At 70.9% G+C, this 108515-nt stretch carries 87 protein-coding genes, 2 tRNA genes and 2 pseudogenes (1 of these 91 only partly in view); 57 read left to right on the forward strand and 34 right to left on the reverse strand.

The window, feature by feature from the left end; all coding sequences use genetic code 11:
• Positions 1-10, reverse strand: partial view of a hypothetical protein gene (locus ACFWPS_RS13715; protein WP_383704417.1) — the 5' portion only. 290 nt of this gene lie to the left of the window's left edge; the window shows 10 of its 300 coding nt (coding positions 1-10); its start codon is at positions 8-10; the stop codon falls past the left edge of the window.
• Positions 11-143: 133 nt separating this feature from the next.
• A complete protein-coding gene (locus ACFWPS_RS13720; RefSeq protein WP_383704419.1) occupies positions 144-1253 on the reverse strand; it encodes a mechanosensitive ion channel family protein in 1110 nt (369 codons plus the stop codon).
• 352 nt (positions 1254-1605) lie between these two features.
• Here ACFWPS_RS13720 and ACFWPS_RS13725 point away from each other — a divergent pair, with 352 nt between their 5' ends.
• Entirely contained in the window at positions 1606-2142 is a 537-nt protein-coding gene (locus tag ACFWPS_RS13725) for an HNH endonuclease (protein WP_383704421.1), read from the forward strand.
• Positions 2143-2270: 128 nt separating this feature from the next.
• Here the strand turns inward: ACFWPS_RS13725 and ACFWPS_RS13730 are convergent, their stop codons facing one another.
• Genes ACFWPS_RS13730 through ACFWPS_RS13740 form a run of 3 tightly spaced genes read right to left on the reverse strand, consistent with a single transcriptional unit; the run spans position 2271 to position 4866 of the window.
• A complete protein-coding gene (locus ACFWPS_RS13730; RefSeq protein ID WP_383704424.1) occupies positions 2271-3641 on the reverse strand; it encodes an FtsX-like permease family protein in 1371 nt (456 codons plus the stop codon).
• Positions 3638-4336, reverse strand: coding sequence for an ABC transporter ATP-binding protein (locus ACFWPS_RS13735; RefSeq protein WP_383704426.1), 699 nt, complete (start codon positions 4334-4336; stop codon positions 3638-3640). Before ACFWPS_RS13735 ends, ACFWPS_RS13730 begins: the two co-directional genes overlap by 4 nt.
• Positions 4333-4866, reverse strand: a complete 534-nt coding sequence (locus tag ACFWPS_RS13740; protein ID WP_383704428.1) for a PadR family transcriptional regulator — start codon at positions 4864-4866, stop codon at positions 4333-4335. Before ACFWPS_RS13740 ends, ACFWPS_RS13735 begins: the two co-directional genes overlap by 4 nt.
• Positions 4867-5172: 306 nt before the next feature.
• Here ACFWPS_RS13740 and ACFWPS_RS13745 point away from each other — a divergent pair, with 306 nt between their 5' ends.
• The 6 genes from ACFWPS_RS13745 to ACFWPS_RS13770 all read left to right on the forward strand — a co-directional run bounded on the left by ACFWPS_RS13745 (position 5173) and on the right by ACFWPS_RS13770 (position 10463).
• Complete coding sequence (locus ACFWPS_RS13745) at positions 5173-5613, forward strand: DUF5753 domain-containing protein (RefSeq protein ID WP_383704430.1); 441 nt, start codon at positions 5173-5175, stop codon at positions 5611-5613.
• Between the two features lie 4 nt (positions 5614-5617).
• Positions 5618-5791: a DUF397 domain-containing protein gene (locus tag ACFWPS_RS13750; RefSeq protein ID WP_383704432.1), complete on the forward strand. Its 174-nt coding sequence runs from the start codon at positions 5618-5620 to the stop codon at positions 5789-5791.
• Between the two features lie 230 nt (positions 5792-6021).
• Positions 6022-7704, forward strand: coding sequence for an IS200/IS605 family accessory protein TnpB-related protein (locus ACFWPS_RS13755; protein ID WP_383704580.1), 1683 nt, complete (start codon positions 6022-6024; stop codon positions 7702-7704).
• A 20-nt stretch (positions 7705-7724) separates the two neighbouring features.
• Positions 7725-7910: a hypothetical protein gene (locus tag ACFWPS_RS13760; RefSeq protein ID WP_383704581.1), complete on the forward strand. Its 186-nt coding sequence runs from the start codon at positions 7725-7727 to the stop codon at positions 7908-7910.
• Positions 7911-9956 (forward strand): 4-alpha-glucanotransferase, encoded by a 2046-nt coding sequence (gene malQ / locus ACFWPS_RS13765; protein ID WP_383704434.1) that lies wholly within the window; start codon positions 7911-7913, stop codon positions 9954-9956.
• Between the two features lie 243 nt (positions 9957-10199).
• Positions 10200-10463, forward strand: a complete 264-nt coding sequence (locus ACFWPS_RS13770; protein ID WP_383704437.1) for a hypothetical protein — start codon at positions 10200-10202, stop codon at positions 10461-10463.
• 98 nt (positions 10464-10561) lie between these two features.
• Here the strand turns inward: ACFWPS_RS13770 and ACFWPS_RS13775 are convergent, their stop codons facing one another.
• On the reverse strand, positions 10562-11161 hold the full coding sequence (locus ACFWPS_RS13775) for a TetR family transcriptional regulator (RefSeq protein ID WP_383704439.1): 600 nt from the start codon (positions 11159-11161) through the stop codon (positions 10562-10564).
• Between the two features lie 206 nt (positions 11162-11367).
• Between ACFWPS_RS13775 and ACFWPS_RS13780 the strand changes: the two genes are divergently transcribed.
• A complete protein-coding gene (locus tag ACFWPS_RS13780) occupies positions 11368-12921 on the forward strand; it encodes an FAD-dependent monooxygenase (protein ID WP_383704441.1) in 1554 nt (517 codons plus the stop codon).
• A 5-nt stretch (positions 12922-12926) separates the two neighbouring features.
• On the opposite strand, the gene ACFWPS_RS13785 is transcribed toward ACFWPS_RS13780, so the two are convergent.
• The 4 genes from ACFWPS_RS13785 to ACFWPS_RS13800 form a co-directional block, all read right to left on the reverse strand.
• On the reverse strand, positions 12927-13385 hold the full coding sequence (locus ACFWPS_RS13785; protein WP_383704443.1) for a DUF5707 domain-containing protein: 459 nt from the start codon (positions 13383-13385) through the stop codon (positions 12927-12929).
• A gap of 201 nt (positions 13386-13586) precedes the next feature.
• Positions 13587-16160 carry an aminopeptidase N gene (gene pepN, locus ACFWPS_RS13790; protein WP_383704445.1) on the reverse strand — a complete coding sequence of 858 codons (2574 nt, stop codon included), beginning with the start codon at positions 16158-16160 and terminating at the stop codon, positions 13587-13589.
• Positions 16161-16290: 130 nt separating this feature from the next.
• Positions 16291-17079 (reverse strand): SDR family NAD(P)-dependent oxidoreductase, encoded by a 789-nt coding sequence (locus tag ACFWPS_RS13795; RefSeq protein WP_383704447.1) that lies wholly within the window; start codon positions 17077-17079, stop codon positions 16291-16293.
• A 134-nt stretch (positions 17080-17213) separates the two neighbouring features.
• Positions 17214-18230, reverse strand: coding sequence for an aspartate-semialdehyde dehydrogenase (locus tag ACFWPS_RS13800; RefSeq protein WP_383704449.1), 1017 nt, complete (start codon positions 18228-18230; stop codon positions 17214-17216).
• A gap of 330 nt (positions 18231-18560) precedes the next feature.
• Between ACFWPS_RS13800 and ACFWPS_RS13805 the strand changes: the two genes are divergently transcribed.
• The gene (locus ACFWPS_RS13805; protein WP_383704582.1) at positions 18561-19088 is read left to right on the forward strand and encodes an RNA polymerase sigma factor; all 528 of its coding nucleotides are present in this window, start codon (positions 18561-18563) and stop codon (positions 19086-19088) included.
• A gap of 2 nt (positions 19089-19090) precedes the next feature.
• Positions 19091-19939 carry a hypothetical protein gene (locus ACFWPS_RS13810; protein ID WP_383704451.1) on the forward strand — a complete coding sequence of 283 codons (849 nt, stop codon included), beginning with the start codon at positions 19091-19093 and terminating at the stop codon, positions 19937-19939.
• Positions 19940-20000: 61 nt separating this feature from the next.
• Here the strand turns inward: ACFWPS_RS13810 and ACFWPS_RS13815 are convergent, their stop codons facing one another.
• Entirely contained in the window at positions 20001-23330 is a 3330-nt protein-coding gene (locus ACFWPS_RS13815; RefSeq protein WP_383704453.1) for a S8 family serine peptidase, read from the reverse strand.
• Between the two features lie 242 nt (positions 23331-23572).
• On the opposite strand from ACFWPS_RS13815, the gene ACFWPS_RS13820 reads away from it, so the two are divergent.
• From ACFWPS_RS13820 to ACFWPS_RS13845, 6 genes and pseudogenes are all read left to right on the forward strand, one after another.
• Positions 23573-24037 carry an NUDIX hydrolase gene (locus ACFWPS_RS13820; RefSeq protein WP_383704585.1) on the forward strand — a complete coding sequence of 155 codons (465 nt, stop codon included), beginning with the start codon at positions 23573-23575 and terminating at the stop codon, positions 24035-24037.
• Between the two features lie 244 nt (positions 24038-24281).
• Positions 24282-26069 (forward strand): TIGR03767 family metallophosphoesterase, encoded by a 1788-nt coding sequence (locus tag ACFWPS_RS13825; protein ID WP_383704455.1) that lies wholly within the window; start codon positions 24282-24284, stop codon positions 26067-26069.
• Between the two features lie 93 nt (positions 26070-26162).
• Complete coding sequence (locus ACFWPS_RS13830) at positions 26163-27320, forward strand: serine hydrolase domain-containing protein (protein ID WP_383704457.1); 1158 nt, start codon at positions 26163-26165, stop codon at positions 27318-27320.
• A gap of 135 nt (positions 27321-27455) precedes the next feature.
• A complete protein-coding gene (locus ACFWPS_RS13835) occupies positions 27456-27872 on the forward strand; it encodes a YciI family protein (protein ID WP_383704459.1) in 417 nt (138 codons plus the stop codon).
• Positions 27872-29097 (forward strand): annotated as a pseudogene (locus ACFWPS_RS13840) (RNA polymerase sigma factor). The gene ACFWPS_RS13835 and the pseudogene ACFWPS_RS13840 overlap by 1 nt, the downstream one beginning before the upstream one ends.
• Positions 29098-29407: 310 nt before the next feature.
• The gene (locus ACFWPS_RS13845; protein ID WP_383704587.1) at positions 29408-30619 is read left to right on the forward strand and encodes a glycosyltransferase; all 1212 of its coding nucleotides are present in this window, start codon (positions 29408-29410) and stop codon (positions 30617-30619) included.
• A gap of 62 nt (positions 30620-30681) precedes the next feature.
• Here ACFWPS_RS13845 and ACFWPS_RS13850 read toward each other — a convergent pair whose 3' ends face one another.
• From ACFWPS_RS13850 to pepN (ACFWPS_RS13860), 3 genes are all read right to left on the reverse strand, one after another.
• Positions 30682-31224, reverse strand: coding sequence for a GNAT family N-acetyltransferase (locus ACFWPS_RS13850; protein WP_383704461.1), 543 nt, complete (start codon positions 31222-31224; stop codon positions 30682-30684).
• Positions 31225-31307: 83 nt separating this feature from the next.
• Entirely contained in the window at positions 31308-32345 is a 1038-nt protein-coding gene (locus ACFWPS_RS13855; protein ID WP_383704463.1) for a hypothetical protein, read from the reverse strand.
• 207 nt (positions 32346-32552) lie between these two features.
• Positions 32553-35150, reverse strand: coding sequence for an aminopeptidase N (gene pepN / locus ACFWPS_RS13860; RefSeq protein WP_383704465.1), 2598 nt, complete (start codon positions 35148-35150; stop codon positions 32553-32555).
• Positions 35151-35287: 137 nt separating this feature from the next.
• Between pepN (ACFWPS_RS13860) and ACFWPS_RS13865 the strand changes: the two genes are divergently transcribed.
• A complete protein-coding gene (locus tag ACFWPS_RS13865; RefSeq protein WP_383704467.1) occupies positions 35288-35950 on the forward strand; it encodes a DsbA family protein in 663 nt (220 codons plus the stop codon).
• Positions 35951-36041: 91 nt separating this feature from the next.
• A pseudogene (locus tag ACFWPS_RS13870) lies at positions 36042-36819 on the forward strand (SAM-dependent methyltransferase).
• 112 nt (positions 36820-36931) lie between these two features.
• Here ACFWPS_RS13870 and ACFWPS_RS13875 read toward each other — a convergent pair.
• On the reverse strand, positions 36932-37582 hold the full coding sequence (locus ACFWPS_RS13875) for a superoxide dismutase (protein WP_383704469.1): 651 nt from the start codon (positions 37580-37582) through the stop codon (positions 36932-36934).
• Between the two features lie 148 nt (positions 37583-37730).
• Between ACFWPS_RS13875 and ACFWPS_RS13880 the strand changes: the two genes are divergently transcribed.
• Together ACFWPS_RS13880 and ACFWPS_RS13885 are read left to right on the forward strand one after the other, a co-directional pair.
• Positions 37731-38150 carry a hypothetical protein gene (locus ACFWPS_RS13880; RefSeq protein ID WP_383704471.1) on the forward strand — a complete coding sequence of 140 codons (420 nt, stop codon included), beginning with the start codon at positions 37731-37733 and terminating at the stop codon, positions 38148-38150.
• Positions 38147-40324 carry a tetratricopeptide repeat protein gene (locus ACFWPS_RS13885; RefSeq protein WP_383704473.1) on the forward strand — a complete coding sequence of 726 codons (2178 nt, stop codon included), beginning with the start codon at positions 38147-38149 and terminating at the stop codon, positions 40322-40324. Before ACFWPS_RS13880 ends, ACFWPS_RS13885 begins: the two co-directional genes overlap by 4 nt.
• On the opposite strand, the gene ACFWPS_RS13890 is transcribed toward ACFWPS_RS13885, so the two are convergent.
• The 7 genes from ACFWPS_RS13890 to ACFWPS_RS13920 form a co-directional block, all read right to left on the reverse strand.
• Positions 40276-41730, reverse strand: coding sequence for an amino acid permease (locus ACFWPS_RS13890; protein WP_383704475.1), 1455 nt, complete (start codon positions 41728-41730; stop codon positions 40276-40278). The genes ACFWPS_RS13885 and ACFWPS_RS13890 overlap by 49 nt on opposite strands.
• Before the next feature lie 113 nt (positions 41731-41843).
• A complete protein-coding gene (locus ACFWPS_RS13895) occupies positions 41844-42734 on the reverse strand; it encodes a TauD/TfdA dioxygenase family protein (RefSeq protein WP_383704477.1) in 891 nt (296 codons plus the stop codon).
• Positions 42735-42814: 80 nt separating this feature from the next.
• Positions 42815-44155, reverse strand: coding sequence for an LLM class flavin-dependent oxidoreductase (locus tag ACFWPS_RS13900; RefSeq protein WP_383704479.1), 1341 nt, complete (start codon positions 44153-44155; stop codon positions 42815-42817).
• Positions 44152-44865 (reverse strand): ABC transporter ATP-binding protein, encoded by a 714-nt coding sequence (locus tag ACFWPS_RS13905; protein WP_383704481.1) that lies wholly within the window; start codon positions 44863-44865, stop codon positions 44152-44154. The genes ACFWPS_RS13900 and ACFWPS_RS13905 overlap by 4 nt, the downstream gene beginning before the upstream one ends.
• On the reverse strand, positions 44841-45686 hold the full coding sequence (locus tag ACFWPS_RS13910; RefSeq protein WP_383704483.1) for an ABC transporter permease: 846 nt from the start codon (positions 45684-45686) through the stop codon (positions 44841-44843). Before ACFWPS_RS13910 ends, ACFWPS_RS13905 begins: the two co-directional genes overlap by 25 nt.
• Positions 45683-46750: an ABC transporter substrate-binding protein gene (locus ACFWPS_RS13915; RefSeq protein WP_383704485.1), complete on the reverse strand. Its 1068-nt coding sequence runs from the start codon at positions 46748-46750 to the stop codon at positions 45683-45685. Before ACFWPS_RS13915 ends, ACFWPS_RS13910 begins: the two co-directional genes overlap by 4 nt.
• Before the next feature lie 195 nt (positions 46751-46945).
• Positions 46946-48166, reverse strand: coding sequence for an ROK family protein (locus tag ACFWPS_RS13920; protein WP_383704487.1), 1221 nt, complete (start codon positions 48164-48166; stop codon positions 46946-46948).
• Positions 48167-48601: 435 nt separating this feature from the next.
• Here ACFWPS_RS13920 and ACFWPS_RS13925 point away from each other — a divergent pair, with 435 nt between their 5' ends.
• Positions 48602-49186: a biotin transporter BioY gene (locus ACFWPS_RS13925; protein WP_383704489.1), complete on the forward strand. Its 585-nt coding sequence runs from the start codon at positions 48602-48604 to the stop codon at positions 49184-49186.
• 65 nt (positions 49187-49251) lie between these two features.
• Here ACFWPS_RS13925 and ACFWPS_RS13930 read toward each other — a convergent pair whose 3' ends face one another.
• A complete protein-coding gene (locus tag ACFWPS_RS13930) occupies positions 49252-49983 on the reverse strand; it encodes an LPXTG cell wall anchor domain-containing protein (protein WP_383704491.1) in 732 nt (243 codons plus the stop codon).
• 324 nt (positions 49984-50307) lie between these two features.
• Between ACFWPS_RS13930 and ACFWPS_RS13935 the strand changes: the two genes are divergently transcribed.
• Entirely contained in the window at positions 50308-52002 is a 1695-nt protein-coding gene (locus tag ACFWPS_RS13935) for a protein kinase (protein ID WP_383704589.1), read from the forward strand.
• 3 nt (positions 52003-52005) lie between these two features.
• On the opposite strand, the gene ACFWPS_RS13940 is transcribed toward ACFWPS_RS13935, so the two are convergent.
• A complete protein-coding gene (locus ACFWPS_RS13940; protein ID WP_383704493.1) occupies positions 52006-53460 on the reverse strand; it encodes an amino acid permease in 1455 nt (484 codons plus the stop codon).
• A gap of 205 nt (positions 53461-53665) precedes the next feature.
• On the opposite strand from ACFWPS_RS13940, the gene ACFWPS_RS13945 reads away from it, so the two are divergent.
• The gene (locus ACFWPS_RS13945; RefSeq protein WP_383704495.1) at positions 53666-54151 is read left to right on the forward strand and encodes a ribose-5-phosphate isomerase; all 486 of its coding nucleotides are present in this window, start codon (positions 53666-53668) and stop codon (positions 54149-54151) included.
• Positions 54152-54528: 377 nt separating this feature from the next.
• Positions 54529-55332, forward strand: a complete 804-nt coding sequence (locus ACFWPS_RS13950; RefSeq protein ID WP_383704497.1) for an Fpg/Nei family DNA glycosylase — start codon at positions 54529-54531, stop codon at positions 55330-55332.
• 13 nt (positions 55333-55345) lie between these two features.
• On the opposite strand, the gene ACFWPS_RS13955 is transcribed toward ACFWPS_RS13950, so the two are convergent.
• Positions 55346-56587, reverse strand: coding sequence for a GNAT family N-acetyltransferase (locus ACFWPS_RS13955; RefSeq protein WP_383704499.1), 1242 nt, complete (start codon positions 56585-56587; stop codon positions 55346-55348).
• A gap of 174 nt (positions 56588-56761) precedes the next feature.
• On the opposite strand from ACFWPS_RS13955, the gene ACFWPS_RS13960 reads away from it, so the two are divergent.
• Complete coding sequence (locus tag ACFWPS_RS13960) at positions 56762-57925, forward strand: PP2C family protein-serine/threonine phosphatase (RefSeq protein WP_383704501.1); 1164 nt, start codon at positions 56762-56764, stop codon at positions 57923-57925.
• Positions 57926-58098: 173 nt separating this feature from the next.
• Complete coding sequence (locus ACFWPS_RS13965; protein ID WP_383704503.1) at positions 58099-58545, forward strand: HD domain-containing protein; 447 nt, start codon at positions 58099-58101, stop codon at positions 58543-58545.
• A gap of 15 nt (positions 58546-58560) precedes the next feature.
• On the opposite strand, the gene ACFWPS_RS13970 is transcribed toward ACFWPS_RS13965, so the two are convergent.
• Entirely contained in the window at positions 58561-59751 is a 1191-nt protein-coding gene (locus tag ACFWPS_RS13970) for an acyltransferase family protein (protein WP_383704505.1), read from the reverse strand.
• Positions 59752-60211: 460 nt separating this feature from the next.
• Here ACFWPS_RS13970 and ACFWPS_RS13975 point away from each other — a divergent pair, with 460 nt between their 5' ends.
• Positions 60212-60406 carry a hypothetical protein gene (locus ACFWPS_RS13975; RefSeq protein WP_089107496.1) on the forward strand — a complete coding sequence of 65 codons (195 nt, stop codon included), beginning with the start codon at positions 60212-60214 and terminating at the stop codon, positions 60404-60406.
• A gap of 180 nt (positions 60407-60586) precedes the next feature.
• Here ACFWPS_RS13975 and ACFWPS_RS13980 read toward each other — a convergent pair.
• Positions 60587-60657 (reverse strand) — tRNA-Gly (locus ACFWPS_RS13980).
• A gap of 163 nt (positions 60658-60820) precedes the next feature.
• Between ACFWPS_RS13980 and ACFWPS_RS13985 the strand changes: the two genes are divergently transcribed.
• From ACFWPS_RS13985 to clpX, 5 genes are all read left to right on the forward strand, one after another.
• Positions 60821-60897: transfer RNA gene (locus ACFWPS_RS13985), tRNA-Pro, on the forward strand.
• Positions 60898-61085: 188 nt separating this feature from the next.
• Positions 61086-62480 carry a trigger factor gene (tig, locus tag ACFWPS_RS13990; protein ID WP_383704507.1) on the forward strand — a complete coding sequence of 465 codons (1395 nt, stop codon included), beginning with the start codon at positions 61086-61088 and terminating at the stop codon, positions 62478-62480.
• A 372-nt stretch (positions 62481-62852) separates the two neighbouring features.
• A complete protein-coding gene (locus tag ACFWPS_RS13995) occupies positions 62853-63461 on the forward strand; it encodes an ATP-dependent Clp protease proteolytic subunit (protein ID WP_383704590.1) in 609 nt (202 codons plus the stop codon).
• A gap of 67 nt (positions 63462-63528) precedes the next feature.
• Complete coding sequence (locus tag ACFWPS_RS14000) at positions 63529-64194, forward strand: ATP-dependent Clp protease proteolytic subunit (RefSeq protein ID WP_383704509.1); 666 nt, start codon at positions 63529-63531, stop codon at positions 64192-64194.
• Between the two features lie 189 nt (positions 64195-64383).
• Positions 64384-65670: an ATP-dependent Clp protease ATP-binding subunit ClpX gene (gene clpX / locus ACFWPS_RS14005; RefSeq protein ID WP_093503035.1), complete on the forward strand. Its 1287-nt coding sequence runs from the start codon at positions 64384-64386 to the stop codon at positions 65668-65670.
• A gap of 158 nt (positions 65671-65828) precedes the next feature.
• Here clpX and ACFWPS_RS14010 read toward each other — a convergent pair whose 3' ends face one another.
• Positions 65829-66806, reverse strand: coding sequence for a hypothetical protein (locus tag ACFWPS_RS14010; RefSeq protein WP_383704511.1), 978 nt, complete (start codon positions 66804-66806; stop codon positions 65829-65831).
• A gap of 137 nt (positions 66807-66943) precedes the next feature.
• On the opposite strand from ACFWPS_RS14010, the gene ACFWPS_RS14015 reads away from it, so the two are divergent.
• From ACFWPS_RS14015 to ACFWPS_RS14070, 12 genes are all read left to right on the forward strand, one after another.
• Positions 66944-69574, forward strand: a complete 2631-nt coding sequence (locus tag ACFWPS_RS14015) for a valine--tRNA ligase (protein WP_383704513.1) — start codon at positions 66944-66946, stop codon at positions 69572-69574.
• Positions 69575-69715: 141 nt separating this feature from the next.
• Positions 69716-72214: a SpoIIE family protein phosphatase gene (locus ACFWPS_RS14020; protein WP_383704515.1), complete on the forward strand. Its 2499-nt coding sequence runs from the start codon at positions 69716-69718 to the stop codon at positions 72212-72214.
• A 61-nt stretch (positions 72215-72275) separates the two neighbouring features.
• Positions 72276-73757 carry a bifunctional folylpolyglutamate synthase/dihydrofolate synthase gene (locus ACFWPS_RS14025; RefSeq protein WP_383704592.1) on the forward strand — a complete coding sequence of 494 codons (1482 nt, stop codon included), beginning with the start codon at positions 72276-72278 and terminating at the stop codon, positions 73755-73757.
• A 2-nt stretch (positions 73758-73759) separates the two neighbouring features.
• Positions 73760-74116, forward strand: coding sequence for a DUF4233 domain-containing protein (locus ACFWPS_RS14030; protein WP_383704517.1), 357 nt, complete (start codon positions 73760-73762; stop codon positions 74114-74116).
• 338 nt (positions 74117-74454) lie between these two features.
• Positions 74455-74868 (forward strand): nucleoside-diphosphate kinase, encoded by a 414-nt coding sequence (gene ndk / locus ACFWPS_RS14035; protein WP_383704519.1) that lies wholly within the window; start codon positions 74455-74457, stop codon positions 74866-74868.
• A 329-nt stretch (positions 74869-75197) separates the two neighbouring features.
• On the forward strand, positions 75198-76217 hold the full coding sequence (locus ACFWPS_RS14040; protein ID WP_046734341.1) for a rod shape-determining protein: 1020 nt from the start codon (positions 75198-75200) through the stop codon (positions 76215-76217).
• A 201-nt stretch (positions 76218-76418) separates the two neighbouring features.
• Complete coding sequence (mreC, locus tag ACFWPS_RS14045; RefSeq protein ID WP_383704522.1) at positions 76419-77372, forward strand: rod shape-determining protein MreC; 954 nt, start codon at positions 76419-76421, stop codon at positions 77370-77372.
• A 14-nt stretch (positions 77373-77386) separates the two neighbouring features.
• Positions 77387-78064, forward strand: a complete 678-nt coding sequence (gene mreD / locus ACFWPS_RS14050) for a rod shape-determining protein MreD (RefSeq protein WP_383704524.1) — start codon at positions 77387-77389, stop codon at positions 78062-78064.
• A 115-nt stretch (positions 78065-78179) separates the two neighbouring features.
• Complete coding sequence (mrdA, locus tag ACFWPS_RS14055; RefSeq protein WP_383704528.1) at positions 78180-80435, forward strand: penicillin-binding protein 2; 2256 nt, start codon at positions 78180-78182, stop codon at positions 80433-80435.
• On the forward strand, positions 80432-81631 hold the full coding sequence (rodA, locus tag ACFWPS_RS14060; RefSeq protein ID WP_383704530.1) for a rod shape-determining protein RodA: 1200 nt from the start codon (positions 80432-80434) through the stop codon (positions 81629-81631). The genes mrdA and rodA overlap by 4 nt, the downstream gene beginning before the upstream one ends.
• 151 nt (positions 81632-81782) lie before the next feature.
• On the forward strand, positions 81783-83288 hold the full coding sequence (locus ACFWPS_RS14065) for a CHAD domain-containing protein (protein ID WP_383704532.1): 1506 nt from the start codon (positions 81783-81785) through the stop codon (positions 83286-83288).
• A 128-nt stretch (positions 83289-83416) separates the two neighbouring features.
• Positions 83417-85366, forward strand: coding sequence for a TIGR03960 family B12-binding radical SAM protein (locus tag ACFWPS_RS14070; protein ID WP_383704534.1), 1950 nt, complete (start codon positions 83417-83419; stop codon positions 85364-85366).
• A gap of 95 nt (positions 85367-85461) precedes the next feature.
• Here ACFWPS_RS14070 and ACFWPS_RS14075 read toward each other — a convergent pair whose 3' ends face one another.
• On the reverse strand, positions 85462-85635 hold the full coding sequence (locus ACFWPS_RS14075; protein WP_383704536.1) for a hypothetical protein: 174 nt from the start codon (positions 85633-85635) through the stop codon (positions 85462-85464).
• 348 nt (positions 85636-85983) lie between these two features.
• Between ACFWPS_RS14075 and ACFWPS_RS14080 the strand changes: the two genes are divergently transcribed.
• Positions 85984-88512: an ATP-binding protein gene (locus ACFWPS_RS14080; RefSeq protein ID WP_383704538.1), complete on the forward strand. Its 2529-nt coding sequence runs from the start codon at positions 85984-85986 to the stop codon at positions 88510-88512.
• A gap of 342 nt (positions 88513-88854) precedes the next feature.
• Here ACFWPS_RS14080 and ACFWPS_RS14085 read toward each other — a convergent pair whose 3' ends face one another.
• The 4 genes from ACFWPS_RS14085 to ACFWPS_RS14100 form a co-directional block, all read right to left on the reverse strand.
• Positions 88855-89544, reverse strand: a complete 690-nt coding sequence (locus tag ACFWPS_RS14085; RefSeq protein WP_383704540.1) for a DUF899 domain-containing protein — start codon at positions 89542-89544, stop codon at positions 88855-88857.
• 193 nt (positions 89545-89737) lie between these two features.
• Positions 89738-89959 carry a helix-turn-helix domain-containing protein gene (locus ACFWPS_RS14090; RefSeq protein ID WP_383704542.1) on the reverse strand — a complete coding sequence of 74 codons (222 nt, stop codon included), beginning with the start codon at positions 89957-89959 and terminating at the stop codon, positions 89738-89740.
• The gene (locus ACFWPS_RS14095) at positions 89959-90450 is read right to left on the reverse strand and encodes a DUF2975 domain-containing protein (RefSeq protein WP_383704544.1); all 492 of its coding nucleotides are present in this window, start codon (positions 90448-90450) and stop codon (positions 89959-89961) included. The genes ACFWPS_RS14090 and ACFWPS_RS14095 overlap by 1 nt, the downstream gene beginning before the upstream one ends.
• Positions 90451-90638: 188 nt before the next feature.
• A complete protein-coding gene (locus tag ACFWPS_RS14100; RefSeq protein WP_383704547.1) occupies positions 90639-91316 on the reverse strand; it encodes a GAP family protein in 678 nt (225 codons plus the stop codon).
• Between the two features lie 522 nt (positions 91317-91838).
• On the opposite strand from ACFWPS_RS14100, the gene ACFWPS_RS14105 reads away from it, so the two are divergent.
• The 9 genes from ACFWPS_RS14105 to ACFWPS_RS14145 all read left to right on the forward strand — a co-directional run bounded on the left by ACFWPS_RS14105 (position 91839) and on the right by ACFWPS_RS14145 (position 101818).
• On the forward strand, positions 91839-92429 hold the full coding sequence (locus tag ACFWPS_RS14105; RefSeq protein WP_383704549.1) for a hypothetical protein: 591 nt from the start codon (positions 91839-91841) through the stop codon (positions 92427-92429).
• A 160-nt stretch (positions 92430-92589) separates the two neighbouring features.
• Positions 92590-93942 (forward strand): Dyp-type peroxidase, encoded by a 1353-nt coding sequence (locus tag ACFWPS_RS14110; protein WP_383704551.1) that lies wholly within the window; start codon positions 92590-92592, stop codon positions 93940-93942.
• A 127-nt stretch (positions 93943-94069) separates the two neighbouring features.
• A complete protein-coding gene (locus tag ACFWPS_RS14115; protein WP_383704553.1) occupies positions 94070-95221 on the forward strand; it encodes a catalase family protein in 1152 nt (383 codons plus the stop codon).
• A 262-nt stretch (positions 95222-95483) separates the two neighbouring features.
• Positions 95484-96233: an SDR family oxidoreductase gene (locus ACFWPS_RS14120; RefSeq protein WP_383704555.1), complete on the forward strand. Its 750-nt coding sequence runs from the start codon at positions 95484-95486 to the stop codon at positions 96231-96233.
• A gap of 78 nt (positions 96234-96311) precedes the next feature.
• Positions 96312-96920 (forward strand): VOC family protein, encoded by a 609-nt coding sequence (locus ACFWPS_RS14125; RefSeq protein ID WP_383704557.1) that lies wholly within the window; start codon positions 96312-96314, stop codon positions 96918-96920.
• Between the two features lie 86 nt (positions 96921-97006).
• Positions 97007-97282, forward strand: coding sequence for a DUF6400 family protein (locus ACFWPS_RS14130; RefSeq protein WP_383704559.1), 276 nt, complete (start codon positions 97007-97009; stop codon positions 97280-97282).
• Between the two features lie 130 nt (positions 97283-97412).
• The gene (locus ACFWPS_RS14135) at positions 97413-98453 is read left to right on the forward strand and encodes a polyphosphate kinase 2 family protein (RefSeq protein WP_383704561.1); all 1041 of its coding nucleotides are present in this window, start codon (positions 97413-97415) and stop codon (positions 98451-98453) included.
• Positions 98450-101179 (forward strand): cation-translocating P-type ATPase, encoded by a 2730-nt coding sequence (locus ACFWPS_RS14140; RefSeq protein ID WP_383704563.1) that lies wholly within the window; start codon positions 98450-98452, stop codon positions 101177-101179. The genes ACFWPS_RS14135 and ACFWPS_RS14140 overlap by 4 nt, the downstream gene beginning before the upstream one ends.
• A gap of 171 nt (positions 101180-101350) precedes the next feature.
• Entirely contained in the window at positions 101351-101818 is a 468-nt protein-coding gene (locus tag ACFWPS_RS14145; RefSeq protein ID WP_383704565.1) for a hypothetical protein, read from the forward strand.
• Positions 101819-101915: 97 nt separating this feature from the next.
• Here the strand turns inward: ACFWPS_RS14145 and ACFWPS_RS14150 are convergent, their stop codons facing one another.
• Positions 101916-102269 carry a DUF805 domain-containing protein gene (locus ACFWPS_RS14150; protein ID WP_383704567.1) on the reverse strand — a complete coding sequence of 118 codons (354 nt, stop codon included), beginning with the start codon at positions 102267-102269 and terminating at the stop codon, positions 101916-101918.
• A gap of 170 nt (positions 102270-102439) precedes the next feature.
• On the opposite strand from ACFWPS_RS14150, the gene ACFWPS_RS14155 reads away from it, so the two are divergent.
• From ACFWPS_RS14155 to ACFWPS_RS14165, 3 genes are all read left to right on the forward strand, one after another.
• The gene (locus tag ACFWPS_RS14155) at positions 102440-103294 is read left to right on the forward strand and encodes a hypothetical protein (RefSeq protein ID WP_383704569.1); all 855 of its coding nucleotides are present in this window, start codon (positions 102440-102442) and stop codon (positions 103292-103294) included.
• Between the two features lie 108 nt (positions 103295-103402).
• Positions 103403-104167 carry a TIGR03936 family radical SAM-associated protein gene (locus tag ACFWPS_RS14160; protein ID WP_383704570.1) on the forward strand — a complete coding sequence of 255 codons (765 nt, stop codon included), beginning with the start codon at positions 103403-103405 and terminating at the stop codon, positions 104165-104167.
• Positions 104168-104443: 276 nt separating this feature from the next.
• On the forward strand, positions 104444-108385 hold the full coding sequence (locus ACFWPS_RS14165) for a ribonuclease E/G (RefSeq protein ID WP_383704572.1): 3942 nt from the start codon (positions 104444-104446) through the stop codon (positions 108383-108385).
• Positions 108386-108515: the final 130 nt, after the last annotated feature.

A 108515-nucleotide genomic window follows, 5' to 3' on the forward strand; every position in this document is an offset into this window, starting at 1 on the left:
CGGAGCTCATCCCTGGTTCTCCTCACGCTGACGCAAGGCTAAGCCCGCTATGGGCGCCCCGGCAGGACGATGGGGCACCCCGGACGTCGTAGGACGCCGGAATGCCCCGCTGTTCACTCGAACGAGTGTGCTGAACCGTTCCGCTACTTCCCTGCCGCCGACGACCGCTGCGAAGCGATCGGCGTCGTCGCCGCCACCTGCGGCGAGTCCGAGTTGGAGAATGCCGACGGCGCGGCCACGCCGTCCGCCGGGTCCGCGGCCTCGGCCTCGGCCTCCGAGGTCGCGACCGGGCCCCCGCCGACGATCCGGATGTCCGCCGCGTCGAACGCCCGCTTGATCCGCCAGCGCAGCTCGCGCTCCACGGTCAGCGCCTTGCCCGGCATGGTCTTGGCGGAGAGCCGGACGACCATCGAGTCGATGAGGACCGAGTCCAGGCCGAGGATCTGGATCGGACCCCACAGGAGCTCGTTCCAGGGCTCCTCCTTGGACATCTTCTCGGCGACCTCGTCCAGGACGGCCCGCACCCGGTCCAGGTCCTCGCTGGGCCGGAGCGTGACGTCGACGCCGGCCGTGGCCCAGCCCTGCGAGAGGTTGCCGATGCGCTTGATCTCGCCGTTGCGGACGTACCAGATCTCGCCGTCGGCGCCGCGCAGCTTGGTCACCCGCAGGCCCACCTCGACGACCTCGCCGGAGGCGACCCCCGCGTCGATCGAGTCACCGACGCCGTACTGGTCCTCCAGGATCATGAACACGCCGGACAGGAAGTCCGTGACCAGGTTCCGGGCGCCGAAACCGATCGCGACACCGGCGACACCGGCGGAGGCCAGCAACGGGGCCAGGTCGATCTGGAAGCTGCTCAGCACCATCAGGGCGGCCGTGCCGAGGATCAGGAAGCTCGCCACCGACCGCAGCACCGACCCGATCGCCTGCGAGCGCTGCCGCCGCCGCTCGGCGTTGACCAGCAGCCCGCCGAGGGTGGTGCCCTCCGCCGACTCGGCCGTCCGGTTCATCCGGTCGATGAACTTGGTTATCGCCCGCAGCACGACCTTTCTGAGCACCACCGCGATCACCACGACCAGCAGCACCTTCAGCCCGATCGCCAGCCACGTCGACCAGTTCTGCTCGACCCAGCTGGCCGTGTTCGCGGCGCTCTCCTGGGCGTCCTGGAGCGTGGGGACGGTCGTTGACGACGACTCCGAGGGGGTCGGCGACGGCGACGAACCGGCGGCCAGTAGGACGGCGGGCAAGGACACGGCGGGTACCTCCAGGCGGTGCGGTACTGCCCTCCGGCACGGCGTTCAAGGTCACGTACGGCGTTCAAGGTCACGGAAAGGTCACCGGACGGGCAGGAACACCACACTAACGGGGCATTGTGTGTGGGCCCTGCCGATAGGAGAAGGAGAGACCGTCCTCACGCCCGCTCCTTACTCCCGCTTGAACAGGCCCGCTTGAAAAGGGGTGCGACCGGGGGATGAATGCCGTGTGGTCGAAAACACTCCCAGCCCGTTACCGGGAGATGGTGGCGCGTCCACCAGGCAGGAGGGGAGACTGGCCACAGATCGTCCCGGCGCGAGCCACGCGCCGCCGACGCCCAAGGAGGCCCCCGTGCCGCATGTCCTGGTCCTCAACGCGTCGTACGAGCCGCTCGGCGTCGTACCGCTCCGCCGCGCGCTCGTCCTCGTCCTGGAGAACAAGGCAATCGCCTTGGAGGAATCCGGCGCCTATATGCACAGCGCAACCGTCACAGTCTCCGCACCCAGCGTGGTCCGGCTCAAGCGATTCGTACGGGTTCCCTACCGGGGGCCCGTTCCTCTCACCCGCAGGGCGCTCTTCGCGCGCGACGGGGGCCGGTGCATGTACTGCGGTGGCGTCGCAACCAGCGTCGACCACGTCATCCCGCGCAGTCGCGGGGGTCAGCACGTCTGGGACAATGTGGTGGCTTCCTGCCGCCGCTGCAACCACGTCAAGGCCGACCGCCATCTCTTCGAGATCGGCTGGCGGCTGCGGCACAAACCAGCCCCACCCACCGGCCTGGCCTGGCGCATCATCGGGACCGGCCATAGGGACCCGCGCTGGTTGCCGTACTTGCAGCCGTACGGCGCGGACGACGCTCTGGCCCGGATCGACGGCATCTCCGCCTGACGGTCCGGGCCTTCGCATACCCCGTGGCCGCCGGCTCGGCCACGGGGCCCTTCGAGACGCGCACGCTCCGGCCCCGGGGCTCCCCTGCGCCCCCGGGACGGGACACTCGGCCGGCGGTCATGCGGCGGTCACGCGTAGCGCAGCTCCGCCGGGCGCGCCGAGCGGCGCAGCAGGGGCAGCGAGGTGGCCGCGGCGAGCAGACAGCACGCGTACACGCCCACCGGGACCAGCAGCGCCGCGTACGGCACGCCCGCGGCGGTCTGCGACCCGACGAGCGCCGAGTACCAGACTCCGATCCCCATGCCGCCCGCACCCGCCACTGCGACCGCGGGGAGCAGCGGCAGCGCGGTCTCCAGCAGCAGCACCCGGGCCAGCACCCCGTGCGGCACCCCGACGGCGGTCTGGACCGCCAGGCCCCGGCGCCGGGTGGCCAGGGACTCCGCGGTGCCCACGGCGAGGGCGGACAGGACGATCGCCAGGGCGACGAGGATCGCGGCGGCCGTCAGATCGAGCCCGTCGGTGTAGTACGACAGGCCCATCCCGAGGTGGCCCTCGCGCTCGGACGCGCGCAGATCGGCGAGCAGCACCTGCCGCACCCCCACGAAGCCCGTGCCGACGACCGTCACGAGCAGCACGGCCGCGTGGGTCCGGGCCGCCGCCCACGGGTCGTCGCGCAGCCGTTCCGCCGCGATCAGCACCGCGGGGCTGCCGGTGCGGGCGGCGAGCGCCGAGCCCAGCCGCCGGGACGACCAGCCCGCCAGCCACACCGCCGCGGCACCCACCAGCAGGCACAGGGCGAAGACCACGAGCGGGCCGACGGCGAGCCCGAACAGGGGGAGCGAGAAGGGGTCGCGCACGAACACGGCCACCACCAGGAACAGCGCGGACACGCCCAGCAGGACGGTCGCCACCAGGAACAGCCGCCCCGGGCCCGCCGGCCGCACCCGCCGTACGACACCCAGCGGCGACGTCACCACGCGGCGCAGCGACAGCACGTTCACCGCCGCGCCGGCCGTCGGCACCAGCAGCGTCACCGCGGCGATCCCGGCCCAGGCCAGGGGAGCGGGGTGGGACCACAGGCGGAGCAGGACCGGCAGCGAGACCGCCGTGGCCGCGGCGGAGCCGGCCAGGCAGGCGAGCCCCGACTCCAGCGCCGCGATCCGCCGCACCTGCGCGGCCCCGGCCCCCGTCAGCCGCAGCGCGGCCAGCCGCCGGTCGCGGTGCACGGCACCGATCCGCGCGCTCTGCCCGAGGAACCCGTACACCGGAATGAGCAGCATCGTCAGTGCGACGACCACGCCGCCCCGGGTCCCCTCCTCGTCCAGCAGCCCGCCGCCGACCCCGATGTGATGGTGGCCGTCCATCGGCACGAGCACGGCGACCACCGTCCCGAGCCCGGTCGCGAGGGCGGCCCCGGCCGCCGTCAGAACGACCCGCCACCACTCCCGCCGGTCCGACCCCCGGGTCAGCAGCCAGGCGAGCGCCAGATCGGCCCTCACGCGGTCACCTCCGCCGGCAGCACGGCCCCGTCGCTCAGCCGCACCTCGCGGTCCGCGTACGCCGCCACCTGGGCGTCGTGAGTGATCAGCAGCACTGCCGTGCCCGACTCGCGGGCCGTGTGCACCAGTGACGTCATCACCTGCTCGCCCGCCAGCGAGTCCAGCGCCCCCGTCGGCTCGTCCGCGAAGACCACCTTCGGGCCGGTCACCAGCGCCCGTGCCAGGGCGACCCGCTGCGCCTGGCCGCCGCTCATCTCGCCCGGCCGCAACTCCTCCCGCCCCCGTACCCCGAACCGCTCCAGCCACTCGCCGGCCCGCGCCCGGGCCTCGGTGCGGGCCGCTCCGGCCAGCATCAGCGGCAGCGCCACGTTGTCGAGTGCGGTCAGTTCCGGGATCAGCTGCCCGAACTGGAAGACCACGCCGAAGTCGGAGCGCCGCAGCTCGCTCAGCCGCTTCTCCGGCACCTGGTCGAGCCGCAGCCCGTCGTAGGCCACCGAACCGGCGTCCGGTCGCACGATCCCGGCCAGGCAGTGCAGCAGCGTGGACTTGCCACTGCCGCTGGCCCCGGTCACGGCGAGGATCTCGCCGGCGCGCAGCTCGACACAGGCACCGCGCAGTGCCGCTGTCCTGCCGTACGCCTTGACGAGGTCCCGGCCCGCCAGCAGCGGCGCCGAGGAGTCCCCCTTGTTGGTCATGCTGCGTCGACCTCCGCGGTCAGAGTGGTCAGCCGGTCCGCCGTGGTGTTCATCCAGCGGAGGTCGGCATCGAGGTGGTTGAGGGCGTAGTCCGCCGAGAGCACGGTCGCCAGATCGGCGCCCCGGGCCGTCTTCACGGCCGTGAGCTCCCGCATCCGCTCCATGTGCGCGGCACGCTGGGCGCGCAGATAGGCGGCCGGATCCCCACCGGCCAGGATGGAGACGACGACCTTGGCGAAGATCTCGTTCGCCACGAAGGGCGCGGGCGGCGCGATCTCCCCGGCCCAGCGGGCCAGCTCACGTGCCCCGTCGTCCGTCGACCGGTACAGCGTCCGCTCCGGCCCCCCGTCGGCGTCGGTCCCCTCGACCTCGGCGAGGCCGTCCCGGACCAGGCGTTGCAGGGTCGTGTACACCTGCCCGTAGGCCAGCGGACGGGCCTGCGGAAAGCGTTCGTCGTGGCGCCGCTTGAGGTCGTAGCCATGACTCGGCCCTGCCTCCAACAGCCCCAGAAGGATGTGCCGGGTGCTCATGGAGAGCAGTATGCACTGGATACATGTACTGAGTGAATAGTGCGAGTGAAGAGTGTTCCCTGGAAATTCGCCGCCCCGCCAAGACCATGGACTCGCGCACGGCGAGCTCGTCGGTCAGCCGCTCCGTCTCGGCGCGGGCCGCATCCGGAAGTCCGTCCAGCAGGTCGTCCCGGCCCGGCTCCTGGACGTGGCCCGGCTGGACCGCGAACGCCGGAGGCGAAGGGGTGGTGGCAGCGCTCGCCTCAACCGGGCACGCTCTCCGAGTGCATCGCTCTGGAGGCACTGGCTATCAGCGAAGGTGCGGGGGTGTGGGAGGACCCCGACGAGATCGAGCGCCTGGTCGAGATCTGCATGCGCCGCCAGGAACGCCTCGACGGGGAGCGCCCGCTTCAGGTGTGCGCCATCGTCTGGGAGGCCGCGCTACGGCAGTTGGTCGGCGGGCTCGACACGATGCGCGAGCAGTTGGAACGCCCGTTGGAAGCGGCCAAGCTGCCGAACGTACGACTCCAGGTGTTGCCCTTCCATGCGGGCGGACACCCGTGTGTTCCGGGGGCGTTCACGATCAACTCGTTAGCCGAGACCGCTGCTGTGGACGTGGTCCACGCGGACACCGTCGCATCTACTGTGTGGGTGGAGAGCGAGGCCGAAAGTGCCGCGTACAGCGCGTACTTCAAACGTACTGCAAGGTTGAGCCTCGCCCGGCATGACGCGGTTCTGTTGATCGATACCATTCACCAGGATATGTGACCTCATGTACGAGTTCGACTTCGCCAAGTCCAGCTACAGCACCACCGCCGGCGAATGCCTCGAAGTCGCCCGCAACACCCCCCACGCCGTAGCCGTCCGAGACTTCAAAACCCCCGACGGCCCGATACTCCGGCTCCCTCCGAAGACCTGGGCGGAGTTCACCGCGTCGCGACACTGATCGCCGTCCGCGGGGAAGTGCCTCGGTGTCTCGGCGCCGACGGGGGTGGCAGTTGTTGCCGGTTGCCTGTGCATGAGCGTGTTCTGGCGGTGCAAGAGTGAGCGTCCCGGTTGCTGGGTACGCGAAGCCCCGGGAGGAAGAGGCGTTCGTCCGTCGTACGCGTGACCCTTTCCGGTGGCGGTCGTTGGATGTGATGGAAGGATCTTCGGGCTGTGGGTGGGGGTGGCGCGGTGGGCGAGCTGCGGATGATAGCGGCGCCGTTCGTGGTGCCCGGTCCTACGGGGGTTGCGATCCGCGCCCGGCTCAAGGGTCTGACCGGTGAGGACGTGAAGGTGCTGTGCCTGGTCGGTGACCACCTCGCATCGTTGGCGTCCCGTGATCTGAAGGCCAGGTGCGCGGCCGGACTGGACCACGACAGTGAGCAGTGGACGCGGCGCAAACGTGTCCTGACCGATCAGTCCTCCTCCCGCTGGGCCGGGAGCATCACGAAGGCCACCCACGACCAGTGGGCGCTCGCCCGGCGCGATCGGCTCGCACACATCCGCAGCCTTCAGACGGGGATCGCGACGATCTCCCGCCGCCTGTCCCTGCCTCTGGGCGAGAAGGGCGGCAAGCATGCTCCGGGCGGCTACCGCTCGCGCACGGAGTGGCACGCCAAGTCCCGCCGTCTACGCGTCCTCGAAGACCGGCTGGAGGCGGCGCGGGCCGACTGGCAGGCCGGGGTCGTGCACGTGGTACGGGGCGGGAAGCGGCTGCTGACCACCCGGCACCACCTTGACGCGGCCGGGCTTACCGAAGAGGAATGGCGTCGACGGTGGCAGGCCGGGCGCCGCTTTCTCCAGGCGGACGGCGAGTCCGGCAAGCGGTACGGCAACGAGACCCTCCGCGTCACCCCCGGCGGTGAGGTCTCGATCAAGCTTCCCGTGCCGCTGGCGCATTTGGCCAACGCCCCGCACGGCCGGTACGTCCTGGCCGCGACGGCGTCGTTCGCGCACCGGGGTGAGCAGTGGGCCGACCGGATCGCCACTAACCGGGCCGTGGCCTACCGCATCCACGAGGACACAGGCCGGGGCCGTTGGTACCTGACCGCCTCCTGGACCATCCCACCGATCCAGACAGTGCCGCTGGAGGCCGCCCGCGCCAGAGGCCTGGTCGGTGTCGACACCAACGCCGACCACCTGGCCGCCTGGCGGCTGGACCGGCACGGCAACCCCGTCGGCCAGCCGTGCCGGTTCGGCTATGACCTCACCGATACGGCTCAGCACCGCGATGCCCAGGTCCGGCACGCCCTGATCCGACTCCTGCACTGGGCCAGACGCCACGGCCTTGCGGTCGCCGTGGAGGATCTCGACTTCGCGGCGGAGAAGACCCGGGAGAAGCACGGCCGCAAGAAGCGGTTCCGCAAGCTGATCTCCGGCATGCCAGTGGCCAGGCTGCGGGCCCGGCTGGTGTCGATGGCGGCCGAACTCGGCATTCCAGTCATCGCTGTCGACCCCGCCCACACCTCCCGGTGGGGTGCCCAGCACTGGCGGAAACCCCTCACCAGTAAATCTCGTAAGACCACCCGCCACGACGCAGCTGCCGTGGCGATTGGAAGGCGCGCCCTGGGGCACCCGATCCGGCGTCGGACGGCACCGCCCCGCACCCACCAGAGCGATGGGTGCGGGCATCGGACCGTCCAGGCCGGACCAGGCACCCCAGGACGTGAGGGACACCGCCCCCGCATCCCCGGACCACGGACACGATCCGTGCCGCCCAGACGCGGCGCGAACGCGGTCGACCAGAACGCCCAACACCGTCCGGGGCGTTCGGCTGAGCACGAATCCTCAGTCTCCAGGAACGGTAGGCCTGCTCTGACCCGGCAAAACGCCCCACACCCCGACGGCATGACGAGGAGGCCACCGTGGCCGTAACGGTTCATCATCCGAATCCGATCCCGGCCCAGTCCAAACCCCCGGTGGAGACCGCGGAGGAGCCCCACCTGTGCGTGCTGAGCGCCGAGGGAGCCTGCGCGCAGGCCCCGCTGACCAGTGAGCCGCCGCTGCCCGACGCCGAGCCCCTCACCAGCGAACCGCCGCTCGCCGACGCGGCCCCGCTGACCAGCGAGCCGGGGTTGTAGATGAACGAAGCCCTGGACCCGGGGCTGTGCCGGCTCGCGGAGCTGCACGGCGTCGCCACCTCCTACCGCCCCGCCCCGGACCGTACGGTCGCCGCCTCCGCCGGTGCCGTGACCGCCGCGCTGGGCGCCCTGGGCGTCGACGCGAGCGGCCCGGACGCCGTCCGCACCGCCCTCGCCGCCCGGGAGCGGGAGCTCGCCGAACGGCTGCTGCCGCCGACGGTCGTCCACTGGGCGGGCGCCGGCGAGATCGTCCTCGGCCTGCCCGCCGGCACCCGCCTGGAGGTGCGGACGGAGGACGGGGAGACCCGGGACGACGTGGCGGGCCTGCCGCTCGGGGTGCACCTGCTGACCGCCGCCGCCCCCGACGGCCGCACCGCCCGCGCCCACCTGATCGTCGCCCCCGACCGGCTGCCCACCCCCGCCACCCGCTCGTACGGGATCCTCGTCCAGCTCTACTCGCTCCTGTCCCGCCGCTCCTGGGGCATGGGCGACCTCGGGGACCTCGCCGAGCTGGCCGACTGGGCCGGACGCACCGCGGGCGCCGGGTTCGTCCAGGTCAACCCGTTGCACGCGGCCGTACCCGGCGCCCCTACCGACCCGTCCCCCTACCGCCCCTCCTCCCGCCGCTTCCCCGACCCGGTCCACCTGCGCCCGGAGGCCGTCCCCGAGTACACCGCCGCCCCCGCCGTCACGGACCGCGCCGAAGCCCTGCGCTCCGCCGTTCTCGACCACGGCGCCCTCATCGACCGGGACGCGGTGTGGGAGCTGAAGCGGGAGGCGCTGGAGAAGGCGGCCGCCGCACCGCTCACCCCCGTCCGGCAGGCCGCCTACGACGCCTTCCGCGCCGCGGAGGGGCAGGCCCTGGAGGACCACGCCACCTGGTACGCGCTCGCCGAGCGGCACGGCTCCGACTGGCACCGCTGGCCGCAGGACCTGCGCGACCCCCGCTCACCGGAGACCGCCCGCGCCCGCGCCGAGCTGGCCGACCGGGTCGGCTTCCACTCCCGCCTCGCCTGGCTCACCGTCACCCAGCTCACCGCTGCCCAGCGCGCCGCCCGCGAGGCCGGCATGCCGGTCGGGATCGTGCACGACCTCGCCGTCGGCGTGCACCCCGCGGGCGCCGACGCCTGGGCACAGCAGGACTACTTCGCCGCCGGGATGTCCGTCGGCGCCCCGCCCGACGCCTTCAACGCCCGCGGCCAGGACTGGGGCCTGCCGCCCTGGCGCCCCGACCGCCTCGCCGCCGGCGGCCACGCCCCGTTCCGCGAACTCCTGCGCGCCCTCTTCCGGTACGCCGGAGCCCTGCGCATCGACCATGTGATGGGCCTGTTCCGGCTGTGGTGGGTGCCGCAGGGCAGCCCGCCCACCGAGGGCACGTACGTCCGCTACGACGCCGAGGCCATGCTGGCGCTGCTGGCCCTGGAGGCGACCCGGGCCGGAGCGGTGGTGATCGGGGAGGACCTGGGCACCGTGGAGCCCGGAGTGCGCGAGACGCTGGAACGACACGGGGTGCTCGGCACGTCCGTGCTCTGGTTCGAACGGGACTGGGACGGCGACGGCCGCCCACTGCCCCCGGCACGCTGGCGCGCCGACTGCCTCGCCACCGCCACCACCCACGACCTGCCGCCCACCGCGGCCCGCCTCACCGGCGAACACGTCGAACTCCGCGACCGCCTCGGCCTGCTCACCCGCCCGCTGGCGGAGGAACGGGCCGAAGCGGCGGCCGACACCGCGGAGTGGCTGGCCCTGCTGACCCGCCTGGGCCTGCTCGCCGCCGCCGACACCGGCGACGAGGAGGCCGAGATCCGGGCCGTCCACCGCTTCCTGCTCCGCACCCCGGCCCGCATGATCGGCGTCTGGCTCCCGGACACGGTCGGCGACCGCCGCCCCCAGAACCTCCCCGGCACCTGGGACCAGTACCCGAACTGGCGCCTCCCGATCGCCGACGCGAAGGGCCGTCCGGTGACCCTGGAGGAACTGACGGGCTCGGAGCGGGTACGCGCACTGTTCCAGACCCTGCACACCGACCGCCCGTCCACAGCGTGAGGACGACCGCCGGCCCGCACGTCCCTTCCAGGCCGTCCACCCCCCTTCAGCCCGTCCGGCGTTCGAGGACGAGAGCCGGTCCGCACCCCCTTCAGCCCGTCCGGCGTTCGAGGACGAGGCCGTTCAGGCCGAAGCGGGGGTCCGGGGGCGGCAGCCCTCGGGACGGTCACCGCAGCCCGCGGTGCCCCTTACAGGTACCCCCCGGACGCGCGTCCCCCAAGTCGGCCCGCTAACTTTGGGTTCGTGGACAAGAAGAACGCCCTGCGCGCCGGCGCCCTGGCTGCCGGTACGACGCTGATGATGCTGCTCATGTCGTCGCCCGCCCTCGCGCTCACGCGTGACGACGGTGACGACCCCGGCAAGGGCCTGAGCGTCGTCCAGACGCTGGGCCTCTACGTCCTGACCCCGCTCGTGCTGTTCGCGGTCATCGCCGGTCTGGTGATGGTGCTGGACAAGTCCAAGGTCCGGGTCATCAAGCCGGGCGCGAAGGCCAAGGCGAAGGCCTGACACCCGTTTCTCCGCCGAGGGCGCCGGTCGCCTTCCGTACGTACCGCACGTACGGGAGCTGACCGGCGCCCTCGGCGCGTTTCCCAGGGACGTGCGGCTCAGGGGCTCGGCGCGGTCAGATACCGCTGCACGGTCGGCCCGAGCCACGCCTCGATCTCCTCGCGGGCCAACGCCACGACCGGCGGCAGCCGCACCACGTAACGGGTCAGCGCCAGCCCCATCAGCTGCGCGGCGCACAGCCCTGCCCGCGTCGCCACCTGCTCGGGGTCCGGGCACACCCGCTGGGCCACCGGCACCACCTGGTCCCGGAAGATGCCCTGCAGGCGCTCGGCCCCCGCCTTGTTGGTGACGGCGACCCGCAGTACCGCGGTGAGCTCCTCGTTCGCCTCCCAGATGTCCAGGAAGTGGCCCACCAGCGCCCGCCCCACCTCGGTGGGCGGCACCTGGGACACGTCGGCCATCCGCAGGTCGAGCGTGATGGCGGCCGCGAAGAGGCCGTCCTTGCTGCCGAAGTAGCGCATGACCATCGAGGGGTCGATGTGGGCGTCCTTGGCGATGGCGCGGATGGTGGCGCGCTCGTAGCCGTCGGCGGCGAAGCGTTCGCGGGCGGCGGCCAGGATGGCGGAGCGGCTGGCGTCGGAGCGGCGCGCCGCCGGGCCGCTCGCGGAATCCGTGCTTCTACTGGGGGTGCCGGTCATGCCAACGAGCGTAGGCCAACAAGTGTGGGTCAACAAGCGTGGGCCAACAAGTGTTGACTGTGAAGTCGGTCCGCCCTAGGCTTGTCAACAAGCGTTGGCCAACAGGCGTTGGCAAACGATCGTTGGTCAACAAATGTTTGCCAACAAGTGCTTGCCAACAAGTGTTGGCGAGCGGGCGCAGGCATACAGGCATCCAGGAGGTCCCCATGAACGGCACGACCGGCACCCCGGGTCCCACCGGCCCGGCTCCCGCCCCCGCCCTCGGCTCCGCCCCTGCCCTCGGCTCCGAAACCTCCCGGGTGATCGTCGTCGGCTCCGGCCCCACCGGCCTTCTCCTGGCCGGTGACCTCGCCGCCGCAGGCATCCCGGTCACCCTCCTCGAAAAGCGCCCCCACAAGATCAGCAACCTCTCCCGCGCCTTCGCCCTGCACGCCCGCGCCCTGGAGCAGCTCGACGCGCGGGGCCTCGCCGACGAACTCGAAGCCGTCGGCGAGCCCCTGGCCCGGCTCAACCTCTTCGACGGCCTCACCCTCGACCTCGGCACCCTGCCCTCCCGTTTCCGGCATGTCCTCGTCCTCCCGCAGTACGAGATCGAGAAGGTCCTGGAGCGCCGGGCGGCCGAGGCGGGCGTCGACTTCCGCAACGAGTCCGAGGTGACCGGCCTGACCCAGGACGCGGCCGGGGTCACCGTGCACGTCAGGGGCGGCGAGAACCTGCGCGCCGCGTACGTGGTCGGCGCCGACGGGATGCGCAGTGCCGTGCGGGAGGCGGTCGGGCTGCCGTTCCCGGGGAGGTCGGCGATCCGGTCCGTCGTCCTCGCCGACGTGCTGCTTGCCGAGAAGCCCGCGACACTGCTCACGGCCGCCGCGGTCGGCGACGCGTTCGCGTTCCTGGCGCCCTTCGGCGACGGCTACTACCGCGTCATCTGCTGGCACCGCGGCCGCGACGTCCCCGACCACGAGCCGGTCGGCCTCGACGAGGTCAGGGAGATCACCCGGCTGGCCCTCGGCAAGGACTACGGGATGCACGACGCCCGCTGGATGTCCCGCTTCCACAGCGACGAGCGCCAGGTGCCCAGCTACCGGGTCGGCCGGGTCTTCCTGGCCGGCGACGCGGCGCACGTGCACACCCCCGCGGGCGGCCAGGGCATGAACACCGGCCTGCAGGACGCGGCCAACCTGAGCTGGAAGCTCGCCGCCGTGCTGCACGGCCACGCGGACCCCGGTCTGCTCGACACCTACCAGAGCGAACGCCACCCGGTCGGCAGGTCGGTCCTGCGCAGCAGCGGCGCCCTGGTCCGCCTGGCGATGGCCAAGGGCCCCCTGCTGGTGGCGCGGGGCGTACTCATCCGCGCGCTGGGCCATGCCGGCCCGGTCCGCCGCAGGATCATCGGCCAGATCACCGGCATCGGCTACCGCTACCCCGCACCGCGGGGTGCCCACCGTCTCACCGGCACCCGGGTTCCCGACCTCGCCCTGGCCGACGATTCGGTCGGTGAATCGGCCGGTGCTCCGGCCGGCGGCGGCCGCCTGTACGAGGCCCTGCGTGGCGGCCGGTTCGTCCTCGTCACCCCGGGTCCAGGTCCGGGTCCGGGTCCGGACGACACGGGCACGCGGTACGCCGGCCGGCTGGCCGTGGCGCGGTGGCGGAGCGGGCGTCGTACGACTGTTCTGGTGCGCCCGGACGGATACGTGGCCTGGGCGGGCGAGGACGCCCAGGCGCCGGAGATCGAGAAGGCGCTGGCCACCCACGTCGGGTGACCCGGTCAGGCGAGGTCGAAGTCCGCGGCCTTGGTGTCGAGGGTGGTGTGGCCGTCCTTGGCCGTGGCGAGCACGGCGATGTGCCAGGTGCCGTGCGTGGACGACGCGACGTCGGCGGCGGACACCGCGTCCTTGTACACGCACCGGACGGTGTGGCCGCCGGCCGGTGTGCAGGTCGCCGACTCCACCAGGGCCATGTCCTTGGCGGTCAGCGGCTTCTTCGCGAACTCGGACTTCTCCGGCCAGGCCAGCACCTTCAGGCTCTTGACGCCGGAGGGCGCGGTGACCTCGGTGGTGAAGGAGACCGAGCCGTCCCGGGCGCCGTCGGGGGCGGTGTAGCGGGCGGTGCTGTGCGCGAGGGCGGGCGACGGGTCCTGGTCGCCGGCGTAGGCGAGGGCGAAGGCCCCGGCACCTGCGAGCACGACGACACCGGCGACCACGGACAGGGCGATACGACGGGACATGGCGAGTTCTCCGTAACTGGCTCAGGCTGTCTCAGCCGAATGGACCCGGCGCTCGCTGCCGCGCCGTTGCGTCGATACTCGCAACGCGCAGCCGCCCCGGGCGTGAGCACGGATACTCAACTCGTCCTGGGTGATGGGTACTTCGTGAGTGAGGTGGGGCGCCCGGTGCAGATCGGACCGGGCACCCCACCGCCGTACCCCCTACTGGGCGGCCGCGTCCGCCGCCTGGGCCCTCAGGGCGCGCTCGACGCCCGCGCGGGACTCCGAGACGAGACGGGCCAGGGCCGCGTTCGGCCGGGCCGCGGCCAGCCAGGTGTCCGTCCTGGTGAGGGTCTCCTGGGAGACCTGCAGGGACGGGTAGAGGCCGATCGCGATCTGCTGGGCGATCTCGTGCGAGCGGGAGTCCCACACCGACTTCAGGATCTCGAAGTACTTGTCGGTGTACGGCGCCAGCAGCTCACGCTGGTCGGTCTGGACGAAGCCGCCGATCACCGCTTCCTGCACGGCGTTCGGCAGCTTGTCGGAGTCGATGACCGACGCCCACGCCTCCGCCTTCGCCTCCTCGGTCGGGCGGGCGGCGCGGGCGGTGGCCGCGTGCCGCTCACCCGCAGCCGTCCGGTCCCGCTCGTACTCGCCCGCGATCTCCGCCTCGTCGAAGCGGCCGACCGCCGCCAGCCGCTCCACGAACGCCCAGCGCAGTTCGGTGTCGACGGCCAGGCCCTCGATGGTGTGGGTGCCGTCCAGCAGGCTCTCCAGGAGGTCCAGCTGCTCCGGCGTGCGGGCGGTGGCCGCGAAGGCGCGGGCCCAGGCCAGCTGGTGGTCGCTCGCCGGTGCGGCGGACCGCAGGTGGGCCAGCGTCGCGTCGGTCCAGCGGGTGAGCAGGGCCTCACGGGCGGCCGGGTCGGCGTACAGCTCGATGGCCAGCTTCACCTGGCGGTGCAGGGACTGGACGACACCGATGTCCGACTCCTTGCCGATGCCGGACAGCACGAGGGACAGGTACTCGCGGGTGGGGAGTTCGGCGTCGCGGGTCATGTCCCAGGCGGACGCCCAGCACAGGGCGCGGGGGAGGGAGGACTCGAAGTCGCCGAGGTGCTCGGTGACGAAGTGCAGGGACTCCTCGTCGAGGCGGACCTTCGCGTACGACAGGTCGTCGTCGTTGAGCAGGAACACCGCCGGGCGCGGGCGGCCGACCAGCTGCGGTACGGCCGTCAGCTCGCCGTCCACGTCCAGCTCGATCCGGTCCTCGCGGACCAGCTTGCCGGTCGCCTCGTCGAGGTCGTACAGGCCGATCGCGATGCGGTGCGGGCGGAGCGTGGGCTCGCCCTTGGCGCCGGCGGGCAGCGCCGGGGCCTCCTGGCGGATGGCGAAGGAGGTGATGACACCGTCGGTGTCTGTCTCGACCTCCGGGCGCAGGATGTTGATGCCGGCCGTCTGGAGCCACTTCTGCGACCAGGTGCTCAGATCACGGCCGGAGGTCTCCTCCAGGGCGCCCAGCAGGTCGGACAGGCGCGTGTTGCCGTACGCGTGCTGCTTGAAGTACGCCTGCACGCCCTTGAAGAACTCGTCCATGCCGACGTACGCGACGAGCTGCTTGAGAACACTCGCGCCCTTGGCGTACGTGATGCCGTCGAAGTTGACGAGCACGTCGTCCAGGTCGCGGATCTCGGCCATGATCGGGTGCGTGGAGGGCAGCTGGTCCTGCCGGTACGCCCAGGTCTTCATGGAGTTGGCGAACGTTGTCCACGAGTGCGGCCAGCGCGACCCGGGGGCGTACGCCTGGCAGGCGATGGAGGTGTAGGTGGCGAACGACTCGTTCAGCCACAGGTCGTTCCACCACTCCATGGTGACCAGGTCGCCGAACCACATGTGGGCCAGCTCGTGCAGGATGGTCTCGCTGCGCGTCTCGTACGCCGCGTCGGTCACCTTGGACCGGAAGACGTACTGGTCGCGGATGGTCACCGCGCCCGCGTTCTCCATCGCGCCCGCGTTGAACTCCGGCACGAACAGCTGGTCGTACTTGGTGAACGGGTAGGCGTAGTCGAACTTCTCCTGGAACCAGTCGAAGCCCTGCCGGGTCACCTCGAAGATCGCGTCCGAGTCGAGGAACTCGGCGAGGGAGGGACGGCAGTAGATGCCCAGCGGCACCGACTGGCCGCCCTTCTCGTACACGCTGTGCACCGAGTGGTACGGACCCACGATCAGGGCGGTGATGTACGACGAGATGCGGGGCGTCGGCTCGAAGACCCAGGTGTCGTCCTTGGGCTCGGGCGTCGGCGAGTTCGAGACGACCGTCCAGCCGGTCGGCGCCTTCACGGTGAACTGGAAGGTCGCCTTCAGGTCGGGCTGCTCGAAGGAGGCGAAGACCCGGCGGGCGTCCGGCACCTCGAACTGGGTGTAGAGGTACGCCTGCTCGTCGACGGGGTCGACAAACCGGTGCAGACCCTCACCCGTGTTGGTGTACGCGCAGTCGGCGGCGACACGGAGGACGTTACGGCCCGCCAGCAGGCCGGGCAGCGCGATCCGGGAGTCGGCGAAGACCTCGGCGGGGTCCAGCGGATCACCGTTCAGGGTGACCTCGTGGACCGCCGGGGCCACCAGGTCGATGAAGGATTCGGCGCCGGTTTCGGCGACGTCGAAGCGCACCGTGGTCACGGACCGGTAGGTACCGCCCTCCTGCGCGCCGGAGAGGTCGAGATCGATCTCGTACGAGTCAACGGTGAGCAGCTTCGCCCGCTGCTGTGCCTCTTCGCGAGTCAGGTTTGTGCCAGGCACGCGGTCATCTCCTCGTTATGTGTGGGTTGCGCCATCCTTCCACGGGAGCGTGGACGAGGGCGACGAGGGAAAACCCCAGAGATCGCACGGTCGGGGGGCCTCGGACCGCCTCCCCGGGTCGTGCGGTGCCTCAGACGGCCGTGGTGCCTCCGTCGACCGGGACGGCCGCACCGGTGACGAAGGAGGACCGGTCGCTGCACAGCCAGAGCGCGGCCTGGGCCACCTCGACGGGGTCGGCCATCCGCTTCTGCAGCGTCTCCTCCTCGAACTGCTTGCCCAGCTCGGGCAGTTCACGGACGACCCGGTCCATCATCTCGGTGCGCGTGCTGCCCACCACCAGCGCGTTGACGCGGATGCCGCGCTTGCCGTACTCGGCTGCGGCGGCCCGGGTGAGCCCGAGGACGGCGTGCTTGGCGGCCACGTACGCGGCCGAGGCCCCGGTGGCCCGCTGCCCCGCGACACTGGAGGTGTTGACGATGGTGCCGCCGCCGTCGCGGAGCATCACGGGGACCTGGGAGCGCAGACAGTTCCAGACACCCCGCACGTTGACGTCCATGGTCTGCTCGTAGACGTCCTGGCCGGTCTCGTGCAGGTCGGTGCCGGCGGTGCCGAACCCGGCGTTGTTGAAGGCGCAGTCGAGCCGTCCGAAGGCGTCGACGGCCGTACGCACGACCCGCTCCACCTCCTCGGCCGAGGCCACGTCCGCCGGCACGGCGAGGGCCCGCCCGCCGTCCGCGGAGATCTCCTCGGCCAGCGCCCGCAGCCGCTCCGCGCGCCGCGCCGTCAGCACGACTGCAGCCCCCTCCCGCGCGAACAGCCGCGCCGCGGCCGCCCCGATCCCGCTGGACGCCCCCGTGATCATGGCGACCTTGCCGTCGAGGACAAGCGACCTGTCACACGACGGCCGACTGTTGCTCATATGTGGTGGCTCCCCTGGATGACGAACGTGAGCATCATCGCCCCTTCAGGGGCGCGGGGAACTGCGCGACCAGCCCCCACGCGCCCGCACCCGCGCGACGGCCGATCCCCGCACCCCCCCGAGGCGCCCGGCGCCTACGAAGACAGCTCCGCCGCCACCAGCTCAGCGATCTGCACGGCGTTCAGCGCAGCCCCCTTGCGGAGGTTGTCGTTGGAGATGAAGAGCGCGAGGCCGTTCTCCACCGTCTCGTCGCGGCGGATCCGGCCGACGTACGACGGGTCCCGGCCGGCCGCCTGCAGCGGGGTGGGGATGTCGGACAGCTCGACGCCGGGCGCGTCGGCGAGCAGCTCGGTCGCCCGCTCCGGGGAGATCGGGCGGGCGAACCGGGCGTTGACCTGGAGGGAGTGCCCGGAGAACACCGGGACGCGGACACAGGTGCCGGAGACCTTGAGGCCGGGAAGCTCCAGGATCTTGCGGGACTCGTTGCGCAGCTTCTGCTCCTCGTCGGTCTCGTTCAGACCGTCCTCGACGAGGTTGCCGGCGAAGGGCAGGACGTTGAAGGCGATGGGCCGCTTGTAGACCTGCGGCTCGGGGAAGTCGACCGCCCCGCCGTCGTGGGTGAGCTTGTCCGCGTCGGCGGCGACCTTCTGCACCTGCCCGTGCAGCTCCGCGACGCCCGCGACACCGGAGCCGGACACCGCCTGGTAGGTGGTGGCGACCAGCGCCTGCAGGCCCGCCTCGGCGTCCAGCACCTTCAGGACCGGCATCGCGGCCATCGTGGTGCAGTTCGGGTTGGCGATGATGCCCTTGGGGCGGTCGGCGATCGCGTGCGGGTTCACCTCGGAGACGACCAGCGGGACCTCGGGGTCCTTGCGCCAGGCGGAGGAGTTGTCGATGACGACGGCCCCCTGGGCGGCGACCTTCTCCGCGAGCGCCTTGGAGGTGGCCCCGCCCGCCGAGAACAGCACGATGTCCAGGCCGGTGTAGTCGGCGGTCGCCGCGTCCTCCACAGTCACACCGTCGAGCACGGTCCCGGCCGAGCGGGCCGAGGCGAACAGGCGCAGCTCCGTGGTCGGGAAGTTGCGCTCCGCGAGGATCCTGCGCATGACCGTGCCGACCTGACCGGTGGCTCCGACGATTCCGACCCTCACGGCGACTCCCTCTGCATACGTTGACCTGTGTCTGCGGCCTTTCCATCATGCGGCCGACCGGGGTCCACCTGTCCAATTCTTTGCCCGGCATGCCCACCGACTGGACCAGCCGGCCCGTGGAACTCCCGCTCACACCCCTGCTGAGCTGCAGAAATTACCTCCACCTGGCCGTCGTGCCGCAAGCTGTGCTGCCCCGCGCGCCGGTGTGACGTACGCCTCGGAAGGCGCCTCGGCCGCCCCTCGGATGCCGCGGAGAATATTTCCGGGAATCCGGCCGAACGTTTCCGGGTGCCGCGGCGTCGTAGGAGAAACGCGGTGAGGGGGTGGGTTGTGCTGCGCAGAAAGGCCCGTCGCGCCCAGGGGGACCAGCACGGTGATCCTCTGGACGCGGACCAGGAGCGCCGGGTGCGCGCGGTGCTCGCGCTGGGCGGCGTACCGCAGGCGGACCTGCTGGACGGGGTACAGCAGGTCCGCCTGCGGCTGCTGGAGCGGGCCGCCGGCGGCCAGGAGGCGCCGCGGGACGTGTCGGCGTGGGCGGCGGTCGTCGCCTCGCACCTCGCCATGGACTGGCACCGCGCCAAGCGCCGCCAGGAACGGCTCGGCGAACGGCTCGCCTCCCTCCGCCAGCCCGACCACGCCTCCGGAGAGGACAGCAGGCTGCTCTCCGTCGCCGTCGCCCGCGGCCTGGACGAACTGCCGGACGCCCAGCGCCAGATCCTCGTCCTGCGTTTCTACGCCGACCTGCCGGTCCGCGGGATAGCCGAGGAACTGGGCATCCCCGAGGGCACGGTCAAGAGCCGGCTGCACACGGCGGTACGGGCCCTGCGCGCCCGCCTGCACGAGGACGAGGTGGTGTGAGCATGACCGCCGAACACGACGACCGCGAGCGACACGACGACCGCGAGCGATACGACGACCGCGAGCGACACGACGGCCATGAGCGATACGACGGTCGCGAGCGATACGACGGCCGGGGCGAGGAGGAGACAGACGCCCTGTTCGCCGTCCTCATGGACGAGCCGCTCTCCGCCGAGCGGCGCGCCGACCCCGCCTTCATGGCCGAGCACCGCGCCGCCACCGCCGACCTCGCGCTCCTGCGCGAACAGCTCGGGATCATCGGCGACACCCTGGCCGAGCCGCCGCCCGCGGCACCCCGGCCGCGCCCCCGTCCGGCCGGGCGCCGCCGCCCCTGGCAGCACCCCGGCGTCCGTGCCCTCGGCTTCGCCGGTGCCCTCGCGGCCGCGTTCGCCGGGGCCGTGTTCGGCATCGGCTGGCTCGCGGCGAACGGCGGTTCGAGCGCCATGTCGAACGGTGCCGGCGCCGACAAGGCCGACAGCAGCAGCGCGTCGGGCACGGCCGGCCAGGGCGGCAAGGAGAGTACCGGCGGCCCCGGCTACCTCGCCTGCGCCCGGCTGGTCGTCGAGGGCACGGTCACGGGGGTGCAGCAGCTCGCGGGCTCCGGCGAGGAACGCGTCACCCTGCGCGTGACCCGCGCCTACAAACCGGCGAAGACCACCGAGGAGGTGGAGTTCCTCTTCGAGGACGGCACCGACGCCCGGGTCCGCACGGGTGCCCGCCTCCTGGTCGGCATCACGGCCGGGCAGCAGGTGCCCGACCGGTACGCGGTCGGGGAGCCGGCGATCGCCCGGGAGCGGTCCTGGATCGTCCGGGACCTGCCCGAGTCGCGGACCCTGACCTGCCGGAAGTGAAAACGGAGGGGCGGGCGCCCCGCAGGACGCCCGCCCCTCGTACCGCTGTGCCCCGCGCGTCCTACTGCGTGACCTTCTCGATCTTCACGCTGCCGGTGCCCGCGGCCGTGCCGCGCGCGTTGACCAGCTGGACCCGGCCGAAGAACTCGCGTCCCTCGGGGGCCGCCGCGGCCGCCGTGACCTGGCCGGTCACCGTGGCCGAGGCACCCGTGCCGAGCTTCACCGGCGTGGACCCGTCGACCGTGACGGAACCGAGCGCGGCGGAGAAGAACACGTCCCGGTAGTCGTAGTCGGTGGAGCCGGACGGGACCGAGTAGCCCGCGACCTCGATCGTGTAGGTCCCGGCGGCCGGCGAGGCGACGGAGACCGCCTCCTCCGAGTCGCCGTCGGCGGACTGCGCGACCTGGGTGCCGGACGCGTCGTACACGGTCAGGTCCAGGTCGGCCGAGGCGTCCGACACGTTGCCGATCGCCACGTCCAGCGAGGTCGCGCCCTCCGGCACGGTCACCGTCGTGGTCTGGGTCTCGCCCTCCTTGATGGCCGGGCGGGTGGTCTTCGAGGAGCCGAGCGGGCCGCCGACCAGCTTGCCGTCGAGGGCGGCGAACTCGTTGGTCACCTTCCAGGACGCGGTGACCGGGGTGCCCACCTTGGCCTCGGGCACGGTCACGGTCTCCGGGTCGAAGGCCGCGCCGAGCACGGTGACGCCCAGCTTGTACGGGTTGTCGAGCAGCGGCGAGGTGCGGCGCGCCTCGACCTCGATCTCCCAGACCCCGGCCTGCGGGTCGGCGTACGAACGGACGTCGGGCGTGCAGCCGTTGCCGTTCAGGTAGTTGTTGTAGCAGTACGGGGTACCGGTGTTGTCGACCGGGACGCCGTACGGGTGGATGGCGATGAACCGCGTCTGGCTCTTGTCGGCGAGCCCGCTCATCGCGACCTCAAGGGTCTTGGCGCCCTCGGGGACGGTCACGAAGTACGAGGTGGAGCTGTTGCGCTGCACCGAACTCGACGCCGAGTAGGTGTAGTCGACGGGGGTCGACACCACGACGGTCGTCAGGATCTGCTTGTCGACGCCCTCGGTACGCGGGTCGTCGACCTCCAGGATCGCGGACTTGATGCCCGAACTCTTCGGCTTGGCCTGCACCTTGACCGTCACCGGCTGGTTCAGCGGCAGCGTCACCTCGTCCGGGCCGAGGATCTTGAAGGTGTGCCCGGCGTTGTTCTCGAAGTGCAGTTCGTGCCGGATCGCCTTGTCCGCGCCGGAGGTGCGGGTGATGGTGACGTCGTACGTCTTCTTCTGCCGGACCTTGAGGCCGCCCTCGCGGTCGTAGAGCCCGGTGCCGTAGCCCGGGGTCTTCAGCGCGGAGTCGATCGCGGTGTCGACGGGCGCCTTCACGGTGTACTCGTGCGCGGTGGCGTGGTCGCGGATGGACTCCCAGGCGTCGACGATGTCGATCAGGCCCGCACCCTCCTCGTACGCCTGGACACCCTTGATGTGACGGGCCGTCGAGGTCAGTGCGGTGCGCAGGTCGGCGGGGGAGAGGGCGATGCCCTTCTCCTTGGCCGCGCTCAGCAGCAGCGCGCTCGCGCCCGCCGCCTGCGGGGAGGCCATCGAGGTGCCCTGGAGCATCGAGTAGCCGGCCGGCAGCGAGTAGCCCGCCTCGGCGACCGGGGAGCCCGGCAGCCAGGTCTGGGTGCTGTTGATCGCGGCGCCCGGCGCGACCAGGGTCGGCGTGAAGCCGCCGTCCTCACGCGGGCCGCGCGAGGAGAAGGGGAGCAGCTGGTACTTGGTGGTCACCTGGGAGCCGTAGTTGGCGGCCCAGGTCTCCTTGGAGATCGCCGCGCCGACCGAGATCACCTTGTCGGCGAGACCGGGGTCGCCGATGGTGTTCGCACCCGGGCCGGAGTTGCCCGCCGAGATCACGAGCTGCACGCCGTAGGTGTCGATGAGCCGCGTGTACAGCTCGGCGCGGGCGTTGTTGCCGTCGTTCAGCGCCGGGAGGCCGCCGATCGACATGTTCACGATGTCGACGCCCCGGTTCGTGACCAGGTCGATCATGCCCTCGGTGAGGGCGACGTTGGTGCAGCCGCCGGTCCAGGTGCAGGCCCGGGACGAGACGATCTTCGCGCCCGGGGCCGCGCCGTTCATCTTGCCGCCGAACAGGCCGTTGGCGGCGGTGATGCCGGCGACGTGGGTGCCGTGCTCGGACTCGATGACGCCGATGTTGACGTAGTCGGCCTTCGCGCCGGACGCGTTGTAGACGACGTCCTTGCGGATCTCGACCACGAACGGGATGCGCTCGACGACGTCCGTGGACGGGTCGTCCGTGCCGAAGTAGCCGATCTGGTAGCCGTCCTTGTACGGCTTCATCGGTACGTCGTCGGTGAAGTCCAGGTTGTCGTTGCTGTCGACGCGCACGGTGCCGGAGGCCGGGTCGTACAGGACACCCCAGGCGTCGGTCGTGTCGCCGTCGCGGTTCAGGTCGCCCTTCATGTCGCCACCGGTGGTGGCGGACTCGTACATGTAGTTGAACTTGTACGAACCCGCGGGCGCCTTGAACGTCTCGGTGCCCTGGCTGGCCGTGGTGATGGAGAACGCCGGGCCGGAGGCCGGGGCGGTCATCCGCCGCCAGGTGCCGTCGCCGTCGTTGACCGGGTCGGTCGAGGTCACCCAGTCGACGATCTTCCGCTCGCCGGTGGTGGTCTTCTGCAGCGCCGGGTGGCCGAGGTCCACGCCGGAGTCCAGGATGCCGATGGTGATGCCCCGGCCGTCCGCCTTCGGGTGCTCCTTGACGAAGTCGACGGCGCCCGTCTCGAAGGAGGGGTTGTAGGGGTTCTCGGCGGGGGTGTTCTTGTTCGGCCCCGAGTAAGTGGCCTTGGCGGCCGTGGTCTTCGCGGCCGTGGTCTTGGCGGACTTGGCGTTGCCGTCCGTCGCCGTCGGGTCGTCGAGCTGGATCTCCTGGCGCAGGTCGATCGCGTGCACCGAGGACAGCTTCGCGGCGGCGGCGATCGCCGCGTCCGCCCGCCCGGTGGGGACGGTGGCCCGGACGTAACCGAGTTTGTCGTACGTACGGCCCACCAGGCCGCCCTTGACCGCGTCCAGCTCGTCGGCGACCTGCTCGGTCTGGCCCGGCGCGGTCGCGATCATCATCGTGACGTTCTTGGTGCCGTCGGACTTGGCCTCGGCGAGCAGTTCCGCGTCGTCCGAACCGAGCTTGTCGTGGGCCGACTTGACGCCGGGGTCGGCGGTGGCGGCGGCGCGGGCCGGGGCCGCGGCGGCGGCCAGGGGTACCGGCCCGGCGGCGGAGAGCGCGGCCACGACACCGACGGCGACGGCTATCCGGCCCAGGCGTCTGTGGCCCGGTATCGGCTCGTGCTGGGGGGTGAGGGTCATCTGCATCCCTTGTAGGTAAAGGAACGAGCGTGGAGGCGGCCGGACATGGTCATGTCCGGCGCGTAGTCGCATAGCTTTTCCCAAGGGAACGGACTTTTGGGAACGTTGACCGAATTGATATGAACGTATGGGGAAAACCCCCGGTCGGCCCCCGGTCACCCCCCGGTCGTCCCGCGGCCGTTTCCCGGTCCCGTCGCGGAAACCCGGTGGCCACCGCGCGTCCGACGACCTACCGTGCCGACGTGCGCGAGAAGCTCAGGGTGGCGGCCTACGCCGTGTGTGTCCGTGACGGTCAGATCCTGCTCGCCCGGTCACCGGCCGACGACGGCACACCCGAGTGGGTCCTGCCCGGCGGCGGCATGGAGCACGGCGAGGACCCCTACGACACGGTCCGCCGCGAACTCATGGAGGAGACCGGCTACCGCATCGAGGTGACCGGCCTGCTGGGCATCGACTCGAACCGTCTCCGCTTCCCCCGCGCGGGCCTGCGGCGCCCCGCCACCGACCACCACGGCGTGCGGATCATCTACACCGGCGAGATCGTCGGCGGCGAACTGCGCAACGAGGTCGACGGCTCCACCGACATGGCCGCCTGGCAGGACCTGGACGCCGTTGCGTCCCTCAGGCACATCCGGCTGGTCGACGTCGCCCTGCGGCTGTGGCGGGAGCGGCCGGCGGCGGGGCGGTTTGCGGAAGAGCAGGCGTAAGGGCCGGAGACCCTCCCCTACCCCGGCAGATGAACGCGGAGTAGCCGGGCCCCGGACGCCCGTGATCCGCTCCATGACCGGTCCCCACCTCGCCTGATCCACGTACGGTGATCGGCGCTGCGCGTTGCCGCCGTGTTCACGCGCAGGTCACCCCCGGTGCCAACGATCCAAAGTGAGCGGGAAGTTCGCGGAAGCGATCGCCCGTGACCACTGCCGACGCGTTCGTACTCGGGGAGATCGCGCCATGTCGCGCATACGCTCTGTCGCCACCTCCGCGGCCCACAAGGGCCGCGAGGCACTGGAGATCAACCGCCGTACCGTGCTCGCCGCCGCCGGAGCCGTCTCGCTCTCCGCAGGCGTCGGATTCGCCCTGCGCCCCACCGACAGCGAGGCCACCCCCGCCGTCCCCGCCGCGGCCGAGGAGCAGCAGCCGGTCGCCGAGGGCCGCCAGGCCGCCGCGGCCCCCCTCGCCCCCTACACCAAGGGCACCACCCTCGCCTCCGTCGCCGCACCCCGCACCAGCTCCGGCTACCGGCGGCTCGGCGACGGCGCCGGCTGGTCGCGCGTCGTGCGCTCCGACCTGGCCGCCGCCAAGTCCGGCCGGGCGAGCCGCCGTACCGCCCTCGCCGCGTTCGTGCAGTTCACCGACCTGCACCTGATGGACGTCCAGCACCCGCTGCGTCTTGAGTTCCTGCGCGCCCACGACCCGCACGCCTGGCGCCCGCACGAGGCGCTCACCGTGCCCGGCGCCATCTCGCTCGTCGAGCGGGTCAACGCACTGCGCGGCGCCCCGGTCACCGGCTCGCCGCTGCACTTCGTGATGACGACCGGCGACAACACCGACAACAACGCCCACTCCGAACTGGAGTGGTTCATGAAGGTGATGAGCGGCGGCCGGATCACCCCCAACACCGGTGACCCCAAGCACTACGAGGGCGTCCAGAACAGCGGCCTCAAGCTGTACTGGCAGGCCTCCGCCACCGTCCGCGACGGCGACAAGGCGCTCGGCTTCCCGCACCTCGCCGGCTACCTGGCCGCCGCGATCCGCGAGGTGAGGAGCCCCGGCCTCAACCTGCCCTGGTACTCCACGGTCGGCAACCACGACGCCCTGCCGCTCGGCTGCTTCGGCTCGCACGCCGACCCCTGGCTCGCCGCGGCCGCGATCGGCGGCAAGAAGCTGATGACGGTGACCGACGCCGAGGCCAAGAAGCTCCAGGACTCCATCCGCACCGCCAAGGACCCCAAGGGCAGCGGCTACCGCGACTTCCTGAAGGCCCACGCCCGGTCGATGCGCTCGGTCACCGCGGACGAGAAGCGGGCCCCGTACACCTCCGCGGACTACCTGAAGGCCCACCTGGACCCGGCCTACCAGGGACTCGGCCCGGTCGGCCACGGCTACTCCAGCGCCAACGTGGCCGCGGGCACCCAGTACTACGCCTTCCGTATCTCCGACGACGTCATCGGCATCAGCCTCGACACGACGGATGCGGGCGGCCACTACGACGGATCGATCGGAACGGCCCAACTGACCTGGCTGGAGCAGACCCTGAAGGAGAACAAGGACTCCTACGCGGTCGTCTTCAGCCACCACACCAGCCAGACGATGACCAACACCCGTCCCGACCCGGCCCACCCGAGCGACGGCCGCCACACGGGCGCCGAGCTGGTCACCCTGCTCAACCGCCACGCCAACGTGCTGGCCTGGGTGAACGGTCACATCCACCGCAACCTCATCACCCCGCACAAGGCCTCGAACGGCAACTCCTTCTGGGAGATCACCACCGCCTCGCACGTCGACTACCCCCAGCTCGCCCGGGTCGTCGAGCTCGCGGACAACAAGGACGGCACGATCTCCCTCTTCACCACCCTGATCGAGTCGGCCGCCCCGCACCGCACCGACTTCTCCGACCTCTCCCAGACCGGCCTCGCCGCCCTTTACCGCGAACTGGCCTTCAACGCACCCGGTTCCAGCAAGGTCCTGGGCGGCAGCACGACGGACCGGAACACGGAGCTGGTGCTGAAGAAGGGCTGAGAACAGGTCAACCAGTCCAAGCCGGGCAACCTCGCCGATCAGGACGGTGTCCCTCCCCCCGACCGAGTACGACGACTCCACTGGGGGAGAGACATGTCCGTACGTACGACGCTGGTGACGGCCACCGCACTGGCCCTGTCTGCAGCGCTCGCGGGACCGGCGCTGGCGGCCCCGGCCGGGCCGGCGCCGACGGCAGCCGCGGCCGGCCACCAGGCCACCCGCAAGGCGGTCGAGGCCGCGGTCGAGGGCGGCGTCCCCGGGGCGACGGCCACCGCCCGGGACGCCCGCTCCACCTGGTCGGCGACGGCCGGGGTGGGCGACGCCCGCACCGGCGCCCCGCGGTCCGCGGCCGACCGCTACCGGGTCGGAAGCATCACGAAGACCTTCGTGGCCACGGTGCTGCTCCAGCTGGAGGCGGAGGGCCGGCTGTCGCTCGACGACACGGTGGACAAGTGGCTGCCGGGCGTGGTCGCCGGCCACGGCAACGACGGCCGCCGCATCACCGTCCGCCAGCTCCTCAACCACACCAGCGGCATCTTCAACTACACCGCGGACGACGACTTCGGCCGCACGTACTTCCTCAAGGACGGCTTCTTCCGGCACCGCTACGACACGCTGACGCCCGCCGGTCTTGTGGCGATCGCGATGAAGCACGAGCCCGGCTTCGCCCCGGGCACCAGCTGGGCCTACTCGAACACCAACTACGTGCTCGCCGGCATGGTCATCAAGGCGGTGACCGGCCACTCGTACGCCCGGGAGATCACCGACCGGGTGATCAGGCCCCTCCACCTGACCGGCACCTCCCTCCCCGGCACCCGCACCACCCTGCCGCGCCCGAGCAGCCGCGCCTACTCGAAACTCGCCGAGACGACGACGGGCCCCACCTACGACGTCACCACCCTCAACCCCTCCATGGCCTCCTCCGCCGGCGAGATGATCTCCACCTCCGCCGACCTGACCCGCTTCTACGAGGCCCTCCTGCGCGGCAGGCTGCTCCCCCCTCGCCAGCTGAAGGAGATGAAGACCACCACCCCGATCCCCGGCGACCCCAACATCGCGTACGGCCTCGGCCTGATGGACGCCACCCTCCCCTGCGGCGTCCACGTCTGGGGCCACGACGGCGGCATCCACGGCTCCTCCTCCGTCGCGGCCACCACCCCCGACGGCCGCCACGCCCTGGCCCTCAACTTCAACGCCGACTGGACCGGCGACAAGGACGCGGTGGTCGCGGCGGAGTTCTGCGGGGGCTGAGCCACGGGGGCCGGGCACCGCGGTCGCCGGGCCCGGAAAAAAACTTCGGCCGGCGATGTCGAGAACCCGTGGCCGGCTCCGTCCCCGGGGTGAAGGCGGCCACAATGGGCCGTACCGGCACCGAGGAGAACCACGATGGCCAAGTACCTGCTGCTGAAGCACTACCGCGGCGCCCCGGCCCCGGCCGACGACGTGCCCATGGACCGGTGGACGCCGGAGGAGATCTCGGCCCACGTGCGGTACATGCAGGACTTCGCCGCCCGGCTGGAGAAGTCCGGCGAGTTCGTCGACGGCCAGGCCCTCGCCCCCGAGGGGATGTGGGTCCGGTACGACGGCGAGGGGCGCCCGCCGGTCACCGACGGCCCGTTCGCCGAGACCAAGGACCTCATCGCCGGCTGGATGGTGATCGACGTCGACAGCCACGAGCGCGCCGTGGAGCTGGCCGGTGAACTGTCGGCCGCTCCCGGGGCAGGCGGGAAGCCGATCCACGAGTGGCTGGAGGTGCGCCCCTTCCTGGCCGCGCCGCCCACCATCACGGAGTCATGCCACTGATGGACGAGGTCTCGCTCAGGAGCCTCACCCCGAGCGTGCTCACCGTCCTCGTCCGCCGCGGAGCCGACTTCGCGGCGGCCGAGGACGCCGTGCAGGAGGCGCTGGTCGAGGCGGTCCGTGTCTGGCCCGCCGACCCGCCGCGGGACCCGAAGGGCTGGCTGGTCACCGTGGCCTGGCGGCGGTTCCTCGACGCGACCCGCGCCGACACCGCCCGCCGCCGGCGCGAGGACCGCGTGGACGAGGAGCCGCCGCCCGGTCCCGTCCCCGCGGCGGACGACACCCTCCGGCTCTACTTCCTCTGCGCCCACCCCTCCCTCACCCCCTCCGCCGCGGTCGCGCTCACCCTGCGTGCCGTCGGCGGCCTCACCACCCGACAGATCGCCCGGGCCTACCTGGTGCCCGAGGCGACCATGGCCTGGGGGCACCTCCCACGCCCTTAAGGCAGTGGGGGAGGATCAGCCGCGCCAAGCGCACGGTCTCCGGCGTCCGCCTCGACCGGCCCGGTGACGTCGCGACCGTGCTGCGCGTCCTCTACCTGGTCTTCAACGAGGGCTACTCCGGTGACGTCGACCTCGCCGCCGAGGCCGTCCGGCTCACCCGACAGCTCGCGGCCGCGATCGACCACCCCGAGGCGGCCGGGCTGCTCGCCCTCATGCTGCTCCACCACGCCCGGCGGGCCGCCAGGACCGCACCCGACGGCAGCCTGGTCCCCCTTGCCGAACAGGACCGGAGCCGATGGGACACCCGCCTGATCGCCGAGGGCATCGGGATCCTCCAGGCGGCCCTCGCCCGCGACCGCCTCGGCGAGTTCCAGGCCCAGGCCGCCATCGCCGCCCTGCACGCGGACGCGCCCACCGCCGGCGAGACCGACTGGGTGCAGATCGTCGAGTGGTACGACGAACTCGCGGGCCTGACCGACAACCCGGTCGTCCGGCTCAACCGCGCGGTCGCCGTCGGCGAGGCGGACGGCCCCCGGGCCGGCCTGGCCGCGCTCGCCGAGCTGGACCCCGCCCTGCCCCGGCACACCGCGGTCGCCGCCTACCTGCACGAACGCGACGGCGACCTGACGACCGCGGCACGCCTGTACGCCGAGGCGGCCCGCAAGGCCCCCAACCTCGCCGAACGCGACCACCTGACCCGCCGGGCCGCACGCCTCAACGCACATCCCGGCGCACACCTCGACGCACATCCCGGCGCGCGCCTCGACGCCGACCGCGGCAGGTGACATCGTCGTGCGTCCGGGTGCCTCGCTTGCCGTTTTTTTGCCGTCGGCCGCCCTCGTCCGGAGGGTGCGGGGGATGCGGATGCCCTTGTAAAAGCGCAGGTCAGAAGGGTGACCGCGAGGGAAGTGGAATGAAGTTGCCGACCGGGGGCCCGGCGCTCGTCCTGTAAACGCAGCCGACTCCGACACGAGACACTCCGTTCATCCGAATGAAACGTCCGTACCGCCTCATATCGGCTAACCCGCGGTTCCCGGGGATGGCTCGATCTGGTGCAAGGCAGGTGTTCGTGTGGGCGCTCGGCTCGGACTTCGTGTGCTCTCGGTCTACGAGGGTTTTTTCTCCGGGGGAGCCCGGATCGTGCACAGTGATGTGCTGCTCGGCCTGGTAGAGGGCGGACAGCAGTGGCATCGCGTGCTGAGTCTGCACGGTGAGGTCCACCGAGAAGCCACCACGCAGCGCATGGAGGACGACGCCTGTTACCGCGCGCTTACGGCCGGTGGCGTCGAGGTGACGTCGCTGGGCCGCACCGCCGGCCTCGTCGACGGCACCGTCGCGGCGTCGGTTTTCAGCGGGCCCGAGCTGGCCGACACGGCGCGGGCCATGGCCGGTGCGGACGTCATCCTGTCGCTGAAGGAGCAGCCGCTCGCGCTGCTCAACCAGGCCGGGCTGCCCCGCCGCCCCGTCGTCGTCTGCCTGCACCGGTCCGACCCGGAGAACCAGGGCCAGGCGCTGGACGAACTCAAGGCCGCCATCGCGGACGGCACCGTGGTCGCCTGTGTGTGCTGCGCCGAGTCCACCCGGGACGCGTACGAGGCCGCCGGGATCCCCGGCGAACTGCTGCACGTGATCCCGAACGGCGTCGACCTGCTCCGCTTCCGGCCGGACGCGGCGCTGCGGCTCGCCTTCCGCGAGTCCCTCGGCATCTCCGCCACCGCTCCCGACGCCCCCGTCGTCGTGTTCGCCGCCCGGTACGCCGGCATGAAGAACGTGCCGCTCTTCCTGCGGGCGGCCAGGGCGTGGCTGGCCCGCGAGGGCGGTGGGCACGTCGTCATGTGCGGGGCCGGGATGACCGAGGACAACCCCGCCCTCTGGGCCGACATCGAGGTCGCCTTCGGTGCCGACCGGGCCGCCCTCGGCGACCGCGTGCACCTGCTCGGCGTACGGCACGACATGGAGACCGTCTACGCCGGGTCCGACGTCGTCGCCCTCACCTCCGCCTCCGGCGAGGCGGCGCCGCTCTGCCTGATCGAGGGCATGATGTGCGGCGCCGTCCCGGTCACGACGGACGTCGGCGACAGTGCGTCGATCGTCGAGGGGCACGGGTTCGTGACGCCCTTCGACCCCGACGCGATCGCCTTCGCCTGGTCGGCGGCGGTGGCCGACAGGGAGCTCTTCGCTCCGGCGCTGGCGGCGAGCCGCGAGCGGTTCAGCCGTACCCGGATGATCGCCGCCTACGCCGACCTGCTCGACCACGTCGTCGGCGACGTGCGCGACGAACTGCGCCCCGGCGTCACCGGGCAGTAGCACCCCGCCGGTCCGCCTCGCCCGCCGCGACCACCGCGCGGGCGGGGCGGGACGCGGGCCGGCTACCCGGGCAGCGGGTCGTCGCGCAGGACGCCGTAGAGGACGCAGTCCCGCCAGCGGCCGTCCCGGAAGACGGCGGAGCGCATCACACCCTCGCGGGTGAAACCGGCCTTCTCCAGGGCGCGTTGCTCGGCGATGTTCTCCGAATCGGTTTCGGCCTGGATCCGTTGCACCGGGGTGTGGGCGAACAGGTAGCGGACGAGCAGGAGCTGGGCGCGGGTTCCGATGCCCCGGCCACGGGCTTCCGGCGCCAGGGCGATGCCGGCGCTCCAGCAGTGGGACGTGGGGCCGGTCGTCAGCCTGTGCCAGGACACGAAGCCGAACGGGCCGCCGGACGTGGCGCCGTCGGAGGCGTCGACGATCAACTGGCCGCCGTCAGGACCGAGCAGAGCGTTCTCCGCGAAGCGGCGCCGGAAGCGGTCGGGGTCCCGCCAGCCGAACCACTGGAAGTGGCTCGCCGCCTCGGGGTCGAAGAGAAACCGCTCCAGCAGGGGGAGGTCGTCCTCGCGGGCGGGGCGCAGTATCACGGAGGCGTCATCGCTCATCGCGGTCACTTTAGTGTCCGGGCGCGAGAAGAGGCCGTCGGTCCCCCTCCGAACCGGCGGCCCCTGCGCTGCGCGTTCCCTGCCTACCGGGGCAGCACCACGACGTAGGCGGCGGGGTCGCGGTCGCCGGCCGCCATCAGGGCGGTACGGACCACCGCCGCCTGCTGCTCCATCGAATTGCGGAGCTTCTTCGGGGTGACGTACACGACCGTGATGCCGAGCCGCTCCAGGTGCTCCCGCTTGCGGGCGTATTCGGACCACAGGGCGTCCTCGTCCTGACGGGGTGCGCGGGTGTCGAGCTCGACGGCGACCGCCTGCTCCGGCCAGTAGGCGTCGAGGCCGCCCAGGTGGGGGCCGCCGGGCAGCCTCAGGTCCACGTTCCAGACCGGGTCGGGCAGGCCGTACTCGTGGACCATCCGGTAGAGGCGGTCCTCCGCGATGGCCCGGCCCTCGGCGACGAGGGAGTCGACGGCGTCCACCACATGGGGGCGGGCGAGCAGCTTCGCCTGGTTCAGCTCCCTTACCACCGCCGCCGGTTCGCAGTGGCCGCCGCGCACCGCCTCGGTCAGCAGCCGCCGTACCGCGTCCGCGTCGGTGAGGTCCGCCACCGCGTCCGCGAGGGCGCGGGGGACCGGGGCGACCGGGAGGCCCGTCACCGTCTCGGGGGCCGGCAGGGCAGGGGTGCGGAGCACCCGGACGTAGGAGGTGGAGCGCAGCCGGCGCATCCGCGGGACCAGGACGTCCACGTGGTCCAGGGAGAGCAGCGGCGGGGTGGCGGAGAAACCGTGCAGGGTCAGCGCCGCCAGGCCCGTGATCATCGCGTCCGCGTAGACCGGGCGGTGCGGGGAGTCCGGGGTCGGCTGCGCCGGGACGCCCGGGGCGGATTCGCGGGCCGTGAAGAGGAGGGCCCCGTGCAGGCGTTCCTCGCTGGTCGGCGGCCCGGGGTGGAGCAGTACCACGCCTGGCAGCAGTTGCTGCCAGGGGCCGCCCGGCCGGCACTGCTCGGCGATCTCGGTGGCCGCGACGCCGTGCGAGCGGAGCTGGGCCGTCGTCAGCACCCGGCGGTGGACGTCGGAGAGGTGGCGGAGGGGGCGGGGGGAGAGCGGGGTGTTGTGGGTCATGGCCTCGGGATTCCCTGGGCCGGCCGGGTCCTTAACCGGTGTTACGCGTTCGTCGATGAATACGGACAAGGCGGTACTAAAGGACGGGTGTTCGGGTGCCGAGTAGGGACCGGAAACCCCTGGTCCGGATGGGTGGGGACCAGGGGTTACGGCCATGATTGACTGAATTGCGTAACGGTCACCTGGAGGGCGACCTGTGGCCAAAGGTCAGCTCGCGGGGGCCCCTACGGCCTGCGCGTCGCACTCCTGTCCGCGCAGCGTCCGTGCCAGGTCGTCCCGGGCCTCCAGGACCAGGCGGCGCAGCGCCGGGGGCGCGTCGGCGTGGGCCGTCAGCCACGCGTCCGTCGCCTCCAGCGTCTGAGGACGGTCCTGGAGCGAGGGATACAGGCCCCGGACCACGTCCATGCCGATCTGGATCGAGCGGTCCTCCCAGATCCGGGCGATGACCTCGAAGTACTTCTCCGCGTACGGCGCCAGCAGCTCCCGCTGCGACGGCTGGGCGAAGCCCGCGATCGTCGCCTCCACCAGCGCGTTGGACAGCGTCTGCGACTCCACGACCTGCGCCCATGCCTGCGCCTTCACGGCCGCCGACGGGCGGGCGGCCAGGCAGCGCACCTGGTGGCGCTTGCCGGACGCCGTGTCGTCCCGGGCCAGCTCGGCCGCCAGCACGGACTCGTCGGCGAAGCCGTGTGCGGCGAGGGGTTCGAGGAACGCCCAGCGCAGCTCCTGGTCGACGTCCAGACCGTCGATCTTCGCCGTGCCCGCCAGCAGCTCCTGGAGCAGCCGGAAGCCGGATCCGTCCGCCGCCGTCGACGCGAAGAACCGCGCCCAGGCCAGCTGGTGCTCGCCGCCCGGCGCCGCCTGCCGCAGCTCCCGCAGGGCGCCCTCGGCGAGCAGCCGCCCGGCCGTCTCCCGCCCCTGCGGCGCCACATAGTGCACCAGCGCCGACTCCGCCCACGCCTGGAGCATCTGCAGCACGCCGATGTCCGACTCGCGGCTCGCGAACCGCAGCACCAGGTCGACGAAGTCCCGGGCGGGCAGCAGTGCGTCCCGGGTCAGGTTCCACAGCGCCGACCAGCACAGCGCCCGGGCCAGCGGGTCGGTGAGCGAGCCGAGGTGGCCGCGCAGGGTCGCCAGCGACGTCTCGTCGAAACGGATCTTGCAGTAGGTGAGGTCGTCGTCGTTGACCAGGACCAGTTCCGGGGCGTCGGCGCCGGCCAGCTCCGCGACCACCGTGCGCGGGCCGTCGACGTCGGCCTCGGCACGCGCGTACCGGACCAGATCGCCGCCCTCCAGCCGGTACAGACCGATCGCGACCCGGTGCGGACGCAGCTCGGGGTGGTCCGCCGGGGCGATCACAGCGGCCTCCTGCAGCACGGCCAGCTCGGCCACCCTGCCGTCCCCGTCAAGGAGCACCTGTGGGGTCAGCGAGTTCACCCCCGCCGTCTGCAGCCACTTCGCGGCCCAGGCGCTCATGTCCCGGCCGCTGGTCTCCTCGAGGACCGACAGCAGGTCGCCGAGGCGGGTGTTGCCGTACGCGTTGCGCTTGAAGTAGCGGCGGGCACCCTCCAGGAACGCGTCCTGGCCGACGTACGCCACCAGCTGCTTGAGGACCGAGGCGCCCTTGGCGTAGGTGATGCCGTCGAAGTTGAGCTTGGCGTCCTGGAGGTCGCGGATGTCGGCCGTGATCGGGTGCGTGGAGGGCAGCTGGTCGGCACGGTACGCCCAGGCCTTGCGGCGGTTGGCGAAGGTGGTCCAGGCGTTCTCGAAACGGGTCGCGCCGACGTTCGCGAAGGTGCCCATGAAGTCCGCGAAGGACTCCTTCAGCCACAGGTCGTCCCACCACACCATGGTGACCAGGTCGCCGAACCACATGTGCGCCATCTCGTGCAGGATCACGTTGGCGCGCGCCTCGTACGACGCCTGGGTCACCTTGCCCCGGAAGATGTACTCCTCCCGGAAGGTCACCAGGCCCGGGTTCTCCATCGCGCCCAGGTTGTACTCGGGCACGAACGCCTGGTCGTACTTCCCGAACGGGTACGGGTAGTCGAAGCGGTCGTGGAAGAAGTCCAGGCCCTGCTTGGTGATCAGGAAGACGTCGTCCGCGTCGAAGTAGGGGGCGAGGCCCTTGCGGCACAGGGCGCCGAGGGGGATGTCGAGCGTCGTGCCGTCGGGGAACGTCCGGGAGTACGAGTCCGTGACGTAGTGGTACGGCCCCGCCACCACACACGTGATGTACGTCGAGATCGGCTTCGTCTCCGCGAACCGCCACACACCGTCGGCGAGTTCACCCGCCCCGTTGCTCCACACCCGCCACTCCTCGGGCGCCCGCACCTCGAAGCGGAACGGCGCCTTGAGGTCCGGCTGCTCGAAGCCCGCGAAGACCCGGCGGGAGTCGGCCGGCTCGTACTGCGTGTAGAGGTAGACCTCGCCGTCCTCGGGGTCGACGAATCGGTGCAGGCCCTCGCCGGTGCGGGAGTAGGCGCACCGGGCGTCCACCACCAGCTCGTTCTCCGCGGCCAGGTCCTCCAGGGTGATCCGGGTGCCGTCGAAGACCTCGCCGGGGTCGAGGTCCTTGCCGTTCAGGGTCACGGCGGTCACGCTCGGTGCGATCAGGTCCGCGAAGCTCGCGGCCCCCGGCTCGTTGCAGCGGAAGCGGATCGTGGTCACCGAGCGGAAGGTGCGCGGCTCGTCCTGGCCCTCCCCGACGGCGGACCGTACGTCCAGCGACACGTCGTATCCGTCGACCGACAGCAGGGCGGCCCGCTCCCGGGCCTCGTCGCGGGACAGATTCTCACCGGGCACGGGCGGGACTCCCTCATCGTTGTCGGTACGCCGGAACAGCACCGATCCTCCCACGTGCCCCTGACGACGGGCACCCGGGAATGGGGTGGCCGGTGGCGGTGTTGCCGCTGGAAAACGACCGTATTCCGAGGAGAACCATGTCCGAGACCGCGACCGGCTCCGGCAAGACCCCCGTCGACTTCTGGTTCGACCCGCTGTGCCCCTGGGCCTGGATGACCTCCCGGTGGGTCCTGGAGGTGGAGAAGGTCCGCGACATCGAGGTCCGCTGGCACATCATGAGCCTCGCGGTCCTCAACGAGCCCAAGCTCGACGAGCTGCCCGAGGAGTACCGCGAGCTGCTGGAGACCAAGGCGTGGAAGCCGATCCGCGTGGTCACCGCGGCCTGGCAGAAGCACGGCGCCGACATCCTCGGCCCGCTTTACACCGCGCTCGGCACCCGGATCCACAACAACGGCGAGGGCCCGACCCCGGAGGCCATCGCGGGCGCGCTCGCGGACGTCGGCCTGCCGGCCGAGCTGATCGACTACGCCGACCAGGAGGACTTCGAGTTCGACGCCGAGCTGCGCGCCTCCCACAAGGAGGGCATCGACAAGGTCGGCCAGGACGTCGGCACCCCGGTCATCGCGGTCCCCGGCTCCGACGGCGAGCAGATCGCCTTCTTCGGCCCGGTCGTCACCCCCGCCCCCAAGGGCGAGGAGGCGGCCCGCCTGTGGGACGGCACCCTCGCGGTCGCCTCCGTCCCCGGCTTCTACGAGATCAAGCGGACCCGCACCAAGGGCCCCGACTTCAGCAACCTGTAGGTCACCCCGCCGCGCCCGGCGGTCCCGCCGGGCGCGCACCTCTCTTTCCCGACAGCCCCGCGAGCCCCATCCGCCGTTGCGCCATGGGTACATGACGGAGATCGACGCCTCGGTACCGCATTCGGCGCGCATCTGGAACTACTGGCTCGGCGGCAAGGACAACTACGTCGTGGACCAGGAGGCCGGCGACGCCTACACCGCCGTCTTCCCCGGGATCGTGACCGTCGCCCGCAGCAGCCGGCCCTTCCTCGGCCGCAGCATCGGGCATCTCGTCCGCGAGGCCGGCATCCGCCAGTTCCTCGACGGTCGGCACCGGGCTGCCGACCGTCGACAACACCCACGAGGTCGCCCGGGGCATCGCCCCCGAGTCGAGGATCGTGTACGTCGACAACGACCCGTTGGTCCTCGCGCACGCCCGCGCCCTGCTCACCTCCACCGAGGAGGGCGTCACCGCGTACGAGGACCTCAGCCTCTACGAGCCGGAGCGCATCCTGGAGGCCGCGGCCCGCACCCTGGACCTCACGCGCCCCACCGCCCTGATCCTCAGCGGCATCCTCGGCCACGTCGACGGCTACGACCGCGCCCATGACCTGGTCCGCGCCCTGCTGTCCGGCCTGCCCGCCGGCAGCCACCTCTCCGTCAACGACGGCTCCCGCGGCACCGACCCCGCCTACGAGCAGGCGCAGGACGCCTACAACGAGACCGGGGCGGTCCCCTACTACCTGCGTCCCGTCGACCAGATCGAGGGCTACTTCGAGGGCCTGGACCTGGTCGGGCCCGGAGTCGTGTCGGTACCGCTGTGGCGCCCCGAGGCGGACCCGGCCCCCCGGCCGATCGGGCAGCACGGCGGCCTCGGCCGCAAGCCCTGAGGCCCCGCACCGGAAAGCCCCCGCGAGTCTCGTCCTCACGGGGGCTTCCCTCTTTCCGCCTGCCCCCTGTGAGCGGTGAGAAGACGATCACGAGGCAGGGCGTCCCAACGGCTCATGGAGCCAGCAGCAGCACATCCGCCCGGGACCGCGCGGCCGCGTGACGCCTGGCCACGTCCTGCCAGTTGACGACCGCCCACATGGCGTCGATGAAGTCGACCTTCTGGTTGCGGTACTGGAGGTAGAAGGCGTGCTCCCACGCGTCGAAGACCAGGACCGGCACGGAGCCCTGGCCGACGTTGCCCTGGTGGTCGTAGACCTGCTCGACGACCAGCCGCCCGCTCAGCGGCTCGTACGCCAGGACGCCCCAGCCGGAACCCTGGGTGGTGGCCGCCGCCTTGGTGAGCTGGGCCTTGAAGCCCGCGAAGGAACCGAACGACTCGGCGATCGCGTGCGCCAGTTCGCCCACACCGTCCGCCGCGAGCGGCTCGCCGCCACCGCCGTCCTTCGGCCCGGTCATGTTCTGCCAGTAGATGCTGTGCAGGATGTGCCCGGAGAGGTGGAAGGCCAGGTTCTTCTCCAGGCCGTTGACCGACCCCCAGCTCTCCTTGTCCCGCGCCTCCGCCAGCTGCTCCAGCGTGTCGTTGGCACCCTTCACATACGCCGCGTGGTGCTTGTCGTGGTGCAGCTCGATGATCTCGGGACTGATCACGGGCGCGAGCGCGGAGTAGTCGTAGGGCAGTTCAGGAAGCGTGTAGACGGGCATGGGTGTGGGTCCCCTCCGAACCTCTTATTGCAAATAGCTTGCAACTGCAGACTAGCAGCAGGAGGGTCCGGGGTGTTGTCCGGCGCGCACGGGTATGCGCCGGGCCGGGCGCGCGACCTACTATCGAGACTCGTGGAAGGGGGAATCCATGGGGCCGGAGATTGCCGACCTCGCCCAGACGGCGGGCACCACGATGGTGGCTCTGATGGCCACTCAGGCCTGGGAGTCGGCGAGGGATGGAGTGGTCGCCCTCTGGCGGCGCTATCAGCCGGCGAGGGCCGAGGCCGTCGGCGGTGAGCTGGCGGCTGCGCGCGAGGACCTGCTGCTCGCTCGCGCCTCGGGCGACACCGGGACTGAAGCCGAACTGACCGCCGAATGGCAGGCACGGGTCCGTCGGCTGCTGCTCGCACAGCCGGAGGTCGCGGACGAACTGCGCCGCATACTCGGCGAGTTGGAACACCACCTTCCGCAACAGCAGACCACCGTGGAGGTGCGCCTGCGCGCCGAGGTCTCCGGCAGCGGCCGCGTCTACCAGGCCGGCCGCGACCAGCACATCACCGAACGATGAGCGAACTCGGAGCCCGGGCATCGGGGCAGGGCCGGGTCTTCCAGACCTCCGGCGATCAGTACATCGAGGAACATCACCACCACTACGACGCCGGGGCCGCCCCGCTCTTCGGTACCGCACCGCCCCCACCGGCGGTGAGTCCGGCCGGGCCGGACTCCGTACGGGTACCCCTGGTCGGCCGCCCGCCGGGCATCCTGCGCGACCGCGAGGAACTTCTCGGCGTGCTGACGACAGCCTTCGCCGGGGCCGGCAGCGACGTGCACGTCGTGCACGGTATGGGCGGCTGCGGCAAGACAGCTCTGGCGTACCGGCTGTTCACCGAGGCGGTCCGCGCCCACGGCAGGGTGGGCTTCTGGGTGAACGCCTCGGAGCGTATGTCCCTGCGCGCCGGGATGCTGGCGGTCGCGGGCGACCAGGGAGCGACGGCGGGTGAACTCGCCGCAGCCGCGGCGGGACAGCGTGCTGCGTCCGACCTTGTGTGGCACCACTTGGACCAAGCGGTCGAGCCCTGGTTCCTGGTCCTCGACAACGCCGACGACCCGAGTGTGCTGGAGGACGGCGCGTGGCTGCGGACCAGCCCCCGCGGCACGGTCCTGGTCACCACCCGCCATGCCGGATCCCCGCTGTGGCGCGGGCCTGGCGTCTCCCGGCACGCCCTCGGTGTCCTTCCGCTCGATCACGCGGCCCAGGTGCTGTGCGATCTGGCACCGGGCGCGGGCGATCTCGAGTCCGCGCGGAAGGTGGCCGAACGCCTGGGCCGGCTTCCGCTGGCGCTCACCCTGGCGGGATCCCATCTCGCGCACCAGCTGCTGGAGTCGTGGTCCATGGACGAGTACGACCGCAAGCTCGCCGAGGAGTCGACCGGCATCGTGGACCGGGGCGCGGCCGGCCACGGCGGCGGCCAGTCCCGCCACCTGGTCGGCCGTACCTGGCAGTTGTCCCTGAACACCCTGACCCGGCAGGGCCTGCCGGAGGCGACGACGCTGCTGCGGCTGCTGTCCTGCTGGGCGGCGGATTCCGTGCCGCTGGACGTGCTGGCTCCGTTGGCGCGGGGGGTGCAGGCCGTCGAGGGACTCGAACCGGCCCGGGTGGAACCCGCCCTGCGAGCACTGCTCGACCACTCGCTGGCCGAACTGGTCGTCGTGTCCGAGGGGGTGCGCTGTGTCCGCGCGCACGGCGTCCTCCTCGACAGCGTCGCGGCCGGGGTCCCGGACGGACGGCGGCCGGCACTGGTGGAGACGGCGGCCGGGCTGCTGGAGGCGGCGCTGCCGGACCGGGACATCGCCTCACCCGAGGCCCGCGACCGGCTCGGGCTGCTGGCACCCCATGCGGCGGCGCTGCTGAGGGCAGCGCCCGGGGAACGCACCGTCGAACTGGCGGTGCGCGTGGCGCGGCAGGTGTTCGACTCGGGCGACTTCGCCGGCGCTCTCGGGCTCGCTCCGGAGGTCGCCGACCGTGGCGAGGCGCTGCTCGGCGTGCAGCACCCGGTCGCCCTGCAGGCACGCGAAGTGGAGGCCGGAGCCCTGTTCCGGATGGGTCGTTACGCCGAGTCCGAGGAACTGCACCGCCGGGTCCTCGCGCGCCGCGAACTCGTGCTCGGACCCGATCATCCGGACACCCTGCGCAGTTGTGTCGGCCTGCACCAGCCGCTCGACCTCCAGGACCAGGACGAGGAGGCCGAACGCCTGCTCCGCAGGGCACTCGAAGGCCAGCGGCGGGTGCTCGGAGAGCACGCGCCGGAGACCTTGTTCACCTGGGTCTACCTCGCGGAGGTCCTTCCGCAGCTCGGCAAGGAGGCCGAGTTCAGGTCCGAGGTCGGTGCCCTCACCGAGACCTGTGAGCGGGCGCTGCCGCCGGACGACCTCACGACGGTAGGGGCCTACCATTCCTACGGTCTCGGCCTGGTGGCCTTCGGGCGGTACGAGGAGGCGGAGCCCATCGCCCGCCGTGTGCTGGCCGACCGGACGCGGCTCCAGGGGGCCGGTCACCCGGTGGCCGTGTCCGCCCTGTCCCTGAACGCCGTCGTCGCCCACGGTCTGGGCAGACGCCGGGAGGCCCTCACGATACTGAAGAGGGCCGCCGAACTCCGTGCCCAGGCACTCGGCTCCGAGCACCCCTTCGTCGCCTACGACCGTGACCGGCTTGCCGCCTGGGAGGCCGAGGCCGGAACCTGATCAGCTCCGGCCTTCCGCCGCCGCTGCCGCGCGTAGCCCACCGCCGCCAGGACGGCCGTCATCCCGCCCGTGTAGTACAGCTGTACGCGGGTGTCCGCCTCGTGGGCCATCAGGACGAGGATCGCGGCCATGCCCGCCAGCGCCAGCCAGGTCAGGTACGGGAACGCCCACCTGCGCACGACCGGTTTCCCGGGGGTGCGGCGGCGCAGCAGCAGCTGGGAGACGGCGATGAGGACCCAGACGACCAGGATCACCGCGCCGATCATGTTCAGCAGCCAGGGGAAGACGTCGTCCGGGCGCCAGTAGCTGAGCACGACACAGACGAAACCGAAGACGCAGGAGGTCAGGACCGCCAGGCGCGGGACGCCGCCGGAGAGCCTGCCGAGCGTCCGCGGGCCCTGGCCGCGCTCCACCAGGGAGTGGGCGATGCGCGAGGAGCCGTAGATGTTCGCGTTCATCGCGGAGAGCAGGGCGGCCAGCACGACGACGTTCATGAGCTGACCCGCGCCGGGGATGCCCAGCCGGTCCAGGGCGGCCACGTACGGGCCCTTCTCGACGAGCTCCGCCGAGTCCCAGGGGACCAGGGTGACGATGACCGCCATCGAGCCGATGTAGAAGAGCGCGATGCGCCACATCGCGGTGCGGACCGCGCTCGCCACGCCCCGGACCGGGTCCTCGGACTCGGCCGCCGCGATGGTGACCGTCTCCAGGCCGCCGTACGCGAAGATCGAGGCCAGGATGCCGATCATCAGGCCCTCGCTGCCGTGCGGCAGGAAGTCGGTCAGGTTCGAGGTGCCCGGGGAGTCGGTGCCGGGCAGCGCACCGGCGAGCGCCAGGACGCCGAGGACCAGGAAGAGGCTGATCGCGCCGACCTTCAGCGCCGCGAACCAGAACTCGAACTCGCCGAAGTTGCGCACCGCGGCCAGGTTCGTGGCGCAGAAGACGACCATGAAGAGGGCCACCCACGCCCACTCGGGCGTCCCCGGCAGCCAGCCCGTGACGATCTTCGCGGCACCGATGCCCTCCAGGCCCACGGCCGTGCAGAGGAGCACCCAGAACGACCAGCCGGCCGTGAAGCCCGCCCACGGCCCGATCGCCCGCTCCGCGTGCGTCGAGAACGAGCCCGACGACGGATACGCGGCCGACATCTCGCCCAGCATCCGCATCACCAGCATCACGAGGAGCCCGGAGAGGGTGTAGGCGATGACGACGGACGGCCCGGCGGCGGCGATGGCGGCGCCGGAGCCGACGAAGAGACCCGCGCCGATGACCCCGCCCAGGGCGATCATCGACAGGTGGCGCTGCTTGAGGCCGGAAGAGAGGCCGGGGGAGAGGGCGGGGGAAGGGGAGACACCGTCGGCGGGGTGCGTCGGCGGTGTCTCGACCGGGGTGCTGCTGTGCGGCATGGGCGCGGCTCGTCCAATGCGTGAGATGGGCAAAAACGCCCATAGTGTGGGCAGCCTCCCCGCTGTCCCGGGGAGGCTGCCCATTATCCGGACGCGCCGTCAACGCACCGTGTTCACCCGGCTACGGGAGTGTAGTGCGAGGCGTCGCCCTCGATCGAGTAGCTCTCCTTGCCCTCGATGCCGGCCGGGACGTCACCGGCGACGGTGACGCGGTTGAGGCGGCGCGGCCGGCCGTCGTAGTTGTCGATGGCGTAGTGCTGGGTGATGCGGTTGTCGAACAGGACGAGCTGGTTGGGGGACCAGCGGTGGCGCAGGATGTTCTCGGGGCGGGTGACGTACGCCTGCAGCAGGTCGAGGACCTTGCGGGACTCGTCCTTCGACAGGCCGACGATCCGCTGCGCGAACCCCCCGATGAACAGGCCGCGTTCACCGGTCAGCGGGTGCACCCGGACGACCGGGTGGACCGTGCGGAACTTGATCGACGTGAACTGGGCGCGCTGGGCGGCCTGCTCAGCGTCGATCTCCTCGTCCGGTACGGCGTAGTCGTAGTCGTTGGTGTGCTCCGCCCACAGCGTGTCGGCCAGCGCGCGCAGCGGCTCGGGCAGGTCGCGGTAGGCGGCGGCCGAACTGGCGATCAGGGTCTCGCCGCCGTACGGCGGGATCGTGATGGAGCGCAGGGTGCTGGCCTGGGGCGGGTTCAGGACGAACGTCACGTCGGTGTGCCAGTGGTTGGCCCGGCCGCGCTCGCTGTCGACGGGCAGCACGTTCGGGGCGCCGTCGACGGCGGGCACCGTCGGGTGCGCGGTGGTGAGGTCGCCGAAGTGCCGGGCGAAGGCCTCCTGGCCCTCGTCGTCGAGGTTCACGTCGTCGAAGACCAGGGCCTTGTGGACGTTCAGGGCCTCACGGATCGCGGCGACCTGCTCCTCGTCCAGCGGCTTGGAGATGTCCACGCCCAGGACCTGGGCGCCTATGTTCGCGGTGACCTTGCGGATCTCGATGGACATGCGGGGGCGTCCTTTCAGACGTTCGGGGCTTCGGGGCTTCGGGGCTTCGGGGCTTCGGGCCTTCCGGGCTTTCAGGGCTTTCAGGCGGTGGCGAGTGCGGGAGTGACGTACTGGTTGGCGGGGCGGGGCAGGCCGTAGCGCTCCCGCAGGGTCCGGCGCGGGCCGTAGCCGGTGCGCAGCAGGCCGCGGGTGCGCAGGATCGGGACGACGTGGTCGACGAAGGTCTCCAGGCCGGAGGGGAGCACGGGCGGCATGATGTTGAAGCCGTCGGCGGCGCCCTGGGTGAACCAGGTCTCGATCGCGTCGGCGACCTGCTCCGGGGTCCCGGCGAAGGTCAGGTGCCCGCGGCCGCCGCCGAGCCGCCCGATCAGCTGCCGCACGGTGAGCCGCTCACGGCGGGCGAGTGCGACGATCAGCGTGTAGCGGCTCTTGGCGCCCTCGATGGCGTCCTCGGGCGGCAGGTCGGCGGGGAGCTGGGCGTCCAACTCCAGGGCACCGGACGGGAGATGGAGCAGCCGTTCCAGGTTGGCGACCCCGTGCCGGTGCACGATGTGGTCCTCCAGGAGCTGCTCGTGCGCCCGCGCCTCGGCCTCGGTCGAGCCGATGACGGGGACGATGCCCGGCAGCACCTTGATGTGGTCCGGGTCCCGGTCGGCCGCGGCCGTACGTGCCTTGAGGTCGGCGTAGAACGCCCGCGCCTCCTCGATGGTCTGCTGCGCGGTGAACACGGCCTCCGCGTACCGGGCCGCGAACGCCTTGCCGTCCTCGCTGGAGCCCGCCTGCACGAGCAGCGGGTAACCCTGCGGGGAGCGGGGCACGTTGAGGGCGCCCTCGACACTGAAGTACGTGCCCCGGTGCCGGGGCGGGTGGATCTTCGCGTCGTCGCCCCAGACCCCGGAGGCCTTGTCGGCGACGATCGCGTCGTCCTCCCAGCTGTCCCAGAGCTTCAGGGCCACGTCGAGGAACTCGGCGGCCCGCGCGTACCGTTCGGCGTGCGCGGGCTCCTCGTCGATACCGAAGTTGCGGGCCGCCTCCGCCCCCGCCGTGGTGACGATGTTCCAGCCGGCCCGCCCGCCGCTGATGATGTCCAGCGAGGCGAACTTGCGGGCCAGGTTGTAGGGGGAGTTGTAGGAGGTGGAGGCGGTGGCGATCAGGCCGATGTGCTCGGTGGCCGTGGCCAGCGCGGTGAGCAGGGTGAGCGGCTCCAGGGCCCCGGCGGGGCGCTGCGCGACGCTGCCCCACAGGTGCGGCCCGTCGGCGAGGAAGAGCGAGTCGAAGGTGCCGCGCTCGGCGGTCCGGGCCAGCCGCACGTAGTGCGCGAGGTCGACGTGCGCGTAGGGGTCGCTCTCGGGAAGGCGCCAGGAGGCTTCGTGGTGGCCGGTGGTCATGAGGAAGGCGTTGAGGTGGAGCTGGCGGGTCATGCGGGGTCCTCCGTGACGCCGAGGGCGGCGAGCAGTTGTTTCCGGTACGCGTCGCGCGGACGCTCGTGATCGACGGTCAGGTCGAGGCCGATCCGGCCCCGCTCCAGGACGAGCACCCGGTCGGCGAGGACGATCGCCTCGTCGACGTCGTGGGTGACGAGCAGCACGGACGGCCGGTGCCGTTTCCACAGTTCGCGCAGCAGGTGGTGCATCCTGATCCGGGTGAGCGCGTCCAGCGCGCCGAACGGCTCGTCGGCGAGGAGCAGTTCGGGCTCGCGGACCAGGGACCGGGCGAGCGCGGCACGCTGCGCCTCGCCGCCGGACAGCTCGCCCGGCCAGGCCCGTTCGCGGCCCGCGAGCCCGACCTCGGTCAGCGCCGAGCGGCCCTTCTCGTGGGCGTCCCTGCCGTCCAGACCCAGCACCACGTTGTCCAGCACCCGGCGCCAGGGCAGCAGCCGGGAGTCCTGGAAGACCACCGACACCCGTTCCGGGGCGGTGAGCCGCCCGCTGCCGGTGACCCCGTGGTCGAGTCCGGCGACGGCCCGCAGCAGGGTGCTCTTGCCGGAGCCGCTGTGCCCGAGCAGGGCGGTGAACTGCCCGGCCGGCAGGTCGAGGTCGATGCCGTCGAGGACCTTGCGGTCCCCGAACGACCGGGTCAGGCCCCGGATCTGAACGGTGGGGCGGGTCAGCTGCTCAGTGTGCGGCGCCACGACAGCACCCTCCGTTCGATGATCCGGACCACGGTGTCGGAGGCGAGGCCGAAGACGCCGTAGATCAGCAGACCGACGAGGATGATGTCGCTGCGCCCGTAGTTCTGGGCCTGGAACATCATGTAGCCGAGGCCGCTGGTGGCGTTGATCTGCTCCAGGACGACCAGGCCGAGCCAGGAGCCGGTGACGCCGAGCCGGAGCCCCACGAAGAATCCGGGCAGCGCGCCGGGGATCACGATCTGCCGGATGAACCGGAGCCGCGACAGGTCCAGCACCTCGGCGAGTTCGACGTACCGGCTGTCGATGGCGGACAGCGCGGCATGGGTGTTGAGGTAGATCGGTATGTAGACGACGATCGCGATGATGGCGATCTTGAAGGTCTCGCCGATGCCCAGCCAGAGGATGAACAGCGGGATCAGACCGAGGGTGGGGATCGCCCGGTTGATCTGCACGGTCCCGTCGATCAGCGCCTCGCCGGTGCGGCTGAGCCCGGAGGCCAGGGCCAGCAGCACCCCGGCGGTCAGGCCGATCGCGAATCCGTACCCGGCCCGCTCCACGGAGGTCAGGATGTCGGTGCGCAGCGTCCCGGCCGTCCACAGGTGGACGGCGGTGTCCAGGACGGTCCAGGGCGCCGGGATCGCGCCGGGGTCGAGCTGCCCGGCGGCGGAGGCGATCGCCCAGGCGGCGAGGACGACGAGCGGACCGGCGAGCCGGGCGGCGGGCAGCCGGCGGCCGGGGGAGAGCCGGCGGCGCGGCCGGACCCGGTGCGCCTCGTCCTCCGCGACGGGAACCGGCACGGTACCGGTGGTCACGGCGGTCATTTCCGGTACTCCGCCGGTACGGCCTTCGCGGCGATGGACTCGAAGCGGTGGTCGAAGAGCGAGGAGACATCGGTCTTCTTCACGAACCCGCCCTCCGCCAGCAGATCCGCGGTCTCCTGCTCCCACTTGACCGCCTCGTCCCAACTGGGCGGGAACAGAGGCTTGTTGGCGAGCTTGGTGATGCCCTGGGCCTGCGCGAGGGTCAGGTTCTGGGTCTTGACGTAGAACTCCTCGTTCCAGGTGTCCGGGTTCTCCCACTGCCAGACCAGGCCCTTGGCCCACTGCGGGATGTACGCGGCGACCGCCGCCGCCTTGGCCTTGTCGTTCAGCACCGACTGCGGCGCCCACAGCAGGTTGAGCAGGTCGACGACGTCGGTGGCGATGGTGTGGGCGCCCTTCGAGCCGTACTGCTGGAGATAGGCCGGCGCCTGGGTGTTGGCCAGCGGGGCCACGTCCACCTGCCCGGACTGCAGGGCGGTGAGGAACTGGTTGCTGGTCAGCGGGACCAGCTTCACGTCGTCGTAGGCGAGCCCGGCCTCCTTGAGCGCCCGCAGCAGTACGACACCCTGCGCCTGCCCCTGCGAGAAGGCGAGCTTCTTTCCCTTGAATTCGGCGACCGTGCGGATGTCGCTGCCGGGCTTGGTGGCGAACAGGTAGTTCGGCTTACGGGTGATGTTGATCGCCACGATCTTCGTCGCGAACCCCTGGTACTGCGCCTGGATCGGCGGGATACCCGCATTGTTCGCGAGGTCCAGGGACTTCGCGCGGAACGCGTTGATGACGTCGGGACCGGCCCCGATGTTCACCCAGCTGGACACCGTGAACGGCAGCGCCGGCAGTTTCGCCAGCTTGAACTGCAACTGCTGGGTGCTCAGATAGGAGGCGATCTTCAGGCTGGTGCCGGACGGCACCCTGGCGGCCAGCGGAGCGGTCGAGGCGCCCGCGGTGTCGGCGGCGGCACTGCCGCCCGCGCAGCCGCTCAGCCCGGCCACGGCCGCCGAGGCGCCGAGCAGTGAGGTCAGGAAGAGCCGGCGGTCGATGCCGGGAGAGGACGCAGAAGGCATGGGTGTGCTCCGGGGAGAAAAGCAGCAGAAAGGCAGGGCGAATTCCCGGCGACAGAGGGCCGGAAAGAGAGATCTCACGCAGAGGGAAATGCGCGCCCGGGGCGCGTCAAGACGTCAGCAACAGAGGGTGCGACAGGTCATGACCAGGATGTTCCTTGCCGTGCGCGACGGCTGTCAATATTCCGAGTTTCTGAATTAAATAAGCTCTGGTGACAGGGCCGGAACTGCCGTGGGGGCCGTCGGCGACGAGGCGCTCAGCGGGTCCCGGTACAGCACGTCCAGGACCACCGAACCGCCCGCCACCGCCAGCACGGAGGCGCCGAAACTGGTCGGCGCGACCACGGCCGCCCGCTCCGTCCCGACCGCCTCCCGCAGCGCGCGCAGACAGTCCTCGCGGTACAGCACGCCGACCTCGGTGACGACCACGCTCTCCGGGTTGAGGACGTCGAGCAGCAGCGCCGCCGCCCGCCCGGTCAGCCGTGCCCGCTCCACCAGCAGCCCCGCGGCCGCCGGGTCGCCGGCCCCGGCCGCCGCGAGGACGTCCATCGGGTTGCCGCCGTCCGTCACCCCGGCCGCCCGGGCCCGCCGCACCAGCGTGCGTTCGCTGAGCTCCACCTGGAGGCAGCCGGTACGTCCGCAGTCGCAGGGCTCGGTGCCGCCCGGCACCGGGAGATGGGTGATCATGCCGGCCTGGGAGCGCGGGCCGTGGTGCACCTCGTCGCCGGTGGCGAAGGCCGCGTCGACCACGTTCCCGACGAACAGGTGCAGCACGCTCCGGCTGCCCCGGGCCCTCCCGAACAGCCGCTCCCCGTTGACCAGCGCCCGCGCGTGGCCGTCCACATGGACCGGCAGCCCGGTGTGCGCGCCGAGCAGTTCGCGCACCGGCACCTCGCGCCAGCCGAGGAGCGGATGCTCGACGACGGTCCCGGAGTCCCGGTCCACCCAGCCGCCGACGGCGACCCCGACGCCCAGCGGCCGGCTGCCGGGCACCTCGGCGAGCAGCGCGGCGAGCCCCGCGGCGGCGCGCGCCAGCACCCTGCGCGGGTCGGCGGAGCGGTGCTTCAACTCCCGCCGTACGACGACCCGTCCGCGCAGGTCGAGCAGTGCGACCGTGGTGTACGGCACGGCCACGTGCACCCCGCCGACCACGAACCGCGAGTCGTCCAGGTCGACCGGGACGTGCGGCCGGCCCACGCCCTTGGCGCGCTGCGGCGTCTCGGTCTCCCGGATCAGGCCGAGTTCGGTGAACCGGGCGCAGTAGTCGGTGACGGAGGCCGGGGACAGCCCGGTCAGCCGGGCGATGGTGGAGCGGGCGACCGGCCCGTGCTCGAGCACCGAGCGGAGGACCACACTGGCACTGGTCCGCCGCCGGTCACGGGGCGCGGGGGTGAGCGGGGGTGCCGCGGTACGGGGCATGGGAAACCGTCCTCGGGAACGGGGCCGACACGTCTCGGACGTCGAGGCGCGCCGGACCGGTCTCCCGCCGCGCGGCCTCAGGGCGTACGGCGACAGGTGGCAGCCCCCTGGCGTCGCAGGTCGACATAGCGACGCGACGTGAAGTTCCGGGACTGGGCGACCATGTCCGGAAGCGTAGGCCAGAAACCTCGAATCCCACCAGACCGCTGGGATTCGATTGGTGGAACTCCACAGGCCTGTTCAATGCCGTTGACGTGACTGAAACATCCCTGCCTCAGTGATCGGCGTCACCCCGTACCGCATGTAACCCACATCCTTTGTGGGGAGCCCACCAAGTGCCGCTTCCGGCCTTTGTCGATCGCTGACGTGTCCGGCTCAGACGGCCCGGGATAGCGTCACGGTGTCCCTTGCCTGCCCCCACCCCGCGGAGTCCCCATGAGCACCGCCACCGCCGCCGCGTCGACCCGCACCGGCACCGTCCTCGCCGACCTCCTGCCCGCGTCCCGGGTGCGCGACGTGGCCCTCGTGGCCGGCGGCGCCGCGCTCACCGGCCTCGCCGCCCAGATCGCGGTCCCCGTGCCCGGTTCCCCGGTCCCGGTGACCGGCCAGACCTTCGCGGCCCTGCTCGTCGGCACCGCCCTCGGCGCCCGCCGCGGCCTGCTCTCCCTCGCCCTGTACGCGCTGGCCGGCCTCGCGGGCGTGCCCTGGTTCGCGAGCGGTACCTCCGGCGTCTCCGTCTCCTTCGGCTACATCCTCGGCATGATGCTCGCCTCCGCCGTCGTCGGCGCCCTGGCCCGGCGCGGTGCCGACCGCGGTGTGCTGCGGATGGCGGGCACGATGCTGCTCGGCGAGGCGGTCATCTACGCCGTCGGCGTGCCCTACCTGGCCTACGCCGCCGACATGTCCGCGTCCGCGGCGATCGCGGCCGGCCTCACCCCGTTCCTGATCGGCGACGCCGTGAAGGCGGCCCTCGCGATGGGCGCGGTCCCCACGGCGTGGAAGCTCGTCGACAAGCGCTGACCCGGCACGACCGCAGCGGGGCCCCGGTTGCTTCGGCACCCGGGGCCCCACTTCCGTTCGGGGTGTTACGACCGCTGCCGTGGCCGCCGCTGCGACCACCACACCCCCGCCGCCCCGGCCGCGATCAGCGCCGCCCCGGCCGCGCCGAGCGGCAGCACGTCACGTCCCGCACCGGTCTTCGGCAGCTGGTCGCCGCTCGGCCCCACCGGCTTGTTGTCGGTACCGAGGAGCAGCGGGGTGGCCGGGGCGTTCGGCGACGGGTTCGTCGTACCGAACGGCACCGGGCCCTGCTGCCAGAACGTCTTCTTCCCGTCCGCGCTCTGCACGGGCAGACAGATCTTCCCGGTCTTGCCGAGGTCGAACGTGGCGTCCACGGCGTACGACTTCGACCTGCCCGCGCCGAGCGCGCCGACGGGGCAGCTGAACGCACTGTTCGAACCGGCCGGCAGGTCCTTTGCCGCGACGGCGTCGCAGCCTTGCACGCCGGTGACCTTCAGTCCGTCGAAACCGACCACCAAAAGCCTGATGTCGCCGCTGTCCTTGGTCCCTTCGTTCTTGACGGTGGCGGTGATCGCCGTTTTCTGCGAACTGTTGTCGACCGAGATCTTCTCGGGCAGTGTGGTCGTCAGCTTCACGCCGTCCGCTGCCTGGTCAACCGCCTTTCCCCCCTTGCTGCTTCCCGGTCCCTGGTCATCGGCGACGGCGGTGAACGGCAGGATCATCACGGCCGAAAAAGATGCCGTGACCAGCGACCCCGTGACCACGGCCAGCCGCCGGGCCGTACGACGAGAACTCATGTTCGTCCCCCTTGCAACCCCCTGGACCGCGCCTGAATTCGCGGCCACTTGAAGAGGTACCACAAGATTTCTCCGCACTATGCTGGTACGGCCGTAAGTGTGACCATTGTGTGTCAGCAGGGGCGGTCGTTGAGGGGGTGCAGCGAATTGCCGGGTAATTCAGGGAGTTCAGGTAATTCGGGGAACTCGGGGAATTCGGGGAGTCGAGAGAATTCAGGGAATTCAGTTGGTGGGGGGAGTCCGGAGAGCGTGGGGCAGGGTGGTGTTCCCGGGCTCCTGGTGACCGGCCGCTACCGGCTGGCCGAGAGCATCGGGCAGGGCGGGATGGGGCGGGTGTGGCGGGCCGCCGACGAGACGCTCGACCGGCAGGTCGCCGTCAAGGAGATGCGGATCGACGGCCTCGACGCCGAGGACACCCGCACCCGCCGCGAACGCACCCTGCGCGAGGCCAGGGCCACCGCCCGGATCGACCACCCCAACGTCGTACGGGTCTACGACGTCGTCGACGAGGGCGAACGCCTGTGGATCGTCATGGAGCTGGTCAACGGCCGCTCGCTGGAGTGGATCATGGCCGAGGAGGGGGCGCTGAGCCCGCGGGCGACGGCCCGCATCGGCCTCGGCCTGGTGGCGGCGCTGCGCCAGGTGCACGCCGGGGGAGTGCTGCACCGCGACATCAAACCCGGGAACGTCCTGGTCGAGAGCACCGCAGGCCGGGTCGTCCTCACCGACTTCGGCATCGCCGCGATCCAGGACGCCAAGGCGCTCACCATGGTCGGCATGCTCGTCGGCTCCCCCGACTACATGGCGCCCGAACGCATCTCCGGCCGCCCGCAGGGCCCGCCGTCCGACGTCTGGTCGCTCGGCGCGACCCTGTGCGCGGCCCTCGGCGGCCGCTCCCCCTTCTCCCGCGACACCACCCTGGCGACCCTGCACGCGGTCCTCTACGAGGAGCCCGAACTCCCCGCCGAGTCAGGCCCGTTGCACGACCTGCTGGCAGCGCTGCTGGAGAAGGACCCGACGGTGCGGCCCGGGCTGGCGGAGGTGGAACAGGAACTGCGCCCGGTCGCCTACCCGGCCCAGACCCCGACGGAGCGCTACCCGGCCCCACGTCCGGCGGAACGCCCGACACCGGCGTACGTGGTGCACCTCCCGGCACCCGAGGACGAACGCCCGCAGCCGCCGCCGACGGAGATACCGGCATCCCCGCCGGTCAGCGCATCGACAGAGGCCCCCTCCCACCCCCGCGCGGAGGTCCGCTCGGAGACTCCGTCGAGCAATGCGACGGGCCCGACCCTCCCGGCCCGTCCTCAGGTGGGCCCCGCACTGCAACGCCCCGCACCGAAGCGCCCCGATAGGGGCGCGGGGAACGGCGCGACCAGCCACAACGAGCCGGCAGCGACCCACCGGCGCAAGGCCCCCAAACGCACAACTCTCCTCGCCGTACTGGGAACCGCAGCCGTGGCCACCGCCCTCGCCATCCTCCTCACCACCACAACAGGCGGCGGCGGCAGCGACACAGCGACCGGCACCTCCACAACCCCCTCGGCCACAACCGACCCGCCGGCCACCGTGGCGGGCACCGCCCGCCCCCGCTCCCTCCCGCCCGGCACCCACGAGGAGGCCGGCGGCTTCGCCTGGGCGCCGCCCGCCGGCTGGCGCAGGGACGTGAAGACGGGCGCCGAGGTCCACTACACCTCCCCCGACGGCCGCCAGGAACTCGTGGCCAAGTCCTCGCTCGCCCGCGGCGACCTCATGGACACCTGGACCGCCTCCGAACGCAGCGCTCACCAGGGCCAGGACTACACCAAGATCCGGCTGGCCGGGACGACCTTCCGCGGCCACCCGGCGGTGGTCTGGGAGTACACCTTCACCCTCAAGGGCACCCCCTGGCACGCACGGCTGCTGGGCTTCGACGCCGACGGCAAGTCGTACCAGATCAACACCTGGTACCAGCCGGCGGTCGAAGCCCAGGCCGTACGGACCTACGAGCAGGTGAAGGAGGGCTTCACCCTGCTGTGAGAGTCAGCCGACGGACACCTCGTCGGCGGGCTCGGCGGGTTCGGCGACCGCCTGGGCCGTCCGGCCGGCCGTCACCTTCTGCTTCACCACGGCGACCACGACCACCACCGCCGCGACCATCAGCGAGAGCAGCACCGTCGTACGACCGCTGCTCTCGCCCTCCGTGTCGGTCAGCATGTAGCCCAGCACGAACACGATCAGACCGGCCGTCGCCCAGGTCAGGTACGGGTACAGCCACATCTTCACGACGAGCTTCTCCGGCGCCTCGGCCTGGATGATCTTCCGCATGCGCAGCTGCGAGAAGCAGATGACGAGCCAGACGAACAGGGCCACCGCGCCGCTGGAGTTGACGAGGAAGAGGAAGACGGAGTCAGGGAACCGGTAGTTGAAGAACACGGCGACGAACCCGAAGACGACGGACGCGACGATCGCGGCCAGCGGCACACCACGGGCGGTGGTCCGCGCGAACGCCTTCGGGGCGTCGCCCCGCTGCCCGAGCGAGAAGGCCATCCGGGAGGCCGTGTACAGGCCGGAGTTGAGACAGGACAGCACGGACGTCAGCACGATGACGTTCATGATCTGACCGGCGTGCGCGATGCCGAGGGAGTCGAGGGCGGCGACGTACGAGCCCTTCTCCTTGATGGACGGGTCGTTCCACGGCAGCAGCGAGACCACGATGAGGATCGAACCGAGGTAGAAGACGCCGATCCGCCAGATGATGCTGTTGGTGGACTTGGTGACCGCGCGCTGCGGGTCCTCCGACTCGCCGGCGGCCAGGGTGGCGATCTCGCTGCCCATGAAGGAGAAGACGACGAGCAGCACGCCGGTGAGGATGGCGCCGGGGCCGTGCGGCAGGAAACCGCCGTGGCCGGTGAGGTTGGAGAAGCCGGCCTTGTCGGTGTCCGCGCCGGGCAGCACGCCCAGCACCGCCAGCAGGCCGACGACGATGAACGCGCCGATCGCGACGACCTTGATGCCGGCGAACCAGAACTCGAACTCGCCGTAGGAGCCGACGGAGACCAGGTTGGTGGCGGTGAGCACCGCCATCACGATGAGCGCCCAGCCCCACTGCGGTACGGCCGGGATCCATCCTTCCAGGATCGTGGCACCGGCGGTGGCTTCGACCGCCAGCACCACCACCCAGAAGAACCAGTACAGCCAGCCGATGGAGAACCCGGCCCAGCGGCCGAGCGCGCGGTCCGCGTGCGCGGAGAACGATCCGGAGGTCGGGTTCGCGGCGGACATCTCGCCGAGCATCCGCATCACCAGCACCACGAGCGTGCCGACGAGTGCGTAGGAGAGCAGGATGCCGGGGCCTGCGGTGGCGATGCCGGTACTGGAACCGACGAAGAGGCCGGCGCCGATGACACCGCCGATGGCGATCATCGACAGATGCCGGTTCTTGAGTCCTGCGTGGAGACCGTCCCGGGGACCGTCGTGGGGGCCGTTGCCAGTCATGGGGGGAATTCCTTTGTGCCGGGTGAGCGGGCCCTCGTACGAGCGGCGTACGAGTTGGTCCAGTGAAACGGAGGTGGACTGATTCCTGAACCTTTGAATCCAGATCGTTATTTGAGGTTTTCCTGAGGTTCTGTAGTGTTACTCACAATTTCCGGGGCCGGGCCCCGCCCCTGCCGTGCGTTCACGCCCATGTCACACTCATCACATGCGCGTGTATCTCGGCTCCGACCATGCGGGCTTCGAACTCAAGAACCACCTCGTCGAGTGGCTGAAGGCGGCGGGCCACGACCCCGTCGACTGCGGCCCCCACATCTACGACGCCCAGGACGACTACCCGCCCTTCTGCCTCCGCGCGGCGGAGCGGACGGCGGCGGACCCCGAGTCCCTCGGCATCGTGATCGGCGGCTCCGGCAACGGTGAGCAGATCGCCGCGAACAAGGTGAAGGGCGCGCGGGCGGCGCTCGCCTGGAGCGAGGAGACGGCGTCGCTCGGCCGGCAGCACAACAACGCGAACGTCGTGGCGGTGGGCGCGCGCATGCACACGCAGGACGAGGCGACGAAGTTCGTCGAGACCTTCCTGAACACGCCGTTCTCCGAGGGCGAGCGGCACATCCGCCGCATCGAGATGCTCACGGAGTACGAGACGACGGGCGACCTCCCGCCGATCCCGGCGCACCACCCCCAGCCGTAGCGTCGCCCACCCGCCCACCCGCCCACCCGACTCGGTTGCCTGAGAGGCGAGGCAGGGGGGCGACCGCAGGCGTTCGGCCGCAGGCGCGCGGGGGCTGCTCGCGCAGTTCCCCGCGCCCCTTACGGGACGCCGCCGACGGCGAGGACGACACAGTCCCGTGCACCCGCGCCCCTTACGGGGCGCCGCCGGCGGCGAGGGTGACGCAGTCCCGTGCACCTGTGCCCCTTACGGGGCGCTGTCGGCGGCGAGGGTGACGCAGTCTCGTGCACCTGTGCCTCTTGCGGGGCGCTGCCGTACGGGTCGGGATCTTCCGGCTCTTCGACGTTCACCTCTCCACTGACCGAGTCGGGTGGGCGGGTGGGAAAGGAAGCACCTCAGTGCCAGAGGGGCACACGATCCACCGGCTCGCGCTGGACTACCGTCGGCTCACCGGACCCGTGAGGGTGACCAGCCCGCAGGGCAAGTTCTCCGGCGCCGCAGCGTTGATCGACGGCGCCCACCTCACCCGCACCGAGGCCCACGGCAAGCACCTCTTCCTCGGCTTCCGCGACAGCGACTGGGTCCACATCCACCTCGGCCTCTTCGGCAAGGTCGCCTTCGGCGACGCCCCCGCGCCCCCGGCCACCGACACCGTCCGCCTCCGCCTGGCGGACCCCACCGCCTACGTCGACCTGCGCGGCCCCACCACCTGCGCCCTGATCACCGACGACGAGAAGAACGCCGTACACGCCCGCCTCGGCCCGGACCCGCTCCGCGACGACGCCGACCCGGACGCGGCGTACCGCAGGATCTCCCGCAGCCGTACGACGATCGCCGCCCTGCTGATGGACCAGAAGGTCATCGCCGGTGTCGGGAACGTCTACCGCGCCGAGGTCCTCTTCCGGCACGGGATCGATCCGTACCGCGCGGGCCGGGACATCACCCCTGCGGAGTGGGACGGCATCTGGGCCGACCTCGTCGGACTCATGCACGAGGGCGTCCGGAACAACCGCATCGACACCGTCCGGCCCGAACACACCCCCGAGGCGATGGGCCGCCCGCCGCGCGTGGACGACCACGGCGGCGAGGTGTACGTCTACCGCCGGGCCACCCTGCCCTGCCATCTCTGCGGCACCGGGATCCGCACCGCCGACCTCGCCGCCCGCAACCTCTTCTGGTGCCCCGGCTGCCAGCAGCGCTGACCGCGCGGAGAGACTAGAAGCCGTGCGGCAGCCAGGGCAGCACCGGTGAGCCGAACGCCACCGACGCCTCCGCCAGCGCCCCCGGCCGCACCTCCCGCACCCGACCGGCCCGCGCCAGCGACACCAGCGACACGCCACCGAGGTACGCCGCCGCCAACTCCCGTACCGAAAGCGTCAGTTCGGCCGCGTCCGTCGTACGCTCGCAGGACGCCCCCTTGGTGTCCCCGGTCAGCCGCCAACGGCCCGCGTTCCAGGGGCAGAAGGCGTCCGCCACCTCCAGCACCACGTCCACCGGCGTCTGATAGGTGCGCGCCGCGAGCGCCGCACCGACGTCGACGAGACGCACGTACCCCATGTCCCGCACCCGCGTCAGACAGCGCCGGATGTCGGAGACCTGGTACTGCCAGGCGTCGTCGACCGGCCGCCCCCGTACCGTCAGCTTCGACATCAGGTCGATGCCGAACAGGAACCGCCACAGCGCCGCGTCGCTCGCCGGATCGAGCGCGGCGAGGTCCTCAAGCGACACCGTGCCGTCGTGCCCGCTCGGCGACCAGCCCAGCTTCGTACGGAACCGGGCGTACCCCGTGACCTTCCCGTCCCGCTCGGCGACCACACACTGCAGCGCCGACGCCCCGTCCCGCTCGCTCTCCGGGTCCAGCAGCGCCACCCGCTCCCAGCCCGGCTGCCGGGCCAGCATCCCGGGCCGCAGCGGCACCAGCTCCGCGTAGACCGCCTCGCACGCGTCGAGCACATCGGCGGGGGCGGCGTACCGCAGCCGTACGTCACCGGTGCCGGCCGGCACGTCCAGCGCCACCCGGCTCGTGTCGATCTCGGCCCCCAGCTGGAAGGTCGCGGCGCCGTACCCGAAGCGGCCGTAGATCGCCGGCTCGGAGGCGGTGAGCGCGGCCAGCGGCTCGCCCCACTCCCGTATGTCGTCCAGCTGGCGGCGCATCATCGACGTCAGCACCCCGCGCCGCCGGTGCGTCGCGGCCACGCTCACCATGGTGATCCCCGCGGTGGGCAGCACGGCACCGCCGGGCACGGTCATCCGGAACCGGAACGCCCCGGCCGTCCCCACGAGTTCGTCCCCGTCCCAGACGGCCAGCGCACGCTCGGACTCCGTCAGGGACTGGTCCAGCGCCCGCTCCTCGGCCGATGCCGGACCGGCGCCGAAGGCTCGCACCAGGTGGTCCCACCACCTGTCGAACCCCTCGGGACGCAGCACCTTCAACTCGGTCGCACGCTCGCTCGCCATACGCCATGCCTACCAGGGCATTGCGGGACGAGCCAGCGAATTTCTCCCGGACGGCGACGCGAGGGCTTCCGGTGAAGTTCACTGTGAAGTCGCACCCGAAGGTGAGCCTCGGACGGGGGACAAGTGGGACCTCCCGTGCCAAGCAGCTGGTCCGATGGATAGGGTCCCGAACTAATGGCAGTAGACCGAGAACGGCGCGCGAAGGCCGAGACGTTCCCGGCCCGGTGGAAAGTGCAGTGGCACCGGGCCCGCGTCGGCGTGCGCAGAAGCGCCGTGGACTACTTCCGCGGCGACGGATCCGACTGGATCGCGCTGATCGGGCTGCTCCTGACCGTCCCGGTCCTCGCCTCCATGACCCTCGCCAACTCGGTCTGGTTCTCCCCGGCCGCACTGGTCCTGCCGATCATCGCGGGCGGCCTGCTGCTGCGCCCGGCGAGCCTGCTCGGCCTGTACGCGGCGGCGGCCACCGCCCTGATCGTGGAGTCGGTACGGCTCGGCCCCTACACGGAGGGCCCCTCCCGGGTCACCCCGGGCGTGGTCCTGGTCGTGGCGGCCTGCGGTTTCTTCGGTCTGCTCACCGCCCAGTTCCGCAGCCGGGTCGGCGTGCCCTGGCGGCGCGGCGGCACCATGCTCTTCGACCTGCGCGAACGCATCCGGGTGCAGAGCAAGCTGCCGAAGCTGCCGCTGGGCTGGCACCGTGAGATGGCCCTGCGGCCGGCCGGCGGCCAGTCCTTCTCCGGCGACTTCGTGGTCGCGGCCCGCACGAACAACGGCCGCACGATGGAGGTCGTCCTCACGGACGTCTCCGGCAAGGGCATGGACGCGGCGTCCCGCGCCCTGCTCCTCTCCGGGGCCTTCGGCGGCCTCCTCGGCTCCCTCCCGCCGCACGCCTTCCTCCCCGCAGCCAACGGCTACCTGCTCCGCCAGGACTGGGACGAGGGCTTCGCGACCTCCATACACCTGGTCCTGGACCTCGACTCCGGCGACTACGAGCTGTACTCCGCGGGCCACCCGCCCGGTCTCCAGCTCAGCGCCGGCAGCGGCCGCTGGGAGGAGAAGGCCGCCGAAGGCCCCCTCCTCGGTGTGTACGACGGCGCCCAGTTCGACCCGGTGAAGGGCTCCCTGCGTCCGGGCGACGTCCTGATGATCTTCACGGACGGTCTGGTGGAGACGTCCGACCGCGACATCATGGAAGGCATGGACCGCCTCACGGGGGAAGCGGACCGCTATGTGGCCGGCGGCTTCCACGGCGCGGCCTGGCACCTGATCGAGGCGGTGGCGAAGGACGTCAACGACGACCGGGCCCTGCTGCTGATCTGCCGGGAAGCGGCGAGGTGAGCGCGGGCCGGTCGCGAAGCTCCCGCGCCCCAGTAAAAAACCCAGCTGCGGGCAGGCGTGCCGCAGGGCGGCACGGGTGGGCGCTGGGGGTCCCCCCGGCCGAAGGCTGGGGGAGGCACCCTGCAAACGCCGGTAAGTGACACCCCCCGCCCCGGCCACGACATACTCGCACTGTGAACCTCCTCGCCCTCCCCGAAGTCGAGAAGCTCGCCCGAGCCGCCCACGCGGCGCAGACCGACAAGGCCGGCCGCCCCTACGCCGAGCACCTCGCCGCCGTGGCCCACGGCGTCCGTGCCCGCGGCGGTGACCCGGACCAGATCGCCGCCGCCTGGCTGCACGACTCCGTCGAGGACCACGCCCTCACCGAGCAGTGGCTGGAGACCGCCGCGGTGAGCCCCCGCACGAGGGCCATCGTGCTCGCCCTCACCAAGCACCCCGGCGAGCCCCCGGAGTCGTACGCCCACCGCATCCTCGCCACCCCCGGCGCCCTGCTCGTCAAGGAAGCCGACCTCGCGCACAACGCCGACCCCGGCCGTCTCGCCGTACTGGACGAGGGCACCCGGAAACGGCTGACCGAGAAGTACGCCCGGATGCGCGCCCTCCTCGGCCTCTCCGCGTAGGCGGAACCCGCGGCGTCACACGTTGGCCATCTCCCGGCTCCGCGGCCCCCGCTCCCGCTGCCGTTCCCGTTCCCGTTCCCGTTCCCGTTCCCGTTCCCGTTCCCGTTCCCGTTCCCGTTCCCGTTCCCGGGCCAGTTCCGCCGCGTCCCGTCGGAACGCCCACTCCATCCTCGGCTCCATGGCGAACCGGAACACCCGCTGCACGGGCCGGGTGCAGAGCAGTGTCACGCAGGCGCCCGCGAGCGTGGTGACGAGGATCTCGCCGAGCGGCCGGTGCAGCCACTCCGGGTCGAACCAGCCCGCGTGGACGCCGTACTTCACGACGAAGCCGTGCAGGAGGTAGCCGTACAGCGTGCCCGCGCCCAGCGCCGTGAACCACGTCCGCCGCCCCGGTACCCAGGAGAAGAACCCGGCCGTCAGCAGCATCGAGCAGCCGAACATGGCGAGCACCATCACCGGCCCGCACCACCACGGCGCACCCAGCTCCTGCGCGGAGTCCCGGTGGTAGAACCACGCGGTGTTCATCCGCGGCACCGACCACCAGGAGAACGCCAGCGCGACCGCGAACACCGGCACCGCGGCGATCCGTACCGGCCACCGGCGCACCAGCCGGAAGTGCTCGGGCCGCAGGCACAGGCCGAGCACGAAGTACGGCAGGAACTGCAGGACCCGCTGGAGGTCGAGGTCGTCGCCGATGGACGGGGACACGGACGCCAGCATCGCGATGCCGAAGGCGACCGGAAGGGGACGGCGGACCGCCCTCCACAGGGGCGTGGTCAGGCGCCAGACGAACAGCGCGCACAGGAACCAGGTCAGGTACCAGGGGTCGAGCAGGCTGATGTCCTGGCCGGAGGAGCCGACCACGAAGCGCTCGAAGAACGAGTAGGCCGTCTCGAACAGGACATAGGGCACGACGACCCCGGTGACCAGCCGCTTCAGCCGGTCCGGGCGCATGTCGAAGTTCCGGGAGAAGTAGCCGGAGACGATGATGAACGCCGGCATGTGGAAGGCGTACACGACGCAGTACACCGCCTCCAGGACGCGGCTGTCGCCCTTCAACGGCTCCCATGAGTGACCCATCGCGACGAGCGCGACGGCCAGGTACTTGGCGTTGTCGAAGAACGCGTCGCGCTCTCCGCCCGCCGGCGGCCGGGCCGGGGGACGTGGTGTTCGGTTCTGGCCGGGGGACGTGGCGGCGTCAAACATCTGAGGCACCCTAGCGTCGCCTGTGGGATTTCGTAAAACCACCGATGTGAATCCTGGTAATCACCGAAGACGGCCTGTGGACGGATGGCCAATTTACCGAAGTCGATGCCTGTCCCTATGCAGTTCCATGCGGCACTTACACCCGTGATGTCCGCATTAATCCCTGCTAATTAGTGCATAACGTCCGCAGGTGGCCTTGCCTTGCCGTGTCTGTGTCAATAATTCGAATTGGCTGCGCGCATGTTGTGTGGACATCGAAACCATGTCCGTCAATTGCCTTGGGCCCAGGGGCGGGTGGGCCCTCGAAATGCGATGCGGGCGGTTGTCGGTGCGCGGTGCATTGTCGACGTTGTGTCACGAACCGCATAGTGCGGCCGGGTTGGTGGCACGATGGATCTGGCGGGGGTGCGGGGCCGTACCCCAGGGCCGGAGAGCGGACCGACCGAGGGTGTGATCAGTTGTGGCCATTTCACTGTCTGTGGTTTTGCTGTTGGCGATCATCCTTGTGGTGATGATGAGAGGGGGGAACATCAAGGCGGGACCCGCCATCGTCGCCGTCCTCTTCGGCTTCTTCCTCGCGTCGACCGGGATGGCCCCCTCCATCCAGCGCTTCCTCGACTCGCTGGCCCAGACCATAAATTCGATCAACTTCTGAGTACGGCCGCCCATGCCGCACCCTGCCCGGTGACACCCAGCACCGCGCCCCGGCGCCACGGCCCGTGACGTCACCGGATCGGGTGGTCTCACGGGTGGCGGCTCGGGCACCACGCGCCCCGCGAAAACGAACAGGGCCAGGTCGGAGGAGACATCCTCCGACCTGGCCCTGACCGTCAAGAGCGGGCGACGGGAATCGAACCCGCGTAGCTAGTTTGGAAGACTAGGGCTCTACCATTGAGCTACGCCCGCACAACGCGCGCCGCAGGTCGGTGACCGCGGCACTGAAGGCATCGTAGCGGGTCGTCCCGCGCGTAGGCCAACGTGTTGGTCTGCGCGGATGTCGTGCCGATGCGGGTGAACAAAGCGGCCGACGCAGGCGGCCCGGGCATGTACCCTACGTGTCGCACCGAAACGGGGTGTGGCGCAGCTTGGTAGCGCGTCCGCTTTGGGAGCGGAAGGCCGTGGGTTCAAATCCCGCCACCCCGACCACCACCTGACGGCGTCCGTCTTGATCGCCTTTTGGGGCCCTGAGCCGCTGCGGTTACTATGCAAGCTGCGCGCCCGTGTGTCCCGGCTCCCTAGTACGGCGGCCTACGAACTCCTCCGGGCGGCGAAACTCCGCCGGGCCCCTCTGGCGCCGGCAGAACCCAAGAAGTCAGCCACAAGGAGACCGAACCGTGAAGAGCGCCGTGGAGACCCTGAACCCGACTCGGGTTCGGCTCACTGTCGAGGTGCCCTTCGAGGAGCTCAAGGACAGCCTCGACGCGGCGTACAAGAAGATCAACCAGCAGGTCACGGTGAAGGGCTTCCGCAAGGGCAAGATCCCGGCCCGCGTCATCGACCAGCGGTTCGGCCGCGGTGCGGTCCTGGAGGAGGCGGTCAACGACGCGCTTCCGAAGTTCTACACCGAAGCGGTCAACGAGGCCGAGCTGAACCCGTTGGGCCAGCCCGACGTCGACATCACCGAGCTGAAGGACGGCGAGACGCTGAACTTCACCGCCGAGGTCGACGTCCGCCCGGCCCTCGAGATCCCCGACTACTCGGGCATCGAGGTCGAGGTAGACGCCGTCGAGGTCAGCGACGAGGACGTCGAGAAGTCGGTCGAACAGCTCCGCGAGCGCTTCGCCTCCACCTCCCCGGTGGAGCGTGCGGCCGAGGACGGCGACGTCGTCACCATCGACCTGGAGGCCAAGGTCGACGGCGAGGTCCTGGAGGACGGCATCGCGAGCGGTGTCTCGTACACCATCGGCTCCGGCGAGCTCCTCGACGGCATCGACGACGCCGTGAAGGGCCTGGAGGCCGGTGGCGAGGCCACCTTCACCTCCGAGCTCAAGGGCGGCTCCGCGGCCGGCCGTGAGGCCGAGGTCACCGTCAAGGTCTCCCAGGTCGCCGCCCGCGAACTCCCCGAGCTGGACGACGAGTTCGCGCAGCTCGCCTCGGAGTTCGACACCCTGGACGAGCTGAAGGCCGACAGCCGCAAGCGCCTCGCCAACATGAAGACGTACGACCAGGCCACGCAGGCCCAGGAGCGCGTCCTGGAGAAGCTCCTGGAGCTCGTCGAGGTGCCGGTCCCCGAGAAGCTGCTCGAGGACGAGATCAACACCCGCAAGCACAACCTGGAGCACCACCAGCTCGGCCAGATGGGCCTCGACCTGGAGAAGTACCTCGAGATCCAGGGCAAGACCGCCGAGGAGTTCGAGGCCGAGACCAAGGAAGCCGCGGTCAAGGGCATCAAGACCCAGTTCGTCCTCGACGAGCTGGTCAAGGTCGAGAAGCTGAACGTCAACCAGGAGGAGCTCACCGAGCACCTCATGCGGCGCGCGGCCTCCTCCGGCATGTCCCCCGACCAGTTCGCCCAGGCCGTCGTCGAGGGCGGTCAGGTCCCGCTCCTGGTCGGCGAGGTCGCCCGCGGCAAGGCCCTGGCCGTCGTGGTCGAGGCCGCCACGGTGAAGGACACCAACGGCGAGATCGTCGACCTGGACGACGAGGACGAGGACGAGACCGGGACGGAGGCCCCTGAGGCCGCCGCCGAGGCCACGGACGAGCCCGCCGAGGAGAAGACCGAGGGCTGAGCCCTAGGCCGCCCGTAACGGCGTACAGGGGCTCCTGGGACCATCCCGGGGGCCCCTTTGTCGTACGCCCGGGGGGTAGCGCCCCCGAAGGCGGCGCAGCCGCCGCCTGGGGGCGCGGGGAACTGCGCGACAAGCCACGACGGCGCCGCACGCGCCCACCCCCCCCCGGCGCGGTCACGGCGGGTTGACAGCGGCCCTTCCGCCGGAGGCAACCGCGCTACGCCCCCGGCGAACAGCCCTGTTACCGGGATTCCCCGAAGGGACCATCGCGTTAGGGTCCATGAGTACGAGGGCAGCCAAGCCCCCGGCTACGGAAACGTGAGACGGCCCGGCGCCGTCGTAAGACGAGCAGGTGGATACGTGACGAATCTGATGCCCTCCGCCGCCGGCGAGCCTTCTATCGGTGGCGGCCTCGGCGACCAGGTCTACAACCGGCTGCTCGGCGAGCGGATCATCTTCCTGGGCCAGCAGGTGGACGACGACATCGCCAACAAGATCACCGCGCAGCTGCTGCTGCTCGCGGCCGAGCCCAACAAGGACATCTTCCTCTACATCAACAGTCCCGGCGGCTCGGTGACGGCCGGTATGGCGATCTACGACACCATGCAGTTCATCCCGAACGACGTGGTCACCATCGCCATGGGCATGGCGGCCTCGATGGGGCAGTTCCTGCTCACCGGCGGCACCGCGGGCAAGCGCTTCGCCCTGCCGCACACGGACATCATGATGCACCAGGGCTCCGCGGGCCTGGGCGGTACGGTCTCGGACATCAAGATCCAGGCCCAGTACCTGCTGCGTACCAAGAAGACCATGTCCGAGCTGACCGCCCTGCACTCCGGCCAGACCGTCGAGACGATCGTCCGCGACGGCGACCGCGACCGCTGGTTCACCCCGGAGGAGGCCAAGGAGTACGGTCTCATTGACGGGATCATCACGCATGCCTCCGGTGTTCCGGGAGGCGGCGGCACCGGCGCCTCCTGAGCCCGGCCACGCCACGCTCCGCCGAGACTCCAGCCCCCCGAACGCCACCAGGACGGTGAACACCCTCATGAGCAACATCCCCGGCGCCGCTGACGCCCGCTACGACGGGCCCCGGCCCGACGCCCGCTACGTCATCCCGCGCTTCGTCGAGCGCACCTCCCAGGGCATCCGCGAGTACGACCCGTACGCGAAGCTCTTCGAGGAGCGCGTGATCTTCCTCGGCGTCCAGATCGACGACGCCTCCGCCAACGACGTCATGGCGCAGCTGCTGTGCCTGGAGTCGATGGACCCCGACCGGGACATCTCGATCTACATCAACAGCCCGGGCGGCGACATGACCGCCCTCACGGCGATCTACGACACGATGCAGTTCGTGAAGCCCGACATCCAGACGGTCTGCATGGGCCAGGCGGCCTCCGCCGCTGCGATCCTGCTGGCCGCCGGCACGCCCGGCAAGCGCATGGCGCTGCCGAACTCCCGTGTGCTGATCCACCAGCCGGCCGGTTCCACCGGCCGCGGCCAGCTCTCCGACCTGGAGATCATCGCCAACGAGTTCACGCGGATGCGTGAGCAGCTGGAGGACATGCTGGCCAAGCACTCCAAGCGGCCGATCGAGAAGGTCCGCGAGGACATCGAGCGCGACAAGATCCTCACGGCCGAGGAAGCGCTCGAGTACGGCATCGTGGACCAGATCATCTCCACCCGGAAGATGAACAACGCTGACGTCCGCTGACAGAGGATGTAGTCTCTGCCGCCCTTGGCCCGGTTTGACCGTGCGCACGGCAAGGTGCACGTCAAAGTGAACCGTGCCAAGGGGGGCCCGTACGGGGGGCCCGGCAAGGTACCGTCGACATAAGGCAGCACCAGGAGCCGCTGGATTCGAAAGAGTCCAGGCGTCTCCCAGGCGAAGGGGAAGCACACCGTGGCACGCATCGGTGACGGCGGCGATCTGCTCAAGTGCTCGTTCTGCGGCAAGAGCCAGAAGCAGGTCAAGAAGCTCATCGCAGGGCCCGGTGTGTACATCTGCGACGAGTGCATCGATCTCTGCAACGAGATCATCGAGGAGGAGCTCGCCGAGACGAGCGAGGTGCGCTGGGAGGAACTCCCCAAGCCCCGCGAGATCTACGAGTTCCTGGAGGGCTACGTGGTGGGCCAGGAGCCCGCCAAGAAGGCCCTCTCGGTCGCGGTGTACAACCACTACAAGCGGGTCCAGGCCGGCGAGAACGGCGGCGCCCAGGGCCGCGACGACGCCATCGAGTTGGCGAAGTCCAACATCCTGCTGCTGGGCCCCACGGGCTCCGGCAAGACGCTCCTCGCGCAGACCCTGGCCCGCATGCTCAACGTCCCGTTCGCGATCGCCGACGCCACCGCGCTGACGGAGGCCGGCTACGTGGGCGAGGACGTGGAGAACATCCTCCTCAAGCTGATCCAGGCCGCGGACTACGACGTCAAGAAGGCCGAGACCGGGATCATCTACATCGACGAGATCGACAAGGTAGCCCGTAAGAGCGAAAATCCTTCGATCACGCGAGACGTCTCCGGCGAGGGTGTGCAGCAGGCCCTTCTCAAGATCCTCGAAGGCACCACGGCCTCCGTCCCGCCGCAGGGCGGCCGCAAGCACCCGCACCAGGAGTTCATCCAGATCGACACGACGAACGTGCTGTTCATCGTGGGCGGTGCGTTCGCAGGCCTGGAGAAGATCATCGAGTCCCGGGCGGGCGCCAAGGGCATCGGCTTCGGCGCGACGATCCGCTCCAAGCGGGAGCTGCAGTCCAAGGACCAGTTCGAGGACGTCATGCCCGAGGACCTGGTCAAGTTCGGCATGATCCCGGAGTTCATCGGCCGCCTCCCGGTCATCACCTCGGTCCACAACCTGGACCGCGAGGCCCTGCTCCAGATCCTCATCGAGCCGCGCAACGCGCTCGTCAAGCAGTACCAGCGCCTCTTCGAACTCGACGGCGTGGAGCTGGACTTCGAGCGCGAGGCCCTGGAGGCCATCGCCGACCAGGCCATCCTCCGCCAGACCGGTGCGCGAGGCCTGCGCGCCATCATGGAAGAGGTCCTCATGTCGGTGATGTACGAGGTCCCGTCCCGCAAGGACGTGGCCCGTGTCGTCATCACGGCCGACGTCGTCCACTCCAACGTCAACCCGACCCTGATCCCGCGCGACGCGCGCGGCCGGGGCGCGGGGGAGCAGAAGTCGGCGTAACCCCCTCAACACCGAAGCGCCGGGCCCTCCTCGGAGGAGCCCGGCGCTTTCGCGTGTGCCGCTTTCGCGTGTGCCGCTTTCGCGTGTGCCGCTTTCGCGTGTGCCGCTTTCGCGTGTGCCGCTTTCGCGTGTGCCGCTGTCACGTGTGCCGGCGGTGGCTACTTGGCGACGCGCACCGCACCCCGCACATCGGCCGCGATCTTCGCCGACTCGTCCAGGGTGTACGTCTTCACACCCGCCGTGGGCTCCACGATGCCGATGGTGCTGTAGTCCGCCCAGATGCACATGTACGCCGTCTGGTCCTTGCCGGTGAGCTGGCTCTTGCCCGTAGCCTGCTGGCACTTCATCACCGCGCCGTCCAGACCGGCGGGCGAGACGGACTGCGCGTCGCCGACCAGCTTCACGTCGCCGTCGGAGCCGCTGTTCGCCTTCATCTGGGCGAAGGTGGTGTCCAGCGCCGCCTGCGGGTCCTTCACCGAGCCGTAGACGCCGAAGAAGGTGAAGTTCTCGGCGGTCTGCGCCTTGGCCACGCTCGTCGGGTCGGTGGTGTCGAGCGAGCTCAGGTCGATGGTCGAGTAGAACGCGCCGACCGAGGTGGCGTCGGTGACACCGGCCTTGGCGAGGTCCTTCGCGTCGCTCGAACTCGCCTTCTCCTCCGAGGAGTCGCCGTACCGCTTGTACTTGCCGGACAGCAGCGAGGCCGGCGCGGTGAGCTTGTGCGGTCCGTCGTCCTTCAGCGCGCCGGATCCGCTCCCGCCGAGCACGAAGTACGCCCCGACGCCTATCGCCGCCACCACCGCCACCGCCCCGATGACCAGCCCGGTCTTCTTCTTCCCGCCGCCCGGAGCCGGCGGCTGCGGAACGCCGTAGGGGGGCTGGCCGTAGGGCGGCTGCTGCTGGCCGTACGGGTTCGGCTGCGGGGGAACGCCCTGCTGCGGGTAGCCGTAGCCCGGCTGCGGCGGCTGCTGCCCGTAGGGCCCCGGCTGCGGCGGGGCCGCCGGCGGAGCCTGCTGCGGGTAGCCGTAGCCGGGCTGGGGCGCCTGCGGCGGCTGGCCGTACGGACCCGGCTGCTGCCCGTACGGTCCCGGCTGCTGCGGCGGCGGCCCGCCGTACGGGCCCGGCTGGTTGTAGCTCATCTCTGGGTTCCCCTCCAGATGCTTATGTGTTCCTGACATCCTGGCTCAGCCACAGGGAACTCATGGCACAGGGGTGCCCACCGTTACAGAACAAACGCGTTTCGGGACAGCGCCGGGACACCTCTAAACTGAGCCCCGTGACCGAGAATGCTCAGCAGCAGCCCACAGCGCCCAGCACCGAACTGCCGACCCAGTACGCGCCGGCCGACGTAGAGGGGCCGCTGTACGAGCGCTGGGTAGAGCGCGGTTACTTCGCGGCCGACGCCAAGAGCGACAAGCCCGCGTACACCATCGTCATCCCCCCGCCCAACGTCACCGGCTCCCTGCACCTGGGCCACGCCTTCCAGCACACGCTGATGGACGCGCTGACCCGTCGTAAGCGCATGCAGGGCTTCGAGTCGCTGTGGCTGCCCGGCATGGACCACGCCGGCATCGCCACCCAGAACAAGGTCGAGCAGCAGCTCGCCGAGGAGGGCAAGTCCCGTCACGACCTCGGCCGCGAGGAGTTCGTCGAGCGCGTCTGGCAGTGGAAGGAGGAGTACGGCGGCAAGATCCTCGGCCAGATGCGCCGGCTCGGCGACGGCGTCGACTGGGACCGCGAGCGCTTCACCATGGACGAGGGCCTGTCCAAGGCCGTCCAGACCATCTTCAAGAAGCTCTTCGACGACGAGCTGATCTACCGCGCCGAGCGCATCATCAACTGGTGCCCGCGCTGTCTGACGGCCATCTCGGACATCGAGGTGGAGTACCAGGAGGACGACGGCGAGCTGGTCTCCATCAAGTACGGCGAGGGGGACGAGACGCTCGTCGTCGCGACGACCCGCGCGGAGACGATGCTCGGTGACACGGCGGTCGCCGTCCACCCGGACGACGAGCGGTACCGGCACCTGATCGGCAAGCGCATCAAGCTGCCGCTGACCGACCGCACCATCCCCGTCGTCGCGGACACGCACGTCGACCCCGAGTTCGGCACGGGTGCCGTCAAGGTCACCCCGGCCCACGACCCGAACGACTTCGCGATCGGCCAGCGCCACGGCCTGGAGTCCATCACGGTGATGGACGAGCGCGCGATCATCACGGTCCACGGTCCCTTCGAGGGCCTCGACCGCTTCGAGGCGCGCTCCGCGATCGTCGCGGCGCTGCGTTCGCAGGGCCGGATCGTCGCCGAGAAGCGGCCGTACGTCCACAGCGTCGGCCACTGCTCGCGCTGCCAGACCACCATCGAGCCGCGCCTGTCCATGCAGTGGTGGGTCAAGGTCGGCCCGCTGGCCCAGGCGGCGGGCGACGCGGTCCGCGACGGCCGGGTCACCATCCACCCCGCCGACATGTCGAAGCGCTACTTCGACTGGGTCGACAACATGCACGACTGGTGCATCTCGCGCCAGCTGTGGTGGGGCCACCGGATCCCGGTCTGGTACGGCCCCGACGGCGAGGTCGTCTGCGTCGGCCCCGACGAGGAGCCGCCCGGCACCGAGGCGGAGGGCTGGACCCAGGACCCCGACGTCCTGGACACCTGGTTCTCCTCCGGCCTGTGGCCCTTCTCGACCCTCGGCTGGCCCGAACAGACCCCGGATCTCGAGAAGTTCTACCCGACCGACGTCCTGCTCACGGGCCACGACATCATCTTCTTCTGGGTCGCCCGGATGATGATGTTCGGCCTCTATGCGATGGACGGCGAGGTCCCCTTCAGGACCATCGCCCTGACCGGTCTGGTCCGCGACCAGTTCGGCAAGAAGATGTCGAAGTCCTCGGGCACGGCCGTCGACCCGCTCGACTGGATGAACCAGTACGGCTCCGACGCCGTCCGCTTCACCCTGGCCCGCGGCGCCAACCCCGGCACCGACGTCCCGATCGGCGAGGACTGGGTCCAGGCGTCCCGGAACTTCGCCAACAAGATCTGGAACGCGACCCGCTTCGCCCTGATGAACGGTGCGACCGTCGAGGGCCCGCTCCCGGCCCCGGCCGAGATGTCGGCGACGGACCGCTGGATCCTCTCCCGCCTCAACAAGACGGTCGCCGAAGTCGACGCGTTCTACGACGACTTCCAGTTCGCGAAGCTCTCCGACTCCCTCTACCACTTCGCGTGGGACGAGGTCTTCGACTGGTACGTCGAGCTGTCGAAGACCACGTTCCAGGCGGGCGGCCGCGGCGCCGAGGTCTCCCAGCGCGTCCTGGGCGAGGTCCTCGACGTCACCCTGAAGCTGCTCCACCCGGTCGTCCCGTTCGTCACGGACACCCTGTGGACGACGCTGACCGGCGGCGAGTCGGTCGTGATCGCCGACTGGCCGTCCGACAGCGGCTTCCGGGACCGGGCGGCGGAGAAGGAGATCGAGACCCTCCAGTCCGTCATCACCGAGGTCCGCCGCTTCCGCGCCGACCAGGGCCTGCAGCCCGGCCAGCGGGTCCCGGCCCGCCTCACCCTGGACGGCACGGCCCTCGCCCCGCACGAGGCGGCCATCCGCCAGCTGCTGCGCCTCCAGCCGGAGGGCGACGCCTTCGCGGCGACGGCCACCCTCCCGGTGGGCGGCGCCACGGTCGCCCTGGACCTCTCCGGCACCATCGACGTGGCGGCGGAGCGCAAGCGCCTCGCCAAGGACCTCGCGGCCGCCGAGAAGGAGAAGGCCCAGGCGACGGGCAAGCTGGGCAACGAGGCGTTCCTGGCGAAGGCCCCGGACAACGTGGTGGAGAAGATCCGCACGCGGCTCGCCAAGGCCGACGAGGACATCGCGCGCATCCAGGCCCAGCTGGACCGCCTTCCGCAGGCGTAGCCGAAGCGTCCCCGCAGGCGTCCGGCAGTCCCTTCCCGCGGGGCTGCCGGACGCCTGCGTTCAGGGTCCCGCCCTACAATCCAAAAGTAGGAACATGACCTTAATGTTCCGTTTTGGCTTTGTGGCGGAGGGAACGCCCACATGCAGCGCAGGGGCCGAACGAGGACACCTCCGCACCGGGGGCTGGTCCCCCTGACGGCGGTCGCGGGCGGCCTGCTCGCCGTGCTGATGGGCCTCGTCTTCCTGATGCTGGTGCTGGCGATCCAGGACGCGCGGCACTCCCTGCTCTCCGCCCGCAGCGGCCGGCCGGCCCTGACGCAGGTCGGGGTGGTCCAGGGGACCGTCTTCGACATGGAGGGCGGTCAGCGCAGCTACGTCATCACCCGGCAGGACGAGTTCCTCAAGCCCTGGCAGGCGGCCCGGACCGCGTTCCCCGCGCAGGCACAGCGGCTCGTGGACCTCAGCACGTCCCCTGCGCAGCGGCAGCTCGCCCGGCAGATACAGCGGGCCGGCCAGTCCTTCGTCGACGACTACTCGGTCCCGCTCGTGGCCGAGGCCCGGCGCGGCGACCCCGACGCGAGCAGCACGGCGCGGACGCTGGAGGGCAAACAGCGGCTCGACGGGCTCCGGGACCAGTTCTCCCGCTACCTCAAGGCCGAGCGCGCCTCGATCGACCAGCGCGAGAACGCGCTGGAGGGCCGGATGCGCACGCTGACGATCGCCGCGTCCGCCGGCGTCGGCGTGGCCGTCCTCCTGATCGTCGCCTACGGCGCCTACGTGACCCGGGTGATCGTCTGGCCGGTGCGCAGGATGGCCCGCTTCGCGACCCGGCTCGCCGCCGGCGACCTGGGCGCACGGGTGCCGCGCTCCGGGCGCCGCGAGATCGGCCAGCTGGAGACGGCGTTCAACACCATGGCCGGCTCGCTGGAGAAGAGCCACCGGCGGCTGAGGCTGCTCTACGACGCCGGTACCGCCGTCGGCAACACCCTCGACGTGGAACGGACCGCCGACGAGCTGGTGCGGGTGGCCGTCCCCCGGTTCGCCGACTTCGTCACCGTCGACCTGGAGGAGGCCGTGCTGCTGGGCGGGGAGCCGACGGCCGCCGAGACCGTCCTGCGGCGGGTGGCCCGGGGCGGCGTCCGCGACGACTCGCCGCTGGATCCGGTCGGTGCCCTGATCGCCGTGGACCCGCCGCCGGCAGCCACCTGGCACACCGGCACCGGGGCGGCCCTCGTAGTCGATCTGCAGGTCACCCGGAGGGCGAGGTTTCCCGACGCGCCGCGCACGGACCTGCTCCTCGACTACGGCCTGAGCTCGCTGATCACCGCGCCGCTGTCGGCACAGGGCGTCCTGATGGGGGTGATCGTCTTCTGGCGCACCCGGGACTCCCCGCCGTTCGAGAAGGACGACCTGTCCGACGCTGAGGAACTCGCCGCGAAGGCCGCGACCGCCATCGACAACGCACGGCGCTACACCCGGGAGCGCGAGACCGCGCTGGCGCTCCAGCGCAGCCTGCTGCCGCACGTGCTGCCCGACTGCCCGAGCGTCGACTTCGCCTACCGCTACCTCCCCACCGGCACCCGGGCCGGAGTCGGCGGCGACTGGTTCGACGTGATCCCGCTGTCGGGCACCCGGGTGGCCCTGGTCGTCGGGGACGTCGTCGGCCACGGCATCCAGGCCTCCGCCACCATGGGCCGGCTGCGCACGGCGGTCCGCACCCTCGCCGACGTCGACCTGCCCCCCGACGAACTCCTCACCCACCTGGACGACCTGGTCGTGCACCTCGACGACGGCGCCGGGGAACAGGCCGGTGAGGTGGGTTCGACCTGCCTGTACGCCGTCTACGACCCGATCTCGCGGCGCTGCTCCCTCGCCAGCGCGGGCCATCCGCTGCCCTTCGTGATCACTCCCCAGGGGCTGGTGGAGCCGGCCCCCGGCCAGGCCGGCCCGCCGCTCGGGCTCGGCGGGCTGCCGTTCGAGACCACCGACCTGGACCTCACCGCGGGCACCACCCTCGCGCTGTTCAGCAACGGCCTGGTGCACTCCCGCAGCCTCGACCTGAGCCACGGCCTCGAACGGCTCCGCGGCGCGCTGGCTGCGCCCGGCGACGGGGAGTCGCTGGAGGAGGCCTGCGACCGGGTGGTGACCGCGCTGCGCACCTGCGAACCCGCCGACGACGTCACCCTGCTGCTCGCCCGCACCCGCGCCCTGCCCTGCGACCAGGTGGCCTCCTGGGAGGTTCCCGCGGACCCCGAGCACGTCGCCATGGCCCGGACCCTGAGCACCGGGCAGCTCGGCGCCTGGAAGCTGGACGAACTGTCGTTCACCACCGAACTGGTGGTCAGCGAACTCGTCACGAACGCCATCCGCTACGGCGGCTCCCCGATCCAGCTGCGGCTCATCCGCGACACCAGCAGGCTGATCTGCGAGGTCTCCGACGGCAGCAGCACCGCCCCGCACCTGCGGCGGGCCCGGGTCTTCGACGAGGGCGGCCGGGGCCTGCTGCTGGTGGCCCAGCTCACCCAGCGGTGGGGGACCCGGCAGACCTCCGTCGGCAAGACGATCTGGTGCGAGCAGGCGCTCCCGGCGGCCGGCGCGACCACGCGTCCGCCGGGCTCCGTAGACTGGTGCCGTGAGTGATCTGCCACCGCACGACCCCCATGAGCGCTTCGACGAGAACTTCGAAGACGACTTCGACGACATCGTCGCGGCCACCGAGACATCAGCCGCTGACGCGGCGGGGTCCCGCGACCCCGATCTCGCGGTGATCGAGGCCGGCAGCCGGACCCTCCGTACCCGGGGCGGCCCGCAGCAGGGCGACGTCCCGGGCCGTCCCGAGGACCCCGAGGTCGACCGGGCCCTGCGCGAGGTGGAGGTGGAGCTCGCCACCCGCTGGGGCGAGACCAAGCTGGAGCCGTCGGTCACCAGGATCGCCGCCCTCATGGACGTGCTGGGCGAGCCCCAGCGGTCGTACCCCTCGATCCACATCACCGGCACCAACGGCAAGACCTCCACCGCCCGCATGATCGAGGCCCTGCTCGGCGCCTTCGACCTCCGTACCGGCCGCTACACCAGCCCGCACGTGCAGTCGATCACCGAGCGCATCAGCCTGGACGGCGCCCCGATCTCCGCCGAGCGGTTCATCGAGACGTACAACGACATCAAGCCCTACGTCGAGATGGTCGACTCCCGGCAGGAGTACCGGCTCTCCTTCTTCGAGGTGCTCACCGGCATGGCGTACGCGGCCTTCGCGGACGCCCCGGTCGACGTCGCCGTCGTCGAGGTCGGCATGGGCGGCAGCTGGGACGCCACCAACGTCATCGACGGTGACGTCGCCGTCGTCACCCCCATCGACCTCGACCACACCGACCGGCTCGGCGGGACCACCGCGGAGATCGCAGGCGAGAAGTCCGGGATCATCAAGCAGGACGCCACCGTGATCCTGGCCCAGCAGCCGGTCGACGCGGCGCAGGTACTCCTCAAGAAGGCCGTCGAGGTCGACGCCACCGTCGCCCGCGAGGGCCTCGAGTTCGGCGTCGTCGCCCGCCAGGTCGCCGTCGGCGGCCAGCTGCTCACCCTGCGCGGCCTCGGCGGCGAGTACGAGGAGGTCTACCTCCCCCTGCACGGCCCCTACCAGGCCCACAACGCGGCCGTCGCGCTCGCCGCGGTGGAGGCGTTCTTCGGGGTCGGCTCGCAGCGCCCCGAGTCCCTCGCCATCGACACGGTCCGCAAGGCCTTCGCGGCGGTCTCGTCCCCCGGCCGCCTCGAAGTCGTACGGCGCTCTCCCACCGTCGTCCTCGACGCCGCCCACAACCCCGCCGGGGCCCGCGCCACCGCCGAGGCCGTCGGCGAGGCCTTCGACTTCAGCAGGCTGATCGGCGTGGTCGGGGCCAGCGGCGACAAGAACGTCCGGGGCCTCCTGGAGGCCTTCGAGCCGATCTTCGCCGAGGTCGTGGTCACCCAGAACTCCAGCCACCGCGCGATGGACGCCGACGAGCTGGCCGCGATCGCCGTCGAGGTGTTCGGCGAGGACCGTGTCCAGGTCGAGCCGCGGCTGCCCGACGCCCTGGAGGCCGCGATCACCCTGGCCGAGGAGGAGGGCGAGTTCGCCGGCGGCGGGGTGCTGATCACCGGCTCCGTCATCACCGTGGGCGAGGCCCGACTGCTCCTAGGGAGGGGCTGACCATGCGCACGCTCTGCTCCTCCACCCTCATCGGAGAGTTCTTCGTCATCGGCTTCGCCGCCCTGGTCGCCATGAAGGACGCCGACCTGTCCACCTCCACGGTGTGGCTGGTCAGCGGCATCGCGATGTTCCTCTGCGTGGCCCTGTGCGGGGTGATCACCCGCCCCGGCGGCGTGACCCTCGGCTGGGCCCTGCAGATCGCCCTGATCGCGTCCGGGATCTTCGTCCCGACGATGTACTTCCTGGGCGCGGTCTTCGCGGGCCTGTGGTGGGCGTCGGTGCACTACGGAAAGAAGATCGACGAGGCGAAAGCCCGCTTCGCGGCACAGAGCACCCAGGACAGCCCGACCGGCGCTTGACGACGAAGGCCGGTCCGCGCCCCTACCAGCCCGTCCGGCGTCCGAGGACGGGGCCGGGTCCGCACTCCCTCCAGCCCGTCCAGGGTGTGCGGACGAGGAGCCGGTCTGTACCCCCCTCCAGCCTGTCCGGTGTGTGCGGACGAGCGGCGGCCTGTACCCCCACTCTCCAGCCCGTCCGGCGTTTGAGGACGAGGCCGTTCAGGCCGAAGCGGGGGGTCGGGGGCGGCAGCCCGCCGAAGGCGGCCGCACCAGCTGACCCGCACACTGCGTAACGCACGCTCAGACCAGCCCTGTAGCCTCTCCCCACCGCACCTGCCAGTACCCGAAGGAGTCCTCCAGTGACCCAGCGCACCCTCGTCCTGCTCAAGCCCGACGCCGTCCGTCGGGGCCTGACCGGCGAGATCATCAGCCGTGTCGAGCGCAAGGCCGGCTGGCAGATCACCGCGCTGGAGCTGCGCACCCTGGAGCGTGCCACGCTGGAGCAGCACTACGCCGAGCACGTCGGCAAGCCGTTCTACGAGCCGCTGGTCGAGTTCATGGCCTCCGGTCCGGTCGTCGCCCTGATCGTGGAGGGCGAGCGCGTCATCGAGGGCATCCGCGCGTTGGCCGGCCCCACCGACCCGATCGCCGCCGCGCCCGGCTCCATCCGCGGCGACTTCGGCGTGATCGTCCGCGAGAACCTGATCCACGCGTCCGACTCGGAGGAGTCCGCCGAGCGCGAGGTCAAGATCTTCTTCCCGGGCCGCGCCTAGGCCTTCCGGGTCCCGCGACGGGCCTGTACGGAGTTTCCGTGGAAGTTTTTGACGAGGCGTCAGCCCATTGAGCTGCATGACCTGGGACGGCCGAACGATTTCGGCCGTCCCTCGGCATATGCGTGCCGATCGGGGGAACGAGTGCCCCCGTCGGCCCGTCTCCACAAGCGAGGCGGCGACGCACGTGATGACAATGGCGAAGACCCTCGCGCAGTGTTCGTGCAGGCGCGTCTACGATGGAAGCCTTCACGTCACAGCACCTACTTCGCCGACCTGAAATGCCCTCAAAAGCTCCCGGGAAGGCCAGACGAATCCTGATGGGGAACTCAATGTCGTTCATTGGCCGTGACATGGCTGTCGACCTCGGGACCGCCAACACGCTGGTGTACGTCAGGGGTCGCGGGATCGTACTCAACGAGCCGTCCGTTGTCGCGATCAATACGAACACCGGTGGAATTCTGGCGGTCGGCGCGGAGGCGAAGAAGATGATCGGGCGCACGCCCGGCAACATCGTCGCCGTACGCCCGCTGAAGGACGGCGTGATCGCCGACTTCGAGATCACCGAGCGGATGCTCCGCTACTTCATCCTGAAGATCCACAAGCGGCGGTATCTGGCCCGTCCGCGTGTCGTCGTGTGTGTGCCCTCCGGTATCACGGGTGTCGAGCGCCGTGCCGTCATCGAGGCGTCGTCGCAGGCCGGTGCCCGCCAGGTGCACATCATCGAGGAGCCCATGGCCGCCGCCATCGGCTCCGGCCTGCCGGTCCACGAGGCCACGGGCAACATGGTGGTGGACATCGGCGGCGGCACCACGGAGGTCGCGGTCATCTCGCTCGGCGGCATCGTCACCGCCCAGTCGATCCGCGTCGCGGGCGACGAACTGGACAACGCGATCATCCAGCACATCAAGAAGGAGTACAGCCTCCTCCTCGGTGAGCGGACGGCCGAGCAGATCAAGATCACGATCGGTTCGGCGTACGAACTCGACTCCGACGAGCACACCGAGATCCGCGGCCGGGACCTGGTGTCCGGCCTGCCCAAGACCGTGGTCATCTCGGCCGCCGAGGTCCGCAAGGCGATCGAGGAGCCCGTCAACGCCATCGTCGACGCCGTCAAGACGACGCTCGACAAGTGCCCGCCGGAGCTGTCCGGCGACATCATGGACAGGGGAATCGTTCTGACCGGCGGCGGAGCCCTGCTGCGCGGTCTGGACGAGCGGCTGCGCCGGGAGACCGGCATGCCGATCCACATCGCCGAGGACCCGCTGGACAGCGTGGCGCTCGGCTCCGGCAAGTGCGTCGAGGAGTTCGAGGCGCTCCAGCAGGTCCTGGACGCCCAGCCGCGCAGATGACGTAACTCTTCGATTCCGCCGTACGAGATGATCCCCTCTCGTGCGGCGGATCGTTGATATGGAGGCATAAGCTCACACAAAGCGAGCTCCGCCCCACACCCCCACCCCCCCCACGCTCCACGACAAGTCCCCCCCCACGCTCCACAAGCTTTCAGAACAAGCTCCCGCAAGTTCCTATTGAGGAAGGCACGGCCGCCGCACGTGAGGGACACGAAAGAGAGCCGGCTGCTCCTGGTGCTGCTGATCGCCATCGCGTTCGCGCTGATCACGGTGGACATCCGAGGTGGCAGGAACTCCCCGGTGGACGGCGCCCGGCAGGCCGCGGCCGCGGTCTTCGGCCCGATCGAGAACGGCATGTCGACGGTGGTGGACCCGGTCGGAAACGCCGTCTCCGCCGTCCGGGACTCCGGCGAACGGCACGACCGGCTGGCCCGGCTGGAGAAGCAGAACGCGACCCTCAAGGCGAAGCTCGGCAGCGACGACCGCAACCGCAGCCGCCTGGGCCAGCTCGAGAAGATGCTCAACGTCGCCGCCGAAGGCCAGTACGGCATCAAGGGCGCCCAGGTCATCGCCATAGGGTCGGCGCAGGGCTTCTCCTGGACCGTCACCATCGACGTCGGCTACAACGACGGCATCAAACGGGACATGACCGTCCTCAACGGCAACGGCCTGGTCGGCCGCGTGACCACGGTCGGCCCGGACGCCTCCACCGTGCTGCTCGCCAACGACCCCGACTTCACCGTCGGCACCCGCATGGAGGGCAGCGACGAACTCGGCTTCGCCTCCGGCCAGGGCGACCGCCCGCTGCGCGTCGAACTCCTCGACAGCAAGGCCGAGGTGAAGAAGGGCGACCGGCTCGTCACCTTCGGCTCCCAGGGCGACAAGCCGTTCGTGCCCGGTGTCCCGGTCGGCACGGTCTCCAGTGTCGACCCGTCCAACGGCGGCCTCACCCGCACCCTGTACGTCACGCCGTTCGTGTCCTTCACCAAGCTCGACATCGTCGGCGTGGTCGTCGAGGCACCGAAGAAGGACCCGCGCGACGAGGTGCTCCCGGCCAAGCCCAGGCCGACCCCGACCCCGACGGTGACCGTCACGGTCACCCCGTCCGCCGACGCGAGCGCGAACGGCACCGACACCACCGGCCAGCAGCAGTAGGAGCTGAATCCCCCATGCGTGTCAACAGGATCCTGCTCTCCTCCGCCCTGGTCGTCGTCGCCCTGGTGATCCAGGTGAGCGTCCTCGCCCGCCTGCACCTGCCGGGCGCCGTCCCCGACCTCATGCTGCTCACCGTCCTCGGCCTCGCCATGGTGTACGGCCATGTGGGCGGCGCCCTCGTCGGCTTCGGCGCCGGACTCCTCGCCGACCTCGCCCCGCCCGCCGACCACGCGGCCGGCCGCTACGCCCTGGTGCTGTGCGTCGTCGGCTACTTCGCCGGCCTCATCAAGCCGGAGAACGGCCGCCTGAAGTCCGCGACCGGCCCGATGCTCGTCGTGGTCGCCGCCGCCGTCGGCTCCACCCTGCTCTACGCGGGCGTCGGCGCCCTCGTCGGCGACACCGCGGCCCGGCACGTGGGCATGACCAGCCTGCTGATCACGGCCGCCCTGTACGACCTGCTGCTCGCCCCGTTCGTGGTCCCCGGGGTCATGGCCCTGGCCCGCCGTGCGGACGGCGACCCGCTCACGGAGGCCAACTCCGGCGGCAAGGCGGGCGACATCTCCTCCGGCTGGATCTCCTCCGGGACCGGAATGCGCATCGGCGGCCAGCGCGGCGGCCTCGGCGGCCTGAAGGCCAGGGCCCGCACCCGCACCGTCCGCGTCGGCCGCATCAAGGGGGTCAAGCGTCTGTGAACGCGGGGGAGTTCACCCGAACGAGTGCACCGGGGCGGAACGTGGCCTCACAGGTCCATCGTTCATCATTCGTACGCGCACGCGCCTTTGTGCAGGGAGAGGGGGAGGCAGCCCAGTGACCAACATTCCCGAGACCGGTCGGACCCCACGGGTCCAGATCCGTCTCGTCGTCATCCAGATCCTGGTCCTCTCCCTGCTCGGTACCCTCGGCGGCCGCCTGTGGTACCTGCAGATCCGCGAGGGCGCCGAGTACCAGAAGGAAGCCTCCGGCAACCACGTCCAGCAGGTCGTCGAGCCCGCCGTGCGCGGCTCGATCCTGGACGCCCGCGGAGTCCCCCTCGCGGACAACGAGACCCGCCTGGTCGTCTCCGCCTCCCGCACCGACCTGCTCAAGCAGAAGGACGACGGCAAGGCGGTCCTGACCAAGCTCGCGGGCGTCCTCGGCATGAAGCCCGAGGAGGTCATGCAGAAGGTCCGCCTCTGCGACGCCAAGACCCCCCAGCCCTGCTGGAACGGCTCGCCGTACCAGCCGATCCCGATCACCGACGAGGCCACCGCCAAGCAGGCCCTGCAGATCCGCGAGCGCTCCGAGGACTTCCCCGGCATCACCGCCGAGCCCGAGGCCGTCCGCCGCTACCCGAGCCCCGGCAAGTCCAACACCGCGCAGGTCCTCGGCTACCTCTCCCCGGTCACCGACGACGAGATCCAGCAGGCCAAGGACACTTCTTCCCCGTACCTGCGCTCCGACCAGGTCGGCCGCTCCGGGCTGGAGCGGGAGTACGACAAGGAGCTGCGCGGCAAGGCCGGCGTCACCCGCTACGAGGTCGACAACCTCGGCCGCGTCATCGGCAAGGCCAAGTCCGATGCCGCCGAGCCCGGTTCGAACCTGGTCACCAGCATCGACTCGCGGGTGCAGCGGGTCGCCGAGAACGAGCTGGACAAGGCCATGAAGGCCGCCCGCCAGCAGTACGACAAGATCACCCAGGAGAACTACAAGGCCGACTCCGGCGCCGTCGTCGTGATGGAGGCCAAGACCGGCCGGATCGTCGCCATGGCCTCCGCCCCGACCTACGACCCGAACGTGTGGGTCGGCGGCATCTCCGCCAAGGACTACCAGACCCTCACCGGCAAGAACTCCGACTACCCGCTGCTCAACAGGGCCATACAGGGTCAGGCGGCCCCCGGTTCGACGTTCAAGGTGGTCTCCACCGCCGCCGCGGTCCAGGCCGGCTACGCCTGGGACGGCGGCTACCCCTGCACCAGCTCCTACTCGGTGGGCGGCCAGGTCTTCAAGAACTTCGAGGGCGAGAACTTCGGCCCCATCTCGCTGGGCCGCGCCCTCGAGGTCTCCTGCGACACCGTCTTCTACGGCCTCGCCGACGCCCAGTGGAAGAAGGACGGCGGCATCAACCCGAAGAAGGGCGAGCCCAAGGACTGGTTCTTCAAGACCGCCCACCAGTTCGGCCTCGGCAAGGAGACCGGCGTCGACCTGCCCAACGAGGTCACCGGCCGCGTCCCCGACCGCCAGTGGAAGCTCGACTACTGGAAGGCCAACAAGGACGCCTGGTGCAAGTCCGGGAAGAAGGACGGCACCTACGTCGAGAAGATCGAGTACGAGAACTGCCTCGAAGGCAACAAGATGCGCGAGGGCGACGAGATCAACTACTCCATCGGCCAGGGCGACACCCTCGTCACGCCGATCCAGGAGGCGATGATCTACAGCGCCGTCGCCAACGGCGGCACCGAGTACCAGCCGACCATCGGCAAGGCGATCGTCAGCGCCGACGGCAAGACCGTCCAGGAGATCAAGCCCAAGGCGGTGCGCAAGCTGCCGGTCAGCCAGGCGACCATCAAGGGCATGGACAACGCCTTCGCGGGCGTCATCACCCGCGGTACGGCCGCCTGGAAGTTCGGCGGCTGGCCGCAGGACAAGATCGCCCTGCACGGCAAGACCGGTACCGCCGAGGTCTACGGCAAGCAGACCACGTCGTGGCTCGCCACCTACACCAAGGACTACACGGTCATCATGACCATCGCCCAGGCCGGTACCGGTTCCGGTGCCTCCGGTGAGGCGGTCCGCAACATCTACAGCGCGCTGTACGGCGTCACCGCGGACGGCTCCGTCGACAAGTCCAAGGCGCTGCTCTACACCCCGCAGAAGGGTCTGCCGAAGGTCCGCACGGACGGCACCATCGCCTCCCCGAAGACCTCCAAGGACCCGGCGAAGGACTTCGAGGTCTTCTCCCAGCAGGGCGACAAGAGCACCGACAACGGGCAGACCCCGGCCGCCACCACGGCCTCCCCGTCCACGGGCAACCGCACCACCCGCAGGCGACCGCGCAAGAGGGGAAGCCGGAGGATGCTCACATGACCGGCGTCAACAGCTTCTCCGTCTCCGGATACGGCCCGGCACGGGCCGGCTGGACCCGGGTCTTCGCCCGGGACTCGCTGACCCGCCGTCTGGACTGGCCGATGGTGCTGGCGGCCCTCGCCCTGTCGCTGCTCGGCTCGCTGCTGGTCTTCTCGGCGACCCGCAACCGCACCGAGATCAACCAGGGCGACCAGTACTACTTCCTGATCCGGCATCTGATGAACACCGGCATCGGGCTCGCCCTGATGATCGGCACCATCTGGATCGGCCACCGCCAGCTGCGCAACGCCGTGCCGATCCTCTACGGCCTCTCGGTCCTCGGCATCCTCGCGGTGCTCACCCCGCTGGGCGCCACCATCAACGGCAGCCGCAACTGGATCGTCCTCGGCGGCGGCTTCTCACTGCAACCCGCCGAGTTCGTGAAGATCACGATCATCCTGGGCATGGCGATGATACTGGCGGCGCGGGTGGACGCCGGTGACAAGAAGTACCCGGACCACCGCACCGTCCTGCAGTCCCTGGGCCTGGCCGCGATCCCGATCCTGATCGTGCTGCTCATGCCCGACCTCGGCACGGTCCTGGTCATGGTGACCATCATTCTCGGCGTGCTGCTCGCCTCCGGCGCCTCCAACCGCTGGATCTTCGGCCTGCTCGCCGCCGGCGTCACCGGCTGCATCGCCATCTGGCAGCTGCACATCCTGGACGAGTACCAGATCGCCCGCTTCGCCGCCTTCGCCAACCCCAGCCTCGACCCCTCCGGCGTCGGCTACAACACCAACCAGGCGCGCATCGCGATCGGCTCCGGCGGCCTGACCGGCGCGGGCCTCTTCCACGGCTCGCAGACCACCGGCCAGTTCGTCCCCGAGCAGCAGACCGACTTCGTCTTCACGGTCGCGGGGGAGGAGCTGGGCTTCGTCGGCGCGGGCCTGATCATCGTGCTCCTCGGCGTCGTCCTGTGGCGCGCCTGCCGTATCGCCCGCGAGACGACCGAGCTGTACGGCACGATCGTCGCGGCGGGGATCGTGGCGTGGTTCGCGTTCCAGGCGTTCGAGAACATCGGTATGACCCTCGGCATCATGCCGGTCACCGGCCTTCCCCTGCCGTTCGTGTCGTACGGCGGTTCGTCGATGTTCGCCGTGTGGGTGGCGGTGGGACTGCTGCAGTCGATCAGAGTGCAGCGTCCGATGTCGGCGTAGTCAGGGCGGAACCGGGACGAAAGCGGGACGGAAGCGCACAGGTGAACACATCGTTCGCTATGTGTTCACCTGTGGCTTGTTTTGTTTTTCCCTCCGATTTACCCGCTTCGGCCGCTGGCCCCTGCGGTGCCCGGGCCATTAGATTCTGTTCATGGCGGATGCGAAGCGTGAAATCGAGCGCAAGTACGAATCCGATGACAGCGGCCTGCCCGACCTGACCGGCGTCGCCGGCGTGGCGAACGTCGTGGACAAGGGCACCGCCGAACTCGACGCGACCTACCACGACACCTCCGACCTGCGCCTGGCCTCGGCCAGAGTCACCCTGCGCCACCGCAGCGGAGGCGGCGACGCCGGCTGGCACCTCAAACTCCCCGTCGCCCCCGGCGTCCGGGACGAGATCCACGCCCCCCTCTCCGACGAGCTCCCCGACGAACTCGCCGCCCTGGCCCGCTCCCGGGTCCGCGAGGGCCGGCTGGTCCCGGTGATCCGCCTGCGCACCACCCGCGACATCCGGCATCTGGTCGACGCCGACGGCACCCTGCTCGCCGAGGTGAGCGTGGACCGCGTCCGGGCCGACCGGCTCTTCGGCGGCGCGGGCAAGGCACAGTGGACCGAGATCGAGGTGGAACTCGCCGACGGCGGCGACCCCGCCTTCCTCGACAAGGTCGAGAAACGGCTGGGCAAGGCGGGTGTACACCCCTCGAAGTCCGCCTCGAAACTGGCCCGCGCCCTGGCCGAGACCAAGGGCGGCAAGCCCCGCCACCCGAAGACCGGCCCCGCCTCTCCGCTCACCGCCGGCGACCACGTCATGGCCTACGTCCGCGCCCAGCGCGACGCGATCGTCGAGCTCGACCCGGCCGTCCGCCTGGACACCGAGGAGGGCGTGCACGACATGCGGATCGCCACCCGCCGGCTGCGCAGCACCTTCCGCACCTTCGGCAGGGTCCTGGACCGCCAGGTCACCGACCCGATCGCCGACGAGCTGAAATGGCTGGCCGGCGAACTGGGCGTGGGCCGCGACCAGGAGGTCCTGGCCGAACGCCTGCTGGCCGGCCTCGCCGACGTACCCCCCGCCCTCGTCGACGGCCCCGTCCACGACCGCCTGCACCACTGGGCCGAGGCGAGCGAACGCGGCTCCCGCAGCCGCCTCCTCGGCGTCCTGGACTCCAAGCGCTACCTGGCGCTCCTCGACACCCTGGACGCCCTGGCAGCCGACCCGCCCCTGCTGAAGGCGGCCGCCGGAAACCCCGAGGAGGTCCTCGCCAAGGCCGTGCGGAGGGACTTCGCGAAGGTCACCGACCTCATCGAGACGGGCATGGCGCAGCCCCCCGGCCACGACCGCGACCTCGGCCTGCACGAGGCCCGCAAGAAGGCCAAGCGCACCCGCTACGCGGCCGAGGCGGCCCGCCCCGCGCTCGGCAGGCCGGCGAAGACCATGCTCAAGTCCATGAAGTCGCTCCAGACCATGCTCGGCGAGCACCAGGACAGCGTGATGGCCCGCGAGACCCTGCGCGAGCTGTCCGCGGTGGCCCACGCGGCGGGGGAGAGCACGTTCACGTACGGGCTGCTGTACGGCCGCGAGGAGCAGCGGGCGACGGCGGTGGAGGCCGGGGCACCGCAGGCCTGGGAGAGCATCAAGGCCGAGGCGCCGGTGTGATCCGGGCGTACGGGGGAGGCCGCCGACCGGGTTAGGCTAGATGGTCACCCTCCCCGGCCACCGGCCGGTGAGCCACCCCAGCCTCCGGCCGGGGAGTCGCCCCCAGCCACCTCACAAAGGTCCGCGAGATGCCTGCCGAAGCCGCCTCTCAGGTCGCCGAGTCTGTGTTCCCGCAGCTCGAAGCTCTGCTCCCGCATGTGCAAAAGCCGATCCAGTACGTCGGCGGAGAGCTCAACTCCACGGTCAAGCCGTGGGAGACCTGCGACGTCCGCTGGGCGCTGATGTACCCGGACGCCTACGAGGTCGGCCTGCCCAACCAGGGCGTCATGATCCTCTACGAGGTCCTCAACGAGCAGGAGGGCGTCCTCGCCGAGCGCACGTACAGCGTGTGGCCGGACCTGGAGGCGCTGATGCGCGAGCACGGCGTCCCCCAGTTCACGGTGGACAGCCACCGCCCCGTGCAGGCCTTCGACGTCTTCGGCCTGTCCTTCTCCACGGAGCTGGGCTACACGAACATGCTCACGGCCCTGGACCTGGCCGGGATCCCCCTGGAGTCCAAGGACCGCACGCTCGACGACCCGATCGTCCTCGCCGGCGGCCACGCGGCCTTCAACCCGGAACCGATCGCGGACTTCATCGACGCGGCGATCATCGGCGACGGCGAGCAGGCCGTCCTCGACATGACGAGGATCATCCGCGAGTGGAAGGCGGAGGGCCGCCCCGGCGGCCGCGAGGAGGTCCTCTTCCGCCTGGCGAAGACCGGCTCCGTCTACATCCCGGCGTTCTACGACGTCGAGTACCTCGCCGACGGCCGTATCGCCCGCGTGGTCCCCAACAAGTCGGGTGTCCCGTGGCGCGTCTCCAAGCACACGGTCATGGACCTGGACGAATGGCCGTACCCCAAGCAGCCCCTCGTCCCGCTCGCCGAGACGGTCCATGAGCGCATGTCCGTCGAGATCTTCCGCGGCTGCACCCGCGGCTGCCGCTTCTGCCAGGCCGGCATGATCACCCGCCCGGTGCGCGAGCGCTCGATCACCGGCATCGGCGAGATGGTCGACAAGGGCCTGAAGGCCACCGGCTTCGAGGAGGTCGGCCTCCTCTCCCTCTCCTCGGCGGACCACTCGGAGATCGGCGACATCGCCAAGGGCCTCGCCGACCGCTACACCGAGGACAAGATCGGCCTCTCCCTCCCCTCCACCCGTGTCGACGCCTTCAACATCGACCTGGCGAACGAACTGACCCGCAACGGCCGCCGCTCCGGTCTGACCTTCGCCCCCGAAGGCGGCTCGGAACGCATCCGCAAGGTCATCAACAAGATGGTCTCGGAGGACGACCTCATCCGTACGGTCTCGACGGCCTACGGCAACGGCTGGCGCCAGGTGAAGCTGTACTTCATGTGCGGCCTGCCCACCGAGACCGACGACGACGTCCTCCAGATCGCCGACATGGCGACGAAGGTCATCGCCAAGGGCCGCGAGGTCTCCCGCTCCAACGACATCCGCTGCACGGTCTCCATCGGCGGCTTCGTCCCCAAGCCCCACACCCCCTTCCAGTGGGCCCCGCAGCTCTCCGCGGAGGAGACGGACGCCCGCCTCGAAAAGCTCCGCGACAAGATCCGCGGCGACAAGAAGTACGGCCGCTCGATCGGCTTCCGCTACCACGACGGCAAGCCCGGCATCGTGGAAGGCCTGTTGTCGAGGGGCGACCGCCGCATCGGCGCCGTCATCCGCGCCGTCTACGAGGACGGCGGCCGCTTCGACGGCTGGCGCGAGCACTTCTCCTACGACCGCTGGATGGCCTGCGCCGACAAGGCGCTGGCCCCCTTCGGCGTGGACGTCGACTGGTACACCACCCGCGAGCGCACCTACGAGGAGGTCCTCCCCTGGGACCACCTCGACTCGGGCCTGGACAAGGACTGGCTCTGGGAGGACTGGCAGGACGCCCTCGACGAGACAGAGGTCGAGGACTGCCGCTGGACACCCTGCTTCGACTGCGGGGTGTGCCCGCAGATGGACACCCACATCCAGGTCGGCCCGACCGGCAAGAAGCTGCTGCCGCTGACGGTGGTGAACAAGTAACTGTCCGGTGCCTGCGGGCGTCTGAGGATGCTCGCAGGCCTCACCTGTGTCAGATGGGCCCGGAGAAGGGCTCGCCCCCCTGCCCGCTCTGCGGTTCACGCGCTGTGCTGCCCGGCTGCCACGAGCAACATGGCCGCGATGAAGCAACGAAGGGCAAACGCATCCTGCTGGTCTTCCAGGAGGACCGTCGGCATGACGAAGAGCAGGTACCAGGAGTTCAGCTCCTGCTGAAGCCACCAGTCGAGCGCCATCAGGGCGGCGACCAGCACGGCTGACTCTCGTGTGCGTACTCGCATAAGGTTCCTCGCCTTTCTTCAGGCTCGTCCAGAGCCTTCCGGCATGAGGAAGGGCGATGACGGCGGATGCCGGAGTATTCCGAAGGGCGGGCCTTCAGCCGCCGAATCCCCATACAGCGATCACACCGTTCCAGGCGTCTCACCGGCCAGCCGCTCGGCGGAACCCGGACGGACCCGGACGGGTTCGGAGGGGCTCAAGAAGACTTGGGTGGCCTCTACACTGGTGGGCACGTCCAGCCAGGACACCGGGGCGATCCGGAGGTGCAGTTGACGAGTCCGGAGACGCCAGATGCCTTCCCCTTGCCGCAAGAGGGCATGGACGTGGCCGACTTCGTCCGCGCTCTGCGTGCGGTCAAGCTCTGGGCCGGCGATCCGTCCCTGGAAATGCTGTACCGCAGGACAGGGGTGGCTACCAGCACACTGTCCGATGCCCTGAACCCGCAGCGCCGGCGCCTTCCGTCACTGGAACTGGTCCGGTCCCTGGTACTCGCCTGCGGCGCCAACGCTGTACAGGCAGCACAGTGGGAACGGGCGTGGCGCTCGGCAAAGGGCCGTGACAGCCGCTTCGGCGCCCCCAGACCAGTGGCGGCAAGCCGCCCACTGCCGCCGACCCAGGAATTGACACCTCGTCAACTGCCTTCGGACGTCAGCGGATTCACCGGTCGCGCCAATGCCCTCGTCGCACTTGCAGGAATACGCCGGGACGCACCCGCCACCGTGATCACCGGCACGGCCGGTGTCGGCAAGACTGCGCTCGCCGTGCACTGGGCGCACCAGATAGCCGCGCACTACCCGGATGGCCAGCTGTATCTGGACCTGCGCGGCCGCGCCATTGATCCCGCACTCACCGCCACCGAGGCACTGTCGGTACTGCTGCAGTCCCTGGGGGTGCCGGGAGATCGGGTCCCTCTCGACCTGCACCTGCAGATGGGCCTGTATCGGTCGGTGCTGGCCGACCGGCGCGTGCTGGTGGTCCTGGACAACGTGCTGGACGCAGCGCACGTTCGTCCGCTGCTGCCCAGCGGCCACAGCTGCCACGCGCTGGTGACCAGTCGTGACTCTCTGGCAGGTCTGGTTGTCCGCGACGGCGCGGCACGGATCTCTCTGGATACCCTCTCTCTGGTGGAGTCCGTCGAGCTGTTGTCGGTCCAGCTGGGCCAGGACCGTGTGGAGGCGGAGCGGGAGGGCGCCGAAGGACTGGTCGAACTCTGCGCTCATCTGCCGCTCGCTCTCCGTATTGCAGCCGCCAATCTGGCGGCCCGCCCCGTGCAGAGCCTGGCAGGCATGGTCGCCGAACTAGGAGGTGTGGATCTGCTGGCCCGGCTGCAGGTGGTCGGTGATCCGGAGAGCGCGGTTGCGGCAGCCTTCGAGCTCTCCTACCACTCGCTCTCGCCAGAGGCACAGCGCCTGTTCCGCTTCCTCGGCGTGATGCCGGGCCCGGAACCGAGTCGCGAGGCGGCAGCCGTCCTGCTCGGCCGCGAACTGTCGGCGCCGGTGCCGGAGCTTGACGAGTTGTTGGCGGCGCACTTGCTGGCCGAGCCGAAACCGGGACGCTTTCGCAGCCATGACCTGCTGGCTCTGTACGCGAAGCAACTGGCCGGCACCGAGCCGAAGGAGGCCAGCGAGTCCGCGCTGCACCGGTTGCTGTCGTGGTACCTGCTCTCCCTGGATGCCGCCAACAGGATCATCAGGCCGAACTGCTGGGTTGTGTTCCCCGACGAGTTCCCGCTGACCGGCTCGCCGCAGGTCTTTTCCGGCCCGCATGATGCCCGGGCCTGGCTCACCGCCGAACACACGAATCTAGTCACGGCGATCGTCCACGCCTCGGAGCACGGGCCCGCCCCCTTCGCCTGGCACCTGGCCCATGCGCTGCGAGGAAACTTCTATCCCCACCGATTGGACGGGGGCGCGCTTGCCGCCAGCCAAGCGGGACTCCGCGCAGCCGAAGCACACGACCATCCGCTCGGACGGGGAATGTGCCATATTTCTCTCGGCTTCGCGGCATGGGACTTGGGAGATCTGAACGCCGTGCTGGAGGAGCTCAACTCGGCGAAGATCCAGTTTGAGCGGATCGGCTACCAGCGGGGGCTCGCGGCCGCCTGGAACGACTCCGCGGAGGTCTGCGCCAGATCCGGCCGGATGCGGGAGGCTTTCCTTCACGCCTCCGCCGCCCTGGGATTCCACACGGATTACGCCCCGAGCCGTGTGGTGCATCATGCCAACCTCGCCGAGATCTTGCGAATACAGGGCGACTACCTGGCGTCCAAGCAGCATGCCGAGGAATCGCTGGGGCTCGCGGCTCAGAACGGTACTCCTCAGACAGAGGCCGTGGCCAAGCTCGAGGCAGGCTTGACGCACCTGGCCATGGGCGAAATGGAGGCGGCGGAGACACTGCTGTCCCAAGGCAGGGCCGCGGCCGAGCTTGTCGGTTCCCAGAACAACCTCTACGACGCCCTGTCGGCCATGGCTGTCCTCTCGGTTCGTGCCGGGCGCGTTGCCGACGCGCTCCACTGGATCGAGCCGCTGCACGATCTGCTGGACCTGGGGGTGCCTGGCTTCGCACCGGAGGATCTCGCGGAAACGGCGATCGTGGAGACGTACCTTGCAGCGAACCGACTTGACCGCGCACTCGATTTCGGTGCCGCCGCGCTGGCCCGCCGTGTTGCCGCGGGTCACGGTCTGACGGTCATGCGTCTGCGCGTGGCTCTAGGACGCGTACACGCGGCTGCAGGCGACCCCGGGACCGCTCGACTGCTCTGGGAGGCCGTGCTCCCTCACACCATCGAGGAATCCCTACCCGAACGCACTGATGTCGAGGGCCTACTGGCGACGCTGGAGCACTGCGCCTGACAGCGGCCACCAGCCGGCCTTTGCCTTCTGATCACCTTGCCGCCCAGACGAGGACGGCTGTGCGGCGGCAGACGGGCAGGTGGATGGCGGCGGCCTGGTTGTATCGAGACGGCTGTGGGACGACCGCGTGGATCTCACGTCGGCGTGGGCGTGTTCTGAAGGCGTGCGAGGAGCGTGCCTTGATCACTAGCGCCGGCAGCGGGCGGGCATGCGCACTGAGGTGAGCAGGGCGGCCGGTCGGGTGGCTGGGACTTGGCAGGGGCGAGTGAGAGCGGGGTGGCCGCTGTGCTCGCCCCTGTCGGCGTCTCGTTGCCTCGCCCTCAGGTGCGACGGGCTCTCGGTTCAGCCGGAACCCGGGCCATAGAGCGCGGCGATGTTCTCGGACGTCGCCCACCTGCTGTAGGTGGGGGACTGGGGCCAGCCCTCGGGTGAGTCCTGCCATTCCTCCTGGCGTCCGTACGGCAGGAGGTCGATCAGCGCGAAGCTGTGGCTGAGCTGCTCGGTGCCCCGGCCGTCGGTGTGCCAGGTGCGGTAGACGGTGTCGCCGTCGCGCAGGAACACGTTGACTGCGAATCCTCCACCGGGCGGTGCGCCGACGTCGGACCCGAACGGGCTGTCCGCGGTCGAGTACCACGCCATCTGGTTGCCGACCCGCTGCTTGTAGGCGAGTGCCTCTTTGATCGGACCCTGGGTGACGATGACGAATCGTGCGTCGTAGTTGTCCAGGAACTCCAGGCGGGTGTACTGCGAGGTGAACCCTGCGCAGCCCGGGCACTGCCATTCCTTGCCGGCGAACCACATGTGGTTGTAGACGATCAGCTGCCGCCTGCCCTCGAAGACGTCTGCCAGCCGAACGGGGCCGTCCTCGCCGTCGAGTGTGTAGTCGGGCATCTCCACCATCGGCAGGCGGCGACGCTCGGCGGCGACGGCGTCGAGTTCCCGTGTTGCGGCCTTCTCTCGGGTACGCAGTGCCTCGAGCCGGTGTTCCCAGGTCGCGGCGTCGACGACGGGTGGTAGCGCGTGGTCGGTCATGGTTCCCTCGCGGATCTCGTGCGCAGCTTCGGCTTGTGCGGAGGCAGACTGCACAGGGCTCCGGAACTCATCGGCCGGCCTGAGAACGCGGCGGAGGACATCCGTCCGGATCAGGTGCCGAGGAAGGCCGGGACGTCGCCGCGGGTCGGGTGGCCGGTGGTGCCAGGAGTTTTCGCGCCTGCCCCGGGGCGCGTCAGCCGCCCGTGGCGTCCTCGGCCTCCCAGCGCAGCAGGTCGCCCGGCTGGCACTCCAGCACCGCGCAGAGTGCGGCGAGGGTCGCGAAGCGCACCGCCTTGGCGCGGCCGTTCTTGAGTACCGCCAGGTTGGCGGGCGTGATCCCCACCTGGTCCGCGAGCTCGCCCACGGACATCTTCCGCTTCGCCAGCATCACGTCGATGTCGACGACGATGGGCATCAGATCACCTCGTCCAGCTCGGCCTGCATCTGCGCCGCTTCGACATCGCGCGCGACGGCCTGGGCGAGCAGCATCCGCAGCACGAGCACGATGAGCGCGACCCCGAGGATGGCCACGCCGATCCCGCCCATGATGACGGTGACGCCCGGGTCGTCCCGCTGGCCCGGCGCATTGACGGCCGTGACCGCGAACCACATGAGGGCAGCCGCCACGATCGCGCCGATCACGAGGTCCACGTACCGGAAGGCGGCGTGGGAGAACACGGTTCCGCGTCGCACCATCGCCACCAGCCGCCATACGGCGACCAGGGCGACCTGGGCCGACACCATGCCCAGGATCGTGATCACGCGCAGTGGCGTCAGCGGGAGCGACCCGTCCTCCGGGTCGCTCCCGCTGACCAACGTCCACACCATCCCTGCCTGTACGAACACGGTGCCGGCGAGCACCACCACGAGCACGGCGTGCAGCGCACGCACTGTCAGCTTTCCCACGACCAGTCCTTCCATCGAATTGCGATGGGAATCTATCGAAATTCGATAGGTTGAACAAGGGGTGGGGTGCAGGGTGGGCGGCGGGAGTCATCCTCGCTCGGGCACGGAACGGCCGCTACGGCCGGGCACGGCACGGCCGTAGCGGCCGGGCAAGGAGCGGACGCCGCGGCCGGATGTGGCTGAGCGTGTCAGGAGACCAGGATGCCGATGCCGTCTCCGAGCAGCTTCAGGCCGAGGACGAAGAACAGGACCGCCATCACGGCGACGTTGTGCTGGGCCGCCCAGTCCTTCCAGTTGCCGAGTGTGGTCTTGGCCCGCTCTCCGCCGAGCAGGAAGACTCCCAGCGGGACCAGCAGGCCCAGGGTGGCGATCAAGACGAAGATCGCCAGCGCTGCGATCTGCTGCCCGACCGGCAGTCCGGCCGAGCCGATCGCGGCGCCCGCGGCGATGGTCAGCGGAGCGTTCTTGGCGTTGAGCGCGGCCAGGGCCAGACCGAGTGCGAAGACCTTGACCGGCGTGAGGCGGTCGATCGCGCTCATCCACTTCGGCAGCCGGGCCTCCGAGGGATCCTTCGGGCGCCGGTGCCATTGCCGGGCGCCGAAGACGACGAGGAACAGGCCCAGAGCGAGTTTGAGGGCTCCCACCCAGGTGGCCGGGTGATTGTGGGCGGAGGCACCCGCGGGGGAGGCGATCGCCAGCATGACCGCGCCCAGCACCGAGAGTCCCAGGATCCAGCCGACGGTGAAGAGGACCCCGTTGAGGCGTCCCCGAGGCGTGGCGAGTATGAGGATGACCGCGATGATCGGGAGCGGGCTGACCGCGACACCGGCTGCAAGCCCCAGGATGTCACCGAGAACTTTTCCCATGATCGCCTCCAGGTGGGGGGCAGAGCGGCTGTCGTATCGGGGCGACCTCTTACGGGAGTGGGTGACCCGGACGCCCCACCGCCCCGCTGCCCGGCCGCCTGAACGCGGAGCCGTGGATCTGTGGTGGGCGCGCTCCGACGGGACGGCGGTCCTGGTCGGCCGGCGGTCTTGGTCGGCCGGCGGCCCTCGTCGGCCCTCGTCGGCCGGCGCCGGCCGACGGATCGGTCGGACGTTCCGAACTGCTGAGCGTCCCGTCGCCCCGACCGGCCCGTATTCCATGTTCCTGCGCTGCGGCGAGTCTGTCCTTGTGAGCTGTCCGGAGTTCCGAGGGGCGAGCCGACGGCGATGGTCCGCGCCCGCTGGATCGCACGTGCTCGGTGCTCCGTTCCGCGCGACCGCGACGTCCCGGGCCGGGGATGCGGGGCGCCCGGCATGTGGTCAGGATGAAGAGGTGAGGGCGATGGCGCCCCATACCCGGGTGCTTGGCTCCCCTCGCACCGACCGCGGCAGGAGGATGTCACGATGACTGCGACGACAGGCGCGACCCGATCGGCTCACCCCGAGCGTCCGGGCAGGTCGGACGGGGTCTCCAACGAGTTCACCGTCTTCACCGAGATCAAGCCGGGCCATGCGGACGCGCTGCGCAAGGATCTCGCCATGCTGTCCGATGCGGCGGACGACGAGAAGGTCCATGCGGCGGTGCGCCAGATCGGAACGCTGCACGACGCACGGCACGTGATCTTCGACAACGACACCCGGTTCATGTTCGCCAGCGTTTTCGACGGCTCCTGGGACAACTACATCGACGACTTCGCCCAGACGGTGGTCGGGGCACGCTTCGACAAGGTCTTCTCGCACAGCGAAGGATTCCCCGGCGTCACCGATCCGGGGGTGAAGGACTGGTTCGTCGCCCATCAGGAGCCCGCGGGGGTCTTCGTCAGCGCCTATCCCGACCTGACGGTTCAGCAGATCTACAAGGACCACCGCGTGGACGAAGCGTTCCAGGAGGTCCTGGACACCCCACAGTTCCGGGCGGCACTGGACAACCCCGCGAACGCCGAGTTGCTGGCCACGCCCGCCTTCCAGAAGCTGTTGGAGGAAGCCTCGGCCTAGGACCCGGACCGGAACCCGGACCAGCACCCGGACCGGAACCCGGACCCGGACCCGGCCCACCCACGGAACCCACCCGTCGCCGGTGGACCGCATCGGCGGGCGCGCACCGGCCGCTGCAGGGCTGTCCAGGCAGAAGACCGATGCGGAGGCGCAAGCGATCATGAACACAGCGGACAGCGGCAGTGCCGCGGGTGTGCGCGTCGAGATCGACGACGTACAGAGCGGAGCCCTGCGGCCCAGGCCCGTCCCGTACGCGGGAGAGTTCGTCTTCCTGCACGTGGACGACCGCCACGCCGGGCGTGCCCTGCTGCGCAGGCTGCTCCCGCTGACCTCGGGTGGTCTGCCCGCCGTGGACCCGGAACAGGACGCCTGGGTGGCTGTGGCGTTCAGCTACCAGGGGCTGAAGGCTTTGGGGGTGCCTCAGGAGTCGCTGGACAGCTTTCCGCGGGCGTTTCGTGAGGGCATGGCCGCCCGGGCGGAGCTGATCGGCGACGTGGGCGAGAGCGCGCCGTCCCGCTGGGAGGCGCCGTTCGGAACCGGTGACGTGCACATCGCGTTGAGCGCCCTGTCCTCCGACACGGCGCGGCTCGACAAGGAACTGGAGCGGGCCCGTGTCGCCTACGAGGACACCCCCGGCGTCCGGGTGGTCTGGCAGCAGGAGGTCCGCCAGCTGCCGACCGGGCGCACCACCTTCGGCTTCCGCGACGGCATCAGCCATCCGAACATCGAGGGCGTCGGGCTGCCCGGATCCAACCCGCAGGAAGCCCCCATCAGGGCCGGCGAGTTCATCCTCGGCTACCCCGACGAGACCGGCGGGCTGCCGCCCATGCCCAGCCCCGACGTGCTGGGACGCAACGGAACCTACGTGGCCGTTCGCAAGATCCACACCAATGTGGCGGCATGGCGCCGGTACCTGCGCGCCAACAGCTCCGGCGCCGAGGAGGAGGCGCTCCTGGCGGCGAAGATGGTCGGGCGCTGGCCGAGCGGGGCACCGCTGACGCTGGCACCGGAGCACGACGATCCCGAGCTGGCGGCCGATCCGCACCGCGTCAACAACTTCCTCTACCGGGAGCACGACGACCGCGGCTACCGGTGCCCCGCCGGCGCGCACATCCGCCGTACCAACCCCCGTGACTCCACCATCATCGGCGACGCGCGGATGCACCGGCTCATCCGCCGCGGCACCACCTACGGCCCGCCGCTGCCCGAGGGCGTGCTGGAGGACGACGGCGCCGAGCGCGGCCTGGTCGGGGTCTTCATCGGCGCCCACCTCGAGCGGCAGTTCGAGTTCATCAAGGCCGAGTGGGTCAACGACGGCAACTTCATCGGCTACCCGGGCGAGAAGGACCCGGTGGCCGGGCACCACGGCGGAACCGGCAGCCTCACCATCCCGGAGAAGCCGGTCCGGCGTCGCCTGCAGAACCTGCCCAGCTTCGTGGTGACCCGCGGCGGCGAGTACTGCTTCCTGCCGGGTCTGCGCGCCCTGCGCTGGCTCGCCGAACTGGAGGGCTGACGGCGATGCCCGCCCCCTGAGGTCCGCCCGCCCCCTGAGGTCGGCCCGCGCTCGGAGGTCCGCCCAAGCTTCGAGATCCGTTCACGCCCCGACGTCCGATCACACTCCCCGAGGAGAGGTCGAAGTCATGGCAGCACAGTTCGTCCGCTACACGCCTGATGTCGAAGACGACGCCCCGGACTTCGACCGCGACGTGCAGACGGTGATCGATAAAACCGAGAGCTATATCGCCGAGTCGGTCGAGGCCGGCGGCACCGGACGGGCCCTCCGCGACGCCCACGCCAAGGGCTACGGACTGGTCCGCGGGGAAGTGGAGATCCTGGCCGGGCTGCCCCCCGAGTACGCCCAGGGAATCTACGCGACTCCGGGACTCCACGACGCGCTCATCCGCTTCTCCAACGGCTCGCCCCACGCCGGAGCCGACGCACGACTGGGTGCCGCCACCGGACTCGCGCTGAAGATGTTCGACATCCCCGGCCCGACCCTGCTGGAAGACGAACCTGACTCGGGCACGTTCGACTACGCCAACATCAACGGGCCGGTCTTCTTCTGCAACACGGTCGGGCACTACCTGTTCATCCAGGAACTGTTCCTGAACGCGCCGGCCTACTTCTCCCAGGGCCGCCCCGGCGCACATCGTTTCTACGCCGATTTCGTGACCGGAAAGGGAACGCTGGACCAGGAGAACTGGGCATGGGACGAGTTCCTGGCGTTCCTGCGTCTGGCGAAGACCCCTCCGGCGAACCTGCTGCTGTCGAGCTACTGGACGATGGGCGCGGTCCGGCACGGTGACTACATCGCCAAGGTGCGCATCACCCCCGAACCGTCCGCCGCCGCCGCGGTGGTCCGGCGCACCATCGACCCGGCCTCCGCGCAGGAGGTCTTCCGACCGGCCCTGCAGGCCGAGTTGCAGGAGCGGCCCTACGTCTTCGACATCCAGGTCCAGCTCTGCACCGACCTGCAACGCATGCCGGTGGAGGACACCACCGTGGAGTGGCCCGAACAGCTCTCACCGTCCTTCACCGTGGCCAGGCTGCGGCTGCCGCGGCAGGACATCTCCGGCCCGGAGAACCTGGAGAAGATGGACGCGCTGTCCTTCACGCCCTGGCGGGTCACCGCCGAACACGCACCCCTGGGCAACATCATGCGGGCTCGCAAAGAGGTCTACCGGCGATCCTCCGTCGCCCGCCACAGGCTCAACCGGCAGCCGCGCACCGAGCCCCGCAGCGCCGACGACGTACTCGGCCCGGCCCGGGATGCCGTTCCACCAGGTGGGTGACAGACTGAGGTTCCGGAGCCGGGTGACCGTGGTGGAGAGCGCGGGGCGGCCCCGGCCAACCCCGCTCTGTACGCCGCAGCAGCGATTCGGTCCGTTCGCCGGCCGGTCGGGAGTCGGGTGCCGTCCGTGACCTCCGAAGCGCGGTACTCCCCGGGGAAACCGCTCTGCTGATCGCCGACCCGCACAACGACTTCCTGTAAGGGGTCGGCATGGGTCGGCAGGGCCGACGAGTTGGGCGGCGCCGGCGGACCTGGAGGTGGCCATGGCTGGTGAGTCGGGCGGAGCGCACGGGGAACTGGCCGGGCAGACGGTCGTCGTGGTGGGCGGCAGCGCAGGCATCGGGCTGGAAACGGCGCGGCAGGTGCGGGCCGCCGGCGGCGACCTGGTGCTGGTGGCACGGAACGCCGAGCGCCTGCGGCGGGCCGCGGACGAGCTGAGCCCGCTGACCGCGGCCGTGCTCGACGCCCAGGACACCGCACACCTGGAGCGCTTCCTCGGGGAGCTGCCCGGGCGGGTCGACCACGTGATGGTGACGGCGGGCAGCCCGTCGTACACCCCCCTCGGCGAACTCGATCTGGCCGGTGCCGCCCGGGACTTCGGCGTACGTGTCGCGATGATGCTGGCGGTGGCACGGGCGGGCCGGGAGAAGGTCAGGGCCGGGGGAACGCTGCTGTTCATCGGCGGCACCGGCGGCCGGCGGCCCGCGCCCGGGATGGCCGTGGTGGGCGCCGTCACCGCGGCGCTGCCGGCACTCACCGCCAACCTGGCACTGGAGGTCGCCCCGGTCCGGGTCAACCTCATCGCGGCCGGGTTCGTGGACACCCCCCTGTCCGCCGCCCTCCTCGGCGACCAACTGGAGGCGCGGCGCGAGGAGTTGCGCAAGACGCTGCCCATCGGCCGGGTGGTCGGCCCGGCGGACGTCGCCGCTCTCGCCCTGCACATCATGGTCAACGACGCCCTCACCGGCGCCACCTACGACATCGACGGCGGTCAGCAACTGCTCGCACACTGACCGCCCGCCCGCGCCGGCATCCACTACGGCCCAACGGCCCAACGGCCCAACGCCCCAACGAAACGGGAGGCGCAAGTCATGGACATGAAACTGGAGGTCGTCGTGGTGCCGGTGGCCGACGTCGACCGGGCCAAGGACTTCTACACCGCACTGGGCTGGCGGCTCGACGCGGACGTCGCCGGCGACGGGGACTTCCGGGTCGTACAGGTGACGCCGCCCGGCTCCCCGGCATCGGTCATCTTCGGCTCGTCGGTCACCGAGCAGGCTCCGGGCTCGGCCCGGGGCCTGCACCTGATCGTCGACGACATCAGGACCGCCCACGACGACCTGGCCCGGCACGGCGCCCACCCGAGCGACGTGTTCCACGACGCCGGCGGGGTCTTCCACCACGCCGGAGCCGATGCCCGGGTGGCCGGCCCCGACGGCAGCTACGGCTCCTTCCTGTCGTTCAGCGACCCGGACGGCAACGGCTGGCTCCTCCAGGAGGTCACCACCCGGCTCCCGGGCCGGCTCGACCCCGCGACCACCATGTTCTCCTCGGCCGAAGACCTGGCGAGTGCCCTGCGCCGGGCCGCGGCGGCACACGGCGAGCACGAGGCACGCACCGGCGGCGAGGACCCGGACTGGCCGGACTGGTACGCGCGGTACCTGGTGAGCGAGCAGGCCGGGACCGCACCGCCCGCGTGAGCCAGGCGCACGTATGCCCCCGACCTGCTGTGATGTGCCCCACGGGCTCTTGTCGTGAGCCGTACGGCGTACCTAAATTCGGTTATATGTCCGACAAAGATGCCTCCCGTCCCACCGAGCCGGTCGAGTTCTCCGTCGACCTCACTGGCCACGAGATGACCCGCAGGGCGCACGTCATGGCGGCGCTCGGCGACGACTGGGACCCCGTCGAGATGGTGCGGGGCGAGGAGGAGGCCTACGACATGCTGTACTCCGGCCTCGATCCGGAACAGCAGCGGCTGTACGACACCCTCGTCGCGGCCGGCGTCCTTCCGCGACGCGGGGACGACGGGAACCGCGGCGGCGGCGACGCCACCACCTGACCCCCGTGCCGTGGCCCCGCCGTACGACGTGAACCACCCGCGAGGGGTGAGGACGGCCCGGGCGGCCGGCGGGAGGCTGGACGGGCCGCTCTGACGGGCGGGACCGGCCGGTGTGAAGGGCGGGTGGGCCATGGGTGACGACAGAGCCGACCGCATCGAGGAGTTCATCGAGCCGCTACGGGTCGAGCCCGGCAGCAAGGTGCGGCTGTCCGAGGACTTCGACCCCGGTTTCCGGGCCGGCATCCGCAAGAAGAAGGACGGCGTCGGACTGCTCCGCAGCGGTATCGAGCAACTGGCCGACTACCAGCGGCGGCTGGCCGCCCAGGACACCTACGGAGTGCTGTTGTGCCTGCAGGCCCTGGACGCCGGCGGCAAGGACGGCACCATCCGGCACGTCATGAGCGGAGTCAACCCGCAGGGCGTGCGCGTGGTCGGCTTCAAGGTCCCCTCGAACGACGAACTCGACCACGACTACCTGTGGCGCTACTCCCGGAACCTGCCCGGCCGCGGTGAGATCGGCATCTTCAACCGCTCCCACTACGAGGAAGTACTCGTGGTGCGGGTACACCCGCAGAACCTGCGCCGCCAGAAGCTGCCCGACGCGGCCCGCGGCCCGGACGTGTGGGAACGGCGCTACCGCGAGATCAACGACTGGGAGCGCTATCTGACCGACAACGGCTTCAGGATCGTGAAGATCTTCCTGAACCTGTCGAAGGAAGAACAGCGCACCCGTTTCCTCAAACGCATCGACGTACCCGAACGGAACTGGAAGTTCTCGTCGGCCGACGTGCGCGAGCGGGCCTACTGGGACGACTACCAGCGGGCGTTTTCACAGATGTTGTCCGCCACCAGTACGCAATGGGCGCCCTGGTACGTCGTTCCCGCCGACCACAAGTGGTTCGCCCGGGTGTGCGCGGCCGCCGTCCTGGTCCACACCCTGATGGCCATCGACCCGCAGTACCCGCAGGTCAGCGACGAGACCCGGCGTGAACTGGCCGAGGTCAGGGAGGAACTGGAGGCCGAGGCACCCGCAGGGGCCGCCCCGGACCCGTACGCGGCGGAGGAAAAGAGAAACAACAAGAAGAAGACGAAAAACAAGGTGAAAAACGGGGTGAAGAACAAGGCGAACAAGGCGAACAACGAGGCGAAGAACAAGAAGGCGTCTTCATGACCGCGCGGACGGATGCCCCGCAGGACCGGGCGGCCGGCGGCAGGCCGTGGTACGCGCGTCCGCCCGAGCAGGTGGCCGCCGCCTTCGAGGTGGATCCGGCCGCCGGACTGTCCGCCGCCCGCGCCGCGGAGCTGCTGCGGACACACGGCCCGAACGCGCTGCCGGAGGAGAAGCCGGTGCCGGGCTGGCGCCGTTACCTCGCCCAGTACCGCAGCTACATGCAACTGGTCCTGGTGGCCGCCGCCGTCGTCTCGCTCGTCATCAAGGAATGGAGCACCGGGATCCTGCTGCTCGTCCTGACCGTCGTCAACGCGGTCGCCGGGATGCGCCAGGAGGGCAAGGCGGACAGCGCCATGAACGCGCTGAAATCGATGATGAAGGCCACCGCCCGGGTGCGCAGGGACGGCACCGAGTCGAAGATCCCGGCCGCGGAGGTCGTACCGGGAGACGTGGTGCTGCTCGCGGCGGGCGACGAGGTGCCGGCGGACGGCCGTGTCGTCACGGCGAACGCCCTGCAGATCGACGAGTCGGCGCTGACCGGGGAGAGCGTGCCGGCCGCGAAGGAGACGGCCACGCTCACCGACGGCGACCTGCCGCCGGGGGAGCGGCGGAACATGGCGTTCATGAACACCCCCGTCACCCACGGCAGCGGCACGATGGTGGTCACGGCCACCGGTGCGGACACCGAAATCGGCCGTATCTCGGGCATGTTGTCGAGCACCCGCCGGGAGGCGTCGCCGCTGACCCGGGAGATGGACCGGCTCACCCTGTGGATCACGGCGACGGCCGGGGTGACGATGATCCTGATGTTCGTACTCGGCCGCGGCCGGGGTACGGCGTGGGACGCGCTGTTCGTCAGCGCCGTCTCGCTGGCGATCGCCGCCATCCCGGAGGCCCTGCCCACCGTGTCCCAGACGATCCTGTCCATCGGCGCCGTCGACCTGTCCCGGCGCCGGGCCATCGTGAAGGACCTGCCGTCCGTGGAGGCGCTGGGGTTCACCTCGGCGATCAACTCCGACAAGACCGGCACGCTCACCATGAACCAGATGACGGCCGTGGAGGTCGTCGACGCCGGCGACCGCTACACCGTCTCCGGTACCGGCTACGGCCTGGAGGGCAGGATCCGGCACCCGGTGGGCAGCGCCCCGGACATGACCGACGTGATCCTGCCCTACCTGGTCGCCAACGACGCCCGGCTGGTGGACGGCAAGGTCGTCGGCGATCCCACCGAGGGCGCCCTGCTGGTCCTCGGCCACAAGGCAGGCCTGGACGTCGACGCCACCCGGGAACGGCTGCCCCGGCTCGCCGTACTGCCCTTCGACCCCTCCTACAAGCTGATGGCCAGCTTCAACCGGGCCACCGACGAGACCGGCCGCCCCGTCGTGCGCTGCTTCGTGAAGGGCGCGGCGCCCGCCGTGACGGACCGGGCCGCCACGGCACTCAGGCAGGGCACGGCCGTCCCCTGGGACGAGGAACTGCGGCAGCGGGCGCAGGAACACGTCGAACGGATGGGCGGCGAGGGGCTGAGGGTGATGGCCGCGGCGCGCCGCGACCTCGACCCGGCCGCGTTCGACCCGGACGGCGACCTGCTCGGCTACGTCACCGACCTCCAGATGACCAGCCTGGTCGGCATGGTCGACCCACCGCGTGCCGAGTCGAAGGCCGCGGTCGCCGACGCCCAGGCCGCGCACATCAGGGTCCGCATGGTGACCGGCGACGACGTCGTCACCGGCGCCGCCATCGCCCGGCAGCTCGGCATCGAGGGCGAGGCCATGCTGGGCGCGGACTTCGCCGCCCTCCCGGAGAGTGAACGGCTCGCCCGGATCGACGGCATCGGCGTCGTCGGCCGGGTCGCGCCCGAACACAAGGTGCTGCTCGCCGAGACGCTGAAGAAGAAGGGCGGCGTCGTCGCCATGACCGGCGACGGCGTCAACGACGCGCCCGCGATCAAGGCGGCCGACGTCGGCATCGCCATGGGTTCCGGCACCGAGGTCGCCAAGAACGCCGGCCGCATGGTCCTCGCCGACGACAACTTCGCCACGATCGTCTTCGCCGTCGAACAGGGCCGCAAAATCTACGACAACCTCACCAAGTACATCCGGTTCGTCCTCGTCCTGCTCGTGGTGTTCGTGCTGACGTTCCTCGGCGCGACCCTGTTCGACATCGCCGCCGGGGAACCGTTCACCCCGGCCCAGGTGCTGTGGATCCACTTCTTCGTCAACGCGGCCTTCGGCTTCGCGCTCGGCTTCGACCGGCAGAGCCCCGGCCTGATGGCCCGCCGCCCGCGACCGCGCGGCGCGCACGTGCTCAACCGGGGCGTCATGCTCACCGTCGGGCTGTCCGGCCTGGTGATCACCATCGGCCTGCTCTGCCTGATCGACCTCGGCACCTCCCGCTACGGCAGCGTCGCGATCGGCCAGTCCATGGCGTTCACGTCCTTCGCGCTCTGCCTGATCGTGGCCGCCCTGGAGTGCCGCAGCGAACGCGACACCGTGCTCACCACCGCCAGCTTCGACAGCAAGCAGATGAACCGGGCCATGCTGATCGAGTTCGTCCTCGCCGTCATGGTCACCCAGATGGACGCCTTCCGCAGGCTGCTCGGCACGACCGAACTGAACCTGGCCCAGTTCGGCTGGACGCTGCTCCCGGCGCTCGCGCTGCTGGCGCTGTGGGAGATCGGCAAGTTCCTCGCCCGCTGGAACGGCAGGCCGGTCCCGCGGACATGACGCGCCGCCGACCGGATCTGCCGGACCGGATCTGCCGGACCGGATCTTCCGGGTGCCGACGAAACCGTGACACGACCGCCATGGAAGCCGCGCCGGACCGGCCGCACAATCGGGGAGACCGGACACCGGTGGACAGCGGAACGCGGGCGCACGACGGGGGAGTTGGCGGACATGGAACTGGAACTGGGGTACGACCTGCTGGGCGGCCGGCTGCGCAGCATCGGGGACGTCGAGCTCACCTACGGCCGCTGGGGCGGCCGGCCCCACACGCTCGGGCCGCATCCGCTCGAGTACGACATGCTCGGCAGCCGCCTGCGCCGGATCGGCGACATCGAGATCGGCTACGGCCGCCTGGGCTCGGTTCCCAGGACGTTCGGGACCTGGGACGTCGAGTGCACCGCCTGGTCGGGGATCCCGCGGCGCATCGGGCCGTACCCGATCGACCACCCCAGGTTCAGCGGCCGGGTGCGCGGGATCGGCCCGCTCTCCGTGGAGTACGACCTGCTGGGCAGCCGGCCCCGTCGCGTCGTCCTGCCCGCCGGCCTGCACGCCCTCCCCGACGACCTCCTGCGCGTCCTCTTCCTGGTCCTGCACCTGCAGACCGAACGCAACAGGAGGAACTCGTCCTCCGCCGCATAGGACGCACAGTCCGCAGGGGCCGCACGGTCCGCACAGGCCGCCCGGACAGGCGAAGGCCCGCCGGAGGGTTCCGGCGGGCCTTCGGTGTGTCTGCAGGTCAGACGGCGGCCGCGTACTTCGGGTTGGCGCCGTACTGGTTCTCCTCCGGCTTGCCGTCGGAGGCCAGCCAGACGAGCACGAAGATCCAGCCGACCAGCGGGATGATGCCGACCAGGATCAGCCAGCCCGAGCGGCCGGTGTCGTGCAGGCGGCGGACCGCGACACCGAGGCTGGGCAGGAGGACCGCGAGGTTGTAGATCGCGGCGAGGGCGGCGAAGTGGATGGCGTTGCCGACCACGGCAAGCACGATCGCGATGATCACGTTGATCAGCGTGAACATCCAGTACTCCTTGCGGCGCGCGCGTCCGCTGAACGCCACGTACTTCTTCAGTACATCCACGTACCAGTTCATTACTCGTCCCCCAGGGATCAAGGCGTGATTGTGCGCACAGCAAATCAAGCCGACGTGGCCGGTTCCATTCAGATTGGCGTGAGCGGGTCAACCGTTACCGTCTCGCCGCCGATCGGTGATCAAGGGCGGCCGATCGCATCCGCGTGGCACGCGATAGCGTCTCTCGGGCCATGGACATGCAGAAACGGCCCCAGCGGGCGCCACAGCCGCAGTATCCCGAGGGCGAGGGATGCCTGGTCGTCGCGATCAGAATCCCGGCGCGCATCCTCGTGTTCCTGGTGGTGCTGCCGGTACGCCTGCTCTGGGACGCCTGCGGCGCCGTCGCACGGTTCCTGTGGCGGTACGTCCTCGCCCCGGTGGGACGCGCGGTCGGCCGGCTTCTCCACGGGCTCCTCGTCGTACCCCTGATCTGGCTGTACCGCTACCTGCTCACCCCGCTCGGCCACGCCCTCGCATGGCTCTACGCGCGCGTGCTCACCCCGCTCGGCCATGCGCTCCTGTGGTTCCACGCGCGCGTGCTCACCCCGATCGGTCACGCGGTCGTGTGGCTCCTCACGCCCGCCGCGAAGGCCGTGGAATGGGTGTTCGACATGCTCGGCACGGCCCTGTACTGGACCGTGCGCGTGCTCCTCGTCCTGCCCGCCCTCGCGCTGTGGCGCTGGGTCCTCGCTCCGGCCGGCCACGTCCTCGGCATCGTCCTCAGGGAGATCGGAGAGGCTCTCGGCCACGCCTGGCGGGTCGCCGGGTACGTCGCACGGGCCGCCGGACGGGTGCTCGGGACCCTCTTCCGGTGGATCTTCCTGGAGCCCGCGCGGTGGGTGTACCGGACCGTCCTCACCCCGGTCGGACACGTCGTACGCGACCTCGTACTGCACCCGGTGGCCGAGGCCGCACGCGCGATCGGCCGTGCCGTCCGCCAGGCCCGCGCCGACCTCCGCCGCGCCCTCTTCGGCGAGCCGAGCCGGCCCGCGCCCGTGGACCGCCGGGAACCCAGGGGCCGCGACACACGTACTCTTGATGGATAGCAGTACACAGCCGTACGGCCGACAGCGGTACGGCCCTCGCACAAGCATCACGAAGGACTGACGACACTGGGCAAGCGACAGCCCGAAGGCCCGCCGCCCGCACCCGCGGTGCAGCGCATCCGACTGCGCTACACCAAGCGCGGCCGCCTCCGGTTCACCAGCCACCGTGACTTCCAGCGCGCCTTCGAGCGTGCGCTGCGCCGCGCCGAGGTGCCGATGGCGTACTCGGCGGGGTTCACACCGCACCCGAAGGTGTCGTACGCCAATGCCGCACCCACCGGCACGGGCAGCGAGGCGGAGTTCCTGGAGATCGCGCTCACCGCACCCCGCGACCCGGAGCGGCTGCGCGCCCTCCTCGACGAGTCGCTGCCCGCCGGGCTCGACATCGTCGACGCGGTCGAGGTACACACGTCCGGACTCGCCGACCGGCTCACCGCCTCCGTGTGGGAGCTGCGGCTGGCCGGCGTGGACCCGGCACAGGCCGAACAGGCCGTCGCCGCGTTCAACAGCGCCGAGGCCGTCGAGGTCCAGCGCATGACCAAGAACGGCGTCCGCACCTTCGACGCCCGCCCCGCGGTCGTGCAACTTGAAACACAGAGTGAAATGGCTGATAGGCCGACCGACCAGCCCTGTGCGATACTGCGGCTGGTTGTTCGGCACGTGACGCCTGCCGTACGACCCGACGACGTCCTGTCCGGTCTCCGCGCCGTGGCCGACCTGGCGCCGCCGGTCCCCGCAGCGGTGACCAGGCTGGCGCAGGGGCTGCTCGATGAAGAGACCGGCACGGTGACCGACCCGCTCGCGCCCGACCGCGAGGCAGCTCAGGCCCTTTCGAAGGCCGAACCGACTGCCGCCGCGACGGCGCCGGCGTAAGGAAGGTCCCGCGAAGGACGGACGTCGTAGCGTCGCCCTCGTACTCGGGAGCCACCTGGGTCGGGCAGCGCACCGACCAGAAGACTTTCGCCAGGCCGTCCGCGACAAGGCGTACGGAACCGGCGAGACAGGACACAGAGAGCTCCTGTGCGGCGCCCGCGCCCCACACGGCGGCACCGCGCATCGCGCGAGCCGCGGACGTCACCGGTTGTCGCTCGACTCGATCGACGCCGGACCAGGCGCGGCGCCCGGGAGCCTGACGGGAGAAACGCCCGCATGCTCGAACCGACCGAGCCCACCGAGGGCTCCGAACTGAACACCCCCAGCGACACCCTGCCGCCGCGCAGGCGTCGCCGTGCCGCGTCCCGCCCTGCGGGACCGCCCACCGAGGCCGTGGCCGAGACCGCGGCGCCGGCCATACCGGCCGCCGAGACCTTCGACTCCGCCGATTCCGCCGCCGAAGCGACGGAAGAGGCTGCCGAGACGGTCGAGACCGCAGAGGCCGTCGAGGCTCCTGAGGAGACCGCGCCCGCTCCGCGCACACGGCGCCGTGCGACCCGCCGCGCCTCCGCGCCCGCCGGATCTCCGGCTGCCGCCGAGGCCGAGGCCGCCGCCACGGAGACCGCCGTGTCCGCCGTGACCGAGCCCGCCGAGAGCACGGCCGGGACCGCCGTCGGCGACGAGGAGGCCGCGTCCGCTCCGCGTACGCGGCGCCGTGCGACCCGCCGCGTCTCCGCGCCCGCCGGAACCTCGGCCGGCGTGGCGGAGGCCGAGGAGGCACAGTCGCAGGAAACCCCTGAGGCGCCCGAGACGGTCGAGGCCGTCGAGGAGGCCGCGCCCGCTCCGCGTACCCGTCGCCGCGCCACCCGCCGGGTGACCGCGCCCGTCGGTGCGCCCGAGGCCGCTGCCGCCGAGCCGGCCGCCGCTGCCGTCGAGGAGGAGCCGCAGGCCGCCGTCGCCGAGACCTCGGCCCCTGAGGCCCCGGCCACCGAGTCCGTCGAGGCCGAGGCGCCGCGCCGGTCCCGGCGTCGCGTCGTGCGGCAGGCCGCCATCGGGTTCTCCGAGCCCGCCGCCCCGGCCGCCGCCGAGGAGGAGCCGCAGCGCCGACCGGCCCGCCCCGCCGTCGCCGTCTTCCAGGCGCCCGTGTTCGCCGAGCCGAAGTTCCAGACCCCCCAGCGCGCCGCCGCAGAAGCGGCCGCCGAGGCCGCAGGCGCCGACGAGCCCGAGGAGTTCGGGGCTGCCACGGTTTCCACGGCCGCCGCAGCTTCCGCCGCCGCCCCTGCTTCCGATTCCGCTTCCGCGGCGTTCGCCGCGGAGCCGGCCGAGCAGGCCGAGGCCGGTTCGCGCCGTCGGCGCCGCCGCCGGGGCGCCGCGGAGGAGGCCCCGGTCGCCGAGGCCGTGGCCGAGGACGAGACCGAGGAGCCGGAGGAGTCCGTCGAGGACGCCGCCGACGGCGAGGACGAGGCCGAGGAGTCCGGCTCCCGCCGGCGCCGTCGCCGCGGTGGCCGGCGCCGTCGACGCGGTGACGCCTTCGACGGCGAGGGCGCCGACGACGGGACCGACGAGCTCGCCGCCGAGCAGGCCGAGCAGGACGCCGAGGACACCGCCGAGCAGGAGGAAGAGGACGACGAGGACGCCCACGACGAGGCCGGCCTGTCCTCCTCCAGCAGCCGCCGTCGCCGGCGCCGCCGCCGTCGCACCGGGGACACCTCCACCGACAGCGAGCCCGGCGAGGGCGACCCGGAGCGCACGGTCGTCAAGGTCCGTGAGCCCCGCAAGCCCTCCGAGCCGTCCGACGAGGTCCAGTCCATCAAGGGCTCGACCCGTCTGGAGGCCAAGAAGCAGCGCCGCCGTGAGGGCCGCGAACAGGGCCGCCGGCGCGTCCCGATCATCACCGAGGCCGAGTTCCTCGCCCGCCGCGAGGCCGTCGAGCGGGTGATGGTCGTCCGCCAGTACGGCGACCGCACGCAGATCGGCGTCCTGGAGGACGGCGTGCTCGTCGAGCACTACGTCAACAAGGAGCAGTCGACCTCGTACGTCGGCAACGTCTACCTGGGCAAGGTCCAGAACGTGCTGCCGTCGATGGAGGCCGCCTTCATCGACATCGGCAAGGGCCGCAACGCCGTGCTCTACGCCGGTGAGGTCAACTTCGAGGCGCTCGGCATGGCCAACGGCCCGCGCCGTATCGAGTCCGCCCTGAAGTCCGGCCAGTCCGTCCTCGTCCAGGTGACGAAGGACCCGATCGGCCACAAGGGCGCCCGTCTGACCAGCCAGGTCTCCCTCCCCGGCCGTTACCTCGTGTACGTCCCCGAGGGTTCGATGACCGGCATCAGCCGCAAGCTGCCCGACACCGAGCGGGCCCGGCTGAAGACCATCCTCAAGAAGATCGTCCCCGAGGACGCGGGCGTCATCGTGCGCACCGCCGCCGAGGGCGCGAGCGAGGACGAGCTGCGCCGCGACGTCGAACGGCTCCAGGCGCAGTGGGAGGACATCCAGAAGAAGTCGAAGAACGGCAACGCCCCGACGCTGCTGTACGGCGAGCCGGACATGACCGTCCGGGTCGTCCGCGACATCTTCAACGAGGACTTCTCCAAGGTCATCGTCAGCGGTGACGAGGCCTGGGAGACCGTCTACGGCTATGTCGCCCACGTCGCGCCCGACCTCGCGGGCCGGCTGTCCAAGTGGACCTCCGAGGTCGACGTCTTCGCCACGTACCGGATCGACGAGCAGCTGTCCAAGGCGCTGGACCGCAAGGTCTGGCTGCCGAGCGGCGGCTCGCTGGTCATCGACCGGACCGAGGCGATGGTCGTCGTCGACGTCAACACCGGCAAGTTCACCGGCCAGGGCGGCAACCTCGAGGAGACGGTCACCCGCAACAACCTGGAGGCGGCCGAGGAGATCGTCCGCCAGCTGCGGCTGCGCGACCTCGGCGGCATCATCGTCATCGACTTCATCGACATGGTCCTGGAGTCCAACCGGGACCTGGTGCTGCGGCGCCTGCTCGAATGCCTCGGGCGGGACCGTACGAAGCACCAGGTGGCCGAGGTGACCTCGCTGGGGCTCGTCCAGATGACCCGCAAGCGGGTCGGACAGGGCCTGCTGGAGTCGTTCTCCGAGACCTGCGTGCACTGCAACGGCCGTGGCGTCATCGTCCACATGGAGCAGCCCAGCTCCGGTGGCGGCGGTGGCGGCGGCAAGCGCAAGAAGCGCGGGCGCGGCGGCGACGGGCACGAGCACGACGTGCACGAGACCCACGAGACGCACGAGGTCGTGGCCGACGGGGCTGTCGAGCACGCCGAGGCCGTCCACGCGGTCGAGACGGCGGCGGAGGTCGCGGCCGAGGCCGCCGGGCCCGTGGCGCTGCCCGCGCCCGACTTCGAGCCGGACGAGGAGCTGTACAGCAGCGTCGCCGAGGCGGAGGCCGCGGCCGGCCGCGGCCGTACCCGCCGCCGGGCGAGCCGCCGGGCCTCGGCTCCGGCCGGCGCGCCCAGGGAACGCCGTGTGACGCGGCGGGAGGCCGAGGCGGAGCGGGCAGAGGTGCCCGCCGTCGAGGCGCACGCCGAGCCCGTCGCCGTCGAGGACCCGGTGGTCGAGGCTCCGGAGGCCGCTGTGGCCGAGGCGGCTCCGGCCGTCGAGGAGACCGCGCCCAAGGGCCGTACGCGCCGGCGTGCCACCCGGAAGGTGTCGGCGCCCGCCGGCTCCCCGGCCGCCGCCGAGGCGACCGTGGTGACGGTCGTCGCCGAGACCGCCCCGGCGGCGGAAACGGTGGCTGAGACGGCCGCGGAGACGGTGGCTGAGACGGCACCGGAAGCGGCCGCGGAGCCCGAGGCGGCAGCGCCCGCCGAGAGCGCCGCTCCGGCCCGCCCGCGCCGCCGTGCGGTGCGCAAGGCCACCGCGCCGACCGCGTCCGAGGAGGCGGCCGTCGTGGTCGTACCGGCCGCTGAGGCCGTCGAGCAGGCGGAAGCGTCGGCTGCCGGGGTCCCGGCCGCGGAGGAGACCGTCGAGGAGGCCGCCCCGGCCAAGAAGACGGCCCGCAAGACGGCTGCCAAGAAGACCGCGGCGAAGAAGACGGTCGCCAAGAAGACCGCTGCCAAGAAGACGGCGGCCGCGAAGAAGACGACGACGGCCAAGAAGGCGGCCAAGACCGCCAAGACGGCCGCCGCCAAGTCGACGGCGAAGAAGACCACCACGGTCGCCACCGCCTCCGACGAGGGCTGACGCCCGGGCGCGGGGGGGGGGGGCGGGTCCCGGCCCCCCCGGGTGGGGGCCCGGCGGGCGGGTCAGGGGCGCACCACCCCACCGGCCCGGTTGTGGCCCCCCGGCCCCCCCCCCGGCACCATTACGTAGG

It is taken from the genome of Streptomyces sp. NPDC058457 (assembly GCF_042720695.1).
Taxonomy (GTDB): domain Bacteria; phylum Actinomycetota; class Actinomycetes; order Streptomycetales; family Streptomycetaceae; genus Streptomyces.

Excerpts from the sequence above, each read along its gene's own strand:
- ACFWPS_RS13830 (WP_383704457.1), top strand. The coding sequence starts at position 26,163 with ATGTCCGTACGTACGACGCTGGTGACGGCCACCGCACTGGCCCTGTCT.
- ACFWPS_RS14140 (WP_383704563.1), top strand. The coding sequence starts at position 98,450 with ATGACCGCGCGGACGGATGCCCCGCAGGACCGGGCGGCCGGCGGCAGG.
- ACFWPS_RS13835 (WP_383704459.1), top strand. The coding sequence starts at position 27,456 with ATGGCCAAGTACCTGCTGCTGAAGCACTACCGCGGCGCCCCGGCCCCG.
- ACFWPS_RS13740 (WP_383704428.1), bottom strand. The coding sequence starts at position 4,866 with ATGAGCACCCGGCACATCCTTCTGGGGCTGTTGGAGGCAGGGCCGAGT.
- ACFWPS_RS13935 (WP_383704589.1), top strand. The coding sequence starts at position 50,308 with ATGGGGCGGGTGTGGCGGGCCGCCGACGAGACGCTCGACCGGCAGGTC.
- ACFWPS_RS13855 (WP_383704463.1), bottom strand. The coding sequence starts at position 32,345 with ATGACCCACAACACCCCGCTCTCCCCCCGCCCCCTCCGCCACCTCTCC.
- ACFWPS_RS14135 (WP_383704561.1), top strand. The coding sequence starts at position 97,413 with ATGGGTGACGACAGAGCCGACCGCATCGAGGAGTTCATCGAGCCGCTA.
- ACFWPS_RS13915 (WP_383704485.1), bottom strand. The coding sequence starts at position 46,750 with ATGCCTTCTGCGTCCTCTCCCGGCATCGACCGCCGGCTCTTCCTGACC.
- ACFWPS_RS14065 (WP_383704532.1), top strand. The coding sequence starts at position 81,783 with ATGGCGGATGCGAAGCGTGAAATCGAGCGCAAGTACGAATCCGATGAC.
- ACFWPS_RS14040 (WP_046734341.1), top strand. The coding sequence starts at position 75,198 with ATGTCGTTCATTGGCCGTGACATGGCTGTCGACCTCGGGACCGCCAAC.
- ACFWPS_RS14120 (WP_383704555.1), top strand. The coding sequence starts at position 95,484 with ATGGCTGGTGAGTCGGGCGGAGCGCACGGGGAACTGGCCGGGCAGACG.
- ACFWPS_RS13875 (WP_383704469.1), bottom strand. The coding sequence starts at position 37,582 with ATGCCCGTCTACACGCTTCCTGAACTGCCCTACGACTACTCCGCGCTC.
- ACFWPS_RS14085 (WP_383704540.1), bottom strand. The coding sequence starts at position 89,544 with ATGACCGACCACGCGCTACCACCCGTCGTCGACGCCGCGACCTGGGAA.
- rodA (WP_383704530.1), top strand. The coding sequence starts at position 80,432 with ATGACCGGCGTCAACAGCTTCTCCGTCTCCGGATACGGCCCGGCACGG.
- ACFWPS_RS13900 (WP_383704479.1), bottom strand. The coding sequence starts at position 44,155 with ATGACCCGCCAGCTCCACCTCAACGCCTTCCTCATGACCACCGGCCAC.
- ACFWPS_RS13850 (WP_383704461.1), bottom strand. The coding sequence starts at position 31,224 with ATGAGCGATGACGCCTCCGTGATACTGCGCCCCGCCCGCGAGGACGAC.
- ACFWPS_RS13865 (WP_383704467.1), top strand. The coding sequence starts at position 35,288 with ATGTCCGAGACCGCGACCGGCTCCGGCAAGACCCCCGTCGACTTCTGG.
- ACFWPS_RS13960 (WP_383704501.1), top strand. The coding sequence starts at position 56,762 with ATGGCAGTAGACCGAGAACGGCGCGCGAAGGCCGAGACGTTCCCGGCC.
- ACFWPS_RS14125 (WP_383704557.1), top strand. The coding sequence starts at position 96,312 with ATGGACATGAAACTGGAGGTCGTCGTGGTGCCGGTGGCCGACGTCGAC.
- ACFWPS_RS13780 (WP_383704441.1), top strand. The coding sequence starts at position 11,368 with ATGAACGGCACGACCGGCACCCCGGGTCCCACCGGCCCGGCTCCCGCC.
- ACFWPS_RS14165 (WP_383704572.1), top strand. The coding sequence starts at position 104,444 with ATGCTCGAACCGACCGAGCCCACCGAGGGCTCCGAACTGAACACCCCC.
- ACFWPS_RS13930 (WP_383704491.1), bottom strand. The coding sequence starts at position 49,983 with ATGAGTTCTCGTCGTACGGCCCGGCGGCTGGCCGTGGTCACGGGGTCG.
- ACFWPS_RS14010 (WP_383704511.1), bottom strand. The coding sequence starts at position 66,806 with ATGAGCTACAACCAGCCGGGCCCGTACGGCGGGCCGCCGCCGCAGCAG.
- ACFWPS_RS14100 (WP_383704547.1), bottom strand. The coding sequence starts at position 91,316 with ATGGGAAAAGTTCTCGGTGACATCCTGGGGCTTGCAGCCGGTGTCGCG.
- ACFWPS_RS13970 (WP_383704505.1), bottom strand. The coding sequence starts at position 59,751 with ATGTTTGACGCCGCCACGTCCCCCGGCCAGAACCGAACACCACGTCCC.
- ACFWPS_RS13945 (WP_383704495.1), top strand. The coding sequence starts at position 53,666 with ATGCGCGTGTATCTCGGCTCCGACCATGCGGGCTTCGAACTCAAGAAC.
- ACFWPS_RS14130 (WP_383704559.1), top strand. The coding sequence starts at position 97,007 with ATGTCCGACAAAGATGCCTCCCGTCCCACCGAGCCGGTCGAGTTCTCC.
- ACFWPS_RS14020 (WP_383704515.1), top strand. The coding sequence starts at position 69,716 with ATGCAGCGCAGGGGCCGAACGAGGACACCTCCGCACCGGGGGCTGGTC.
- ACFWPS_RS13810 (WP_383704451.1), top strand. The coding sequence starts at position 19,091 with ATGACCGCCGAACACGACGACCGCGAGCGACACGACGACCGCGAGCGA.
- ACFWPS_RS14105 (WP_383704549.1), top strand. The coding sequence starts at position 91,839 with ATGACTGCGACGACAGGCGCGACCCGATCGGCTCACCCCGAGCGTCCG.
- ACFWPS_RS13910 (WP_383704483.1), bottom strand. The coding sequence starts at position 45,686 with ATGACCGCCGTGACCACCGGTACCGTGCCGGTTCCCGTCGCGGAGGAC.
- ACFWPS_RS14115 (WP_383704553.1), top strand. The coding sequence starts at position 94,070 with ATGGCAGCACAGTTCGTCCGCTACACGCCTGATGTCGAAGACGACGCC.
- ACFWPS_RS14070 (WP_383704534.1), top strand. The coding sequence starts at position 83,417 with ATGCCTGCCGAAGCCGCCTCTCAGGTCGCCGAGTCTGTGTTCCCGCAG.
- ACFWPS_RS13825 (WP_383704455.1), top strand. The coding sequence starts at position 24,282 with ATGTCGCGCATACGCTCTGTCGCCACCTCCGCGGCCCACAAGGGCCGC.
- ACFWPS_RS13895 (WP_383704477.1), bottom strand. The coding sequence starts at position 42,734 with ATGTCCATCGAGATCCGCAAGGTCACCGCGAACATAGGCGCCCAGGTC.
- ACFWPS_RS13815 (WP_383704453.1), bottom strand. The coding sequence starts at position 23,330 with ATGACCCTCACCCCCCAGCACGAGCCGATACCGGGCCACAGACGCCTG.
- ACFWPS_RS14150 (WP_383704567.1), bottom strand. The coding sequence starts at position 102,269 with ATGAACTGGTACGTGGATGTACTGAAGAAGTACGTGGCGTTCAGCGGA.
- ACFWPS_RS14110 (WP_383704551.1), top strand. The coding sequence starts at position 92,590 with ATGAACACAGCGGACAGCGGCAGTGCCGCGGGTGTGCGCGTCGAGATC.
- ACFWPS_RS13880 (WP_383704471.1), top strand. The coding sequence starts at position 37,731 with ATGGGGCCGGAGATTGCCGACCTCGCCCAGACGGCGGGCACCACGATG.
- ACFWPS_RS13785 (WP_383704443.1), bottom strand. The coding sequence starts at position 13,385 with ATGTCCCGTCGTATCGCCCTGTCCGTGGTCGCCGGTGTCGTCGTGCTC.
- ACFWPS_RS14145 (WP_383704565.1), top strand. The coding sequence starts at position 101,351 with ATGGAACTGGAACTGGGGTACGACCTGCTGGGCGGCCGGCTGCGCAGC.
- ACFWPS_RS14155 (WP_383704569.1), top strand. The coding sequence starts at position 102,440 with ATGGACATGCAGAAACGGCCCCAGCGGGCGCCACAGCCGCAGTATCCC.
- malQ (WP_383704434.1), top strand. The coding sequence starts at position 7,911 with ATGAACGAAGCCCTGGACCCGGGGCTGTGCCGGCTCGCGGAGCTGCAC.
- ACFWPS_RS13885 (WP_383704473.1), top strand. The coding sequence starts at position 38,147 with ATGAGCGAACTCGGAGCCCGGGCATCGGGGCAGGGCCGGGTCTTCCAG.
- mreD (WP_383704524.1), top strand. The coding sequence starts at position 77,387 with ATGCGTGTCAACAGGATCCTGCTCTCCTCCGCCCTGGTCGTCGTCGCC.
- ACFWPS_RS13750 (WP_383704432.1), top strand. The coding sequence starts at position 5,618 with ATGTACGAGTTCGACTTCGCCAAGTCCAGCTACAGCACCACCGCCGGC.
- ACFWPS_RS14090 (WP_383704542.1), bottom strand. The coding sequence starts at position 89,959 with ATGCCCATCGTCGTCGACATCGACGTGATGCTGGCGAAGCGGAAGATG.
- ACFWPS_RS14000 (WP_383704509.1), top strand. The coding sequence starts at position 63,529 with ATGAGCAACATCCCCGGCGCCGCTGACGCCCGCTACGACGGGCCCCGG.
- ACFWPS_RS13890 (WP_383704475.1), bottom strand. The coding sequence starts at position 41,730 with ATGCCGCACAGCAGCACCCCGGTCGAGACACCGCCGACGCACCCCGCC.
- ACFWPS_RS14030 (WP_383704517.1), top strand. The coding sequence starts at position 73,760 with ATGCGCACGCTCTGCTCCTCCACCCTCATCGGAGAGTTCTTCGTCATC.
- ACFWPS_RS13775 (WP_383704439.1), bottom strand. The coding sequence starts at position 11,161 with ATGACCGGCACCCCCAGTAGAAGCACGGATTCCGCGAGCGGCCCGGCG.
- ACFWPS_RS13735 (WP_383704426.1), bottom strand. The coding sequence starts at position 4,336 with ATGACCAACAAGGGGGACTCCTCGGCGCCGCTGCTGGCGGGCCGGGAC.
- ACFWPS_RS13940 (WP_383704493.1), bottom strand. The coding sequence starts at position 53,460 with ATGACTGGCAACGGCCCCCACGACGGTCCCCGGGACGGTCTCCACGCA.
- ACFWPS_RS13955 (WP_383704499.1), bottom strand. The coding sequence starts at position 56,587 with ATGGCGAGCGAGCGTGCGACCGAGTTGAAGGTGCTGCGTCCCGAGGGG.
- ACFWPS_RS13920 (WP_383704487.1), bottom strand. The coding sequence starts at position 48,166 with ATGCCCCGTACCGCGGCACCCCCGCTCACCCCCGCGCCCCGTGACCGG.
- ACFWPS_RS13995 (WP_383704590.1), top strand. The coding sequence starts at position 62,853 with ATGCCCTCCGCCGCCGGCGAGCCTTCTATCGGTGGCGGCCTCGGCGAC.
- ACFWPS_RS13795 (WP_383704447.1), bottom strand. The coding sequence starts at position 17,079 with ATGAGCAACAGTCGGCCGTCGTGTGACAGGTCGCTTGTCCTCGACGGC.
- ACFWPS_RS13925 (WP_383704489.1), top strand. The coding sequence starts at position 48,602 with ATGAGCACCGCCACCGCCGCCGCGTCGACCCGCACCGGCACCGTCCTC.